General features: G+C 63.0%; 110 protein-coding genes and 4 pseudogenes (2 of these 114 running past the window's edge). 52 read left to right on the forward strand and 62 right to left on the reverse strand.

The genetic code is table 11. The annotated features are described in order from the left end of the window. The 5 genes from coxB to RPF88_RS16910 form a co-directional block, all read left to right on the forward strand. A protein-coding gene (coxB, locus tag RPF88_RS16890; RefSeq protein ID WP_063170142.1) for a cytochrome c oxidase subunit II crosses the window boundary here: on the forward strand, positions 1-110 show its final stretch. Its footprint begins 967 nt before the window's first position; 110 of the gene's 1,077 nt are visible here — the last part of the coding sequence; the start codon falls outside the window, past its left edge; the stop codon is at positions 108-110. After that, positions 107-2,047: a cytochrome c oxidase subunit I gene (gene ctaD / locus RPF88_RS16895; protein ID WP_063170141.1), complete on the forward strand. Its 1,941-nt coding sequence runs from the start codon at positions 107-109 to the stop codon at positions 2,045-2,047. The genes coxB and ctaD overlap by 4 nt, the downstream gene beginning before the upstream one ends. Then, entirely contained in the window at positions 2,044-2,646 is a 603-nt protein-coding gene (locus RPF88_RS16900) for a cytochrome c oxidase subunit 3 (RefSeq protein ID WP_013533222.1), read from the forward strand. Before ctaD ends, RPF88_RS16900 begins: the two co-directional genes overlap by 4 nt. A 1-nt stretch (position 2,647) precedes the next feature. Further along, a complete protein-coding gene (locus tag RPF88_RS16905; protein ID WP_063170140.1) occupies positions 2,648-2,989 on the forward strand; it encodes a hypothetical protein in 342 nt (113 codons plus the stop codon). Positions 2,990-3,222: 233 nt separating this feature from the next. Continuing rightward, positions 3,223-4,461, forward strand: a complete 1,239-nt coding sequence (locus RPF88_RS16910) for a c-type cytochrome (protein WP_164758121.1) — start codon at positions 3,223-3,225, stop codon at positions 4,459-4,461. Here the strand turns inward: RPF88_RS16910 and RPF88_RS16915 are convergent. The 7 genes and pseudogenes from RPF88_RS16915 to RPF88_RS16945 all read right to left on the reverse strand — a co-directional run bounded on the left by RPF88_RS16915 (position 4,433) and on the right by RPF88_RS16945 (position 10,624). After that, positions 4,433-4,858: a c-type cytochrome gene (locus RPF88_RS16915; protein WP_063170138.1), complete on the reverse strand. Its 426-nt coding sequence runs from the start codon at positions 4,856-4,858 to the stop codon at positions 4,433-4,435. The two genes, RPF88_RS16910 and RPF88_RS16915, sit on opposite strands and share 29 nt — an antisense overlap. A gap of 70 nt (positions 4,859-4,928) precedes the next feature. Beyond that, on the reverse strand, positions 4,929-5,252 hold the full coding sequence (locus RPF88_RS16920) for a hypothetical protein (protein WP_013533226.1): 324 nt from the start codon (positions 5,250-5,252) through the stop codon (positions 4,929-4,931). Between the two features lie 538 nt (positions 5,253-5,790). Further along, positions 5,791-5,994: a CsbD family protein gene (locus RPF88_RS16925; RefSeq protein ID WP_013533227.1), complete on the reverse strand. Its 204-nt coding sequence runs from the start codon at positions 5,992-5,994 to the stop codon at positions 5,791-5,793. Positions 5,995-6,316: 322 nt separating this feature from the next. Continuing rightward, positions 6,317-7,879: a glutamine-hydrolyzing GMP synthase gene (gene guaA, locus RPF88_RS16930; RefSeq protein WP_063170137.1), complete on the reverse strand. Its 1,563-nt coding sequence runs from the start codon at positions 7,877-7,879 to the stop codon at positions 6,317-6,319. 48 nt (positions 7,880-7,927) lie between these two features. Continuing rightward, positions 7,928-8,596 carry a 5'-methylthioadenosine/S-adenosylhomocysteine nucleosidase gene (locus tag RPF88_RS16935; protein WP_013530372.1) on the reverse strand — a complete coding sequence of 223 codons (669 nt, stop codon included), beginning with the start codon at positions 8,594-8,596 and terminating at the stop codon, positions 7,928-7,930. A gap of 141 nt (positions 8,597-8,737) precedes the next feature. Then, complete coding sequence (locus tag RPF88_RS16940; RefSeq protein WP_013530371.1) at positions 8,738-9,196, reverse strand: PaaI family thioesterase; 459 nt, start codon at positions 9,194-9,196, stop codon at positions 8,738-8,740. Between the two features lie 140 nt (positions 9,197-9,336). Further along, positions 9,337-10,624 (reverse strand): annotated as a pseudogene (locus tag RPF88_RS16945) (RsmB/NOP family class I SAM-dependent RNA methyltransferase). Between the two features lie 181 nt (positions 10,625-10,805). Here RPF88_RS16945 and RPF88_RS16950 point away from each other — a divergent pair. Next, positions 10,806-11,483 carry an MIP family channel protein gene (locus RPF88_RS16950; protein ID WP_013530368.1) on the forward strand — a complete coding sequence of 226 codons (678 nt, stop codon included), beginning with the start codon at positions 10,806-10,808 and terminating at the stop codon, positions 11,481-11,483. 86 nt (positions 11,484-11,569) lie between these two features. On the opposite strand, the gene RPF88_RS16955 is transcribed toward RPF88_RS16950, so the two are convergent. The 4 genes from RPF88_RS16955 to RPF88_RS16970 all read right to left on the reverse strand — a co-directional run bounded on the left by RPF88_RS16955 (position 11,570) and on the right by RPF88_RS16970 (position 15,416). Then, positions 11,570-12,322 (reverse strand): amino acid ABC transporter ATP-binding protein, encoded by a 753-nt coding sequence (locus tag RPF88_RS16955; RefSeq protein WP_164745975.1) that lies wholly within the window; start codon positions 12,320-12,322, stop codon positions 11,570-11,572. A gap of 50 nt (positions 12,323-12,372) precedes the next feature. After that, positions 12,373-13,314, reverse strand: a complete 942-nt coding sequence (locus tag RPF88_RS16960; protein WP_013530366.1) for an amino acid ABC transporter permease — start codon at positions 13,312-13,314, stop codon at positions 12,373-12,375. Positions 13,315-13,457: 143 nt separating this feature from the next. Further along, positions 13,458-14,315 carry an ABC transporter substrate-binding protein gene (locus RPF88_RS16965; protein WP_063170135.1) on the reverse strand — a complete coding sequence of 286 codons (858 nt, stop codon included), beginning with the start codon at positions 14,313-14,315 and terminating at the stop codon, positions 13,458-13,460. Positions 14,316-14,408: 93 nt separating this feature from the next. Next, positions 14,409-15,416, reverse strand: a complete 1,008-nt coding sequence (locus tag RPF88_RS16970; protein WP_013530364.1) for an isopenicillin N synthase family dioxygenase — start codon at positions 15,414-15,416, stop codon at positions 14,409-14,411. A gap of 101 nt (positions 15,417-15,517) precedes the next feature. Between RPF88_RS16970 and RPF88_RS16975 the strand changes: the two genes are divergently transcribed. From RPF88_RS16975 to RPF88_RS16990, 4 genes are all read left to right on the forward strand, one after another. Next, positions 15,518-16,462 (forward strand): nucleoside hydrolase, encoded by a 945-nt coding sequence (locus RPF88_RS16975; RefSeq protein WP_013530363.1) that lies wholly within the window; start codon positions 15,518-15,520, stop codon positions 16,460-16,462. 114 nt (positions 16,463-16,576) lie between these two features. Beyond that, entirely contained in the window at positions 16,577-17,251 is a 675-nt protein-coding gene (locus RPF88_RS16980; RefSeq protein WP_013530362.1) for a TetR/AcrR family transcriptional regulator, read from the forward strand. A 180-nt stretch (positions 17,252-17,431) separates the two neighbouring features. Further along, positions 17,432-17,599: a helix-turn-helix domain-containing protein gene (locus tag RPF88_RS16985; RefSeq protein ID WP_224621640.1), complete on the forward strand. Its 168-nt coding sequence runs from the start codon at positions 17,432-17,434 to the stop codon at positions 17,597-17,599. Between the two features lie 36 nt (positions 17,600-17,635). Further along, a complete protein-coding gene (locus RPF88_RS16990; RefSeq protein WP_224621641.1) occupies positions 17,636-17,869 on the forward strand; it encodes a LysR substrate-binding domain-containing protein in 234 nt (77 codons plus the stop codon). Between the two features lie 243 nt (positions 17,870-18,112). Here RPF88_RS16990 and RPF88_RS16995 read toward each other — a convergent pair whose 3' ends face one another. From RPF88_RS16995 to hisS, 5 genes are all read right to left on the reverse strand, one after another. Further along, a complete protein-coding gene (locus tag RPF88_RS16995) occupies positions 18,113-19,216 on the reverse strand; it encodes a calcium:proton antiporter (protein WP_013530361.1) in 1,104 nt (367 codons plus the stop codon). Positions 19,217-19,285: 69 nt separating this feature from the next. Beyond that, positions 19,286-21,058: an AMP-binding protein gene (locus tag RPF88_RS17000; RefSeq protein WP_024502336.1), complete on the reverse strand. Its 1,773-nt coding sequence runs from the start codon at positions 21,056-21,058 to the stop codon at positions 19,286-19,288. A 333-nt stretch (positions 21,059-21,391) separates the two neighbouring features. Continuing rightward, positions 21,392-22,090, reverse strand: a complete 699-nt coding sequence (gene hisG / locus RPF88_RS17005; RefSeq protein ID WP_063170132.1) for an ATP phosphoribosyltransferase — start codon at positions 22,088-22,090, stop codon at positions 21,392-21,394. Beyond that, positions 22,087-23,208, reverse strand: a complete 1,122-nt coding sequence (locus RPF88_RS17010) for an ATP phosphoribosyltransferase regulatory subunit (protein ID WP_063170131.1) — start codon at positions 23,206-23,208, stop codon at positions 22,087-22,089. Before RPF88_RS17010 ends, hisG begins: the two co-directional genes overlap by 4 nt. Positions 23,209-23,268: 60 nt before the next feature. Continuing rightward, the gene (gene hisS, locus RPF88_RS17015) at positions 23,269-24,771 is read right to left on the reverse strand and encodes a histidine--tRNA ligase (protein WP_027160986.1); all 1,503 of its coding nucleotides are present in this window, start codon (positions 24,769-24,771) and stop codon (positions 23,269-23,271) included. A 247-nt stretch (positions 24,772-25,018) separates the two neighbouring features. On the opposite strand from hisS, the gene RPF88_RS17020 reads away from it, so the two are divergent. Beyond that, entirely contained in the window at positions 25,019-25,270 is a 252-nt protein-coding gene (locus RPF88_RS17020) for a hypothetical protein (protein ID WP_024502332.1), read from the forward strand. Positions 25,271-25,272: 2 nt separating this feature from the next. On the opposite strand, the gene RPF88_RS17025 is transcribed toward RPF88_RS17020, so the two are convergent. Continuing rightward, positions 25,273-25,911: a DNA-3-methyladenine glycosylase I gene (locus RPF88_RS17025; protein ID WP_013530355.1), complete on the reverse strand. Its 639-nt coding sequence runs from the start codon at positions 25,909-25,911 to the stop codon at positions 25,273-25,275. Between the two features lie 213 nt (positions 25,912-26,124). Between RPF88_RS17025 and RPF88_RS17030 the strand changes: the two genes are divergently transcribed. Next, positions 26,125-26,862, forward strand: a complete 738-nt coding sequence (locus tag RPF88_RS17030; RefSeq protein WP_032808011.1) for a L,D-transpeptidase — start codon at positions 26,125-26,127, stop codon at positions 26,860-26,862. A 260-nt stretch (positions 26,863-27,122) separates the two neighbouring features. Beyond that, on the forward strand, positions 27,123-28,043 hold the full coding sequence (locus RPF88_RS17035) for a bifunctional 5,10-methylenetetrahydrofolate dehydrogenase/5,10-methenyltetrahydrofolate cyclohydrolase (protein ID WP_027160988.1): 921 nt from the start codon (positions 27,123-27,125) through the stop codon (positions 28,041-28,043). Positions 28,044-28,055: 12 nt separating this feature from the next. Here the strand turns inward: RPF88_RS17035 and glcF are convergent, their stop codons facing one another. From glcF to RPF88_RS17055, 4 genes are all read right to left on the reverse strand, one after another. Then, complete coding sequence (glcF, locus tag RPF88_RS17040) at positions 28,056-29,381, reverse strand: glycolate oxidase subunit GlcF (protein ID WP_063170130.1); 1,326 nt, start codon at positions 29,379-29,381, stop codon at positions 28,056-28,058. Between the two features lie 10 nt (positions 29,382-29,391). Beyond that, a complete protein-coding gene (locus tag RPF88_RS17045; RefSeq protein ID WP_024502329.1) occupies positions 29,392-30,597 on the reverse strand; it encodes an FAD-binding protein in 1,206 nt (401 codons plus the stop codon). A 223-nt stretch (positions 30,598-30,820) separates the two neighbouring features. Then, on the reverse strand, positions 30,821-32,317 hold the full coding sequence (locus RPF88_RS17050) for an FAD-linked oxidase C-terminal domain-containing protein (RefSeq protein WP_013530350.1): 1,497 nt from the start codon (positions 32,315-32,317) through the stop codon (positions 30,821-30,823). 128 nt (positions 32,318-32,445) lie between these two features. Next, positions 32,446-33,768: a DUF3422 family protein gene (locus RPF88_RS17055; protein ID WP_013530349.1), complete on the reverse strand. Its 1,323-nt coding sequence runs from the start codon at positions 33,766-33,768 to the stop codon at positions 32,446-32,448. A gap of 206 nt (positions 33,769-33,974) precedes the next feature. On the opposite strand from RPF88_RS17055, the gene RPF88_RS17060 reads away from it, so the two are divergent. The 3 genes from RPF88_RS17060 to RPF88_RS17070 are packed head-to-tail and all read left to right on the forward strand — an operon-like array spanning position 33,975 to position 36,744. Further along, positions 33,975-34,778 carry an FCD domain-containing protein gene (locus RPF88_RS17060; protein ID WP_032808722.1) on the forward strand — a complete coding sequence of 268 codons (804 nt, stop codon included), beginning with the start codon at positions 33,975-33,977 and terminating at the stop codon, positions 34,776-34,778. A 19-nt stretch (positions 34,779-34,797) separates the two neighbouring features. Next, on the forward strand, positions 34,798-35,943 hold the full coding sequence (locus tag RPF88_RS17065; RefSeq protein ID WP_013530347.1) for an alpha-hydroxy acid oxidase: 1,146 nt from the start codon (positions 34,798-34,800) through the stop codon (positions 35,941-35,943). A 27-nt stretch (positions 35,944-35,970) separates the two neighbouring features. Beyond that, positions 35,971-36,744 (forward strand): metallophosphoesterase, encoded by a 774-nt coding sequence (locus tag RPF88_RS17070; protein ID WP_337122687.1) that lies wholly within the window; start codon positions 35,971-35,973, stop codon positions 36,742-36,744. Between the two features lie 38 nt (positions 36,745-36,782). Here the strand turns inward: RPF88_RS17070 and RPF88_RS17075 are convergent, their stop codons facing one another. Then, complete coding sequence (locus RPF88_RS17075; protein ID WP_013893872.1) at positions 36,783-36,914, reverse strand: hypothetical protein; 132 nt, start codon at positions 36,912-36,914, stop codon at positions 36,783-36,785. A 293-nt stretch (positions 36,915-37,207) separates the two neighbouring features. Continuing rightward, positions 37,208-37,906 (reverse strand): type 1 glutamine amidotransferase, encoded by a 699-nt coding sequence (locus RPF88_RS17080; RefSeq protein WP_063170470.1) that lies wholly within the window; start codon positions 37,904-37,906, stop codon positions 37,208-37,210. Between the two features lie 88 nt (positions 37,907-37,994). Between RPF88_RS17080 and RPF88_RS17085 the strand changes: the two genes are divergently transcribed. The 4 genes from RPF88_RS17085 (at position 37,995) to RPF88_RS17100 (ending at position 42,073) form a co-directional block, all read left to right on the forward strand. Further along, entirely contained in the window at positions 37,995-38,642 is a 648-nt protein-coding gene (locus RPF88_RS17085; RefSeq protein ID WP_063170128.1) for a hypothetical protein, read from the forward strand. Between the two features lie 31 nt (positions 38,643-38,673). Further along, on the forward strand, positions 38,674-39,408 hold the full coding sequence (locus RPF88_RS17090; protein WP_013530342.1) for a 16S rRNA (uracil(1498)-N(3))-methyltransferase: 735 nt from the start codon (positions 38,674-38,676) through the stop codon (positions 39,406-39,408). Positions 39,409-39,552: 144 nt separating this feature from the next. After that, on the forward strand, positions 39,553-40,926 hold the full coding sequence (locus RPF88_RS17095; RefSeq protein WP_063170127.1) for a glutamate--cysteine ligase: 1,374 nt from the start codon (positions 39,553-39,555) through the stop codon (positions 40,924-40,926). A 100-nt stretch (positions 40,927-41,026) separates the two neighbouring features. Next, positions 41,027-42,073, forward strand: coding sequence for a DUF937 domain-containing protein (locus RPF88_RS17100; RefSeq protein WP_024502320.1), 1,047 nt, complete (start codon positions 41,027-41,029; stop codon positions 42,071-42,073). 160 nt (positions 42,074-42,233) lie between these two features. Here the strand turns inward: RPF88_RS17100 and RPF88_RS17105 are convergent, their stop codons facing one another. Next, positions 42,234-42,524 carry a DUF1127 domain-containing protein gene (locus RPF88_RS17105; RefSeq protein ID WP_063170126.1) on the reverse strand — a complete coding sequence of 97 codons (291 nt, stop codon included), beginning with the start codon at positions 42,522-42,524 and terminating at the stop codon, positions 42,234-42,236. Between the two features lie 178 nt (positions 42,525-42,702). On the opposite strand from RPF88_RS17105, the gene RPF88_RS17110 reads away from it, so the two are divergent. The 3 genes from RPF88_RS17110 (at position 42,703) to RPF88_RS17120 (ending at position 46,497) form a co-directional block, all read left to right on the forward strand. Beyond that, a complete protein-coding gene (locus RPF88_RS17110) occupies positions 42,703-43,659 on the forward strand; it encodes a LysR substrate-binding domain-containing protein (protein WP_063170125.1) in 957 nt (318 codons plus the stop codon). 83 nt (positions 43,660-43,742) lie between these two features. Then, a complete protein-coding gene (gene xseA, locus RPF88_RS17115; protein ID WP_063170124.1) occupies positions 43,743-45,374 on the forward strand; it encodes an exodeoxyribonuclease VII large subunit in 1,632 nt (543 codons plus the stop codon). 4 nt (positions 45,375-45,378) lie between these two features. Then, the gene (locus tag RPF88_RS17120) at positions 45,379-46,497 is read left to right on the forward strand and encodes a DmpA family aminopeptidase (RefSeq protein ID WP_063170123.1); all 1,119 of its coding nucleotides are present in this window, start codon (positions 45,379-45,381) and stop codon (positions 46,495-46,497) included. A 70-nt stretch (positions 46,498-46,567) separates the two neighbouring features. On the opposite strand, the gene RPF88_RS17125 is transcribed toward RPF88_RS17120, so the two are convergent. From RPF88_RS17125 to ehuR, 11 genes are all read right to left on the reverse strand, one after another. Next, positions 46,568-46,822 (reverse strand): DUF768 domain-containing protein, encoded by a 255-nt coding sequence (locus tag RPF88_RS17125; protein WP_013530335.1) that lies wholly within the window; start codon positions 46,820-46,822, stop codon positions 46,568-46,570. A gap of 471 nt (positions 46,823-47,293) precedes the next feature. Continuing rightward, positions 47,294-48,292 carry a N(2)-acetyl-L-2,4-diaminobutanoate deacetylase DoeB gene (gene doeB, locus RPF88_RS17130; protein ID WP_024502317.1) on the reverse strand — a complete coding sequence of 333 codons (999 nt, stop codon included), beginning with the start codon at positions 48,290-48,292 and terminating at the stop codon, positions 47,294-47,296. Between the two features lie 5 nt (positions 48,293-48,297). Further along, on the reverse strand, positions 48,298-49,476 hold the full coding sequence (doeA, locus tag RPF88_RS17135) for an ectoine hydrolase DoeA (RefSeq protein WP_063170122.1): 1,179 nt from the start codon (positions 49,474-49,476) through the stop codon (positions 48,298-48,300). A gap of 129 nt (positions 49,477-49,605) precedes the next feature. After that, complete coding sequence (gene eutC / locus RPF88_RS17140) at positions 49,606-50,598, reverse strand: ectoine utilization protein EutC (RefSeq protein ID WP_064994649.1); 993 nt, start codon at positions 50,596-50,598, stop codon at positions 49,606-49,608. Then, positions 50,595-51,587, reverse strand: a complete 993-nt coding sequence (gene eutB, locus RPF88_RS17145) for a hydroxyectoine utilization dehydratase EutB (protein WP_337122688.1) — start codon at positions 51,585-51,587, stop codon at positions 50,595-50,597. Before eutB ends, eutC begins: the two co-directional genes overlap by 4 nt. A gap of 9 nt (positions 51,588-51,596) precedes the next feature. Next, entirely contained in the window at positions 51,597-52,373 is a 777-nt protein-coding gene (gene eutA / locus RPF88_RS17150) for an ectoine utilization protein EutA (RefSeq protein WP_337122689.1), read from the reverse strand. A gap of 3 nt (positions 52,374-52,376) precedes the next feature. Further along, on the reverse strand, positions 52,377-53,036 hold the full coding sequence (ehuD, locus tag RPF88_RS17155; protein ID WP_024502312.1) for an ectoine/hydroxyectoine ABC transporter permease subunit EhuD: 660 nt from the start codon (positions 53,034-53,036) through the stop codon (positions 52,377-52,379). A 34-nt stretch (positions 53,037-53,070) separates the two neighbouring features. Then, the gene (ehuC, locus tag RPF88_RS17160; protein ID WP_013530328.1) at positions 53,071-53,730 is read right to left on the reverse strand and encodes an ectoine/hydroxyectoine ABC transporter permease subunit EhuC; all 660 of its coding nucleotides are present in this window, start codon (positions 53,728-53,730) and stop codon (positions 53,071-53,073) included. Positions 53,731-53,887: 157 nt separating this feature from the next. Further along, entirely contained in the window at positions 53,888-54,739 is an 852-nt protein-coding gene (ehuB, locus tag RPF88_RS17165; RefSeq protein ID WP_013530327.1) for an ectoine/hydroxyectoine ABC transporter substrate-binding protein EhuB, read from the reverse strand. An 87-nt stretch (positions 54,740-54,826) separates the two neighbouring features. After that, positions 54,827-55,618 carry an ectoine/hydroxyectoine ABC transporter ATP-binding protein EhuA gene (gene ehuA, locus RPF88_RS17170; RefSeq protein ID WP_024502311.1) on the reverse strand — a complete coding sequence of 264 codons (792 nt, stop codon included), beginning with the start codon at positions 55,616-55,618 and terminating at the stop codon, positions 54,827-54,829. A 126-nt stretch (positions 55,619-55,744) separates the two neighbouring features. Beyond that, complete coding sequence (ehuR, locus tag RPF88_RS17175) at positions 55,745-57,130, reverse strand: MocR-like ectoine utilization transcription factor EhuR (RefSeq protein ID WP_024502310.1); 1,386 nt, start codon at positions 57,128-57,130, stop codon at positions 55,745-55,747. Positions 57,131-57,212: 82 nt separating this feature from the next. On the opposite strand from ehuR, the gene RPF88_RS17180 reads away from it, so the two are divergent. The 4 genes from RPF88_RS17180 (at position 57,213) to RPF88_RS17195 (ending at position 61,852) form a co-directional block, all read left to right on the forward strand. Beyond that, a complete protein-coding gene (locus RPF88_RS17180) occupies positions 57,213-57,704 on the forward strand; it encodes an Lrp/AsnC family transcriptional regulator (protein ID WP_127367341.1) in 492 nt (163 codons plus the stop codon). A gap of 130 nt (positions 57,705-57,834) precedes the next feature. After that, entirely contained in the window at positions 57,835-59,328 is a 1,494-nt protein-coding gene (locus tag RPF88_RS17185) for an NAD-dependent succinate-semialdehyde dehydrogenase (protein WP_337122690.1), read from the forward strand. Between the two features lie 32 nt (positions 59,329-59,360). Continuing rightward, on the forward strand, positions 59,361-60,740 hold the full coding sequence (locus RPF88_RS17190) for an aspartate aminotransferase family protein (protein ID WP_127370294.1): 1,380 nt from the start codon (positions 59,361-59,363) through the stop codon (positions 60,738-60,740). A gap of 8 nt (positions 60,741-60,748) precedes the next feature. Continuing rightward, entirely contained in the window at positions 60,749-61,852 is a 1,104-nt protein-coding gene (locus tag RPF88_RS17195) for an alcohol dehydrogenase family protein (RefSeq protein WP_337122691.1), read from the forward strand. Positions 61,853-61,864: 12 nt separating this feature from the next. Here the strand turns inward: RPF88_RS17195 and RPF88_RS17200 are convergent. From RPF88_RS17200 to RPF88_RS17230, 7 genes and pseudogenes are all read right to left on the reverse strand, one after another. Continuing rightward, a pseudogene (locus RPF88_RS17200) lies at positions 61,865-62,911 on the reverse strand (ornithine cyclodeaminase). 28 nt (positions 62,912-62,939) lie between these two features. Continuing rightward, positions 62,940-63,569 carry an FMN-binding negative transcriptional regulator gene (locus RPF88_RS17205; protein ID WP_337122692.1) on the reverse strand — a complete coding sequence of 210 codons (630 nt, stop codon included), beginning with the start codon at positions 63,567-63,569 and terminating at the stop codon, positions 62,940-62,942. 4 nt (positions 63,570-63,573) lie between these two features. Continuing rightward, complete coding sequence (locus RPF88_RS17210) at positions 63,574-64,455, reverse strand: branched-chain amino acid ABC transporter permease (protein WP_027035600.1); 882 nt, start codon at positions 64,453-64,455, stop codon at positions 63,574-63,576. Positions 64,456-64,459: 4 nt separating this feature from the next. Continuing rightward, positions 64,460-65,159: pseudogene (locus tag RPF88_RS17215) on the reverse strand (ABC transporter ATP-binding protein). A gap of 4 nt (positions 65,160-65,163) precedes the next feature. Then, positions 65,164-66,330 (reverse strand): ABC transporter substrate-binding protein, encoded by a 1,167-nt coding sequence (locus RPF88_RS17220; RefSeq protein WP_337122693.1) that lies wholly within the window; start codon positions 66,328-66,330, stop codon positions 65,164-65,166. A gap of 41 nt (positions 66,331-66,371) precedes the next feature. Next, on the reverse strand, positions 66,372-68,213 hold the full coding sequence (locus tag RPF88_RS17225) for a branched-chain amino acid ABC transporter ATP-binding protein/permease (RefSeq protein WP_337122694.1): 1,842 nt from the start codon (positions 68,211-68,213) through the stop codon (positions 66,372-66,374). 14 nt (positions 68,214-68,227) lie between these two features. Further along, complete coding sequence (locus RPF88_RS17230) at positions 68,228-69,394, reverse strand: NAD(P)/FAD-dependent oxidoreductase (protein WP_337122695.1); 1,167 nt, start codon at positions 69,392-69,394, stop codon at positions 68,228-68,230. A 144-nt stretch (positions 69,395-69,538) separates the two neighbouring features. On the opposite strand from RPF88_RS17230, the gene RPF88_RS17235 reads away from it, so the two are divergent. The 4 genes from RPF88_RS17235 to RPF88_RS17250 are packed head-to-tail and all read left to right on the forward strand — an operon-like array spanning position 69,539 to position 73,207. Further along, on the forward strand, positions 69,539-70,477 hold the full coding sequence (locus tag RPF88_RS17235; RefSeq protein ID WP_337122697.1) for a MurR/RpiR family transcriptional regulator: 939 nt from the start codon (positions 69,539-69,541) through the stop codon (positions 70,475-70,477). Further along, positions 70,474-71,121, forward strand: coding sequence for a cysteine hydrolase family protein (locus RPF88_RS17240; protein WP_013530318.1), 648 nt, complete (start codon positions 70,474-70,476; stop codon positions 71,119-71,121). Before RPF88_RS17235 ends, RPF88_RS17240 begins: the two co-directional genes overlap by 4 nt. Next, positions 71,118-72,440, forward strand: coding sequence for a glutamine synthetase (locus RPF88_RS17245; protein ID WP_337122698.1), 1,323 nt, complete (start codon positions 71,118-71,120; stop codon positions 72,438-72,440). Before RPF88_RS17240 ends, RPF88_RS17245 begins: the two co-directional genes overlap by 4 nt. Continuing rightward, a complete protein-coding gene (locus RPF88_RS17250) occupies positions 72,440-73,207 on the forward strand; it encodes an N-formylglutamate amidohydrolase (RefSeq protein WP_337122699.1) in 768 nt (255 codons plus the stop codon). The genes RPF88_RS17245 and RPF88_RS17250 overlap by 1 nt, the downstream gene beginning before the upstream one ends. A gap of 186 nt (positions 73,208-73,393) precedes the next feature. On the opposite strand, the pseudogene RPF88_RS17255 reads toward RPF88_RS17250, so the two are convergent. The 4 genes and pseudogenes from RPF88_RS17255 to uxuA all read right to left on the reverse strand — a co-directional run bounded on the left by RPF88_RS17255 (position 73,394) and on the right by uxuA (position 78,617). Then, positions 73,394-74,412 (reverse strand): annotated as a pseudogene (locus RPF88_RS17255) (NADP-dependent oxidoreductase). Between the two features lie 25 nt (positions 74,413-74,437). After that, on the reverse strand, positions 74,438-75,760 hold the full coding sequence (locus RPF88_RS17260) for an LLM class flavin-dependent oxidoreductase (RefSeq protein WP_064994640.1): 1,323 nt from the start codon (positions 75,758-75,760) through the stop codon (positions 74,438-74,440). Between the two features lie 336 nt (positions 75,761-76,096). Then, the gene (locus RPF88_RS17265) at positions 76,097-77,116 is read right to left on the reverse strand and encodes an isopenicillin N synthase family dioxygenase (protein ID WP_337122700.1); all 1,020 of its coding nucleotides are present in this window, start codon (positions 77,114-77,116) and stop codon (positions 76,097-76,099) included. Between the two features lie 316 nt (positions 77,117-77,432). Next, complete coding sequence (uxuA, locus tag RPF88_RS17270; protein ID WP_127366561.1) at positions 77,433-78,617, reverse strand: mannonate dehydratase; 1,185 nt, start codon at positions 78,615-78,617, stop codon at positions 77,433-77,435. A 99-nt stretch (positions 78,618-78,716) separates the two neighbouring features. On the opposite strand from uxuA, the gene RPF88_RS17275 reads away from it, so the two are divergent. Beyond that, entirely contained in the window at positions 78,717-79,502 is a 786-nt protein-coding gene (locus tag RPF88_RS17275) for an SDR family NAD(P)-dependent oxidoreductase (RefSeq protein ID WP_013530311.1), read from the forward strand. Between the two features lie 107 nt (positions 79,503-79,609). On the opposite strand, the gene RPF88_RS17280 is transcribed toward RPF88_RS17275, so the two are convergent. Both RPF88_RS17280 and RPF88_RS17285 read right to left on the reverse strand, forming a co-directional pair. Continuing rightward, positions 79,610-80,416, reverse strand: a complete 807-nt coding sequence (locus RPF88_RS17280; protein ID WP_337122702.1) for an SDR family NAD(P)-dependent oxidoreductase — start codon at positions 80,414-80,416, stop codon at positions 79,610-79,612. Next, positions 80,413-81,267 carry an NAD-dependent epimerase/dehydratase family protein gene (locus RPF88_RS17285; protein WP_024502293.1) on the reverse strand — a complete coding sequence of 285 codons (855 nt, stop codon included), beginning with the start codon at positions 81,265-81,267 and terminating at the stop codon, positions 80,413-80,415. Before RPF88_RS17285 ends, RPF88_RS17280 begins: the two co-directional genes overlap by 4 nt. Before the next feature lie 232 nt (positions 81,268-81,499). On the opposite strand from RPF88_RS17285, the gene RPF88_RS17290 reads away from it, so the two are divergent. The 3 genes from RPF88_RS17290 to RPF88_RS17300 are packed head-to-tail and all read left to right on the forward strand — an operon-like array spanning position 81,500 to position 83,982. Continuing rightward, entirely contained in the window at positions 81,500-82,144 is a 645-nt protein-coding gene (locus tag RPF88_RS17290; RefSeq protein WP_063173769.1) for a cysteine hydrolase family protein, read from the forward strand. Positions 82,145-82,192: 48 nt separating this feature from the next. After that, a complete protein-coding gene (locus RPF88_RS17295; RefSeq protein ID WP_024502291.1) occupies positions 82,193-82,744 on the forward strand; it encodes a MarR family winged helix-turn-helix transcriptional regulator in 552 nt (183 codons plus the stop codon). Positions 82,745-82,788: 44 nt separating this feature from the next. After that, a complete protein-coding gene (locus RPF88_RS17300) occupies positions 82,789-83,982 on the forward strand; it encodes an amidohydrolase family protein (protein WP_337122704.1) in 1,194 nt (397 codons plus the stop codon). A 41-nt stretch (positions 83,983-84,023) separates the two neighbouring features. On the opposite strand, the gene RPF88_RS17305 is transcribed toward RPF88_RS17300, so the two are convergent. Next, a complete protein-coding gene (locus RPF88_RS17305) occupies positions 84,024-84,482 on the reverse strand; it encodes a MarR family winged helix-turn-helix transcriptional regulator (protein ID WP_027162241.1) in 459 nt (152 codons plus the stop codon). A gap of 74 nt (positions 84,483-84,556) precedes the next feature. Here RPF88_RS17305 and RPF88_RS17310 point away from each other — a divergent pair, with 74 nt between their 5' ends. Beyond that, complete coding sequence (locus RPF88_RS17310) at positions 84,557-84,835, forward strand: DUF1330 domain-containing protein (RefSeq protein ID WP_337122706.1); 279 nt, start codon at positions 84,557-84,559, stop codon at positions 84,833-84,835. A 147-nt stretch (positions 84,836-84,982) separates the two neighbouring features. Here RPF88_RS17310 and RPF88_RS17315 read toward each other — a convergent pair whose 3' ends face one another. Both RPF88_RS17315 and RPF88_RS17320 read right to left on the reverse strand, forming a co-directional pair. After that, a complete protein-coding gene (locus RPF88_RS17315; protein WP_224675460.1) occupies positions 84,983-85,567 on the reverse strand; it encodes an amino acid synthesis family protein in 585 nt (194 codons plus the stop codon). Then, on the reverse strand, positions 85,564-86,148 hold the full coding sequence (locus RPF88_RS17320; protein ID WP_337122707.1) for an amino acid synthesis family protein: 585 nt from the start codon (positions 86,146-86,148) through the stop codon (positions 85,564-85,566). Before RPF88_RS17320 ends, RPF88_RS17315 begins: the two co-directional genes overlap by 4 nt. 253 nt (positions 86,149-86,401) lie before the next feature. On the opposite strand from RPF88_RS17320, the gene RPF88_RS17325 reads away from it, so the two are divergent. The 6 genes from RPF88_RS17325 (at position 86,402) to RPF88_RS17350 (ending at position 93,052) form a co-directional block, all read left to right on the forward strand. Beyond that, positions 86,402-87,406 (forward strand): BMP family lipoprotein, encoded by a 1,005-nt coding sequence (locus RPF88_RS17325; protein ID WP_013530296.1) that lies wholly within the window; start codon positions 86,402-86,404, stop codon positions 87,404-87,406. 88 nt (positions 87,407-87,494) lie between these two features. Beyond that, positions 87,495-89,072 carry an ABC transporter ATP-binding protein gene (locus tag RPF88_RS17330; RefSeq protein WP_064994631.1) on the forward strand — a complete coding sequence of 526 codons (1,578 nt, stop codon included), beginning with the start codon at positions 87,495-87,497 and terminating at the stop codon, positions 89,070-89,072. After that, positions 89,069-90,109, forward strand: coding sequence for an ABC transporter permease (locus RPF88_RS17335; RefSeq protein WP_027162245.1), 1,041 nt, complete (start codon positions 89,069-89,071; stop codon positions 90,107-90,109). Before RPF88_RS17330 ends, RPF88_RS17335 begins: the two co-directional genes overlap by 4 nt. Continuing rightward, positions 90,097-91,083: an ABC transporter permease gene (locus RPF88_RS17340; RefSeq protein ID WP_013530293.1), complete on the forward strand. Its 987-nt coding sequence runs from the start codon at positions 90,097-90,099 to the stop codon at positions 91,081-91,083. The genes RPF88_RS17335 and RPF88_RS17340 overlap by 13 nt, the downstream gene beginning before the upstream one ends. Positions 91,084-91,094: 11 nt before the next feature. Continuing rightward, complete coding sequence (locus RPF88_RS17345) at positions 91,095-92,108, forward strand: nucleoside hydrolase (RefSeq protein WP_127366108.1); 1,014 nt, start codon at positions 91,095-91,097, stop codon at positions 92,106-92,108. After that, complete coding sequence (locus RPF88_RS17350; protein WP_164778282.1) at positions 92,105-93,052, forward strand: nucleoside hydrolase; 948 nt, start codon at positions 92,105-92,107, stop codon at positions 93,050-93,052. The genes RPF88_RS17345 and RPF88_RS17350 overlap by 4 nt, the downstream gene beginning before the upstream one ends. Before the next feature lie 226 nt (positions 93,053-93,278). Here the strand turns inward: RPF88_RS17350 and RPF88_RS17355 are convergent, their stop codons facing one another. The 6 genes from RPF88_RS17355 to RPF88_RS17380 form a co-directional block, all read right to left on the reverse strand. Next, entirely contained in the window at positions 93,279-94,034 is a 756-nt protein-coding gene (locus RPF88_RS17355) for a methyltransferase family protein (protein WP_337122708.1), read from the reverse strand. 137 nt (positions 94,035-94,171) lie between these two features. Then, on the reverse strand, positions 94,172-94,690 hold the full coding sequence (locus tag RPF88_RS17360) for a prepilin peptidase (protein ID WP_337122709.1): 519 nt from the start codon (positions 94,688-94,690) through the stop codon (positions 94,172-94,174). Position 94,691: 1 nt separating this feature from the next. After that, positions 94,692-95,231, reverse strand: coding sequence for a tetratricopeptide repeat protein (locus tag RPF88_RS17365; RefSeq protein WP_337122710.1), 540 nt, complete (start codon positions 95,229-95,231; stop codon positions 94,692-94,694). A 54-nt stretch (positions 95,232-95,285) separates the two neighbouring features. Further along, positions 95,286-96,242, reverse strand: coding sequence for a type II secretion system F family protein (locus tag RPF88_RS17370; RefSeq protein ID WP_337122711.1), 957 nt, complete (start codon positions 96,240-96,242; stop codon positions 95,286-95,288). A gap of 12 nt (positions 96,243-96,254) precedes the next feature. Then, positions 96,255-97,226 (reverse strand): type II secretion system F family protein, encoded by a 972-nt coding sequence (locus RPF88_RS17375; RefSeq protein ID WP_337122712.1) that lies wholly within the window; start codon positions 97,224-97,226, stop codon positions 96,255-96,257. After that, positions 97,226-98,614 carry a CpaF family protein gene (locus tag RPF88_RS17380; protein ID WP_337122713.1) on the reverse strand — a complete coding sequence of 463 codons (1,389 nt, stop codon included), beginning with the start codon at positions 98,612-98,614 and terminating at the stop codon, positions 97,226-97,228. Before RPF88_RS17380 ends, RPF88_RS17375 begins: the two co-directional genes overlap by 1 nt. Positions 98,615-99,144: 530 nt before the next feature. On the opposite strand from RPF88_RS17380, the gene RPF88_RS17385 reads away from it, so the two are divergent. From RPF88_RS17385 to RPF88_RS17430, 10 genes are all read left to right on the forward strand, one after another. Next, positions 99,145-99,324 carry a Flp family type IVb pilin gene (locus RPF88_RS17385; RefSeq protein ID WP_337122714.1) on the forward strand — a complete coding sequence of 60 codons (180 nt, stop codon included), beginning with the start codon at positions 99,145-99,147 and terminating at the stop codon, positions 99,322-99,324. Positions 99,325-99,412: 88 nt separating this feature from the next. Continuing rightward, positions 99,413-100,477, forward strand: a complete 1,065-nt coding sequence (cpaB, locus tag RPF88_RS17390; protein WP_337123880.1) for a Flp pilus assembly protein CpaB — start codon at positions 99,413-99,415, stop codon at positions 100,475-100,477. Positions 100,478-100,535: 58 nt separating this feature from the next. Further along, on the forward strand, positions 100,536-101,981 hold the full coding sequence (locus RPF88_RS17395; RefSeq protein WP_337122715.1) for a type II and III secretion system protein family protein: 1,446 nt from the start codon (positions 100,536-100,538) through the stop codon (positions 101,979-101,981). Then, entirely contained in the window at positions 101,968-102,267 is a 300-nt protein-coding gene (locus tag RPF88_RS17400) for a hypothetical protein (RefSeq protein ID WP_337122716.1), read from the forward strand. The genes RPF88_RS17395 and RPF88_RS17400 overlap by 14 nt, the downstream gene beginning before the upstream one ends. 73 nt (positions 102,268-102,340) lie before the next feature. Further along, positions 102,341-103,840, forward strand: coding sequence for a TadE/TadG family type IV pilus assembly protein (locus RPF88_RS17405; protein WP_337122718.1), 1,500 nt, complete (start codon positions 102,341-102,343; stop codon positions 103,838-103,840). A gap of 5 nt (positions 103,841-103,845) precedes the next feature. Beyond that, on the forward strand, positions 103,846-104,367 hold the full coding sequence (locus RPF88_RS17410; protein ID WP_337122719.1) for a TadE/TadG family type IV pilus assembly protein: 522 nt from the start codon (positions 103,846-103,848) through the stop codon (positions 104,365-104,367). A gap of 2 nt (positions 104,368-104,369) precedes the next feature. Beyond that, the gene (locus RPF88_RS17415) at positions 104,370-105,011 is read left to right on the forward strand and encodes a TadE/TadG family type IV pilus assembly protein (RefSeq protein ID WP_337122720.1); all 642 of its coding nucleotides are present in this window, start codon (positions 104,370-104,372) and stop codon (positions 105,009-105,011) included. After that, complete coding sequence (locus RPF88_RS17420) at positions 105,008-106,171, forward strand: AAA family ATPase (protein ID WP_337122721.1); 1,164 nt, start codon at positions 105,008-105,010, stop codon at positions 106,169-106,171. The genes RPF88_RS17415 and RPF88_RS17420 overlap by 4 nt, the downstream gene beginning before the upstream one ends. Then, positions 106,155-106,745: a L,D-transpeptidase gene (locus RPF88_RS17425; RefSeq protein WP_024502269.1), complete on the forward strand. Its 591-nt coding sequence runs from the start codon at positions 106,155-106,157 to the stop codon at positions 106,743-106,745. Before RPF88_RS17420 ends, RPF88_RS17425 begins: the two co-directional genes overlap by 17 nt. A 20-nt stretch (positions 106,746-106,765) precedes the next feature. Then, positions 106,766-107,335, forward strand: coding sequence for a hypothetical protein (locus tag RPF88_RS17430; protein ID WP_337122722.1), 570 nt, complete (start codon positions 106,766-106,768; stop codon positions 107,333-107,335). Between the two features lie 44 nt (positions 107,336-107,379). Here the strand turns inward: RPF88_RS17430 and RPF88_RS17435 are convergent, their stop codons facing one another. The 5 genes from RPF88_RS17435 to RPF88_RS17455 all read right to left on the reverse strand — a co-directional run. Further along, positions 107,380-107,913: a hypothetical protein gene (locus RPF88_RS17435; RefSeq protein ID WP_013530274.1), complete on the reverse strand. Its 534-nt coding sequence runs from the start codon at positions 107,911-107,913 to the stop codon at positions 107,380-107,382. A gap of 60 nt (positions 107,914-107,973) precedes the next feature. Further along, entirely contained in the window at positions 107,974-108,888 is a 915-nt protein-coding gene (locus RPF88_RS17440) for a carbohydrate ABC transporter permease (RefSeq protein WP_337122723.1), read from the reverse strand. A gap of 111 nt (positions 108,889-108,999) precedes the next feature. Then, the gene (locus RPF88_RS17445; protein WP_337122725.1) at positions 109,000-110,295 is read right to left on the reverse strand and encodes an ABC transporter substrate-binding protein; all 1,296 of its coding nucleotides are present in this window, start codon (positions 110,293-110,295) and stop codon (positions 109,000-109,002) included. Positions 110,296-110,390: 95 nt separating this feature from the next. Then, positions 110,391-111,212, reverse strand: a complete 822-nt coding sequence (locus RPF88_RS17450) for a carbohydrate ABC transporter permease (RefSeq protein WP_032808731.1) — start codon at positions 111,210-111,212, stop codon at positions 110,391-110,393. Between the two features lie 5 nt (positions 111,213-111,217). Beyond that, positions 111,218-111,402: the 3' end of an ABC transporter ATP-binding protein gene (locus RPF88_RS17455; protein WP_337122726.1), read on the reverse strand. The gene runs 991 nt beyond the window's last position; the window shows 185 of its 1,176 coding nt (coding positions 992-1,176); its start codon lies off the right edge, out of view — the gene reads right to left on this strand; its stop codon occupies positions 111,218-111,220.

Below are 111,402 nucleotides of genomic sequence, written 5' to 3' on the forward strand. Positions count from 1 at the left end.
CCTGGATCGCCGATCCACAGTCGATAAAGCCCGGCGCCAAGATGCCGCGCATTGCCCTTAGCGCCGACGATCTCAACGCGGTCGTCACCTATCTCGGAAGCCTCGAATGAGTGGCCTTGCGGGAAAGCCGGCCGAGCACACTCAGGAGGCCCTGAAAGGCATCCGTGACACCGGTCTCGAAGAGGTGAGACTGCGCGCCTTTCTGGCGCATGCCTGGCGAACGCCGAAAGGCTTCTACGGCTGGCTGGTCACGGTCGATCACAAGCTGATCGGACGGCGCTATATCGTGACGGCTTTCCTGTTTCTCATCCTTGCGGGTCTGTCAGCGCTCGCCATGCGCTTCCAGCTTGCCCAGCCTGAGGCCGGCCATATCGGTCCCGATCTCTACAACCAGCTGTTCACCATGCACGGCACGACGATGATGTTTCTGTTTGCCGTGCCGGTGATGGAAGCTTTCGCCATTTACCTGGTGCCGCTGATGATCGGCACTCGCAATGTCGCCTTTCCGCGGCTCAATGCATTCAGCTACTGGGTCTATCTTTCCGGCGGGCTGATGATCTGGATCGCCTTCGCCTTCGAAACCGGTGCGGATGCCGGCTGGTTTTCCTATGTGCCGCTCGCCGGACCCGAATATGGCGTCGGCAAGCGCCCCGATTTCTGGGCGCAGATGGTGACCTACACCGAAGTGTCCGCCCTCGCGGTAGCGGTCGAGATCATCGCGACAGTTTTCAAACAACGTGCCCCCGGCATGTCGCTCGACCGCATCCCGCTCTATGTCTGGTCCGTCCTCGTTACGGCTTTCGTCATCCTGTTCGCCATGCCGGCCGTGATGGTCTCGAGCACAATGCTGATCCTCGACCGCCTGGTCGGCACAAAATTTTTCGACCCCGTAGCAGGCGGCGATGCACTGCTGTGGCAGCATCTGTTCTGGTTCTTCGGCCATCCCGAGGTCTATATCATCTTCATTCCGGCGACCGGCTTCGTTTCCGCGATCCTGCCGACCTTCGTTCGCCGCCCGGTGTTCGGCTATCTCGGGATCGTGCTGTCGTTGATCGCGATCGGTTTTCTTTCCTTCGGCCTGTGGGTGCACCACATGTTCGCTACCGGCCTGCCGCAACTCGGCGAGAGCTTCTTCACCGCTTCCTCGATGATGATCGCCATTCCGAGCGGCGTTCAGATCTTCTGCTGGATTGCGACGATCTGGGGCGGCCGGCCGATCTTCGCCACGCCCATGCTTTTCGTTCTCGGCTTCATCTTCACCTTTGTGATCGGCGGCCTGACCGGCGTCATGGTCGCCTCGGTGCCGCTCGACCTGCAGGTGCACGACACCTATTTCGTGGTTGCCCATTTCCATTATGTGCTGGTCGGGGGCGCCGTCTTCCCCCTGCTCGGCGCCGTTTATTACTGGTTTCCCAAGATCACCGGACGCATGCTGTCCGAGAGGCTCGGCCGCTGGAATTTCTGGCTGGTCTTCCTCGGGTTCAATCTCACCTTCTTCCCCATGCATATTCTCGGTCTGCAAGGCATGCCGCGCCGCGTTTATACGTATCCGCCGGCGAGCGGCTGGGGCGAGATGAACCTCTTCATCAGCCTCTCTTCGCTGGTGGTGTTCGCGGGCTTCGCGCTTTTCTTCCTGAATCTCTTTCTCAGCCTCCGCAACGGCCGCATTGCAGGAGACAATCCCTGGGGCGCGAGCACGCTCGAATGGGCGACGACGTCGCCGCCGCCCTCCTACGATTTTTCGCGGCTGCCCGTGGTAACTCACCGCGAACCGCTTTGGGCCGAGCCCGATGTGCTCCCAGTGGTCGAAGGTCTGCGTGTCGACGCCCGCGAGGTGCTCGCCGGTACGGTCGCCGATGCGATGCCGCAAGTAAGGGTACCATCGGCTGACAACTCGATCTGGCCGTTGCTGTCGGCCATCGCAGTCGGCGGCGCATTTCTCGGTTCGATATACACGCCGTGGGCGGTGGTCTGGGGAGCGATCCCGGTTTCGATCGGCTTTATCTGCTGGTTCTGGCCGAAAGGCGAACCGGAGGACGAGGAATGAGGCACCGCCCCGTCGCCGACGTCAGTCACCTGCCCACATACGATTTCGGGTCAGCGAGCCCGATGTGGTGGGGAACCCTTGCCTTCATTGCCCTCGAGGCAACCGGTTTTGCCTTGGCGATAGGCACTTACTTCTATCTGGCCGTGCTGGCCCGGCATTGGCCCATTGGGGCCCCTGCGCCAGATCTGCTGCCGGGGACGGCAGTACTGGTTATTCTGGTTGCGAGCGTCGTGCCCAACCACATGATCGAGGTTTGGGCACGTCGCCAGGACCTGGCGAAAGTTCGCCTTGGCATGGTCGTCATGTCGATCGTCGGCATTCTTCCGCTGATCGTTCGCATCTGGGAATTTCCGGCTCTGCGGATTTCCTGGGATCAGAACGCTTACGGATCGATCGTCTGGTTCCTGCTCGGGCTGCATACGACGCATCTCCTTACCGATGTCGGCGACACGATCGTCCTGGCGGTTCTCATGTTCACGCAAAAAGGCAAGGCAGGCCGCCGCTTCAGCGACGTCTCGGACAACGCCTTCTACTGGGACTTCGTCGTCGTCTCATGGGTCGTGCTCTATCTTGTTATCTATTGGGCTCCGAGGATGTGAGATGCAGGCGATCCGTACCGGCGTTTCCTGGGCAGGCCTGGTCAGCGGACCAGTTGCGTGGGCAATAACGCTGCAGCTCGATTATTCGATTGCATCCTGGCAATGCCATGCCGGCTTTCGTCCCACTGCCTTGTTCTCGTTGATAGGCGCCGCGGTCGCCCTGGCAGGCGCGCTGCTGTCGTGGCACGCCGTTCATGACCGCGGACATGGTACGGTTCCGCCCCGGAAGGCGCGCACGCGCGCATTCCTTGCAAGGACTTCCGTGGGCATCGGGGCGCTGTTCACGCTCATCTTGCTGGCGCAGCTGATGGCAGGGCTGATCTTCAGCGGGTGCGAACTGTGACGAGGTCAAAGACCCGGAGATTGGCCGTCCGCCGGTGCCCGCCTTGGCCTGCCGCGGGCATTCCATTCCCGGCCGTCACCTCCCGGGCGGTCGCGCTCGTCTTGGCATCGTTGCCGCTTTGCACTGAGCTGCGGGCGAGCGAAATCCAGAAGGGTGAATACCTTACCCGAGCGGCCGACTGCATCGGCTGCCACACGTCCAATCCGAGCCGCCCGTTCGCTGGAGGCTATCGCGTGCCGACACCCTTCGGCGACGTATACTCGACCAACATCACACCTGATCCTGACACGGGCATTGGACGCTACTCCGCGGACGAGTTCGTGCGGGCCGTGCGGAAAGGTATCAGGCGCGATGGAGCCGATCTCTATCCCGCCATGCCCTATGACAGCTTCGCCGCGATGAGCCGCGAGGACGTGCTTGCGATCCGGACCTACCTCCTGGCGCAGCCGCCGATCTCGCAGCCGCAGCCGCGAAACATCCTGCCTTTTCCATTCAACCAGCGCTGGACAGTTGCGCTGTGGAAGCTCGCGAACCTGCATACCGGCAGTTTCACGCCCGATCGGAACCGGACCGCCGCATGGAACAGGGGAGCCTACCTGGTCGAGGTGCTCGGCCACTGCGGTGCCTGCCACACGCCAAGGAATGCAACGTTCGGCATGGATGAAGACCACAAGCTTGCCGGCGGCACCGCCGGCATCTGGCAGGCCTTCAACATTACCAGCGACAAGATCGCAGGCGTCGGCGACTGGAGCAACGAAGAGCTGTCTCGATTTCTCAAAACCGGCGCCGTTCCCGGGAAGGCTTATGCGGGCGGGCCGATGGCGGAAACGGTCATGAACAGCCTGCAACATCTTTCCGATGACGATATCCAGGCCATCGTCGCTTATCTCAGGGACGTGCCCGCCCAATCGGGAGACGAAAAGCAGCCGCGTTTCTCATGGGGTAACGCGGCCACGGCCGACGGCGATGCTGGAACCGAAGGGATGACGCAAGGCAGCGGGACCGCAGCCGGCGATGATCTCTATCGATCGCTCTGTTCGACATGCCATGGGGCGAACGGAGGCGGATCGTCAGACGGATCCTATCCGTCCTTGACCCGCAACAGCACCCCCGGCGCGGCCACACCCGAGGATGTCGCCATGACCATCCTTGAAGGCGTCAAAGCTGGCGACGTGGCGGGGCGTAAGTCGATGGCGGCCTTCGGCGGCTGGCTGGACGATGGCCAGGTGGCAGCCCTTGCAAATTACGTCACCGCTCGGTTCGGAAATCCCGACGTCAGCGTTACCGCGGCCGATATACGCCAGATGCGGGCCGGCTCGACAACAGGCCAGACAATCATGGTTCTGGCGGCTCAATCACTTGTGGCGTGCGCCGCCGTGTTGATGCTTGGGCTGCTGCTTCTGCTGGCAAGGCGCCTGCGCCGTCGGACCAGTTCAGTGCGCCTCATGTCCGCGCATAGAGATAGGCGGTGATGTCGCGCGCCTCTTGAGGCGACAGATTTGTATTGGGCATGGCCGTGTTCGGGTCTACGTCCCGCGCTCTGCTGATCCAGCGCATCATCGCATCCGGGCTGGCTCGCGATGCCCCGATATATCCTCTTTCGACGACGCCCCGCAGGGAGGGACCGACGGTACCACGGGCGCCGGGCACCCCCGGGATTTCGTGACATCCGCCACAGCCGTTGCGGATCATGGCCGGGATGGCTCGTTGAGGGTCGCCGCCGATCGCCTGCACAAGCGTGGTTTCTCGCAGACTGTTGCTGCGAACCGATCCGCTGGCGAAGACGGCAAAACCGATGACGACAGCCGCCGATGCTCCTGCCAACCACCAGAATTGGGGCGGCGCTTGCTTGGCGGCCTGCCGGTTCATCTGCGCTTACCGCTCTCAGCGCTCAATGCGCTGCCGAAGCACTGGTCCGGCAACGGATTGAGGAGCCGGGTCATTTATTACAGTTCTGCACATTCGATGTTGTCGTGCCGGTCGCGGTGTTGTTGTCGATGTCGTTGCCTGCCGAATCTTTGCAGCGGTCAGTCATGCCACCTGATTTCGTTGTGGAATTTGTCGAATTTGTAGTGCTCGGATCGGAAGGATTCACGGATGTTCCAGAGCCGGTGCCGCTGTTGCCGCCGGTATTTCCAGACGTAGCCCCGGTGCCGTCGTTCGAGCCCGAACCGCTGTTGGAGCCGGAACTGTTCGACTGTGCCACTGCCGATGTGGCCAATGTGAGCGCGAGCACAGCGGCGGACAGAAGTTTGACGATCATGGTGGATCTCCTGGTTGGGTGTACCGCCACCAAACCAATCCTTTCCTGATATGTTCCCGGCGAAATCGTGTTCAGCAAATTCTTGTGAAACAGGTTTTTGTGCCGGCACTGCAGACGGGCTAGCCGCGCGACGGCGGTCGATATAGGTGCGCCGCCTTGGCGTCGTCCGGCCGCGGAAGCAGCGCTGGCCGCATGCCCTCGCCTGAAGCATAGTTGCTCACTGGTGGCCGCTGCCCGCGTCCCCGACCAGTGCCCGATCATCCCCGGATCGGAGACAGCTCAATCATCGCCATGAAAGTCATAGCAACGGGCCGAACACGAATATAGCCAGTAGAGCAAGAAAAATCACGGCGATAACTGCGATCGCCCACGTGACAATTCTTCTTGTCCCCCGTTGCTCCTGCTTGCGAGAGATATTTTCAGCCACAGTACGAAATCCTTGCTGCAAAACTCAACCGACGACAAGGCTCAGCGCCCGCATGGTCCTGCCGGACTGTTGGGCCGCGTCCTGGAATGGCCACAGCCGGGGCTCACATGCCTACCAACCCTGCCGCCCGTACCAATCGTCGACATCGCGCCGCACGCGGTCCTTTTCGATGCCGTAACGCTCCTGGATCTTGCCTTCGAGTTGATCGCGCTTGCCGGCGATGCGGTCAAGGTCATCATCGGTGAGTTTGCCCCACTGCTCCTTGACCTTGCCTTTCACCTGTTTCCAGTTTCCTTCCACGCGGTTCCAGTCCATGACACCGTTCTCCCTGTTTTGGAAAGGTCCGGAATAGGAAACGCAATCCAGTCAAGGATGTTCCTGGAAACAGCCAACGCGCTGCCCGATGCCGAATCGGTTGCCAGAAGTTATCGCCCCTTGCGGTCCGCAAAGTACGTTCGAGCCAACTTTCAGCCGAGCCATCGTCGCTCGCTCAAACCCGCGTATTGCACGTCATATGCCAAGGCTCTAAACGGCTCCGACGATGCTTTACATTCGTGCCCGATCACGTTTGAGTGCTGTCAGGCAATCAGCGCTAACTCCAGCGGAGGCGACAACACACCATCGCCGCCTAATCCCCCTACTCCCACTCGATTGTTCCAGGCGGCTTCGACGTCACGTCGTAGACGACGCGGTTGATGCCGCGGACTTCGTTGATGATGCGGGTGGCAGCAGCCCCCAGGAAGGCCATGTCGTAGTGGTAGAAATCCGCCGTCATGCCGTCGACCGAGGTGACGGCGCGCAGCGCGCAGACGAACTCGTAGGTGCGGCCGTCGCCCATCACGCCGACCGTCTGCACCGGCAGCAGCACGGCGAATGCCTGCCAGATGGCATCGTAGAGGCCGGCTTTGCGGATCTCGTCAAGATAGATGGCGTCGGCTTCGCGCAGGATCTCCAGCTTTTCGCGGGTGATGCCGCCGGGGCAGCGGATGGCGAGGCCCGGGCCGGGGAATGGATGGCGTCCGATGAAACTCTCGGGCAGGCCAAGCTCCTTGCCCAGCGCCCTGACCTCGTCCTTGAACAGCTCGCGCAGCGGCTCGACCAGCTGCATGTTCATGCGCGCCGGCAGGCCGCCGACATTGTGGTGCGACTTGATCGTCACCGACGGGCCGCCGGTGAAGGAGACACTTTCGATCACGTCGGGATAGAGCGTGCCTTGCGCCAGGAATTCGGCGCCGCCGAGTTTCTTGGCCTCTTCCTCGAACACCTCGATGAACAGCCGGCCTATGGTCTTGCGTTTTTTCTCCGGATCCGACTCGCCCTCGAGGGCGTCGATGAAACGGTCCGACGCGTTGACCAGAATGAGCGGCAAATTGTAGTGCTCACGGAACATCGCCACCACGCCCGCGGCCTCGTCCTTGCGCATCAGGCCGTGGTCGACAAGGATGCAGGTCAGCTGGTCGCCGACCGCTTCGTGGATCAACAGCGCGGCAACGGAGGAATCGACGCCGCCCGACAGCGCGCAGATGACCTTGCCCTTGCCGACCTGCTTGCGGATCGCCTCGACCGCGTGCTCGCGGTAGGCGCGCATGGTCCAGTCGCCCTCGATGCCGGCGATGTTGTGGACGAAGTTCCTGAGCAGCCGGGCACCGTCGGGCGTATGCACCACCTCGGGGTGGAACATGATGCCGTACATCTTGCGCTCGATGTTGCCGAAGATGGCGAAGGGCGAGCCCTCCGATTTGCCGAACACCTCGAAGCCGGTGGGCAAGGAGATGACGCGGTCGCCATGGCTCATCCACACCTGGTGGCGCTGGCCGGGCGCCCACAGGCCCTCAAACAGCGGGCTGTCCTTCTGGATCTCGACGAAGGCGCGGCCGAATTCGCGATGGTCGGAGCTTTCGGCGACGCCGCCCATCTGCACGCACATGGCCATCTGGCCGTAACAGATGCCGAGCACCGGCACGCCGGCGTCGAAGACGATCTGCGGCGCGCGCGGACTGCCGATATCGCCGGTCGAAGCCGGGCCGCCGGACAGGATCACGGCTTTCGGATTGATGCGCTTGAATGCCGCTTCGGCCGACTGGAACGGCACGATCTCGGAAAACACGCCGGCCTCGCGGATGCGGCGGGCGATGAGCTGGGTGAACTGGCTGCCGAAATCGACAATCAGGACGGTATCGGGATGATTGGCTGTTTTCATGGCGAGCGTTTAGAGAAAGAAATGAGTCGACGCAATGGGTTGCGAGTTTCAGAGCGGTCTGGCGTCTTCATGCGGCGAATCTTTCAGAAGCGTGCCCGAACCGATGGCCTGTTCGAGCCGCATGACGGCCTCCGCCAGCTTCTCATCGATGACTTCAAGATATTCGGTCCAGTCGCCGACATGCCTGAGATCCGCCGCCCCGTCGGAAATGCCGCGCAGCCCGATCAGCGGAATGTCGAACAACTGGCAGGCGCGCAGGCAGGCGAAGGTCTCCATGTCGACCATGTCGGCGTTAACAGCATCATAGGCCGCACCGGTGATGATCGCGCCGCCGGTCGATAGCGTCGCCTGCTTGATATCAGGTATCTTGAAGGGCAATGGCACGGTCACCGGCAGGTCGAGGAAGGGTGTGGCACCCTTCTCGAAGCCGAGCGGCGAAGCGTCGATGTCACGGTAGCTGACCGAAACCGCCTGGTAGATTCCCGTCTGCTCCAGCGTCCGGCTGCCGGCTGAGCCGAGCGACACGACGAGGTCGGGCAGGGTTTTTTGCGACTTCAGCCAGGAGAGTTCAGCGCCTAGCCTGACGCCGGCCTCGACCGGACCGACACCTGTCATCAATGGCGTGAACAGCTGCTTGAGATGCGGACCGTATTCGGCCTGCGCCGCCATGACGAAGAGGACGTCCTTGCCCGACAGGCGGCGAATTTTATCGGTCATGATGATTTGCTCCTCTCCGCCCGATCACCTGCTTATCTGCGCCGCCGCTCGCCGGGACCCGCTGCCTCCGGCAGCTCCCGGCGTCCGTGGCCTTTCATCGTGCCACCGGCACGATGAATTCGCCTGCGGCGAACCGGCCACTCACCCTTCTATCCCATCACGCCCGACCACCGTCATCATCGTTCCGGTCATGGTGGCGATCAGCTTGGCCTCGCCGTCGGCGGCAAAGGCGTAGGCCTGGCCGTCGGCGACGATGATGGTGCGGCCTGGCTTGGTCACCGAGCCGCGGAACAGGAAGCGCTCGCCCCTGCCCGGCGCCAGCAGGTTGACCTTGAACTCGATGGTCAGCACGCCGGAATTTTCCGGCATCAGCGAAAAAGCGGCATAGCCGCAGGCCGAGTCCAGCGCGGTCGAAATGACGCCGGCATGGAGGAAGCCGTGCTGCTGGGTGAGTGCCGCCGAATAGGGCATCTCGATCTCGATGATGCCGGGCGTCACCAGCGTCAGTTCGGCGCCGATCGTGGCCATCGCCTTCTGGCGTGCGAAGGAGGTCCTGACGCGATCCTCATAGTCCGGGGCGGGTACGATCTTTGCTGCCATGGCCGCTGCCTTCCTTTATGCGGATAAGCTTATTGCAGAGGCATGGACGGCAGGCAAATGCTTTTGCTGCACTGCACAATCGACCTGGCCTGCCTGCTGGCGCCACGCATCCGTCAGGAATTGGCGACATCCGATCGGATTCAGGCCGACCTGCGCAACGCACAGAAGTAAAACCCGTCGGTGCCGCTCAGCGCCGGCGACAGCGAGATGTCGCCTTTGGCGCCGATGCGCGCGGCTGCCGGATGGCCGGGAAAACGGCTGTCCCAGAGCTGGCGGTGGTCGACGGGAACAAAGCCGCTGTTACGGTCCCGAAAGGCCGCGATCTGCTCGCCATTCTCCTCATCAAACACCGAGCAGGTGATGTAGACCAGCAGGCCGCCCGGTTTGACATAGGCTTTGGCCGCATCGAGGATCGCCGACTGTTCGCCCTTGCGGGTATCGAGCTGCCTCTGCGTCAGCCGCCATTTGGCGTCGGGGCGGCGCCGCCAGGTGCCGCTGCCGGTGCAGGGCGCGTCGACCAGCACGATGTCCATGTGGTTGCCGAGCGGCGCGAGTTCCGTGGGCTTGGTGACCACCTGCACATTGCGGTTTTCCGAACGACGGATGCGGTCGAAGATCGGCGCCAGCCGTGCTTTCCGCATCATGGGCAAAGATCTGGCCACGATTTTCCATCGAAGCCGACAGTGCCAGCGTCTTGCCGCCGGCGCCGGCGCAGAAATCCAGCACCTGCATGCCGGCTTCGGCCCCGGCAAGGGCGGCCGCGATCTGCGAGCCTTCGTCCTGGACCTCGAACCAACCCTTCTGGAAGGCCGGTTCGGCCTGCACATTCGGGTGCCGGCCATCGCCGTCGATCGGTGGAATGCGGATGCCGTGCGGGGCGATTGCCGCGGGTTTGGCGCCGGTTCCCGTCAGTTCGGCCAGCACCTTGTCGCGGTTGGCCTGCAAGGTGTTGACCCTGAGGTCGAGCGGCGGGCGCGTTGCCAGCGCGGCGCCCTCGTCGGCCCAGCTCGGGCCGAAGGCTCGCTCGAAAAGCGGCGCGCACCAGTCGGGAACATCCGCCCGCACCGCGTCCGGCGCATCGGCGAGCCGACCGTCGGCGATGGCCTGAAGCTCGGCGGCGGTCAGCAGCGGCGGTGCGAACTTGTCACCATCCAGCGCCTCGTTGAGCGACTGGGCCGTCTGCCCCCATTCGAGCAGCAGGGCGCCGAAGCCAATGGCGCGCGGCGTGTCCTGCCCCAGCAGCCAGCCCGCGGAACGCTTGTGGCGCAAGGCGTCATAGACGATGTTGCCGATGGCCGCACGGTCGCCGCCGCCGGCGAAGCGATGCGACAGGCCCCAATCCTTCAGCGCGTCCGCCACCGGCCGGTGGCGCCGGCCGATGTCTTCCAGCACTTCGATGGCCGCAGCCAGCCTTCCGCCCAGTCGCATTGTCTTGTTCCGTCACGCAGAAAATTATTCCGGCCCTGCTCTAGAGCGCGCAACCGGCGCGCACAAGCAGGTCGGCCGGCACAACCGCTCTGCTTTCCAACTTTTCTGGTTGCGAATACTCTTCCGATTGTGATTCGCGGCGCGAAAAGGTGAACCGGCGGATCGACACGAGGAGAGGGCAATGAAGACTTATCTGGCGGAAGTTCTAGGCACATTTCTATTGGTGTTCATCGGTACGGCTTCTGTGGTGACGGGCGGCTTCGGCGGCGCGCTGCCGCTTGGCCAGGAAGGGATCGGTCTGGCGTTCGGCATCGGCCTCATCGCCGCGGCCTATGCGATCGGCCCCATTTCGGGCGCGCATCTCAACCCGGCGGTGACGCTCGGCGTCTTCCTTGCCGGCCGCCTGCCGGCCAAGGACGTCATCCCCTACTGGATCGCGCAGGTCATCGGCGGCGTCCTTGCTTCACTGGCGTTGTGGATCATCGTCTCCGGCCAGGTTGGCGGACACACCACCGGCTTCGGCGCCAATGGCTGGGATGTGACGAAATGGGGTGTCAGTTCGGCCTTCCTGTGGGAAGTGATCGGCACCTTCACCTTCGTCACCGTGATCCTTGGCGTCACGGCCGAAAAGCACTCGACGGCGTTCGCCGGACTGGTCATCGGCCTGACGCTGGCAGGGCTGCACTTCGCCATCATCCCGGTGACCGGCACGTCGCTCAACCCGGCCCGCTCGATCGGTCCGGCGCTGTTTTCGGGAACTGCGGCGATCGGCCAGCTCTGGCTGTTCATCGTGGCACCGTTGATCGGCGGCGCCATTGCCGGCGTCGTCGCCAAGGCGCGCATCTTCGAGAAGGACTGAGCTCTTTGGAAGGCTGAATATGCGAAGGCGCGGGCCATGGCCCGCGCTTTTTTTGTGGATCTTCTCTTGGGTGGATTCTCTTGCCGTCAAAGCACCCGCGACAGGAACTCGCGGGTTCGGGGCGATACCGGATTGGCAATCATCTCGCGCGGAGCGCCGCGTTCGATGATCACACCGCCATCCATGAAAACCAGCTGATCGCCGATCTCGCGGGCGAAGCCTACCTCGTGGGTGACCACGACCATCGTCATGCCGCTTTCGGCCAGATCGCGCATGACCTGCAGCACCTCGCCAACGAGTTCGGGGTCGAGCGCCGATGTCGGCTCATCGAAGAGCAGGACTTTCGGCTTCATCGCCATCGCGCGCGCGATGGCGACACGCTGCTGCTGGCCGCCGGACAGTTCCCTCGGATACCGGTCGACCTTGTCCAGGAGACCGACGCGCCGAAGCAGAATCTCCGCTTCGGCCTTTGCCTCGTCCGGGGGGATGCGCCGAACCTGCGTCGGCGCCTCAATCAAATTCTCCATCACGGTCATGTGGGAGAACAGGTTGAACGACTGAAACAGCATGCCGGTCTCGGCGCGCCGCCGGCAAAGCAGGTCGTCCTTGACCTCGTAGAGCTTGTCGTCCCTAAGGTCGTAGCCGACGAACTGACTGTCGACGAGCAGGATGCCGGCGCTGAGCTTCTCGAGATGGTTGATGCAGCGCAGGAATGTGCTCTTGCCGGAACCCGAAGGGCCGATGATGCAGGCGACCGATCCGACGGGTACGTCGAGATCGACACCCTTGAGAACCTCGAGCGGACCATAGGATTTGCGCACGCCGCGCGCGAAAACCATGGAGTCGGCTGGGACGCCGAAGCGGGCGCGATTTTCGTCCTTCACGTCGCTCATCGGGAAATGCCACGCAGGCTGATGATGTTGCGCAGGAAGCGCATCGTCACGGCATCGCGGCGCGTATCGCTGCGACCGAAATGTCGCTCGAGGAAATGCTGTCCCACCGACATGATGCTGACTACCGCGAGATACCAGAAGGCGACCACGATCAGAAGCGGGATCGTCTCGAAGGTGCGCGCATAGATGCTCTGCGCCGAATAGAACAGGTCGTCGACGGCGATGAATGTCACCAGCGACGTCATCTTCAGGAGGTTAATGGCCTCATTGCCGGTTGGCGGCAGTACGAAGCGCATCGCCTGCGGCAGCGTGATGCGCTTCAGGATCATGCGGTACGGCATGCCAAGCGCGCTCGCCGCCTCAGCCTGGCCCGACGGCACCGACTTGATGCCGGCCCGGATGATCTCGGCCATGTAGCCCGCCTCGCACAGGGAAAGGGCGACGACGGCAGAGAAGAACGGAGTCATGAAATCATTGGTGCGCACGGAAAACAGCGTGCCGACAAAGGGGATGGTCAACGAGACTTCGCGCACCAGCAGCGACAGGTTGAACCAGAAGATCAGCTGTATCAGGGCCGGTACGCCACGGAAAAACCAGACGTACAGACCCGCGAAGGCACGCAGCACCGGGCTTGGCGACACGCGCATGATGGCGATGACCGTGCCGACAACGATCGCCAATATCATGATCACCGCGGTGAGCATCAAGGTGTTGCCAAGGCCGCGCATGACAGAGGGATGCAGGAGGTAACTCACCACCGTAGGCCAGGCAAAGGCAGGGTTGCTGGCGAAGGCCCGGATGATCAGGAATGCCACCAGCAGGGCCAGCGCCGTGCCGACCCAGATGCCGTAGCGGCGCTGCGGCATGACGGTCAGGCGCGAAACCGCCTCGGCGACGCCCGGCTCGATGCGTATCTCGTTTGGGTGGGCCGCGCCCATCGCTGCTTCTCCTGGTCTTGATCCGGAAGCGGCGCCCGGCACGAGACCGGACGCCGACAACCGCTATCGCATCAGCCCCAAATGATTTCGGAAAGCATGATCAAAGTTTTAGAACAAAGTGCGTCCGACTGGACAAAACTTTGTCAGTCGGCGCGCAACGCCTCCATGCTGCCGACGAAATAGGGCTCCTTGATCGCGTAGGCGCCCATGCCGTATTTGTCGAGAATAGCCTTGTAGGTGCCGTTCTTGAACAGCTCGGAGAGTGCGCCCACCATCATATCGGCGGTCTCCTTGTCGTCCTTGGCGATCGCCATGCCGAGCGGCGCGACTTCATAGAGGGTCGGCAGCACCACGAGCTGGCCCTTGCTGGTGACCTCGAAATAGCTCGAGGCGGTCGCATCGTCCATGCGGGCGTCGACGCGGTCGGACAGCACCGCCTGGACGATATCCGTCGACGAGTTGAAGACCGATTTTTCGATGGCTGCCTGGCCCTTGCCGGTGCAATCCGTGCTCAGCTTGTCGACCAGGAAATCCGATGCGCTGCCTGCCGAAACGCCGATCCGCTTGCCGCAGAGCGGGGTGTCGCCGCTGAAACTCGCCTTCTTGTCCGGCGACGTCGAAACAGCCAGGCCGGCCTTCAGGAACATGACGAAATCGACCTGCTTGAGCCGCTCCGGCGTGGCGGAGAAAGTCTCCCAAGCGACCTTGAAACGGCCGGCCGCCAGGCCCGGTATCATCGAGGGGAAAGGTGTGCGCGCCACGTCCAGCTTGGCGCCGACCAGCTTGGCCACCTCACCGGCCAGTTCTATGATAATCCCGGTCTGTTTGCCGTCGGCGTCGAGATACTCGAAAGGCGCATAGTCCAGCGTGTTGGCGACGGTCAGCATGCCGGTCTGCTGAACCTCGGCCGATTTCGTCACCTTGGCGGCGCCTGAAGGTCCGCTCCAGACTATGGCAAGTGCGGCCAGCGCCAAACCTGCCATCTGTAAATGTGCTCTCATTTTCGTTCCCCTTTTTTGATTACAACGTTTCCTGCAGTCTGCTCTCCAATCAGGGCCTCGCGTCCTCATCGCCGCAGCCAAGCATTGATCCGTCTATGTACCGGCTGCTTCCGCAGCCTTTTTCTTGCGGTAATGGTAGTTCTTGTCGATGCGCTCCATCAGATAGTCGCCGTAGAGCACCGGCTCATATTTCGGCTGGCTACCGGCCGGCACGCAGACCGGCAGCGCCTCGATCGTTTCATCCATGGACGGGTCGAAGAAGAAGGGCTGGGAATAGCGCTCGCGCCCCGACCGGTTGATGACGCGATGCGGCGTCGAGACGAACTGGTCGTTCGACCAGCGCGCCAGGATGTCGCCGACATTCATCACGAAGGAGTCCGGGACCGGAGGCGCGGGAACCCATTCGCCCGCCTTGTTCTTGACTTCCAGGCCGCCGACATTGTCCTGCGCCAGCAGTGTAATGAAGCCGTAATCGGTGTGAGGGGCCGAACCGAATAGCCCCTCCTCATGCGGCTGCGTCGGGTAGTGCAGCAACCGCAGGAAGGTTGTCGGCTGATCGAAATAACGGTCGAGACTGTCGGTCGGAAGTCCAAGCGAAAGAGCGATGGCGCCGACCATTTTGCGGGCCAGTGTGCTCATCTCATCGACATAGCGTTCAATCGTTGGCCTGAAGCCAGCAAGCGTTGCCTCGTCCGGCCACTGGTTGGGACCCTGCAGCGGCTTGTCGGCCAATGTCCTGGGGTCGTCGGCCTCGACCTCGTGCATGAAGAAGATCGATTCGCTCTGGTTCGGCTTGCTTACTGTCGCCACCGACGACGTCACGATCGTCGAGCCGGCAAAGGGCAGGTAGCCGCGGAAATTCCTGTCGATCTTCAGCGCCAGTTTCTGCTCCTCGGGCAGAGCGAAGAAGCGCTTGCTGGCTTCGCGAACCGCTTCGACGTCGGCACGCGGGATCGGATGCCCGACGACATAGAGGAAGCCGATCGTCTCGAGATGGCGGCGCAGTGTCGCCGCCGTCGCGGCGATCGCTTCCTGGTCATCGCCATAGAGCGCCGACACATCGATGATCGGAATTTCGGAAAAGTCGCCGCGTGCGTCCATTCGAACACCTTCTCTTGAACATAAGATACAGTACTGTATTTCTACACATCCAAATCGCCTCAGCAATAGGCTTTCGAGCGCAACGGGAAAAACGCGGCACAATGGCACCACGCAAGATAATCATCGACACCGACCCAGGTCAGGATGACGCGTTCGCGATCCTTTTCGCGCTAGGCTCGCCAGCCGAACTCGAGGTAGTCGGCATCACGACAGTCGGCGGCAACGTGCCGCTTGCCCTAACGTCGAAGAATGCGCTCAAGGTCGTGGAACTTGCCGGACGACCCGATGTGCCGGTCTATGCCGGCTGCCCGGCGCCGATGGTGCGCAAGCTGATCACGGCCGAGTATGTTCACGGCGAAACGGGCCTCGACGGCGCCGATCTGCCCGAACCCGTCACACCGCTGCAGAGCGAGCACGCAGTCAATTACCTGGTGCGCACGATCATGGATGCGCCGGAAGGCGCGTTGACCGTCTGCACGCTCGGGCCGATGACCAACCTGGCCATGGCCATGACCATGGAACCGAAAATCGTCCCTCGGCTGCGCGAAGTCGTGCTGATGGGCGGGGGCTTTTTTCAAGGCGGCAATGCCACGCCTGCCGCGGAGTTCAACATCTTTGTCGATCCGCATGCCGCGCACAAAGTGTTCGACAGCGGCGTCCCGGTGACGATGGCCGGCATCGACTGCACCTACACTGCCCTGATGACGCCTGAATGGCTCGACGCCCTGCGCGCCACCGGCAGTCGCGCGGCGATCGAGGCCGCCAACATGGCCGACTTCTATCGCCAATACGGCACCCACAAATTCGCGACGGCGGCGCGTCCCATCCACGATGCGTGCGTCACCGGTTACCTTCTGGCCCCGGGGATCTACGAGCAGCGCCAGTGCGCCGTGACGGTCGATATCGTCTCGCCCGAAACCATAGGCATGACCGTCGTCGACTGGTGGCACGTCACCGGCCGCCGCAAGAACTGCAATGTCCTGCGCCGGATCGATCCGGCGCCGTTCTTCACGCTGATGCTGGAGCGGATCAGTGCACTGCCCTGAAAATGCGTATCCGGCGATAGACGGTGACACGGAGAATTGCGAAGCAGTCACGGGGCGGTTCGATAGGCGAATCGGCCATGCGCGTTGCGCGCGGCGACGAAGGTCTCGAATTTCATGAACGGGAAAGGCGTGCTGGCGAAAACGAAACGACCGCCTCGACCGGCGGTGCGATCAAAAGCGGCGCGGCAGACGCTCAGCCGTGAGGCCTGGATTGCGGCGGCGCGCAAGGTGCTGGAAAAGCGCGGCATCGGCGAGGTCAAGATCGACCGCCTGGCGCAGCAGTTGAAGGTCACGCGGGGCAGCTTCTATTTCCATTTTGCCAGCCTGGCGGACCTTCGCGGCGGCCTCTTGCAGGAATGGCGAAACAGCAATTGCGCGCCGTTCTGGGCGATGCGCGAGATCCACGACATAGACGGCCTGCAGTTCTTCACCGACATCGTGCATGTCTGGGTGGATGAAGCCCCTTTCAGCCCGCTGCTTGACTTGGCTGTTCGCGATTGGTCACGGACATCGAAAAAGCTCGCTCAGGAAGTCAAGGACATCGACGATCTGCGCATCGCGCTGCTCATCCGGGCGTTCCGCGCCATGGGCTATTCGGAAGACGAGAGCATCGTGCGGGCGCGCATCACCTATTTCCACCAGATCGGCCAGTACGCACTGTCCTTCAAGGAAGACCCGGCCGTGCGCCGCCGCTACCAGCCACTGTTCGGAGAAGTGCTGCTCGGACCGCTCGTTCAAGAACCCGGCACGGCGCCGAAGTCGACGGAGATGCGGGCCGATCGTCGTTAGGACCTCTGGCTGGAAACAGTCGTGCCATCTGGAACGGTCGGGCCGCGTTGTGGCGAGGAGCAGCACCTGTCGCAAAATCGCCATAGGCGGCAGTAAACTTCGAAGCCATTGTCCTTCAATCTCCGGAACCGTGCTAGAGAGCGCTACCGATTGAATAGCGCCTGCTGGTTCGAGGTCCCATTGACAAAACGGCTATCGGATTTCGACGTTGGCTTGCTGCTGACACTCGATGCGCTGTTGAAGCACCAGAACGTCACCCATGCGGCGTCGAGATTGAACATTACCCAATCGGCCTTGTCGGCCCGCCTGACGCGGCTGCGTCAATTGCTGAACGACCCTGGCACTTGAGCCCGAACTCGTCCGGCTGCTCGGTTGAGCGATTTCGTGAATACTGCTCATCTGTTCGACCCCGCCACAAGCAAACGTGTCTATCGCATTGCCGCAACGGACAATCCGGCAGCGATCCTGGCTCCGGACCTCATTCCGCGGTTCAAATCCCAAGCTCCCAACGCAAAGGTCGCCTTTACGGTGCCCGACAAGCCGAGGATCGTCGAGCACCTGGAGCAGGGCGACATCGATCTCTTCATCGGAGCCGCGGAAGACGTTCGAGTGGCCTGATCAGGCAGAAACTGTTCGAAGAGGAATTCGTCACCGCCCAGGGGCACGGCCATCCGCGCGGCAAGGGACCGATCACCCTGGACGAATTCTGTGCCCTCGACCATCTGCTCATTTCGACGATGCAGCGCCATGGCGGCGTGGACGCCCCACCGATGTTGGATGCCAATCGGGGTTTACAGCCGACGTCGGCCATTGCCCAGCCGCAGCGCGAGCCAGCCCTCAAGCGCCAACCTGAGCCAGAGTTCATGGCACAAATATAAGAAATATGTATGTAAGAAATACCACGATATGGACAGCGCCCGTCAAGAATGTTGTTCTTTCAGTACTAAAGCTCACATTGCATATGAAGAGCGCTAAAATCAAAAGCACTGTGTCAGTCGCTGGAAGCCCCAGGGTTAACCCTCTGCCCGTCAGCAGGCTGGCGGCTGCGACCGCCGGTATTGTCAAACCGATTGTGGCGCAAGCGGAACCCATCGCGACATTCAAACCGCGTTGCAGCTCATTGTTGAGTGAAGCGCGAACCGCCGAAATGGCCTCCGGCATCAACACCAGCCCGGCGATCATTGCCCCCACAATACTGTCAGCCTGGGTCACCTGGTAGGCAACGAGCGTATCTTCGACGCTTGCCGCGACCTGCTCGGCGAGCATGACAATGCCGATCAGGCCGGCCATCAGCAACAGAGCGCTGGCAAAGACGCTTTCGTGAGGAGCAGTCCGCAGCGAAACGCCGTGGGCCTGCCCTTCGACAAAGTCTTCTCGGTGGCGGACAGTCTGCGCGAACACAAAACTTGCATAAAGCAGCACCGAAAGCACGCTCACAAAGCCAAGTTGAGCTGCCGAAAATGTGCCCGGCCCCGTAGCTTGTGTGTAGGTCGGCAGAATAAGCGTCATGATGGTCAGCGCGATCAGAACCGCCAAATATGCGCTGGTCCCTTGTCGAACAATTGCCTGCTTGCGATGGCGCCAGCCGCCAAGCGCAAGACACGTGCCGACGACGCCGGTAGATGCAATCATCACCGTTGAAAAGACGGACTCACGTGCAAGCGTAGGGTTGTTCTCTCCATGCAGCATCATGGAAACGATGATCGACACCTCGATTGCCGTCACGGCAAAAGTCAGCACCAATGTGCCGTAGGGCTCTCCTACACGCCGAGCCACCGCCTCGGCGTGGTCGAGCACCACGAAAATGGTGGTGAACATGATCGCACTCGAAAGCGCTCCGACGAGTATCCTGACGCCCAGCGAACCTTCGTCCGCCGACAGCCCGCCTGCCCTGACGGCGACAGCCATCACCAAGGCGGCCAGCGGCATCGCATATGAAGTCACCGAACGTCCGAAACCGCTCATGCAAGCCCCTGCGCGCTGCTGCGAACCGTGGCTGCATTCGCGCACCGACAGATCGAAGCGTTCACCCGTTCACGCCGTCTTCTGCGTCACCAAGCCCAGTTCCTCCACCATCGCCTCGCGCATCAGGAACTTCTGCGGCTTGCCGGTCACCGTCATCGGCAATTCGGTGCGGAAGCGGATGTGGCGGGGGATCTTGTAATGGGCGATCTGGCCGGCGCAGAAGTTTCTGACCTCCTGCTCGGTGGCGATCTGGCCGGGCTTGAGCACGATCCAGGCGCACAGCTCCTCGCCATATTTGGCGTCGGGAATACCGAACACCTGCACCTCCTTGACCTTTGGATGGCGGTAGAGGAATTCCTCGACCTCCCTGGGATAGACGTTCTCGCCGCCGCGGATGACCATGTCCTTGACCCGGCCGACGATGTTGCAATAGCCCTCGGCGTCGATGGTGGCGAGGTCGCCGGTGTGCATCCAGCCGTCGGCGTCGATCGCCTCGCGGGTCTTGTCGTCGTCGTCCCAGTAACCCTTCATCACCGAATAGCCGCGCGTGCAAAGCTCACCCGGTACGCCGACCGCAACTGTAGCGCCATCGGCATCGACCGCCTTGACCTCGACATGGGGGTGGATGCGCCCGACGGTCGAGACGCGCTTTTCCAGGGGGTCGTCGACGCCGCTCTGGAACGACACCGGGCTGGTCTCGGTCATGCCGTAGGCGATGGTCACCTGTTCCATATGCATCAGCGACACCACCTTTTTCATCACCTCGATCGGGCATGGCGAACCGGCCATGATGCCGGTGCGCAGGCTGGAGAGATCGAAGGCGGAAAAATCCGGATGATCCAGCAGAGCAACGAACATGGTCGGTACGCCATAGAGCCCGGTGCAGCGTTCCTGAGCCACCGCCTTCAGCGTGGCGCCGGCGTCGAACCCTTCTCCCGGGAAAACCATGGTGGCGCCTTTCGAGACGCAACCCATCGTGCCCATCGACATGCCGAAGCAGTGGTAGAGCGGCACTGGTATGCAGAGCCGGTCGTCGGCGGTCAGCTTGATCGCCGAAGTGACGAAATTGCCGTTGTTGACGATGTTGCCGTGGGTCAGCGTCGCGCCCTTGGGGGCTCCCGTGGTGCCTGAGGTGAACTGGATGTTGATGGCTTCGCCCGGCTTCAGCTTCTCAGAGATGCGGTCGAGGCTGTCATGCTCGTCACGCCCGGCCATGGCCAGCACATCACCGAAATTGAACATGCCGGGCGAGTTCTCGTCACCCATGCGGATGACGATCTTCAACGCCGGCAGTTTTTGTGCCTTGAGCTTGCCCGGCGTGGCCTTGGCGATCTCGGGTGCCAGCGTCTCGATCATGCCGAGATAATCTGACGTCTTGAACCTGGCAGCGGTGACCAGCGCCTTGCAGCCGACCTTGTTCAGCGCATAGTCGAGCTCGGTCAACCGGTAGGCCGGGTTGATGTTGACCAGGATCAGGCCGATGCGGGCGGTGGCGAACTGCGTCACCAGCCATTCCCAGCGGTTGGGCGACCAGATGCCGACGCGATCGCCCTTTGCCAGGCCCAGTGCCAGGAAGCCGGCGGCCAGCGCATCCACCGTGTCCGAAAGTTCGCTCCAGGTGAAGCGCTTGTTCTGGTCGACGAAGACGGCGGCGTCGAGCGTGCCATATTTGCTGACCGTCTCGGAAAACAGCGCGGGGATGGTCTTGTCGAGCAGCGGCACGCTGCGTTCGCCAGAGACATGCGCCCTACCATCGACGGGTGCGACGAAGACACCGCCCGCTCGCGCTCCGCGTCCGCGCAGATTGCTGGCATTCTTCAGCTCGTCGAGATTGACCGGCATCGCTCTCTCCTCCCGGGATTGGCCGAGCCTATCAGCCTGAGGGGGTGGTGAAAATCCCGCCGATAGTCGTGGCAGGGCAACGATCCGGCCCACGACGCTTCGGGGCCTTCGTTGGTTGATGAACATCAAACGCAAAAACCCGCCTGGGCGGCGGGTCACTGGCGCAAATCAGCACCATAGGTAAAAATGTAGCATAGCTGCTCTCACCAGTCAAGGAAATAATTCCTATACAGGAAAGCCCCGGCGCAAGGCTACCGACACCGCGGGACGGCCGCCGTCAGGGTTTTCAAGCCGGGTTCGGAGCCGTGAGGGGCAGCGGGCGAAGGCCCGCCGCTATCCGACCGCAGCCGCCATCTTCGCCGCGATGTCGCGCAGGACCGCTTCATCGGCCGCCGCCCGTGTCTTCCTGGACGCCACGAGACAAGCCTGCGAGCGAAGGACGAGGCCATCGCCCAGCACCTTGAGATGATTGGCGCGCAGCGTCGAGCCGGTGGTTGTGATGTCGACGATGACATCGGCCAGTCCGGCCGCCGGCGCACCTTCGGTGGCCCCCAGGCTTTCGACGATGCGATAAACCTGGATGCCGTGCTTCTGCGAGAAGAATTGCTGGGTCAGCCGCCAGTATTTGGTGGCGATGCGCAGCCGCCGGCCATGGCGCTGGCGAAAATCGGCAGCGACGTCGTCGAGGTCGGCCATGGTGTCGACATCGAGCCAGATGTCCGGCACGGCCACCACGACATCGGCATGGCCAAAACTGAGACGGGCGACGATTTCGGCGCGGCTCTCCCAGTCGGCAAGGTTTTCACGCACCAGGTCCTCGCCGGTGATGCCGAGATCGACGGCACCCTGGCCGATCTCGCCTGATATCTCGGAAGCCGACAGGAACACCACTTCGACATCGTCCAGGCCCTCGACGCGGGCGTGGTATTTGCGCTCGTCGCCGGGCAGGCTGACGGCTAACCCGGCTTTGGCCAGCACGTCCAGCGCCTGCTCTTTCAGGCGGCCTTTGGACGGGATCGCCAGCGTGATCATGGCGCCGTCTCCCGCAATGCCTCGATGCGGTCGAGCCAGACCGAAAAGCCGACGCCGGGGATCGGCGTCTTGGCGCCAAGCAAGGTCAGCAGCCGGTCATAGCGGCCGCCGCCGACCAACGGCCGGTCGCCATTGTCGGCCGCGATTTCGAAAACCAGGCCGGTGTAGTAGTCGAGCGGGCGGCCGAACGCGGCGTCGTAGCGGATTTTATCGGCCGGCAAGCCATGCGCTTCGATCGCCTTGGCGCGGGCTGCGAACTTTTCCAGCGCGACATCGAGTGACAGACCGGCGTCGGCGGCGAAGGTCTCCAGCGCCTGGGCCGCGCGATCTAGCGGAACGTCGATCGCCAGAAAATCCTTCAGCGCGGAAAACGCCTCGCTCGACAGCCGAACGCTGCGCAATTCGGCTTTCTCGATCAGCCGCCGGGCAATGTCGGACGGCGCGCGTCCGGCGGACGCCGACAGGCCGGCCTCTTCCATGCCGCTGGCGATATGGGCGGAAAGACCGTCCAGATCACCGTCGAGGACCAGAGCGGCGACCGGACCCGAGAGCTGGCTGTTGCGCGGCGGGTTGGCAAGATCGGCGAGTGCCGCCTCAAGCATCGGCGACGAGCCGAACGCGCGGGCAAGACGCATGCGCCAGCCGCGCGGCAGGCCAAGGGCGGCCAGCACCGCCTCGAAAATGGTCTGGTCGCCAAGCGTGATCGCCAATGCCTGGCCAGGCAGCACCAGCGACAGCAGCGCATGCGCGTCGGCCACCGAGCGGGCATCCGCTTGCGCGGTATCGCGGTCGCCGAGATCCTCGATGCCGGCCTGGAAGAACTCGTTGCCGCCTTCGCGGCGCTGGCGAAACACCTCGCCCAGATAGGAATAACGGCGCGGCGTGCCGGCCTGCGAACTTATGTGGTCGAGGCAGACCGGAATGGTGAATTCCGGCCGCAGGCAGAGCGTCTGCCCCGTTTCGCTTTCGGTGAGGAAGATCCGGCGGCGCAAATCCTCGCCGGCCATGTCGAGGAACGGGTCCGCCGGCTGCAATATGGCGACCTCGACGGCGTGCGTGTTGCGCGTGGCGAAGAGGTTGGTGATGTCGGTGGAGATGGCGGGGGTGCGGGAGGTCAACTTGCTGACCTCAGTGCTGCACGACCCTCTGGTCCCAAACCAGAGGCGCCAACGCGGCCTCTACTTGCCACGCGCCCTCTCCTCAGCCTGCGCCGCCAATATCTTCCTCACCTCGACGACCAGCTCGCCCTCCGCCACAGTCACCTGTGCCGGGCGCGCCGCGCGCCATTCGGCGTTGTCTGATATTTCGGCCGACATGCGCGCGCCTTCGATCAGGTCCTTGATCTGCAGCTCGCCCTTGGCGCGCTCGTCGCCGCCCTGGATGATGGCGACCGGACAGCCGCGACGGTCGGCATATTTGAGCTGCGCCTTCATGCCGGCGCCGCCGAGATACATTTCGGAACGGATGCCGGCGGCGCGCAGCTCCGCCACCATCTTCTGGTAGCGGCCGAGGCTGTCGGTGTCCTTGTCCATCACCAGCACGACGACCGGCGCAATCACGTCCGAGGCATCAAGCTTGCCGAGGTTCTTCAGCGCGGTCATCAGCCTGGAGACGCCGATGGAAAAACCGGTTGCCGGCACCGGCTCGCCACGGAAGCGCGAGACGAGGCCATCATAGCGCCCGCCGCCACCGACCGAACCGAAGCGCACGATCTGGCCGTCTTCGTTGGGGATTTCGGCCAGAAGCTCGGCTTCGAAGACAGGGCCGGTGTAGTATTCGAGGCCGCGCACGACCGAGCGGTCCATGGCAATCCGGTCTTCGTCATATCCGGCCGCCCTGACCAGCGCTTCAATCGTGGCGAGTTCGCCGACGCCTTCCTGGTAGATCGCGTTCGAACTGACCATGGAATCCTGGCCGGCCTGTATAGTCCTCGCAGTCGCGAGAAGAACCGCCTCGGCTTGCCCGTTGTTCAACCCGGCGCCCTTGGCGAAGTCGCCTTCGCCCTCCTTGCCGCCGTCCCAGCGGCCCGGGCCAAGCAAAAGCTTCACGCCTTCCGGCCCGAGCTTGTCGAGCTTGTCGATCGCACGCAGCACCGTCAGCCGGCGGCCGGCATTCTCCTCGCCGCCAAGGCCGATCGCCTCCAGCACGCCATCCAGCACCTTGCGGTTGTTGACGCGGATGACGTAGTCGCCGCGCTTGATGCCCAGCGCTTCCATGACGTCGGCCATCATCATGGCCATTTCGGCGTCGGCGGCCACACCCGGCGTGCCGATCGTGTCGGCATCGAACTGCATGAACTGGCGGAAGCGGCCGGGGCCGGGCTTCTCGTTGCGGAACACCCAGCCTGAGCGATAGCTGCGGTAAGGTTTTGGCAGCCGCTCGTAATTCTCGGCGACATAACGCGCCGTCGGCGCGGTCAGGTCGTAGCGCAGCGACAGCCACTGGTCGTCGTCATCCTGGAAGGAGAACACGCCTTCGTTCGGCCGGTCCTGGTCGGGGAGGAATTTTCCGAGCGCATCGGTGTATTCGATCAGCGGCTGGTCTGCCGGTTCGAAGCCGTAAAGCTCATAGACCGAGCGGATCGTCGCCATCATCTTCTCGACGGCGCGGATGTCCTCGGCGCTGCGGTCGGCAAAGCCGCGCGGCAGTCGCGCTTTCGTCTTTTCCGATTTATCGGCCATGGGGTGTTTGCTCGGCGTTTTATGATGCTTGCAGGTCGGCAATGTTGCGATTTTCGCAACGCGGGTGTCCTAACCGAAGAGGTCGGATGCGGCAAGGGTCAGACCTCTGGCGCTGCCGATGAGAGAAGGCGACGCCGCACCTCCTTGAAACCAATCCGGACCGCAAATGAAACAATCCCGCCATGCGTGCGGCATCGTGCCGACACAATCGCCGCCGATAAAGCGCGGGAATGAGGGGTTCGCGGCCATGACCAGCACAGCAAGATTCCATGCCATCGACAGCGATGCCGGATTGTCCGCACGCTTGCGCCCGGCCGACATCAACGTCCCGAAAATGGTCAGCCAGGCTGCCGGACCGTTCGAAGTACCCGCCGACACCGGCAAGGGACCATCCATGCGCGACGCGTTGATGACCGGCCTGCTGGTGATCTATCCGACCCTGGCCACGGTGGTGGCGATCGTCGCCGGCCTGGTGCTGGCCAGCGCCAACGGCACCTGAGCCTATTTCGGCCGCCTGAAAGCCTTCCGCTGCTTCTCGACCTCTTGGCGGCAGGCGCAGCCCTCGAGGTGGTCGTTGACCAGGCCCATGGCCTGCATGAAGGCGTAGACCGTGGTCGGGCCGACAAAGCTCCAGCCGCGCTTCTTCAGCTCCTTCGAGATCCGCACCGAGACGGCCGTTGTCGGGTTCGCGCGCAGATGGGCGAGGTCGACGATTTGCGGCCGCTCGTCCTTGCCGGGTTCGAACTTCCAGAACCAGGCGGCCAGTGAGCCGAATTCGTCCACCATTTCGCGGGCGCGCCTGGCGTTGTTGATGGTCGAGACGATCTTGCCGCGATGGCGGATGATGCCGGCATTGCCGAGCAGGCGCTCGACATCCTTGTCGGTGAAGCTTGCTACCTTGTCGAATTCGAAATTGGCGAAGGCTTCGCGAAAATTCTCCCGCTTGCGCAGTATGGTCAGCCACGACAGGCCCGACTGAAAGCCTTCCAGGCAGATCTTTTCGAACAGCCTGCGGTCGTCGGCCACAGGCCGGCCCCATTCATGATCGTGATAGTGCAGATAGTCGGGCAGATTGCCGTGCCAGAAGCAGCGCGCGACACCGTCGGGGCCGGCGAGCAGGCCGGTGTGTTCCTTGTCCATAGGCCAAAATCCGTTCGTTAACGCGCTTTGCGCGGCATTTACTGCGGCTTTACCAGATTCGTGAACCCGGCGGTAACCACACCAAAAGGTTTACTGACAAAGCCGCATTTTACGCATTCCGATTCATGTTTCGGTTGCTGCTTGCGCGCCAATGATCGCCGAACCGGGAGGACGTTTCCACCCGTTTGTATCAGACGATCAAGGTGCGTTACGATGAAGACAGTGTTGTTTCCCGTGCTCGGCGCCGTGGCTGTGTTTGCCGCCGGCGTCACACCCTCAACCGCCGGCGACCGCTATGCCGACAGGCCGCCGGTGATGGTGAGCCCCGACCTTTCCGCACCCTGGGTGCTGCAGCTTGGCCATGCGCCCGGCATCGTGCGCCAGAACCGGCAGGTGGTGCAGCAGCAGCGACGCCTGCGCCCGGCGCAGCCCGACCGGGTGCAGACGGCGGCGGTGCAGCCGCCGGCCAAGCGCATGGTCGCGCGTCCCCAGATCAACCCGATCTACCTGCCGCAGGAAGTCGACTATGACGGAGGCCAGAAGCCGGGCACGATCGTCATCGACACCACGCAGAATTTCCTCTTCCTGGTCGAGAAGAACGGCAAGGCAAGGCGCTATGGCGTCGGCACCGGCAAGCCGGGCTTCGAATGGTCGGGTACGCACAAGATCACCAACAAGCGCGAGTGGCCGGACTGGCGCCCGCCGGCGCAGATGATCAAGCGCGAAGCCGCCAAGGGCCGCTATTTGCCGACCTATCTTGCCGGCGGCATGGAGAACCCGCTTGGTGCCCGTGCGCTCTACCTCGGCACCACCGAATACCGCATCCATGGCACCAACCAGCCGTGGACGATCGGCGGCGCGGTGTCGTCGGGCTGCATCCGCATGCGCAACGAGGACGTCGTCGATCTCTATGAGCGGGTCAATGTCGGAACCACGGTCGAGGTGATATAATAGTCCTTGCGAATCACCTGGCCGGCAAAGCAGTCCGCGTTTCGAGGCCAGTTTAGGGATACGGGGGACGGGCCGTATGGGGATGCGGCCGGTCAGGAAGGGCAGCACGGGAGACCGCGCTGCCCTTTCCGTTTTGAGCAGAAATCGAGGGCAAAAGGCCACCCACGCGTCGCGCAACGGGCATAGCGGTTCGCTTTCATGCTGCCCTTTGCCGCATTCTTTTGCTATCTCGGTGGCAAGTTCCACAAAAGAGTTCACCCATGCCTCTGTCCGAAGACAGCCGTTATCTCAAGGGCGGCCCGGTCGCCCAGCGCATCATCGCCGCCGTTGCCGAGGACGCAGCGATCGCCAAAGCCGAGGGTTTTCCGCCCAAGCTGATCTCGATCACCGTCGGCGACACCGATGCGGTGGACGTCTATGTGCGCAACCAGCGCGCCAAGGCTGAGCTCGCCGGCATCGATTTCGAGGAACGGCGCTTTCCCGCCACCATCACAGCAGGCGAGTTGGAAGCTGCGATCCACGGCCTGAATGCCGATCCGCGCGTTACCGGCATCATCATCCAGCGGCCCGTGCCAGCGCATATCCCCATCAAGACGCTGCAAGCGGCGGTGCATCCGCTGAAGGATGTCGAAGGCATGCATCCGGCCTCGATCGGCAACATCGTCTACAACCAGCTCGATCTCGCGCCTTGCACGGCGGCCGCCTCGGTCGAGCTGCTGAAGGAGACCGGCCTCGACCTCAAGGGACTGGAAGTCGTCATCGTCGGCCATTCGGAAATCGTCGGCAAGCCGATCGCCTTCCTGTTGATGAGCGAAGGCGCGACGGTGACGGTCTGCCACCACATGACGCGATCGGTCGCCGCCCATGCAAGGCGCGCCGATGCGCTGTTCGTTGCCGTCGGCAAGCCGCGGCTGATCAAGGCCGACATGGTCAAGCCGGGCGCTGCCGTCATCGACATCGGCATCAATTCCGAAATCGCCCCCGACGGCTCCAGCCGCATCGTCGGCGACGTCGACACTGAAAGCGTGCGCGAGGTCGCCTCCTGGATCACCCCGGTGCCGGGCGGCGTCGGCCCGATCACGGTCGCCATCCTGCTGCGCAACACCATGGTCGCGCTCAGCCGCCAGCGCGCGCTTTATGAGGCGACCTACGGTACGGCCGACAGGCTTGCGGCGGAGTAAGGACAGGGCGACCTATTCCGCAGCGATCAGGCTTTCTTCCAGAACACCTTCCGGCTTCGGCCCACCATAGGCCCAGTCGAGCAGCTTTATCGTGTGCACCACCGGCATCTTCGCGGCGGAAGCGATTTGCGTGATGCAGCCTATGTTGCCGGTGGCGACGATCGAGGCCCCCGTCGCCTCGATGTTTTTCACCTTGCGGTCGCGCAGTTTGGCCGAGATCTCGGGCTGCAGGATGTTGTAGGTGCCGGCAGAGCCGCAGCAGAGATGCCCTTCGCGCGGCTCGCGCACGATGAAGCCGGCCTTGGCCAGCAGTTCTTTCGGCTGGCGGGTGATCTTCTGGCCGTGCTGCATCGAGCAGGCCGAGTGATAGGCAACGACAGTGCCCGGCTTGCGAACCGGTTCGGGCAGGTCGAGGGTCGAGAGATATTCGGTAACGTCCTTGGCCAGTGCCGAGACGCGTGCGGCCTTGTCGGCATAGGCCGGGTCGAGCCGCAGCATGAAACCGTAGTCCTTGATCGTCGTGCCGCAGCCCGAGGCGGTGATGACGATGGCATCGAGCCCGCCCTGGTCGAGGGCGCGTGTCCAGGCGTCGACATTCTGCCTCGCCGAGGCAAGCGCGGCCTGTTCGCGCCCCATATGATGGACCAGCGCACCACAACAGCCTTCGCCCGGCGGCACCAAGACCTCGACGCCGAGCCGCGTCAGCAGCGAAATCGTCGCCTCGTTGATGGCGGGATCGAGCACCGATTGCGCGCAGCCGGTGAGGATGGCGACACGACCTCTTTTGGTCCCCTGCCCGACATGGATGCCCGGCGAGCCTATCGGCGAAGCTGCCGGGATCGACGCCGGCGCAAGCTTGAGCATCGCACTGAGCGGCTTCAGCGCCGGAACCTTGTCGAACAAGCCTATGAACGGCTTGCCCAGCTTCGCCAGCTTGAGCGCGGCGCGAAAGCGCTGGGGATAGGGCAGTACGAAGGCCAGCATGGCGCGGGTCAGGCGGTCGAGCAGTGGCCGCTTGTAGGTCTCCTGGATATGGGCGCGGGCATGGTCGACCAGATGCATGTAGTTGACGCCCGACGGGCAGGTGCTCATGCAGGCAAGGCACGACAGGCAGCGATCGATATGGGTGACGATCTGCTTGTCGGCCGGACGGCCTTTTTCCAGCATGTCCTTGATCAGGTAGATGCGCCCGCGCGGTGAATCGAGCTCGTTGCCGAGTGTCACATAGGTCGGGCACGTCGCGGTGCAGAAGCCGCAATGCACGCATTTGCGCAGGATCTTTTCCGATTCCGCGACATGCGGATCGGCAAGCTGGGCAAGCGAAAAATTGGTCTGCATCGCTGATGTCCTAGGCCATGCGGCCGGGATTGAAGATATTCTTGGGGTCGAATTCCTGTTTCAGGCGGACCGATAGTGCAGCAAGAGCGGGCGGCTGCGGCTCGAACACCGGTAGAGCGGCGCGATGCGAGGGTGCGGCGCGCACCAGCGTCGCATGGCCGCCGCCATGTTTCCTCAACAGCCCGCGCAGCAGAGCGGCTTCCGGATCGCCCTGTTCCATGCGCAGCCAAACCAGTCCGCCCTGCCAGTCATAAAAGGCGCTGACGGCGGCCTGCATGCGCAGCGTCAGGACCATCTGGTGGCTCTGAGAAGGCGTCATCGAGATGCGCCAGACCGGCTTCTCGCTGCCGTCGGCGAAAGGCCTGCAATCGCGAACGTCGCGCCAGATCAGCCGTGAAACCTCGCCGCCAATCTCCTCCAGCGGGCCGGCATTGCCGAGCAGCGTTTTCAGCGCGGCGATGCGGTAGGCGACCGACGGGCCGAAACCCTCGACGCGCAGCAGCGTGGCAGCCTCGCTGCCGAGACTGCCGCTGGCGACGCGCGCGGCGATCCGCTCCGGCAGGTGGGCGGCACTCGACACTTCAGCACTCGAGCCAAGCGCCAGGGCCATGGCGGCGGCCGCGGCATCGTCGAGCAGGCTACGGATGGCGAGCGTGACTTCGGTCTCGGCTGCCGGCAGCACCTTGAAGGTGACGTCGGTGAAGACGGCCAGCGTGCCCCAGCTGTTGGCCATCAGCTTCGACATGTCATAGCCGGTGACGTTCTTGACCACGCGACCGCCCGACTTGAAGGCCTCGCCACGACCGGACACCACATTGATGCCCAGGACATGGTCGCGCGCGGCCCCCGCCTTGAGCCGGCGCGGACCGGAGAGGTTAGCGCCGAGCACACCGCCGATCGTACCTTTGCCCGGTTCGCCACCAAGCAGCGGGCCGTAATCCATCGGCTCGAAAGCGAGCTGCTGGCCGTTTTCCGCCAGCAGTTTTTCGATCTCGGCCAACGGTGTGCCTGCCTTGGCCGACAGCACCAGTTCAGCCGGTTCATAGAGCGTGACGTCAGATAATTTCGACAGGTCGAGCGTGTGTTCGGTTTGCAGCGGCCGGCCGATGCCACGCTTGGAGCCATGGCCAAGGAGTTCGAGCGGCGCCTCTTCCGCCACGGCCCAGGCTATGGTGGAGAGGACTTCGGATGGGGTGGTCGGGGTGAAGGTGGTCATGAAGAGACCGCGCCAGATGCGAGTTCGGATATGCCGAGTTCCCTGGCGCCCCCCTCTGTCCTGCCGGACATCTCCCCCTCAAGGGGGGAGATCAGATGTCGCATATGGCTTCGCCAATCTTCAATGATGACGGAAGGGCGAGGCGCGCAAGCTGCCAATCTCCCCCCTTGAGGGGGAGATGTCCGGCAGGACAGAGGGGGGTGTTCACGCGCCGTCATCACCCTCAAAACCTCGGAATGTCCGGAAACGCCACCTGCCCGCGGTGCACATGCATCCGCCCAAGCTCGGCGCATCGCCGCAGCTGCGGAAATACTTTTCCCGGGTTGAGCAGATGGTTGGGATCGAAGGCACATTTGACGCGCATCTGCTGGTCGAGATCGATCTGGGTGAACATTTCCGGCATCAGGTCGCGTTTTTCCACGCCCACACCGTGTTCGCCGGTCAAGACGCCGCCGACCTTGACGCAGAGCCGCAATATATCGGCGCCGAAACTTTCGGCCTTGTCGAGTTCGCCCGGTACGTTGGCGTCGTAGAGGATCAGCGGATGCAGATTGCCGTCACCGGCATGAAAGACATTGGCGACGCCGAGACCGTATTTTTCCGACAGCTCGCGCATGCCGGCGAGCACGCGCGGCAGCTCCTTGCGCGGGATGGTGCCGTCCATGCAGTAGTAGTCGGGCGAGATGCGGCCGACGGCCGGAAACGCCGCCTTGCGGCCGGCCCAGAAGCTCAGCCGTTCCTGTTCGGACTGCGAAATGCGGCAGGTGGTCGAGCCGTTCTTGTAGGCGATCGCCTCGACCAGCCCGATCAGATGATCGACCTCGACGCCCGGCCCGTCGAGCTCGACGATCAGCAGCGCCTCGACATCGAGGGGATAGCCGGCATGAACGAAATCTTCCGCCGCATGGATCGCCGGCCGGTCCATCATCTCCATGCCGCCCGGGATGATGCCGGCGCCGATGATGTCGGCAACGCACTGGCCGCCCTGCTCGCTGGTCGGGAAGCCGATCAGCAGTGCACGTGCCGTCTCCGGCTTCTTCAGGATGCGCACGGTGACCTCGGTGACGACGCCGAGCAGCCCTTCGGACCCGGTCATGACGCCGAGCAGGTCGTAGCCTTCCGCATCGAGGTGACTGCCGCCCAGCCGCACCACCTCGCCATTCATCAGCACCATCTCGATGCCGAGCACATTGTTGGCTGTGAGGCCGTATTTCAGGCAGTGCACGCCGCCGGAATTCTCCGCGACATTGCCGCCGATCGAGCAGGCGATCTGGGAGGATGGATCGGGGGCGTAGTAAAAGCCCTCCTGCTCGACGGCGGTGGTGATGCCGAGATTGGTGACGCCCGGCTGGGCAACGACGACGCGATTGGGAAAATCGATCCCGAGGATACGGTTGAAACGGCTCATGACCAGCAGCACCGCGTCCTCGAGCGGCAGCGCCCCGCCCGACAGCGAGGTGCCGGAGCCGCGCGGCACGACGCGGATGTTGCGGTCGTTGCAGTATTTCAGCACGCGCGAAACCTGCGCCACCGTTTGCGGCAGCACGACGACCAGCGGCAGCTGCCGATAGGCGGTCAAGCCGTCGCTCTCGAAGGCGCGCATGGAATTGGCGGCGTCGACGACGCCCTCACCCGGCACGATGATGCGCATGTCGGCGACGATCTCGTCGCGCCGGCGCATCGTGGCATCGTCTGGTTTCGGCATGGCCAGGCCGGACATCAGCAGCCTCATTTCGCTTGACTGGTCAAAATCTTTTACCAGTGAAGCGCGTTGGGTGCAAATCCTGTAATGGCGTCGAATCCAACTTCAAGGCGGAGACAGGCTTACGCAGCGGCAATCTGCCGCTGCTATTCGCCGGGCGGCTTGCCGGGTTCGGAGTGCATCCGGCGCACGCGGCGCACGCCCCACCAGACCAGCAGGATGGCGACAGGCACCGAAGCAGCGGTAATGATCTCCGGCGCGAAGGCATGGCCGAAGATCGAGGCGCCCTTGGCGACATAGCCGACAAGGCCGACCACATAATAGGAGACGGCGGCGACCGAGAGCCCCTCGACGGTCTGCTGCAGGCGCAATTGCAGGCGGGCCCGGTTGTTCATCGAGGCAAGCAGGTCGCGGTTCTGCTTCTCGACCTCGACATCGACCCAGGTGCGCAGCAGCGTCGTGGCGCGGGTCAGTTTTCGCGATAGATTTTCCTGCCGCTCCTCGACCGAGCGGCAGGTGCGCATTGCGGGCGCCACACGGCGCTGCAGGAACCCGCGCCATGTGTCATAGCCGGGCACAGCCTCTTCCTCGAGTGCGTCCAGCCGTTCGCCGACGATGCCGTCATAGGCGCGGCTGGCGCCGAAACGGTAAAGGCTCGACGCCGCGTCCGCCTCCAGCTCCGCCGCAAGTTCGGTCAGATCGGCCAGCAAGGTCTGGCTGTCCCGTGTCCCGGCGACCTTCATTTCCAGCGTGGTCTGCGCCAGCCGGTCTTCGATGCGGCGGGCGCGGCCGGACAAGGTCAACGCCAGCGGCAGGCCGAGCATGGCCAGCGTCCGATAGGTCTCGATGTCGATAAGCCGCTGTGACAACGCGCCGGTGCGCGCCGGGGTCAAGCCGCGATCGAGCAGCAGCATGCGCGTCAGGCCATCGCCATCCTGGCGAAAATCGGTGACGATGGCGGCGTTTCCGCGCTCGACCAGCGAGTAGCACAGGCTGGTCGGATCGAAACCGGCTATCAGTTGCTCGCTTGCTTGCGTCCATTTGCGGATTTCGAGCCTGATGCCGGAGATGCAGGTTCCCGGCGGGGAAAACCCGTTGCCGAAGGGTGAGTCCTCCTGCGTCCTGCCGCTTTCGGAAAGCGGCCCTTCCCACAAATAGGTCGAGAATTCGGTGTGCCGCTCCCAGCGCAGCGAGCCCTTGCCCCATTTCATGGCATGGTGGCGGGCCTGGCGGTCGGGCGCGGCGATGCCGAGGCGCCGCGACAGTTCGGAAAGCACCGCGTGGTCGACGCCGGAGCCGCCCTCCGTCATGAAGGCGAGTTGCATCAGGACGCGTGGCTTTTCGATCAGCGGATGCGGCCGGGCATGAACCTCGCCGAGTGCGCCGGGCCGGCCCTCATGCGCGGGAAAGCCCATGACGCTGCCCTTGGCGCGCGGCTGGAATTCGAGATCGGACGGGTCGTCTGACACGGCTTGTTCCCCGGGGGTTTCCTTGAACCCGCTTGCACTCGCGTCCCTCTAGTGCCAATGGCCTGACGACGCAAACGGCAAAGTTAGCCGAAGATCACGGGATCGGGCGGGAAATCGGCCTGCTTTTTGTCAATTGGATAAATAATTTGACCAGTTGGCGAGGCAGGCTCTATTCTGCGGCACCGGTTCACCTTCCAGGCATTCTGTTGAGCGACATTTTTTCCAGGATCGAGCATTCGCGCACCGCCGACGAGGTGGTGCAGCAGATCGAGAGCCTCATCCTCGAAGGCGTGCTGCGCACCGGCGACCGGCTGCCGGGCGAGCGCGAGCTTGCACGCCAGTTCGACGTATCGCGGCCGATCCTGCGTGACGCCCTGAAGGCACTGGAAGGACGCGGCCTTTTGACGACAAGGCCCGGCGGCGGCACGCATGTCGCCGATGTCATCGGCCAGCTCTTCACCAAACCGGTGACGGACCTGATCTCGATGCACCGCAAGGCAGTGACCGACTATCTGGAATACCGCCGCGAGATCGAAGGGGTTGCGGCTGAATATGCGGCACGGCGCGCCACCCCAGACGACATGGCGCTGCTCGACAAGATCATGGCACGCATGGACGATGCGCACCGGACCGGCGACTTCGACGACGAGGCCGAGATCGACGTCGAGTTCCACCACGCGATCTGCGAATGCGCACACAACATCATCCTTTTGCACACGCTGCGCTCCTGTTATCGGCTGCTGTCGGAGGGCGTGTTCCAGAACCGGCTGCTGGTGTTCACCGTACCCGGCGCGCGCGACGCCCTGCTCGCGCAGCACCGGGCGATCCATGCGGCGGTGAAGGCCGGCGACCCGGCCACCGCCCGCCAGGCGGCGATGGACCACATCACCTATGTCGAACGGTCGATGGCGGAGGCCGAGCGCAGCGGCGACTGGCAGCGCGTCTCGCGGCTGAGGTTGAAACAGCGCGTTGACGCCACCGATACAGAACCAGCACGCAAACGCTCCTAGCTATCGAAACGGGAAGCCCATGAGCCAGATCCTGACCATCGCCGACCTCAAGGACCTCGCACGCCGGCGTGTGCCGAAGATGTTCTTCGACTATGCCGATTCCGGTTCGTGGACCGAAAGCACGTATCGGGCCAACGAGGAGGATTTCCAGAAGATCAAGTTCCGCCAGCGCGTCCTCGTCGACATGGACAACCGTTCGCTGGCATCGACGATGATCGGCGAAAAAGTGTCTATGCCGGTGGCATTGGCGCCAACCGGCATGACCGGCATGCAGCACGCCAATGGCGAGATGCTGGCGGCGCAGGCGGCGGAGGAATTCGGCGTGCCGTTTACCTTGTCGACGATGAGCATCTGCTCGATCGAGGATGTCGCCTCGGTTACCACGAAGCCGTTCTGGTTTCAGCTCTATGTGCTGCGTGACAAGGATTTCGTGCTCAACCTGATCGACAGGGCAAAGGCGGCGAAATGCTCGGCGCTCGTGCTGACGCTCGACCTGCAGATTCTCGGTCAGCGTCACAAGGACATCCGCAACGGGCTTTCGGCGCCACCCAAGCTGACGCTGACCAACATCGTCGACATGGCCATCCGCCCGCGCTGGTGCGCCGCCATGGCCGGCACCAAGCGGCGGACCTTCCGCAACATTGTCGGCCACGCCAAGGGCGTCGGCAACATGGCCTCGCTGGCATCGTGGACGACGGAGCAGTTCGACCTGCATCTGTCGTGGAAGGACGTCGCCTGGATCAAGGAGCGCTGGGGCGGCAAGCTGATCCTCAAGGGCATTCTCGACAAGGAGGACGCGCTGATGGCGGCCAAGACCGGCGCCGACGCGATCATCGTTTCCAACCATGGCGGGCGCCAGCTCGATGGTGCGTCGTCGTCGATCGGCGTGCTGGAAGAGATTGCCGACGCGGTCGGCGACACGATCGAAGTGCATATGGATGGCGGCATCCGCTCCGGCCAGGATGTCCTGAAGGCGCTTTGCCTCGGTGCCAAGGGAACCTATATCGGCCGGCCGTTTCTTTACGGCCTGGGGGCGCTTGGCAAGGAAGGGGTTACCAAGGCGTTGGAAATCATCCGCAAGGAGATGGACATCACGCTGGCGCTGTGCGGAAAGCGTCTTGTCACCGACATGGGCAAGGACCAGCTCCGGCGCCAGGTCCCGTGACCGCCTGACCACGGAGACACCGAAAAGTTGGCAGAATCCGGCATCCATTTTCTCGACGCGCATGGGCCGGACGGCATCCGTCTCTATGCGATCGGCGACGTCCACGGCCGGCTCGACCTGCTGGCCGCCATGCATCTGCGCATCAGGGCCGAGATCGAGCAGGAGGCGCCTGCCGACTGGCGCGTCATCCATCTTGGCGACTATGTCGACCGCGGGCCGGACTCGAAGGGCGTCATCGATTTCCTGATCGAAGCGCAAGAGCGAGACCCTCGTCACCTGATGCTGGCCGGCAACCACGACATCGGCTTTCTCGATTTTCTCAAGACCCCTGACCCGGAAGGGCTTTTCATCCGGTTCGGCGGCATCCAGACGGCACAGTCTTACGGCGTAACGATCGGTGAAGGCACAAGCGTGTGGTTCGGCAAGGCCGAATCGGCCGTGCGCAGAGGACATCAGGCACTGGTCGAGGCCGTGCCGCAAAGCCACATCGACTTCCTGCGATCGCTGCCGTTTTCCGTGACTTTCGGGGACTTCTTCTTCTGCCATGCCGGCATCAGGCCGGGCATTCCTCTGGAGAAGCAAAACCCGCAGGATCTGATCTGGATCCGCGACGTCTTCCACAACCACCCCGACCTCTATCCGAAGATCGTGGTGCACGGCCACACGCCGGTGCCGGAGGCGGAAGTGATGGCAAACCGCGTCAATGTCGACACGCTTGCCTGGCAATCAGGCATGCTGAGCGCGCTCGTCATCGACGGCGCGGACAAACGCATCCTGACAATGACGATTAAGGAAGCTTGAGCGCCGCGCGTCGGAGGACGCGAAAGACGCTTCCCGCTTTAGCGCAGCGAGGCGGTGACGCCGTAACCGTCGACGGCGTTGTGGTTGTTGGCTGCGTCGGCGGCATAGATGCCGAGACCGCACAGCACGATGGCGGACAACATGGCAAAGGACAGAAGCGCTGCTTTCACGGAGGTCATCTCTTGTTGAGCTTTCTGCATCTGTGCACCAGGCGGTTACCAATGCGTTGAAACGGAGAATTCGCTTCAAAGTTTCGACGATTTTGCGCTTCTAGGCATGTTCTGTATCAACGGTGTGTCGCGCGGGTCACACAAAAGGTTCATAGCCGTTGCACAGAAGATGCAGAGCGCGCGCCTTCTAGGATGGCGGGCGGACACAAGCCAAGAATGAAACCGTTTTCCCCAGGCGGTTTCACCGCCGCGTGCCAATTATGTCACGCTGGAGGGTACGGAGAGACCAACGCTCAGATGGTCGCTACCCAGGCCCGGGCAATGGCGAGGCCAGCGGCATCCGCATCGGGCCCGTTGCGGGCCATTTCGCCATCGAGCTTGCCGGCCCAGTCGGGATGGCGCGCAGCGATGGTCGGGGCAAAGGACGCGCTCCAGTCCTTGACCATCGGCCGGTCGGCCTCGAAATGAAACTGGAAACCGTACACGGCTCGGCCGACGCGAAACGCCTGGTTCTCGGCGACCTCGTTGCCGGCAAGCCGTACGGCGTTTTCGGGCAACACGAAGGTGTCGTCGTGCCATTGGAAGATCGGGAACTTTGCCGGTAGAGCGCCCAGAACCGGATCGGCCTTGGCGTCAGGCGTCAGCGACACGCCGTGCCAACCGAACTCATTGGCGCCGCCGATACGGTTCTCGCCACCAAAGGCACGAGCGACGAGCTGGCTGCCCAGGCAGATGCCGAGCACGGCGCGATCCTTGTCGGCAAAGTCGCGGGTCAGTTCGAGCAGTGCCGGGAAATAGGGATACTCATCGTCGGCCAGCGCATTCTGGCCCCCGCCGAGCACCACCATGGCATCATGCCCGGCCGCGTCATCCGGCAGGGGATCGCCCCTGTAAGGGAGACGCAGGTCGAGATCGGCGCCCGCTTCCGCAAGTGCTGCGCCGACCTGGCCGAGGCCGGTATTGTCGTAGTTCTGGACCACCAGCACCCGCATCGCAAAACCCTGCTGACATGAAAAAGCTGCGACGAGCGATATCATGCCGCTCGCATTGCAGCCAAGATGCGTGTCCGGAGAGAAAACTATGCCACTGCAGAACCGGGTCGATCCGTTCGGCGCCATCCATGCCGTGCCCGATCGCGGCATGTTCACCGGCAATCGCGGCATCATCCACGACCCCGAGACGAAGACGCTCAAGAAAAAGCGCTGGGCGCTTCAAGCCTGGATCATCTGCGTCTGCCAATTCCGAAATGTGCGGCGCGAACCGATGGGCCGCAACAGGAAGGGCGGTAAAGCGGGCTGGACCGAGCTGTTCTTCCTCGACGAGGTGACCGCACTGGCGGCCGGGCATCGCCCCTGCTTCTTTTGCCAGCGCGAACGGGCCAGGGATTTCGTCGGCCGCTTCGGCGAAGCCTTCGGCATCGCCGAACCGCGCGCGCCGATGGTCGACAAGCGGCTGCACAAGGAGCGGCTGGCGTCAGGCGGCAAGCCGCCGGTGATTGCGGTTGAAGACCTTGCCGGCCTGCCGGACGGCGTCGTGGTTGCGGATGGCGGCACTGTTTATGCCCTGCGTAGCGGCAAGGCACTGCGCTGGTCCTTTGCGGGATATGAGCACCCCAACGATTTCGACATGCTCAAAAGCAAGACACTCTCGCTACTGACGCCGGCCACGACGCTCTGCGTGCTGCGGCACGGCTTTCGGCCGGTGTGGCATCCGACCGCCGAGGCTTGACGCCGGCGGCCGGCTCGCTCATTCCTCGGCGATGCGCGCCAATTACAAAATGCAACGTCTGTTCGTGACCGACGATCTCGCGCCGGACATCGAATTCGAGGCCGGCCAACAGCAGAGCCACTATCTCCTGCATGTGCTGCGGCTTGGCGAAGGCGCCGAAATCCTGGTGTTCAATGGCCGCGACGGCGAGTGGTCGGCGGCCATATCGGCGAAGACGAAAAGGGCGGTGCGGCTGAAGGTGTCGGCGCTGCAGCGGCCGCAGCCGCCTCTGCCCGATCTCGTCTACTGCTTTGCGCCGCTGAAGCAGGGCCGGCTCGATTATCTCGTGCAGAAGGCGGTCGAGATGGGCGCCGGCATCCTGCAGCCGGTCATTACCCAGCACACGCAAGTGGCCAAGCCGTCGATCGATCGCCTGCGCGCCAATGTCGTCGAAGCCGCCGAGCAATGCGGCATCCTGGCGGTGCCTCAGGTGCGCGAAGCCGAAAAATTCGACCGCCTGTTGACCGGCTGGGACACAGAGCGACGGCTGATCTTCTGCGACGAGGATGCTTCGACCAACAATCCGCTGGCCGCGCTGCAGGCGGTCAAGGAAAAGAAGCTTGGGCTGCTGGTCGGGCCGGAGGGTGGCTTTTCCGACGACGAGCGCAAGATGCTGCGCGCCCTGCCCTTCGTCACCGCCATTCCGCTCGGCCCGCGTATCCTGCGCGCCGATACGGCGGCGGTGGCCGCATTCGCGGTGATGCAGGCAACGGTCGGAGACTGGTGAGACGTCATCCCTTGCAAGGGACGCAGAGTTCCAGCAACGTTCAATTCCTGTTGACCTGTGGCTCAGGATTTTTCGCTTGATCGTCTGCTGACATTTCGTCCATTTACCGCCGGCGGTCATCCGGCCGCCTCTGAGGGTACCATCATGGCGCGCGATACGACCGATTTCCGCCCGATCGAAGGTGTCGACGAACTCGTCGAGCACCTGGCCGAAGGCAACAAGCCGCGCGACAAATGGCGCATCGGCACCGAGCACGAGAAATTCCCCTTCTATGTCGACGGCAATGCACCGGTCCCCTATGGCGGCGAGCGCGGCATCCGCGCCATCCTCGAAGGCATGCAGGAAAAGCTCGGCTGGGACCCGATCGTCGATGACGGCCGCATCATCGGCCTGGTCGAACCGACCGGCCAGGGTGCGATTTCGCTGGAACCCGGCGGCCAGTTCGAGCTTTCCGGCGCACCGCTGGAGACGATCCACCAGACCTGCCGCGAGGGCAACGCCCATCTGGCGCAGGTGCGCGAGATCGCCGAGCCGATGGGCATCCGCTTCCTCGGCCTCGGCGGCAGCCCGAAATGGTCGCTTGCCGAGACGCCGAAAATGCCGAAATCGCGCTACGAGATCATGACGCGCTACATGCCCAAGGTCGGCACCAAGGGCCTCGACATGATGTACCGCACCTGCACGATCCAGGTGAATCTCGACTTCGAGAGCGAGGCCGACATGCGCCGCAAGATGCAGGTGTCGTTGAAGCTGCAGCCGCTGTCGACGGCCTTGTTCGCCAATTCGCCTTTCACCGAAAGCCACCCGAACGGCTTGCAGAGCTGGCGCGGCGACATTTGGCGTGACACCGACAACCAGCGCTCGGGCCTGCTCGAATTCTGCTTCTCGCCCGATTTCGGTTTCGCCGACTATGTCGAATGGGCGCTCGACGTGCCGATGTATTTCGTCATCCGCGACGGTCGCTATCACGACATGACCCACATCACCTTCCGCCAGTTCATGGCCGGGGCCGCGCGCAATGAAGTGCCGGACGGGCTGCCGACAATGGGCGACTGGGCGAACCATCTGTCAACGCTGTTCCCGGATGTGCGGCTGAAGCGCTTCCTCGAGATGCGCGGCGCCGATGGCGGGCCATGGCGGCGCATTTGCGCGCTGCCGGCCTTCTGGGTCGGATTGCTTTATGATGAGGCCGCACTCGATGCCGCCGAGGCGCTGACCTCGAGCTGGACGTATGAAGAAACGCTGGCGATGCGCAATGCCGTGCCGGAACAAGGCATCTCCGCACCCTTCCGCAACACCACGCTGCGCGAGATCGCGCGTGACGTGATGGTCATTTCCCGCATGGGACTGAAGAACCGTGGCAAGAAGAACCGCGACGGCTACGACGAGACCTCCTTCCTCAACACGTTGGACGAAGTGGTGGCGCGGGGCACCACCAGCGCCGAGGAGATGCTGTCGGCCTACCACACGCGCTGGGGCGGCTCGATCGAGCCGGTTTTCATGGAATACGCCTATTAACCCTCGGATTTGGCAAAGCTGACCGGCCGGCAAAAGTCGCTTCAATCGGAAGTGGAAACAAACTAGGCTTCTTCGGCGAGGATTTCCGGAGGAGACGCCGATGCCCACCTTGTTCGACATGCTGACGCAGGCCCAGAACGGCAATGGCATGCAGGCCCTTGCCCAGCAATACGGGCTTTCAATGCAGCAGACGCAAGCGGCGGTTGCCGCATTGCTGCCGGCCTTTTCGCAGGGGCTGCAACGCAACACCGCCGACCCCTATGGGCTCGGCGCCTTCATGACGGCGATGGCCAGCGGCCAGCACGCCAAGTATTTCGAGGACGCAACCCGGGCCTTCTCGCCGCAAGGCGTCGATGAGGGCAACGGCATTCTCGGGCACCTGTTCGGTTCGAAGGATTTGTCTCGCGCCGTGGCCAGCCAGGCGGCGCAAGCCAGCGGCGTCAATCAGCAGATCCTGCAGCAGATGCTGCCGGCGATCGCCTCGATGGTCATGGGCGGGCTGTTCAAGCAGACGGCAAACCAGATGCAGGCCGCCGGCGGTTTTGGCGGCGGCGGCAACAATCCGCTCGGCGAGATCATCGAGCAGATGATGCGGCAAGGCGGCGGCATGCAGGCCCCGGCGCCGCAGCCGCGCCAGGCGCCGCCGCCCCAGAACCCGATGGACAACCCGCTCGGCAAGGTGTTGCAGGACATGTTCGGCGGCGGCGCGGCTCAGCCACAGCCGCAAAGCCAGACGCAGCCGGCACCCAATCCCTACGGCGACAATCCGCTCGGCAAGGTGCTGCAGGACATGTTCGGCGGTGGCGCGCCTCAGCCGCAGCCGCAGGGGCGGGCGCAGCCGCAGCCCCAGCAGACGCAAAGCCCCTACGGAGACAATCCGCTGGGGAAAATCTTCGAGGAGATGCTGCGGCAAGGTGGCGGTGGCTTAGGCGGCATCCCCGGCGGACAGCCGGCGCCGCAACAGCCTCAAGCGCCCCCGCAACGTCAGGCACCGCAGCCACAGGCCAATCCGAGCGGCCGGCCGAAAAACCCGTTCGACGACCTGTTCGGCAAGATGTTCGAAACCGGCGCCCAGCAGCGTGATGACTACCAGAAGGGCGTGGAGACAATCTTCGACCAGTTTAAGCGGGACATGGACCGGCGGTAGGCGGTCTTCGCTGAGGTAGAAAGAGAAAAGCCCGGTCCTGGGAGGACCGGGCAGAGTGCAGGCGGGCCGGGGGGATCCGGCAGGGAGTGGGAGCCTGCATACTCGTCAGTCGCGTCGAACCCTGAAAAGGTTCACGGCAACCTAAACAACAAGCAACCGATCAGGCCACCTTGCGAGCGAAATCCTCGATCGTTTCGATGCGATCACTGGCGATCTCGCGCAGCATCGCCGTCGGGTCGCGGCCAAACGGCACGTCGATAGCGACATGCAGGTCGGCGCGCGTCAGGCCGATATCGGCGAGTTCGGCGTCCGACATCTCGCCAAGGCGATAAAAGGCGCGGCGGTTTTTCCAGGCGCGGTAGATGTTGGAGACGGTGTTGGCCACGCGCGTCGCAACGGCCGGACGCGAGGTGATGCGCGGGGTCTCGGTGGCGAAATCGAACGTGGTCATTGTCGGTCTCCTTCAGACTCGAACGGGCAAAGCCTTGCGATCGGCGCTGGCGACAGCGGCCGTTCCGGCTTCGATTCACATGCCTTCATGTGGACAATGCCAATTTGCCATCGGCCGATTGATTAATCCAACGAATGTTTCTAATCTTTACCATCAACACCAGTGATGGATCATATCGATGAAATCGCCGCTCGATCTCGATCAGTTGCAGACCTTCATCTCGATTGCCGACACCGGCAGCTTCACGCGAGCAGCCGAAGAGGTGCACCGGACCCAGTCGGCGGTGTCGATGCAGATGCGCCGGCTGGAGGAGCGGCTGGGCAAGCCGCTGTTCGAAAAGGACGGACGCACCAACAGGCTGACCGAGGAAGGCGACAAGCTGCTCTCCTATGCGCGGCGGCTGCTCTATCTCAACCGCGAGACCCTGGCGGCCTTCGACGACCGGCGGCTCGAAGGCACGATCCGCATCGGCACGCCCGACGACTACGCCGATCGTTTCCTGCCCGAGATCATGGCACGGTTCACCCGCTCCAATCCGCGCGTCGAACTCACCGTCATCTGCGAGCCGACGCCGGGGCTGGTCGAGCATATCAAGCGCGGCAATCTCGACCTCGCGCTGGTGACGCACAACGACGTACGCGGCCAGTCGGAGGTGGTGCGGCGCGAACCGCTGCTGTGGGTCACCTCGGCCAATCATGCCACGCATGAGCAGGAAACGCTGCCGATGGCCTTCGGCCGGCCGAACTGCATCTGGCGGCGCGCCGCCGTCGATGTGCTCGACCAGCAGAACCGCGACTATCGTATCCTGTTCACCAGTTTCTCGGCCACCGTCATCACCGCCGCGGTGCTTTCCGGGCTGGCAATCTCGGTGCTGCCGGAATGCGCGCTCAGACCCGGTATGCGGGTGCTGGGCGAAGCCGACGGCTTCGGCGCCCTGCCCGATTGCCGCATCGGCATCATGCGCGGCCAGACGTCGCGGCCGGAGATCGTCGATGCGCTCGCCCGCCATATTTCGGAAAGCCTGGACAACATCTCGGTGCCGGTCGGCGAAGACCCCGGAACGTTCGATTTCGCAGCGCTCGCCTTCACCAAGCTGCGGCGAACCAAGCCGAACCAGATCCTGCCCGGCTGGTAGGCAGGGCCAGGTGTGCGGGTTATGAACGGCTGGCCCGACGCAACCGCCTTGACGCGGGCGCCCAACCGTTCCCCAATCGACGGATGAGCGAAGTAGCATCCGAATCACGCACCAACGCCGCCGAATATACGGTGAGCGAGATTTCCGGCGCGCTGAAGCGCACGGTCGAGGACGTTTTCGGCAATGTGCGGGTGCGTGGCGAGATATCAGGCTATCGCGGGCCGCATTCCTCAGGTCATGCCTATTTCGCGCTGAAGGACGACCGCGCGCGGCTCGACGCCGTGGTGTGGAAAGGCACGATGAGCCGGCTGAAGTTCCGTCCCGAAGAGGGCATGGAGGTGATCGCCACCGGCAAGCTCACCACCTATCCCGGCAAATCCAACTACCAGATCGTCATCGACAATCTGGAGCCGGCTGGCGCCGGCGCCCTGATGGCGCTGCTGGAGGAGCGCAAGCGGCGGCTGCAGGCCGAGGGGCTGTTCGACACCGGTCGCAAGCGGCTGCTGCCGTTCATGCCGTGCGTCATCGGCGTCGTCACCTCGCCGACAGGGTCCGTCATCCGCGACATCATCCACCGCATCAAGGACCGCTTTCCGCTGCATGTCCTGGTCTGGCCGGTGCGCGTGCAAGGCGAGACGTCAGGCGCGGAAGTGACTGCCGCGGTCAACGGCTTCAACGCGCTGGCATGGGATGGCGCCATCCAGCGGCCCGATCTGTTGATCGTTGCGCGTGGCGGCGGCAGCCTCGAAGACCTCTGGGGGTTCAACGACGAGGCGCTCGCCCGCGCGGTTGCCGCTTCCGGCATTCCGGTGATCTCGGCTGTCGGCCACGAGACCGATTGGACGCTGATCGACCTCGTTGCCGACGTGCGAGCGCCGACACCGACAGGCGCGGCCGAAATCGCCGTGCCGGTGAAGGCCGACCTCGAAGCAACGCTTGCCAGCCTCGGTGCGCGGCTGAAAGCGGCGGTGCTGCGCAATTTCGAGCGCAAGCGGCAGGCCGCCCGTGCCGCCGCCCGGGCTCTGCCCTCGCCCGATCAATTGCTGGCGCTGCCGCGCCGGCGCCTCGATGAGGCGACATCCAGGCTGGGCCGGGGCCTGTTGGTCTCCACCGAACGCAAGCGTGCAAGGTTTTTTGCCGTGAAACTGACACCGGCAATGCTGTCGCAGCGCATTGCAGAGGCCCGGCGCACCAACGAACGCAATCTTTTGCGAGCACAAGGGGCACTGCGTGCGATGGCAAGAGCCCGGCGTGCGGAGCTTAACCGGGCGGCGGATCAATTGCCAAAATGTGCCAGGGCATCGCTGCAGCGGCACAAGCAGCAACTGGCCATGCTGCAAGGCCGCATCACGATCGAGCCGACGGCACGGCGGCAACGCGTGCAGAGGGATTTGCTGACAGCTTTGACAAGACGCGGCACGCAAGCAGTGGTGCTCAGGCTGGAGCGCCTGCGCGGCCGCATCGTCCAGGCCGACAGGTTGATGGCGTCGCTGTCGCACAAGGCCGTCCTGGCCCGCGGCTTTGCGCTGGTGAGAGATGCGGATGGCACCGTCGTCAAGCAGGCTGCCGACGTGGCGTCGGGAATGGCGCTTTCGCTCGAGTTCGCCGACGGGACCGCCGATGCGGTGGCAATCAGCGGCACGGCAAAACCGAAAGCCGTGGCCAAGCCGGCGGCCAAGGCCAAAGAGCCTGGCAATCAGGGATCCCTATTCTGACACCATGACCGACAATCCGCATCATCTGGCAACGCCCTCAGGCAAACCGCGCGCGCGAAATTTCGGCATCGGCTTCGACGGACGGCCTGGACCGTTCAACGCGATCACCGATGTGCCCGGCGTCGCGGTCGGCTATGCGACGCTGATCTCGGGCGATGGCGCGCTTGTCGTCGGCAAGGGACCGGTGCGCACCGGCGTGACCGCGATCCTGCCCAGGCCGCTTGCCGACCTCGCCAACCCGGTCTTCGCCGGGATCTTCAGCCAGAACGGAAACGGCGAACTGACCGGCTCGCACATCGTCGAGGAAACCGGCGCTTTCAACTTCCCGATCACCATCACCAACACGCATTCCTGCGGTGTTTCCCGCGACGGCACGCTGCGCTGGATGCAAAGCGTGCTGCCGGCGGCGCTCGACAGCGGCTGGGGACTGCCGGTGGCGGCGGAGACCTATGACGGCTTCCTCAACGACATCAACGGCCACCATTTGACGTCGGAGCATGTTGCGCAGGCCCTCGACGGTGCCGCCGGCGGACCGATCGAGGAAGGCAGCGTCGGCGGCGGCACCGGCATGATCACCTTCGGCTTCAAGGCCGGCTCCGGCACGGCATCGCGCATCGTCGAATGGCACGGCCGTGCCTATACGGTCGGCGCCTTCGTGCAGTCCAATTTTGGCAAACGGCGCAATATAACCATTCGCGGCCTGCGCGCCGGGCCGCAACTCGTCGAACCGGCTGTCCGCGAAGGCACACCGCGCGCCGAAAAGGGTTCGATCATCGCCGTCATCGCCACCGACGCACCGTTCCTGCCGCATCAGATGAAGCGGCTGGCCCGACGGGTGCCGCTTGGCGTCGCCATGACCGGAGGCTTCGGGTATCACAGTTCAGGCGACATTTTCATCGCCTTCTCGACCGCCAATGCGAGCGCCGCGCGGGCGCCATCCGGCCGCATCGCCAGTGCCGATTTTATTCCCGATACCGACATCGATCCGTTTTTCGATGCGGTGATCCAGACCGTAGAGGAAGCAATCCTCAACGCGCTGGTTGCCAATGACGATATGACCGGACGGGACGGGAATTTCGTGCCGGCGCTGCCGAAGACGTGGCTGAAGGAGACCTTTGGCTGAAGACAAAAACGCGGGCCAGAAGCCCGCGCTGCAACAATGTCGCCGCTATGCGATCATTCGGCGGCTTTGATCATTCCGCGGCTTTTCTGGGGGCCTGCTGGCTTTCTTCGGCCTCGGCCGCTTCCTCAAGCCGGGATGCGATAAGTTCCTGGATATCGCCGACTTCTTCCTGGATATCCTCCAGCGGAATGCCGACCTCGGCCGCCTCGGCGGCGCACTCCTTGGCCAAGGTTTCGGCCTGCTTGTCGATCCTTGCCTGGGAGGATTGGCAATGGACCTTTTCGCCGATCCATCCCCGCAAGAATTCGATGGCGTGTTCGCTCATACTGCTGTTCCCTGGCGGCAAAGCCGGTTGGTAATCATAAACGTCGACATCCCGCAAAGGATGCATGTCCCCATTCCAGCCGAGTCGCGGTCAGCCGGCAAGCCAATGCCGTCCAAGGTCCACAGAGCCATAGGAAATCGAGGGGTCAAGGGCATTTTCTGATTCTGGAGGGGTCGGTACCGTTGGCTGGGTCACACCCAGCGCTGCGCCACTGTTTCTATTTGCTTTTTTCCGGTTTCCGAGCCGATTTCCGTCACAATAGATGGCGCAAAACACTACACATTCACAGTTGCTTCGAGGTGCTGCCCTCGGGCGCGCGGGTCGAAGCCGCCGCTATATAGTGACATCCTCCTGCAATGTCGACTCCGCCCGCTATCCTGCTTCTTTCCGCCGCGCCGAAGGGCTCCGCGACGGACGCAGAACAAGTGACGATGGACCCGAACCGGGTGGAGCAGGCCCCGGCGGAGCCGCTCAGACGTGCACAGCCACCACCGCCGCGCAGTCGCCGGCCTTAACCAGCCCGGGGAAATGCCGGGCCGCAAGCATGCCCGACATTTTTGCCCGGATCTCCTGCGGAGCGACGCCGGTGCGGCCGGTGGAATGAATGCGCGCCAGCACCGAGCCTTCTTTGACGGGCTCACCGAGATCGACCATGGTTTCGATCATGCCGTCGTCTTCGGCGAACGAGAAACAATCGCCCGACGGCATGTCGAGCCACTGGGTTCGAGTCTTCTCGACCGCACCATCTACAATGCCGGCATGACGCAGCACGTTGAGAATGCCGCGCCTCGCGATCCGCACGGTTTGCGCGCGCGACGTGCCGCCGCCGCCAAGTTCGGTGCTGACGAAGACCTTGCCCATCTCCTCGGCTGCCGTGTCGTACATGCCAACGGCGTCGATCTCGATCATGCGCATCGAGAACGGAGCGGCAAAGGCCGCGACCGCGTCAAAGGCTTTCTGTTCCAGCGCCTTGTCGGGCAAAGTGTGCGCCGCGCAGAACGGCACGAAGTCCAGCGTCTTGCCGCCGGAGTGGAAGTCGAACACGATGTCGGCGCGAGGCAGCAGCTCACGTTGAAAGTAATCGGCGATCTTTTCGGTCACCGTTCCGTCCGGCCGGCCGGGAAAGCTGCGGTTCATGTTGCCCTTGTCGATCGGCGAGGTGCGCGTGCCGGCGCGGAAGGCCGGATAGTTCATTGCCGGCACGATGATCACCGTGCCGCTGACTTGCCTGGGATCGAGGGTCCTGGCGAGATCGTAGAGGGCCAGCGGCCCCTCATATTCGTCGCCATGGTTGGCGCCGGACAGCAGAGCTGCCGGTCCGTTGCCGTTGCGGATGACGCAGATCGGGATCATCACCGAGCCCCACGCGGAATCGTCGCGGCTGTAGGGCAAGCGCAGGAAGCCGTGCTGGACGCCGTCGCGGTCGAAATCGACGGTCGGCGCGACCGGTGATGAGCGTAGATTCGACATCGGGCTCAATCCTTCACCACCAGCTTACGCGGCACATTGGCCAGGCACTCCACACCGGTTTCGGTGATCAGGATGGACTCGGTGATCTCCAGTCCCATCGTTTCCAGCCACAGGCCGGTCATGAAATGGAAGGTCATGCCGGGCTTGAGTTCGGTGCGGTCGCCGGGACGCAAGCTCATCGTGCGCTCGCCCCAGTCCGGCGGATAGGACAGTCCGATCGAATAGCCGGTGCGGTTGTCCTTGACGATGCCATACTTCTTCAGCACGGCGAAGAAGGCGTTGGCGATGTCCTCACAGGCGTTGCCGGGTTTGGCCGCGGCCAGCCCCGCTTCCATGCCTTCCAGCGTCGCCTTCTCGGCATCGAGGAATTCCTGCGTCGGCTTGCCGAGGAAGACGGTGCGCGACAGCGGGCAGTGATAGCGGTTGTAGCAGCCGGCGATCTCGAAGAAGGTGCCCTCGTCCCGCTTCATCGGTCTGTCGTCCCAAGTCAGATGCGGCGCCGAGGCATCGGCACCCGACGGCAGCAGCGGCACGATCGCCGGATAGTCGCCGCCGATGCCGTCGACGCCGCGCGTGCCGGCATCATAGATTTCGGCAACGAGATCGCATTTGCGCATGCCGACCTCGATCTTGTCGAAGATGCGCTGGTGCATCGCCTCGACGATGCGAGCCGCCTTGCGCATATAGTCGATCTCGGTCGAGCTCTTCACCGCGCGCTGCCAGTTGACCAGCGCGGTGGCATCGACAAAGCGGGCATTGGGCAAATGCTTCTGCAGCGATGCGAAGGCGGCGGCCGAGAACCAGTAATTGTCCATCTCAACGCCGACTGTCAGCTTGCCCCAGCCGCGATCCGCAAGCACGCTGGCCAAAAAATCCATCGGGTGGCGCTCGGTCGACTGCACATAGTGATCGGCATAGCCGACGATGTTGTCATGCGCGAGATAGGCAGTGCGCTTGGCACCGTTGGCGTCCTGGCCACGGCCGTACCAGACCGGCTCGCCCGATGGCGGCACGATAACCGCCTGATGCACGTAGAACGACCAGCCGTCATAGCCGGTCAGCCAGGCCATGTTGGACGGGTCGCTGATAACAAGAAGATCGACGCCCTTCACCTCCATGGCTTTGCGTGTCTTGGCGAGGCGATCCGCATATTCGCCGCGCGAGAATCTCAGGTTCGGTTGCATTGTTCTTGGTCCTCGTTTGTTGGGCCTTGAGCCTGTTTCAACTTCGTTGAAACCGGCCCGTCGTTCTTGTTTGGGCGTGATCTTTCGGAAAACCGGTTCCCATTTTTCCGGATCACGCCTTGGCCAGCATCAGCTTTCGAAAATGGCCCCGGAACCGGCCACCCGCGCCCGATCGCGGGCGAACGTAGCTATCGCCGTATCCTGAACGCCGGTGCCGGTCAGATCGGCGATGGTGATGTCGCTGGCCGAGCGCCGACCATGCCGTTTACCGGCGATGATCTGGCCAAGTTCGGTCACCTCTTCCTCAGCGGCCATCACGCCCGCCGCGATGGCGTGATGCAGCTCACCCAGCCGCCGCGTCTGACGGGCGCTGTCGGCGACATAGAGATCGGCCATGCGCAGGATTGCCGGCGCGATCTCGTTCTTGTGCTCGGCGTCGGAGCCCATCGCCGTGATGTGCTGGCCGGCGGAAACGAAACCCGCCTTGATCAGCGGCTCGGTCGAAGGCGTGGTGGTGACGATGATGTCGGCGCCGACAACTGCGTTTGCCGCGTCGGGCTCGGCATGCACGAGAATGCCGAGCTTTTCGCGCAGGGCTCCGGCGGTTGCCTCGGCCTTTGCCACATCGCGCGCCCAGATGCGCGCCTCGGAAATCGGCCGCACCAGCATCAGGGCTTCCAATTGCAACCCGGCCTGGACGCCGGCGCCGAAGATCGCGGCAACTGACGAGTCCTGCCGCGACAGATGTTTGGCGGCGACGGCGCCGGCAGCAGCGGTTCGGATATCCGTGAGATAGCCGTTGTCGAGCAGCAGTGCTTCGACCAGCCCGGTTTTGGACGACAGCAGCACCATCATGCCGTTGACGCTGGGCAGGCCGAGCTTCGGATTGTCGAAGAAGCCGGGGCTGATCTTGATGGCGAAACCGTCGATATCAGGCACGTAGGCGGTCTTCACGTCGACCTCGCCGCGATGCTCGGGAATGTCGAGCCGCAGGATCGGCGGCATCGCCACCGGCAGGGTGGCAAGCGCACGGAAGGCGTTTTCGACGCAGGCGACTGCATCGAGATCGAGTGTCACGATCGCGCGCAATTCTTGCTCGGTGAGGATCGTCATCCGGCTCATGCGGCGTGCTCCTTGAGCGATGGCGCCTCGCCGCAGACGATCCTGCGGTGCGCGTCCATATCGATGTTGCGGCCGGAGAGAAGCACGACCACCGGCCCGTCCGACCTGACCTTGCCGGCGAGCAGCGCGGCGATGCCGACCGCGCCGGCGCCCTCGACGATTTCGCGTTCGCGCGCATAGGCGTGACGGATGCCGGCGGCGATCTCGTCCTCGCTAAGCAGGACGATATCATCGAGCAGGTCGCGGCACATGGCGAAGGTCAGCCGGTTGTCGAGGCCGATGCCGCCGCTGAGCGAATCCGCCAGCGTCGGCAATTCTTCCACCAGCACCGGGCGGCCGGCATCGAGGCTGGCCTTCATCGCCGCGCCACGAGCCATCGAGACACCGATGATCTTTGTGCCGGGGCTGACGCCTTTGATGGCCGCGGCAACGCCTGAGGCGAGCCCGCCACCCGACAACTGCACCAGGACGAGGGCAGCATCCGGAGCCTGTTCGATCATCTCAAGCCCGAGCGTGCCTTGCCCGGCGACAATGTCGGGATGGTCGAAGGGCGGCAGCATAACCAGCCCCTCTTGCGCCACCAGCCGATCGACCTCCTGCTGGGCATCGTCCTGACTGTTGCCGATAATGCGAACCTCCGCGCCCAGCCGGCGGATCTCGGCGAGCTTGTTTTCAGGCACCAGCCGCGACATGCAGATCACCGCGCGCATGCCCTCAAGCTTCGCCGCATGCGCCAGCGCGCGGCCGTGGTTGCCGGTCGAGGCCGCGACCACGCCACGCGTCTTCTCCGCGGTGCTGAGCGAAGCGACGGCATTCGAGGCGCCGCGCAGCTTGAAGCTGCCGGTGGTCTGCCGGTGTTCGAGCTTGAGGTGGACGGGGACGCCCAGCCCTTCGGAAAGAGTTTGGGACAGCACGGTCGGCGTGCGCTCGACCTTGCCGGCAATGCGCTCACGCGCGGCGCGAATGTGCTCAAGAGTGACCTGTGTCATGATCATCAATCAGGCGGCAAATGGCTGCGTCATCAGACGGCCGAATTCGGGATGCGGCGTGTCATCTCCGCACAGCCGCAGACAATTCCAGGCGGTCGCCTGGTTGCTGGTCACCACGGGACGTCCAATAGTTTTTTCCATGCCGGTGACCGCGAGGGCGCTACGCAGCGCCGTGCAGGAGACGAACAGCGCATCGGCGCTGGCGTCGGTCGCCTCACGCGCCAGTTCGACGAGGGCCGCCGGTGCGATGCGCGCCATCTCGCGGTCGTCCTCGAAACCGAGGCAGGTGAAGCTGGCGATCTCGAAGCCGTGCGCCGCGAAATAGGCGGCCATCGGCCTGGATGTCTCGACCGTGTAGGGAGTGAGGATGCTGATCTTGCTTGCGCCCAGCGCACGCAGCCCGCGCACGCCCGCCATCGGCGGGGTGATTACCGGCACGCCGGGCTTTGCGACCTGGATCGCCGCGTCGATCTCGGCATCGCCGATCACCACCGAGGCCGAAGTGCAGGAATAGCAGACGGCATCGAGTGGCTCATCCGGCAGGATCAGGGCCGCGCCCGCCGTCAGCGCCGGCTGCATCTTGCGCAGGTTTTCGGGCGTCGTCGGGTTGGCATAGGGAATGCGCGCGACATAGACGCCGACGCGTTCGCTCGCCACCATGCGGCGGAAATCCGGTTCGCTGGTGTGGTCGGTGGCCAGGATGATCAGGCCGATGCGCCGCTCCAGCGGACGCGCATCCAGTGCCGGCCGTTTCGGATACACCTTGATCTCGGGCAAGGGTTTCATCGGTTACCTCTCGATCTTGCCGTAGCGGCGTTCCAGCCAGCGCAGCAACACGACCGAAAACAGACTGATGACCAGGAAGAAAGCACCGACCAGGGTGATCGGCTCGATATAGCGATAGTAGGTGTTGGCGACGCTTTTGGCCTGGTTCATCAGTTCCAGCACGGTGATCGCCGACAGCAGCGGCGTTTCCTTGAACATGGCGATAAAGTAATTGGCGAGCGCCGGAATCATCGGTGGGATAGCCTGCGGAACGATGATGTGGGTCCAGGTCTGACTGGCGCTCAAATTGCACGCCTTGGCGGCCTCCCATTGGCCGCGCGGCACATTGTCGATGCCGGCCCGATAGACCTCGGCCGTATAGGTGCCGTAATGCAGCCCGAGCCCGATGACACCGGCGACCAGCGGCGGCAGCAGGATGCCGATGTCGGGCAGCACGTAGAAGATGAAATAGAGCTGCACCAGCAGCGGCGTGCCGCGGATGAATTCAGCCGCCCAGCCGACCGTGCGCGACAACGCCTTGTTGGGCGAGCGGCGCGCCAGCGCAATGCCCAGCCCGACGATCGCCGCCAGCACCGAGCCGAGCAGTGTCGCCAGGATGGTGATCTTCACCCCCTGGATCAGCGTCGGCATGATTTCCCAGACGAAATTCCAATCCCATTCCATCAGTAGGCCCAATTTATCAGAAGGGAGTTGGCCATCAGGCACGCACCCCATCGAGGCCGCGCGCCATGCGTCGTTCCAGCGAGCGCACGCCCCACGAGATGAGCAGGGCGAGGATGAAATAGATGATCAGGATGGTGGTGAACGGCACCAGGGTGTTGCCGGTCTGGGCGCGCACCACCTGCGCCTGGAAGGTCAGGTCGGTGAGCGAGATCAGCGACACCACGGCGGTCGCCTTGAGCAATTCGATGGCGTTGTTGCCAAAGGTCGGCAGCATCACCAGCAGCGCCTGTGGCAGGATGATGTGGCGCATGCCTTGCCAGCGGCCGAGATTGAGCGCTGTGCAGGCCTCATACTGTTCGCGGCCGATCGACTGGATGGCACCGCGCACCACTTCGGCGGCGTAGGCGCCGACATTGAGGCCGAGCGCCAGCACGCCGGCCTGCAACGGGGTCAGCGAAATGCCGATGAAGGGCAGCACGAAATAGGCCCAGAACAACTGCACGAAGATCGAGGTGCCGCGGAAGAACTCGATGTAGGCGGTGGCCAACCAACGCAGCGCAAAGAAGCGCGACACGCGCCCCATGCCGGCGAGGAAGGCCATGATCAGCGCCAGCACCGACCCCATCAGCGTCAGCTCGATGGTGACAAGCGCTCCCTGCAATATCAGGCCGAAATAGCCGGACCACTGGGTCATTCGGTTTCCAACGTTGGGTTTAGCATCTTCTCCCCGTTTACGGGGAGAAGATGCCGGCAGGCAGATGAGGGGCGGCGCGAACTTGCGAAGGTTTGGCGCCGCCCCTCATCCGTCACTTCGTGACACCTTCTCCCCGTTGAACGGGGAGAAGGAAGGATCACTTCGCCGCGCAGAGCTTGTCGCGGCTGGTCGACATCGCGGCTGCCGCCGAGAAGCCGTAGGGCTCGATGATCTTGGCGAACTCGCCCGATTTCTTCATCTTGGCCAGTTCCACATCGAAGGCGTCGCGCAGTGCCTCGTCGCCCTTCTTGAAAGCGGCGCCGTCGCAATAGACCGGTGCGCCCTGCACCGGAGCGATGACTTCGAGGTTCGGATCGTTGGCCTTCTTGACCAGATCATTGATCGACAGGACGGGCAGCGAATAAGCGTCGATGCGGCCATCCTGGAGCATCTTCACGCCACTCTGGCCATCCGGCACGACGATGACGCGATCGCGTGGCACGCCGGCATTGAGCGCGAGCTTCTCCTCGGTGCCGCCGCCCGGCGCGCCGATGGTCGCAGTCGTATCCTTGGCGACATCCTCATAGCTCTTGAAACCCTTTGGATTGCCTTTCTTCACCAGCATCGCCTCGGCGTCGCACAGCACGGGTTCCGAATAGGCGACCGCAGCACAGCGCTCCGGCTTCATGAACAGGCCGGCGGTGACGACATCGAAGCGACCGGCCTGCAGGCCGGGGATCATGGCGCCATATTCGGAGATCGAAGCGGCAACGTCGGCGACGCCGAGCCGCTTGAATATCTCGCGGGCCACATCAGGCGCGGCACCCGAAACCTTGCCGTCGGCGGCGACCGCCGTATAGGGCGGCTCGTTGGCGATGGCGAGGCGGGCGAAACCTTGCGCCTTGAGCTGCTCGAGCTTGCTGTCATCGGCCGAACCGGGGATCGAGGCGGCCAGCACCGCCGTCAGTGCAAGACCGGCAACGCCGGCCAGAATGCCAAGTTTGTTCATTGTTCCCAACTCCTTGTTTCTTGTCTTGCTTTGTTGCATGGCGGCCCTCGCCGCCTCGGGACGACTTCGTCGCCCTGGGCATTGCGGTCAGACCCGATGTCCGGCCGCGATGATCTTCTTCAGGAAACCTTGCGTGCGCTCCTGCTTGGGATTGCGGAAAATCTCGTCCGGTTTGCCTTCTTCGACGATCCTGCCGCGATCGAAGAACAGCACCCGGTCGGCGAAATCATGGGCAAAGCCCATCTCGTGGGTGACCAGCAGCATGGTCATGTCGGTCTCGGCGGCGAGCTTGCGCATGACGTTCATCACCTCCTCGACCAGCTCTGGATCGAGCGCCGACGTCACCTCGTCGAACAGCATGATCTTCGGCGACAGCGCCAGCGCCCGAGCGATCGCCACGCGTTGCTTCTGCCCACCGGACAGCTGCGCCGGCATGTTCTTGGCCTTGTCGGCCATGCCGACCATTTCGAGCAGTTCCATCGCCCGCCTTTCGGCGGCGGCACGCGGCGTGCCCTTGGTCAGCATCGGCGCCAGCGTGACATTGTCCATGACGCACTTGTGCGGAAACAGGTTGAACAGCTGGAACACCATGCCGATCTTCTGGCGCATCCTTGTCAGATGCCGCTCATCGGCGGGCAACAGCTGGCCATTGCGCTCCATGTGATAGAGCTGCTCGCCGTCGATCTGGATATGGCCGCCATCGATGCGCTCCAGCGTCATCAGGATGCGCAGGATCGTTGTCTTGCCCGAACCCGACGGGCCGATCAGTGCCAGCTTCTCGCCGGGCATGACTTGCATCGACAGGCCGTCCAGCACCTTGAAGCTGCCGAAGCTTTTCGAGATGCTGTCGATCTTGATGATGGGCGCTGGTGCGGACAAATGTATTTCCCCGTGCTGGAGAAGCCTATGCCCCTTAACGATGCGGAACGCGCCAAATCATGTCAATTGGGAAAATAATATCATGACAATTATTCTGATTCCGCACAATTTCCGGGCAAACCGGACCTAGATTGCGAGCAGCAGATGCTCCGGATCGCCAAGCAGCAGCTTGGTGACAACGCCGAGGCCGGCGCGCAGTTCCCCCTCGGTGGTCGAACCCAGCGAGATACGCACCGCCGGATGCCAGGGCGCACCCGAAATACGGAAGGATGTTCCGGGCGCGATAGCCACGCCTTGCAGGCGGGCCTGGGCGACAAAGCTTTCCTCGGCACGGTCCGCGGGCAGTTGAAGCCAGACATGCAGCCCGTCTCGCCGGGCGCGATAGTCGACCCCCGCCAGCACCTGCGCTGCAATATCCTGCCGGCGCCGCAAAGCCGCGCGCTGCCAGTGGACAAGCTCCATCGCCGTGCCGTCGGTCACCCATTTGGTGGCGATCTCGGCCACCAGCGGCGTCGCCATCCAGTTCGAAACCAGATGCCGGTTGGCGACGGCGGCGACGTAGCGGTCGGGTGCGGCCAGATAGCCGATGCGCAGGCCGGGCACGGTGATCTTGGTGAAGGAGGTGACGTAGAGCGTGCGCTCCGGCGCGAACGCGGCAACCGGCGGCGGCCGGTCTTCGACCAGCGGACCCAGCACATCGTTCTCGATGATGGCGATATCATGCTTGCGCGCGACCGCCGCGATCTCTTCTCGCCGCCGCGCATCCATCAGCGTCACCGTCGGATTGATGACCGAGGGCTGAACGAAGACCGCGCGGATGTCGGAAAGCCGGCAGGCCTCGTCCAGCGCTTCCGGAATCAGGCCGTTGTCGTCGATCGGCAGGCCTTCCAGGTTGAAGCCGAGATAGCGTGCCAACGGCACCAGCGTATGGTGGCCGATCGCCTCCGTGGCGACCGTAGAGCCCGGCGGCGCGACGCTCATCAGCGCCACTGTCATGCCGGCGGTGGCGCCGTTGGTCAGGCTGACGTTCTGCGGCGATGCATCGAGGCCGCACAGTCTCAACCATTCGACGGCGACGGCGCGGTGGCGGGGAAACACCATGTTGGGCCGGAACGAAAGTGCTGAACTCGACGGCAGGTTCTCAGCCAGCCATCCCAGTGCCTGCTTCAGCCGCTCAAGATGCATCGGCTCGCAGACCGGTTTCAGGATCGAAAGGTCGATGACTTCACCGAGCCGCTCCGGCAGATAGGGCGGCTCGGGCTCGCGGCGCTGCGTCTGGACGAAGCTGCCGCGGCCGATCTCGCCCGAAATCAGGCCGCGCCGGATCAGTTCCTCATAGGCGCGGCTAACCGTCTGCACCGAAAGCTTGAGGTCGTCGGCCAGCCTGCGATGGGTCGGCAACCGCGCGCCATTGGCAAGGCGTCCGTCATGGATGGCGCGCGCGAACTGGTCGGCCAGCGACTGATAGGCCGGCCGCCGGATAAGCGCGGGATCGGGTTGCCACAATGTCATGACTTATTAGAGATCGAAATCAGTGCAATTGACAATCGAAATAATGCGCCGTCATGGTATTCGGACGAAAAAGTGAGCCCTGATGACATCAGCGAAACTCGACCCGATCGACCTGAAAATCCTCGACGCCATCCAGCGCGACGGGCGCATCACCAAGCTGGCGCTGGCCGAGCAGGTCGGCCTGTCTCCGACGCCGTGCTGGATGCGGTTGCGCAAGCTGGAAAAGGCCGGCATCGTCTCGGGCTATCACGCCAGGATCGCCATGCGCGTCGTGGCACCCGTTGCCACCGTGCTGATGGAGGTGACGCTGGCAAACCACCGCCAGGCCGATTTCGACCGCTTCGAGCGCGTTATACGCGATGTTCCCGAGATCGTCGCCTGCTGGTCTGTCGGCGGCGGCGTCGACTATCTGTTGAAGGTAATGGCGCGCGACATCGACGCCTATCAGCGGCTGGTCGATGGCTTGCTGGACCGCGAGATCGGCATCGATCGTTACTTCACCTACATCGTCATCAAGACCGTGAAGGACGAGGTGGCGCTGCCCCTCGCAGAGCTTTTGCCGGCGTCGTCATAGGAGCGGAGAGATTCTCTCGCCGGGCAACCCGATAGAGAGAGTCTCTCTACGCCAGGACTTCCAAACAGCCTCTCTATCTGCATCGGGCTGATAGTCTTCCCGCATCAGTCCGAACCGGGAGGCTTTGACCATGTCCGCGCATTTCGCCCGCTCGCATCGCCATGAAGCGCTCGACGGCCTCGCCGACCGCCGGCTGCTGCGCGAACTCGCCTATGTCGATGGCCACTGGACCGCAAGCGAGGCTGCCGAAAGCTTCGAGGTCACCGATCCGGCCACCGGCACGACCGTCGCTTTCGTCGCCGCGCTCGATGGCCGGCAGACGACAAAGGCGATCGATGCCGCGGCGCGCGCCTTCCCGGCCTGGCGGGCGCTGTTGCCGCAGGAGCGCTCGAAAATTTTACGAAAATGGTTCGAGCTGATCGTCGGCGCCAAGGATGATCTGGCTCTGCTGATGACGCTTGAACAGGGCAAGCCACTGCAGGAATCGCTGGGCGAGATCGACTACGCCGCCTCCTTCGTCGAATGGTATGCCGAAGAAGCAAAACGCCTGAACGCCGAGAGCGTCACCAGCCATCTGCCGAACGCCGAGATGATGGTGCGGCGCGAGCCGCTCGGCGTCGTCGGCGTCGTCACGCCGTGGAATTTTCCGGCGGCCATGCTGACCCGTAAGGCGGCCGCCGCCCTTGCCGCCGGCTGCACCATCGTCGCGCATCCGTCCTCGGAAACGCCGCTGTCGGCGCTGGCGCTGGCCGAACTCGGCGAACGCGCCGGCCTGCCCGTGGGCGTCTTCAACATCGTCACCGGCAAGGCTTCGACGATCGTCGGCCGGATGTGCGAAGATCCGCGCGTGCGTGCCATGAGCTTCACCGGCTCGACCGAGATCGGCCGGCTGATCGCCGCCCAGAGCGCGCCGACCATGAAGCGGCTGGTGATGGAGCTTGGCGGTCATGCCCCGCTGATCGTCTTTGCCGATGCAGATCTGGACAAAGCGGTTGATATCGCCATCGACGCCAAATTCGCCACGTCGGGCCAGGACTGCCTCGCCGCCAACCGCATCTACGTCCAGCGTCCGATCTACGATCGGTTCTGCGCCGCCTTCGCCAAGCGCATCGAGACGCTGCGGACCGGCAATGGCCTAGCCGAGAAGATTAACATCGGACCGCTGATGCATGAGCGCGCCATCAAGAAGGTGGAGGAACAGGTCGCCGATGCCATCGCTCACGGCGCGCGCTGCCTCACCGGCGGCAAGCGGCACCAGGCCGGCCCGCTGTTCTACCAGCCGACGCTGCTGGCCGATGTCAGTGACGAAGCGCTGATCATGCGCGAGGAGACGTTTGGCCCGGTTGCCGCCGTGACGCCGTTCGACAGCGAGGATGACGTGATTGCCCGCGCCAACGCCACCGAGTATGGCCTCGTCGCCTATGTCGTGACCGAGAATGGTGGCCGGCAGCAGCGCATGGGCCGCGCGCTCGACTACGGCATGGTCGCCATCAACCGCGTCAAGATCACCGGCGCGCCGATCCCGTTCGGCGGCGTCAAGCAATCGGGCATCGGGCGCGAAGGCTCGCGCCACGGGCTCGAAGCCTTCACCGATCTGAAGTATCTCTGTCTGGACGTCGCCTAGGTTCGTCCTGCCATCCCTAAAGGAGTCAAAAAATGCTCGACCAGTCCAACGAACTCGCCGCCTGGGATCGCGACCACTTCTTCCATCCCTCGACCCATATGGGCACGCATGCGCGGGGCGAAAGCCCGACACGCATCATGGCCGGCGGTGAAGGCGTCACCGTGTGGGACAACAATGGCAGGAAGAGCCTCGATGCCTTCGCCGGGCTCTATTGCGTCAATGTCGGCTACGGCCGCCAGAAGATCGCTGACGCCATCGCCGCCCAGGCGAAGAACCTCGCCTATTACCACGCCTATGTCGGCCACGGTACCGAGGCCTCGATCACGCTGGCCAAGATGATCATCGATCGCGCGCCGCAGGGCATGTCGCGGGTCTATTTCGGCCTCTCCGGTTCGGATGCCAACGAAACCAACATCAAGCTGATCTGGTACTACAACAACGTGCTCGGCCGGCCGGAGAAGAAGAAGATCATTTCGCGCTGGCGCGGCTATCACGGCTCGGGCGTGATGACGGGATCGCTGACCGGGCTCGACCTGTTCCACAACGCCTTCGACCTGCCGCGCGCGCCGATCCTGCACACCGAGGCACCCTACTACTTCCGCCGCGCCGACCGTTCGATGAGCGAGGAGCAGTTTTCGCAGCATTGCGCCGACAAGCTCGAGGAGATGATCCTGGCTGAGGGCCCGGAAACCGTCGCTGCCTTCATCGGCGAGCCGATCCTCGGCACCGGCGGCATCGTGCCGCCGCCGGCCGGCTATTGGGAAAAGATCCAGGCGGTGTTGAAGAAGTACGACGTGCTTCTGGTCGCCGACGAAGTGGTGACGGGCTTCGGCCGACTGGGCACCATGTTCGGCTCCGACCATTACGGCATCAAGCCGGACCTGATCACCATCGCCAAGGGCCTGACATCGGCCTATGCGCCGCTGTCGGGCGTCATCGTCGCCGACAAGATGTGGCAGGTGCTGGTTGAGGGCTCCGACAAGCTCGGTTCGCTCGGCCATGGCTGGACCTATTCGGCACATCCGATCTGCGTTGCCGCCGGTGTGGCCAATCTCGAGCTGATCGACGAGATGGATCTTGTGACAAATGCCAAGGAGACCGGCGCCTATTTCCGCGCCGAGCTGGCCAAGGCGGTCGGCGGCCACAAGCATGTCGGTGACGTCCGCGGCGACGGCATGCTGGCAGCGGTGGAATTCGTTGCCGACAAGGACGACCGGGTGTTCTTCGACGCTTCGCAGAAGATCGGACCGCAGGTGGCGACAGCGCTTGCCGCAAGCGGCGTCATCGGCCGCGCCATGCCGCAGGGCGACATTCTTGGCTTCGCGCCGCCGCTCTGCCTGACCCGCGAGGAAGCCGACATCGTCGTGTCGAAGACCGCCGATGCGGTCAAGAGCGTGTTTGCCAATCTCTGAGATCGACTATGAAGGCCATGACCAGAACCCTCCCCGCCACCATGGCCGCCGTGCTGCTTGTCGGGCACGGCGGGCCGGAAAAACTCGTCTACCGCAGCGATGTGAAAGTGCCCGCGCCTGCGCCAGGTGAAGTGCTGGTCAAGGTCAGCGCTTGCGGCATGAACAACACCGATGTTTGGGTGCGCCAGGGCGCCTATGGCACGGAGGAGGACGCTGCCGCCGTGTCGACATGGCGGCGCCAGGGCAACACGCTTGTTTTCCCGCGCATCCAGGGCACCGACACCGTCGGTACCATCGCCGCCGTCGGCGAAGGCGTGTCGCCGGAGCGTATCGGCGAACGGGTGATGGTCGATTTCTCCATCTACAATCGCGACGACGATTCGCTCGCCGACATCGACTATATGGGCCACGGCCTCGACGGCGGCTACGCCGAATACCAGGCCGTGCCGGCCGAGAATGCGCATCTCGTCGATACCGACATGAGCGACGTCGAACTCGCCACCTTCTGCTGCGCTTACCTGACCGGTGAACAGATGCTGGAGCGCGCCGGCTTGAAGGCCGGCGAGCGCGTGCTGGTCACCGGCGCCTCGGGCGGCGTCGGTTCCGGCATCGTGCAACTGGCACGGGCGCGCGGCGCCATTCCCTATGCCGTCGTCGGCAAGGGCAAGGAACAGGCGGTGCTGGACATCGGCGCCGAGGCGGTCATCACCCGTGGCGTCGCAGACCTGCCGCAAGCCGTAATTGAAGCGACCGGCGGCCAACCGATCGACGTGGTGGCCGACCTGGTCGGCGGCGCGATCTTCAACGACCTCTTGCGTATTCTCAGGCCCGAAGGCCGCTACACGACCGCGGGCGCGATTGCCGGTCCGGTCGTGCAACTCGATCTCAGGACCATGTATCTCAAGCAGTTGCAGTTGCATGGTTCGAGCCAGGGCACGCGCGCGGATTTCCGTCGCATCGTTGGTTACATCGAGGCGAAGAAAATCCGGCCGCTGGTCGGTGGCGTCTACAAACTCTCCGATTTCCACCATGCGCAGGCGGATTTCATTGCCAAGGATTTCGTCGGCAAGCTGGTGGTGGTGCCGGATGCCATGTGGGGTTCGGCTGGCTGAACACTCTATGCCTCAACCCTGCTGGGCCGCCCTCAACAGCATGCCGAACAGGTCGCGCGGTTCGTCGGGGTCGGCCAGCATGTCGAGTTCCTAGTAGAGGCCGGTCGAGCGCAGTTGATCCCTGACATAGCGCAGCGCCGAAAAATCCTCGATGGCAAAGCCGACCGAATCGAACAGCGTGATCTGGCCGGAATCGCGCCGGCCTTGCACGGTGCCTGACATCACCTGCCACAGCTCGATCACCTCATGATCCGGCGCAAGCTGCTGGATCTCGCCCTCGATGCGGGTCTGCGGCGGGTATTCGACGAAGATGTCTGAGCGCAGCAGGATATCGCGATGCAATTCGGTCTTGCCGGGACAGCCGCCGCCGACCGCGTTGATGTGCACGCCGGAGCCGACCATGTTGTCGGTGAGGATGGTGGCGTACTGCTTGTCGGCGGTGACGGTGGTGATGATGTCAGCCCCCTCGACCGCCTCCTGCGCGGTGCCGCAGGCGACCATGTCCAAGCCTAGACCGGCGAGATTGCGGATGCATTTTTCGGTGGCCGTGCGGTCGATATCATAAAGCCTCAGCCTGTCGACGCCGAGCAGCGCCTTGAAGGCCACCGCCTGGAATTCGGCCTGGGCGCCGTTGCCGATCAGCGCCATGCAGCTGGAGCCGGCCGGCGCCAGATACTTGGCGGCCAGAGCCGACATCGCCGCCGTGCGCAGCGCCGTCAGGATGGTCATTTCGGACAGCAATACCGGGTAGCCATTGTGGACGTCGGCGAGCATGCCGAAGGCGGTCACGGTCTGGCGTCCCTCGCGCATGTTCTTGGGATGGCCGTTGACATATTTGAAGCCGTAGACCTCGCCGTCGCTGGTCGGCATCAGTTCGATGACACCCTCGGCGCTGTGCGAGGCGACGCGCGGCGTCTTGTCGAACAGCTCCCAGCGGCGGAAATCATCCTCGATGTAGCCGGCGAGTTCGACGAGGAAGCGTTCGACGCCGATCTTCAGCACCAGCTTCATCATATGGTCGACGCTGACGAAGGGCACGATGTTGAGATTGGGGATCATTTTTCTTTTCCTTGCCGCATGCAGGCGGTCAGTCCTGGCGATGCGCGTTGTGCGCCTTCATCATCGTTGCCAGCGCCGGATCGTTTTGCTCCAGCACCCTGATGGCTCCGCCTGTGTCGTAGAGGCGCTCATCCTGGCCCATCTTGAACTTGGCTTCGAGCCGCCCGATCGGCAGGTCAAACCCTATGATACCAGGTATGCGCCGCTCCATGCCGCCTGGTCCGAGCTCACGCATGCGCCAGCGATCGTCGCGATCCTTCTCCAGCACGTCGACAAGCTGCAGGAGATGCCGGGCGGTGCCGTGATCGTCGAGCGGCACCGGATGCCCATGACAATGCACGACGGCAAAGTTCCAGGTCGGCGCGCTGTCGCGCACCGCATTGCGCGGATACCAGGACGGCGAGATGTAGCCATGCGGGCCGTGGAAGACAGCGATCGTCTCCCTGCCTTCGCTGATCAAGGTGCTGTGCGGATTGGCCCGGGCGAGATGCGAGATCAGCGTTCCGTTTTCACCCCGCGCGCGATCGAGCACGAAGGGAAGATGAGAGACGACAAGGCCCTGCGGTCCCGCTGTCACCACCGTGGCAAAGGCCGCGGCCTCGATCAGGCCGAACACCTCGTCGCGCGACAGTGGCACGAACTCGGGCTTGGTATACATCAGGTCAGCTTCGCTGGGCGCGAACCGCCGGGATCAGGCCTTGCGGACGAACCAGCAGCACGGCGATGACGCCCGACAGCACGATGGCGTCGCGATAGGGCGCGATCGCTCCCGGCAATGTCGCTTGCAGCAGCACCTCGATGATGCCGAGCAGGAAGCCGCCGGCGACAGCACCGGGCAAGCTGCCGAGCCCGCCGACGACGGCGGCGATAAACGCCTTCAGCACCGGCGTGAAACCCATCAGCGGGTCGACCGAGGCACGCTGCGCCACCCACAGCATGGCCGCCAGCCCGGCGAGCAGGCCGGAGAGCAGGAAGGCGGTGGCGATGATGCGGCTGGCCGGAATGCCCATCAGGCGCACGACGTCGAAATCCTCCGCTGCGGCACGCATCGCCGTCCCGGTCACCGAGCGGCGCAGGAAGACTTCCAGCGCAATCAGCGCCAGTGCGGAGACGACGATGGAGATGCTGGGACCGACGCCGATGGTGAAATCGCCGAAGGAGAAAGCGCCGGTCATCCAGCCAGGCATGGCGACAGCCTGCGGCCGCGCCGAGATGCCGTTCTGGAAGACGACCTTCAGCAGGCTGGAGACAGCGAAGCTGGTCAGCAACAGACTGGTGACGCTGGCGCCGCGCATCGGCCTGAACGCGATGCGCTCCATGGCGACAGCGGCGAGCGCGCCGCAGGACACGGCGACAAGCACGGCTACGGGGAACGGAAAGCCAAGCACCAGCGAGGCGAGCAGCGCATAGCCCGACAGCGTCATCAGCTCGCCATGGGCGAAGTTGATCAAGCCGACGATGGAAAAGACGATCGCCAGCCCGAGCGCCAGCAGCGCATAGACGCCGCCGAGGCTCACCGCATTGATGATCTGCTGCGCGATCATGCTTCTAAGCTCCCAGATAGGCCTGGCGGACGAGGTCCGAAGAGGCGAGTTCTTTTGCCGTGCCCGACAGCACCACCCCGCCATTGGCGAGCACGACGGCGCGGTCGGCGATTTCGAGCGCCAGCGCCACATTCTGTTCGACCAGAAGGATGGTCAGGCCCTTGCGGCGCAGTTCGGCGATCAGATCGAAGACGGTGTCGATCAGTTGCGGGGCGAGGCCGAGCGAGGGCTCGTCGAGCAGGATCATGCGCGGCTTGCCCATCAGCGCGCGGGCGATGCATCTGCTGTTCGCCGCCCGACAGATTGCCGCCCTTGACGCGGTGGTAGCGGCGCAGGATCGGGAACAGCTCCAGCATCTCCTCTTCGCGCAGCCGCGCCTCGGCCGCCGGCTGATGCACCGCGCCGCCGAGACGCAGATTGTCGGCCACCGTCAGGCTGGCGAAGATGCGGCGGCCTTCCGGAACCAGCGCGACGCCCTTGCGGGCGATCGCCTCCGGCGCCAGGCCGGTGATGTCGACACCGTCGAAGACCACCTTGCCGGATGCCGCCGGCACCAGCCCGGCGACGGCGCCGAGCGTCGAGCTCTTGCCGGCGCCGTTGGCGCCGACCAGGGCGATGATCTCGCCGCTGTCGACGGCGAGGTCGACGCGGCGCACCGCCTCGACCTCGCCGTACCGGATTTTCAGGGCTTCGACGCTCAGCATGACATCACGGCGCCGGAACGTCGGCGGCTTCGGGGATCAGGGTCTCGACATGCTTGCCTTCGCCGCCCTCGTAGCGCATCAGCGCCACTGGCCGCAGCGGCATGCGGTCCGTGCCGGCATAGGTGATCTTGCCGGTGATGCCCTCGAAATCCTTGAGGCCGGCGATGGCGTCGCGGATCGCCTTCGGGTCGTCGGAGCCGGCCGTCTTGACCGCCTGGTCGAGGATCAGGCCGATCTCGTAGCCATTGACCTCATAGGTCGATTCCGGCGCATGGCCGGCATATTTGGTGAAGGCGGCGTTGAAGGCTTCGAGCTTGCTGCCCGGCTCGGCATAGCCGGCCGCGGTGTAGACGACGCCGTCGACCAACTTGCCGAGCGCCTTGATGGTCGGCGTACCGATGGCATCGGCTCCATAGACCGGGATGGTGACGCCGGCGCCGCGCAATTGCTGGATGAAGGCTGGGAAATCGGGCTCATAGGCCGCCGTCATGATCAGGTCGGGCTTATCGGCCAAGCCCTTGATGTTGGTGATCTCGGCGGAAAAGTCGGGCTGGCCCATGCTGAAGGTGCCGCGGCCGACAATGGCGCCGCCCTTCTTCTCGAACACCTTGCCGAAATATTCCGGCAGATTGGCGGTGTAGGTGGAGTCCGGCGAGGTCAGCAGGAACACCTTCTTCTTGCCTTCGGAGACGGCGAAGTCGGCAACCGCCGTCGCCTGTACATTGTCGGCGGGATAGGTGCCGAACATGACATCGCCGACCGCGCCGGTGAGCACCGGGGCGGAGCCGCACAGCGTCAGGGTCGGAATGCCGAGAGGCTGGGTCAGCTGGCCGGCGGAAATCGAGGGATCGGCATCGCACGGCGTGATCATGATCTTGGCGCCGGCATCGATCAGCTCCTGCGCGACCGTGGCGGTCTGCGCGGTGTCGGAGCGGGTGTCCTTGATCAGCAGCTTGACGGTGTATTTGCCGCCGAACCCGCCCTTGGCGTTGAGTTCGTCGAGCGACATGCGCAGGCCGGCAAGTGCCGGCTGGTCGTAAGGGGCAAGACCGCCTGTCTGCGCGGTCGCGGCACCGATGATGATCTCCTCGGCGCTGGCCGTCGAAATGGCGGCGATGCCGAACACGGCAGCGCAGAAGGCGGCGCGATGGAGGCGATAGAGGCTTGGCATGTCGGTTCTCCTTCTGGATTTTTGTCGTTGGTCGTTGCGGTCTATGCGGTCTGGTTTTCAGGCGTTGCGGTCTTGGCGCGCGCCGTGCGGCTGCCGAGATAGGCTGCGATCACGGCAGGGTTCTTCTGAACGTCGCCCGGCGTGCCGTCGGCGATGACGCGGCCATGATCGATGACGACAATGCGTTCGCACAGGTTCATCACCAGCCGCATGTCGTGCTCGATCAGGACGACGCCGATGCGGCGCTCGGTGCGGACTGTCGAGAGGATGGAAACCAGTTCGGCGGTCTCGACGGCGTTCATGCCGGCGGCCGGCTCGTCGAGCAGCAGGAAGCGCGGCTTCAACGCCAGCGCACGTGCCACTTCCAACCGGCGTCGCTGGCCATAGGCAAGCCTGGCGGCCGGCTGATCGGCAAATCTCTCCAGCCCCATGCGCGCAAGTTCACCCATTGCCGCCGCCTCGGCATGGACGAGATCAGGCTCTACCTGGCGTGCGGCGACGACGACGTTTTCCAGCACCGTCATGTGCGGGAAGACGCGGATGTTCTGGAAGGTGCGGGCAACGCCGGAGCGCGCGAAGCGGAAGGCAGAAGCCTGCCGCACCGCGCCACCCACCGACACGGTACCGGCACTTGGCTTGACATCACCGGCCAGCATGTTGAGCAGCGTCGTCTTGCCAGCGCCATTGGGGCCGATGATGCCGGTGATGCTGTCGGTCTCGAAGTTCAGGCTGACGTCGTCGACGGCGACGACGCCGGCATAGCGACGCGACAGACGCTCGGCGGAGAGCCGGTCACTCTCGACACGCTGCGGAGGTGCCGCCGAAGCCGTCACGGCCTGGCGTCCGGGCCGGCGCAGCAGGTTCAGTTCACGCTCGCCGAACAGGCCGGTCGGGCGTCGCCAGATGACCAGGATCATGGCGATGGCAAGCACGCCCTGGGTCAAGCCGAACAGGACAGGCAGATGCAGGCCGAGCACTTCGCCGCCGCCTTCGAAGCGGCGCACCACTTCGACCAAAACGATGGTGACGATGACGCCGGCGAAAGCGCCGAGCGACGAGGTCATGCCGCCGACGATCAGCATGGCAAGCATGGTGAAGCCCAGGTCGAAATAGAAATCGCGCGGTGAAAACGCACCCAGAAACTGCGCCATCATGGCGCCGGCAGCCATGGCGGCGACGACACCCGCCACCCAGGCGGCCAGACGCGCCGTGCGCTGGTCGACGCCGACGGCGGCCGCACCGCGCTCGTCATTGGCGGCGGCGCGTGTGGCAAGGCCGAAGGAGGTTTCGGGAAACAACCGCGCCGCCACCAGCGCCACCGAAGCGACGGCCGCGGCGGTCCACAGCCCGACCTCGCGTGGCACGCCGTAGAAGGGCTGGCTGCCGCGGGTGATCTCGCGCCCGGCGACCAGCAGCGTGTAGACGATGATCAGCATGGCCAGCGTGGCGATCGAGGCACTCGACCCGGACAGCCTGAGCAGCGGCGTGCCGGTCAACAGGCCGATGACCACCGCAAGAACCAGGACGACGGCCAACGCTGCAAAAAAGGAAAGCTGATGGCCGGCGAGGAACTGCGGCAGGTCGCGCAGTGCCGTTCGCTGCAGTGCCGTCGGCATGGTGAGAATGCCTGTCGCATAGGCGCCGAGGCCGACAAAGGCCGCCTGGCCGAACGAGACGATGCCGCTGTTGCCGGAGAATATCTGCAGGCCAAGCACCGCCGTCAGCATGATCGCGGCATAGGTGACGACGCGTTGCATGGCGGCGCCGCCGAAGATGAAGGCGGCAAGCGCCACCAGCAGCAGCACCGCAACCATGCACAAGGCGTCGGCCGTGGCGTTGCGAAACGCGGCTGGCATGAAGCTGCGAGGTTTGCTCTCGCTCATTGTCACCGACGCCATCACGCGGCCTTGAAACGGCTGGGCGAAAACGGCGCCAGGATCGGCTGGGCGCCCTCGGTGACCAGCCTGGCCACCGCCTCGCCGACGGCCGGCCCGGTCTTGAAACCGTGGCCGGAGGACCCCGCCGAAACGACCAGCCCTTCAACCCCAGGCATGGGTCCGATGACCGGCAGGTCGTCGGGGCTCATGTCGTAGAGTCCGGCATAGCCCGGCCGGATGCCAAGCTCGGCCATGGCCGGTACACGGGTGGCGAAGGTCTCCAGTATCTCGACCGATTCTGATTCCTCGACACCTTCCATATAGGTGTCGGGATTTTCGACGAAGCGCGGCCGGCCCGCATGTTCGTGACGCAGGCCGGTGCCGCCGCCGGCCCAGGTGCCGGCGAGGATGACGCCGTCATTGTCGGGTCGTGCATAGTTGCAGGAAATGTCGTCGCACCAGGCGAAAGGCATGACCTGCCTTGCCTTGCCGGCAGCGTCGAGCACGGCCATCGGATGGCGCTCGACATGCAGCGGCAAATCGAGGCCGACCGTCGCCAGCAGGCGGCGCGTCCACGGCCCGGCGGCAAGAACAACCGTATCGGCTTCCAGCACGGTTCCATCGGTCAGTGTGACACCCGTGATGCGGTCGCCCTGCCGCTGGAGGCTCTCGACCAACGTGTTCTGCATGATCCTGGCACCACTGGCGCGGGCGGCACGGGCAATAGCATTGGTGGCGCCGAAGGCATCGGCATAGCCATACTCGGGTTCCCACAGCGCCAGCGCGACATTGTCCAGGGCAAAGCCCGGTGCGGCATCGGCAAAGGCCTGCGGCGACAAGGTCTCGATGCGCGCGCCCTCGCCGCGGATGCGTTCGGCTGCCGACGTCCAGCTCGCCTTGTTGTCGTTGCCGCAGACCCACATCATGCCGATTTCGGTGACAAAGGATCCTTCGCCCGCGATTTCGGGCAACGACACCAGGATCTCTCGGCCACGGATGGATAGCTGCGACAGTTCCGGCATCAGGTAGAAGGCGTGCAGCAGCGCCGACGATTTGCCCGACGGGCCGCCGGCGGGATGGGTCTGCTCGACCAGCGTGACCTTCACACCGGCTTTGGCCAGATCATAGGCCGCGCTCGATCCGACAATACCGGCACCGACGACGATGACGTCGCTTCCATTTCGCATGGCTGTTCCCCACAGTCTCTTGGCTGCTTTTCGACAAGGTAGGGCCAGCGATCGCGCAATGTCAACATCTCTTCATTGTTGACCGAGATTTAAATCTCTGTAATAAACTCAACAAAACAAGAGAACACGGATTCCGGGGGGCCCATGGCGATACGCGATGTTCTGATGCGCGGGGATCTTGCGCTGACGCCGTCGGAGGAGAAGATCGTCCGACTGCTGTTGACGGACTATCCGACCTCCGGCCTCGGCACCGCTTCGTCGCTCGCCCGGCGCGCTGGCGTCAGCGATCCAACCGTGGTGCGGCTGGTGATGAAGCTCGGCTATGAAGGGTTTCCGGATTTCCAGGCGAGGCTTCTGGCCGAAGTCGAGGCAAGACTGCACTCGCCGCTGCTGATGATGGAGGCCAAGCGGCAGAGCGGTTCCAACGACAGCGCCGTGCTGGCCTATCTCGATAGCGTCACCACGGCCTTGCAGAAAGCCACCGCCGCGACACCCGTCCAGACATACGAGCGGGCGGCCCGCTTGCTGATGGAGGCCAAGGGCGAGGTCGTGCTGGTTGGCGGCCGGTTCAGCCGCCACATCGCCGGCATGCTGGCCGGCTATCTCGTGCAGTTCCGCTCCGGGGTTCGCGATCTCGGCGTGCTCTCTCCGCAGATCTTCGACACGCTGGCCGACCTCGGCCGGCGCGACGTGCTCGTCGTCTTCGACTACCGCCGCTACCAACTCGATGTGATGGCCTATGCAAAACAGGCGGCGGCGCTCGATGTGCGCATCGTCCTGTTCACCGACCAATGGCTGTCGCCGATATCAGATCTCGCCGAAGTCACCATCGTCAGCCCGCTCGAAGTCGCCTCGCCCTACGACACGCTGGCGCCGGCGATCGCACAGATGGAAGCGTTGGTCGCCCATATCGTTTCGGCGCTGGGCGACGAGGCCCGCGCCCGCATCGAGCGACTCGAAAAGGTGCGGCATGCCAATGCCGTGACGCTCGACAGCGAACCGCAAGAGAACGGCGCGCGCAAGACACCCGGCCCCCGCAAGACACCGGGACCCAAATCAGCAAAGCAGGACGACAAAGCATGACCCAGGCCCTACCCAAACGAGACGAAGCCTTCCGTGCCGGCGAAACGGCACTGCTGCTCGTCGACATGCAGCGCATCTGGCTGGAGCCGGGCGCCGATCCGTCGCATCCGGAACGTGGCCCCGATCATTATTTTTACCGGCAGACATCCTCGCAGACGATCCCCAACCAGGAGCGCCTGCTGGCGGCGGCGCGGGCCAATGGCGTCGAGGTGCTGCACACCATCATCCAGAGCCTGACCGAAGACGGCCGTGAGCGCTCGCTCGACCACAAGCTGACACCGATCCATGTTGCGCCCAGTCTCCCCGAAGGACTGCCGGTGGCATCGCTGGCGCCGGTTGGCGACGAGATCATGCTGCCGAAGACGTCGTCGGGCATCTTCAATTCGACCAATGTCGACTATCTCCTCAAGAACCTCGGCATCCGCTATCTCGTCGTGGTCGGCGTGCTGACCGATCAATGCGTCGATATGGCGGTGCGCGACGGCGCCGACCGCGGCTATCTTGTCACCTGCGTATCGGATGCCTGCGCCACCATCACCCAGGAACGCCACGACATCGCGCTCAAGGCCTTCGGCGGCTACTGCTGGGTGGCTGACACCGACACGGTCGTCGACCGCTTCAACGCTTTGGGAAAACCGGCATGACGTCGACTGTCGAGCCTCTGGTTGCCGTCGTCACCACGGATCTCTCCGCCGTCACGCGGGGCCGTTTCGTTGCCGAAAGCAAGTTGCAGAAGACCGCCACGACCGGCGTCGGTTGGCTGCAGGCCAATCTGTCGCTGACGCCGTTCAACTCGATCGTCGATCCCAACCCCTGGGGCTCGTCGGGCGACCTGCGGCTGATCCCCGATCTCGAGGCGCGCTTTCGCACAACACGCACCGGATCGGCAACGCCATTCGATATGGTCGCCGGCGACATCGTCGAACTCGACGGCAGCCCATGGCTCGGCTGCACCCGCACGATGCTCAAAGACGCGCTGGCCGATTTGAAAACCGCAACCGGCCTGTCGGTCATCGCCGCCTTCGAGCACGAATTCAACGTTGCCGACGGCGGCTTCGCACAGGCGCATTCAATGTCTTTCGCCGCACTGCGCCGCGCCGACCCTTTCGCGCCCAATCTGATGGCGGCGCTCGAGGAAGCCGGCGTCGCGCCCGAGGTGGTCATCGCCGAATTCGGCGACGAGCAGTTCGAGGTGACGCACGAGCCGGCGGACGCGCTGACGGCGGCCGACCGCGCCGTCGCCATCCGCGAAATCACGCGCGAGTTGGCGCGCAATGCCGGCTGGCGTGCGAGCTTCGCCCCCAAGACAGCGCCAACCGCCGTTGGCAACGGCGTCCACATCCATTTCAGCTTCGTCGACGAGGCCGGCAAGCCGATGACTTACGATCCGGCACTGGCGGGCGGCCTTTCCGCCAAAGCGGGCGCCTTCTGTGCCGGCGTGCTGCGCCATCTGCCTGGGATGACCGCCATGACGGCGTCGAGCGTGTCGTCCTTCTACCGGCTGAAGCCGCACAGCTGGAGTTCTTCCTACACCTGGCTTGCCGACCGCGACCGCGAGGCGTCGCTGCGCATCTGCCCGACGGTGACGATCGGCGGACGGGATCCGGCGCGGCAATACAACATCGAATACCGGGCCGCCGACGCCACCGGCAATCCCTATCTGTCGCTGGCGGCGATCATCCGCGCCGGGCTGGAAGGGCTGAAGGCGGGCCTGACGTCGCCACCTTTGGTCACCGGCGACCCGACACTGATGAGCGAGGCGGAGCGGGCAAGTCTCGGTCTGGTGCGCCTGCCCGAAACCCTGCCCGCGGCACTGGACGCGTTGCTGGCCGACGGCACCGTGACGGGATGGTTCGCGCCCGTCTTCATCGAAACCTTCGTCGGCCTCAAGCGACATGAAGCCGAGCGTCTTGCCGGTCTCGATCCGGCCTCCATCTGCGATCTCTACCGGACGCTCTATTGATGACCGCAGTGACAAAAAATGATTGGCCCGAGGCCGTCGAGGCCCTCAACGAGCACGGCCGTTCCGATATCGTGCTGTTGTGCGAGCATGCGTCCAACCACATGCCGGTCGAGTATCGACAGCTTGGCCTCGATGCCCACCATCTGCAGCGCCACATCGCCTGGGATATCGGCGCCGCCGAAGTGACCCGCCTGCTGTCGTCGAAGCTCGATGCTCCGGCCTTCCTCAGCGGCTATTCGCGGCTGCTGATTGACCTCAACCGGCCACTGGGCACGCCAGGCAGCATTCCGGTACTGTCGGAAGACACCGACATTCCCGGGAATGTCGGCATCGATGCGGCGGAGCGGACCCGGCGCGCCGAGATCATCTTTTCGCCGTTCCATGACCGGGTGACCGCTTATCTCGACCGCCGGGCACAAGCAGGCCGGCAGACGCGGATCGTGACGATCCATTCTTTCACGCCGGTCTTCCTCGGCGTCAGCAGGCCCTGGCATGCCGGCGTGCTGCATGACCAAGCAAGAGGTCTCGCCGAAGCGATCCTTTCGGGCCTGCGCACCGATGCGGCGCTCAATGTCGCGGCCAACGTGCCCTATGTGATCAGCCGCGACGCCGACTACGCCGTGCCCATCCATGGCGACGATCGCGGCATCGCCGCCGTCCTCGTTGAGATCCGGCAGGATCTTTTGTCGACACGGTCCGGCATCGAGGAATGGGCGGACCGGCTGGCGGCGGCACTGCCGGCACTCGAGACAGAAACCGTGCCGTGAGCAATCCAAGCCTGCGCGAGCGCGACGCCGCGACCATCGCCCAGATCGGCAAGTTGCGTTTCTCGCCGCTCAGCGTCATCGGCAGCCGGGGCAACCGGCTGATCGGCGGCTGCTGGCAATCACGCCCCGCGGCCACGGCTGCGGCAGAAATTACCCAAGCAGCCCCGCCTGATCGTTGCGCGGCATCTATTCCGCGATACGCACGATCAGCTTGCCGAAATTCTTGCCCTCGAGAAGGCCGAGAAAGGCCTGTGGTGCATTTTCGATGCCATCGACGATATCTTCCCTGTAGCGGACGCGGCCGGACGATATCCATTCGGCCATCTCACGATAGAAGGCCGGCGCTGGTCGACAAATTCACGCTGGATAAACCCCCTGATCGTCAGGCTGCGGTGCAGCACTTGCTGCATCAATACCGGCAACCGGTCGACGCCGGCATCCGCGATGACGTTGTACTGCGCGATCAGCCCGCAGACCGGCACACGCGCAAATTCGTTCAGCAGCGGAAACACCGCGTCCCAGACAGGACCACCGACATTCTCGAAATAGATGTCGATGCCACCGGGGCAGGCTGCCTTCAACTGCTCGGCAAAATCATCGGCACGGTGATCGACGACCGCATCGAAGCCGAGTTCGTCTCGCACGAAGGCGCACTTGTCGGCACCGCCGGCAATGCCGACGGCACGCGCGCCCTTGATGCGCGCGATCTGGCCAACGGCCGACCCGACCGCGCCGCTGGCGGCCGCCACGACGACCGTCTCGCCAGGCTTCGGCTGCCCGATGGTGAGCAGACCGGCATAGGCCGTGAAGCCCGGCATGCCGAGCACGCCAAGCGCCGTAGTGATGGGTGCCGCAGCGGGATCCAGCTTGCGCAACCCGACACCGTCGGACAAGGCAAAACTCTGCCAGCCGGAATGGGACAGCACGATATCCCCTTCGGTAAATTCCGGGTGGCGAGAGATCACGACGCGCGCAACGGTACCGCCTTCCATCACGCCGTCGACATCGACGGGCCTGGCATAGGATTTCGTAGCGTTCATGCGCCCGCGCATATAGGGATCGAGCGACAGATAGAGGATCTGCAGCAGCAGTTCGCCCTCTCCCGGCTGGACGACATCAACCGTCTCGATGCGGAAATCATCCGGCTTCGGCCGGCCTTGTGGCCGCGCCGCGAGCACGATGCGGGTGTTGGACTGGATCGACATCGAAAATCTCCCTGCGAAGAAGGCTCTACTCGAAAAACCGGTTGGGCGGACGCTTCAGCCCGAGATTCTCGCGCAGTGTCGACCCTTCATATTGCCGCCTGAAGATCCCTCGCCTTTGCAATTCCGGCACCACCTTCTCGGCAAAATCATCGAGCCCGGCGGGCAGGTATGGAAACATGATGTTGAACCCGTCGGAACCCTCGCCGATCAGCCATTCCTCCATCTCGTCGGCGATTGTTTCAGGCGTGCCGACAAAAGCAAGGCCGGAATAGCCGCCCAGCCTTTGCGCAAGCTGCCTGACGGTCAGGTTCTCCTCGCGTGCCAGTTCGATGACGCGCTCGCGGCCACTCTTCGAGGCATTGGTCTCGCGGATTTCGGGCAAGGGCGCGTCGGGATCAAAACCGGACGCGTCATGTCCGATGGCGATCGACAGCGAGGCGATGCCGCTCTCGTAGTAGACGAGACTGTCGAGCTTCGCCCGCCTGGCCTGCGCGTCCTCGACGCTGTCACCGACAACGACAAAGGCGCCGGGCAGGATCTTGATGTCGTCACGCGACCGGCCAAGCCTTTCCGCACGGCCTTTGACGTCGGCGAAGAAGCGCTGCCCCGCCGCGAGATCGGCATGGGCGGCGAAAATGACCTCCGCTGTCTCCGCCGCCAGTTGGCGTCCTGCCTCCGAGGCGCCGGCCTGCACGATGACCGGCCAGCCCTGGATTGGCCGCGCGATGTTGAGTGGGCCGCGCACCGAGAGATGCTCACCCTTGTGGTCGAGCACATGCAGCCTGGCCGGGTCGAAATAGAACCCGCTTTCGGCGTCGCGGATGAAGGCATCGTCGGCAAAGCTGTCCCACAGGCCGGTGACGACATCGTAGAATTCCCGGGCCCGCCGGTAGCGCTCGTCATGCTCGACATGCTCGTCGAGGCCGAAATTGAGCGCCGCATCCGGATTGGACGTGGTGACGATGTTCCAGCCGGCGCGTCCGCCGCTGATATGGTCGAGCGAGGCGAAGCGGCGGGCAACATGATAGGGCGCGTCGAACGTCGTCGATGCGGTGGCGACCAGCCCGATATGGTCGGTGACGGCGGCGAGCGCCGACAAAAGCGTGAACGGCTCGAACGAGGTGACCGTGTGGCTGCGCCGCAGCGCCTCGATCGGCATGTTGAGAACGGCCAGATGGTCGGCCATGAAGAAGGCGTCGAACTTCGCCGCCTCCAAGGTCTGGGCGAAGCGCTTCAGATGCGCGAAATTGAAATTGGCGTCGGCATAGGCGCCCGGATAGCGCCAGGCGCCGGTATGAAGGCTGACGGGGCGCATGAAGGCGCCGAGGTGCAATTGTTTTTGTGTCATGAAAGTCGTTTCGACCGATCGATACAGTCGAGCACTAGCGCTCGAATCCTAAACTCAGGATCGGACGGTCCGCGCAACTCGGGAAGATATCCTGTTCCTCCACACCGGCCTTTTGCAGCATAGGTTTTGCGCTGTCCGGGACCAGGACAAAAAATGGCCGGGCTCGAATGCGGCCCGGCCAAAAGAAGGTTTGAACCTTCAGAGGGGAACACCGTCCAGCGGAATGGGAGGAAACCGCTAAACGATTTTTTTCTTTTTGCGCCTATCTCGAAGCCTTGGCGACGAATGGCATTCCAAAAAACATATGAAACGGCAAAAATTCGTGCAGAGCTGAGCTCACGAGCCCGCCGCTCCGGCCTGGAGAAGATCGGCATAATGGCGGCGTGCCACGTCGGGATGGGAACGCAGTCGGCTTTTGAGCACATTGGTGCCGACATCGCGGAACAAGGGGTTGTCCGGATCGCTTGCCGGCCCGCGCGCTTCGGCCGCCAATTCCTCGGGTAGGGTCAGAAGCGGTATGGTCGCGTCCAGCCGCGCACTGAAGAAGAAGGGAACGGAGATCCGCTCGACGCCGGCAGGCGGCGTCACGACGCGGTGAACGGTGGCACGCAAATACCCATTCGATGCCAGTTCGAGCAGTTCGCCAATGTTGACGACCAGCGTTCCAGGGAGCGGATCCACATTCACCCAGCTTCCGTCATATTCGACCTGCAGGCCCTTGTTGTCGTCCTGCAGCAGCAGGGTCAGGAAGCCGCCATCCTTGTGCGCGCCGACGCCCTGGTCGCCTTCGGTCGCGTCACGGCCGGGATAACGGACGATCTTCATGCGATGGTTGGGCGAGTCCCGATAGATCGCGTCGAAGGCGTCCTCGGGCTGATCGAACGATAGTGCGAAGGCTTTCAGCAGCCGAATGGCCACCGCGGTCGCCTTGGCCTGCCATGCAAGCAGTGCCGGCTTGAGCTCCGGCAGTGCAGACGGCCACTGGTTCGGCCCCTGCAGCCGTGTCCACGGTGCAATTCCAGGTCCCTGCGCTATGGGCTGGCGCTCGACGCCGATGTCGAGTTGCTCACGCCAGTCGGCCGCGCCCTTGGTCAGTTCGCCGCCGGCGCGGGTGTAGCCGCGAAACTGCTGGGATTTGACCATTTCGATGGCCAGCTTGTCGGCCTCCGGCAACGCGAAGAACCGTCGCGAGGCATCGAGCACGTCGTCGATCTCCGGGGCGGAAATTCCGTGGCCGCTGAGATAGAAGAAGCCAACGTCCCGGGCTGCCGTACGCAGGTCCAGGAGAAAGGTACGATACTCGGACGCACCTTGTTCGAGGCGGCTCAGGTCAAGCACCGGCACAATTCTGGGCATGGTCAGCTTCCTTCTTTTCTCTGCCCTGGCTTAGGAGAAGTAGAAGCGACCACCGGCAAGAGCTTCGAGCATGAATGCATCTCAAAGTGACACGCAAGGCGTGCCGATCAAAGCAACAGGAAGTCCAATCCGGGCCGGATGGAAGAACGTCAGCGCTGCATATTATGACCTGTCGGCAAATAATTTCCCAACAAGTGCTTTACCCGCCATGCCTCTCGTGGACCGCACTTTCCAGTGCGACAGCGTATAAGTCGCAGCGGAAGCGCAATCGCGCGTGATCGTCTGTAAATCCCGCCAGCCGACCGGCAGGACGGCTTCAAGCCAGCTCGAACCGCTCGATGGCGCGCATGATGCCGCGCAGCTCGGCGAGGCCCTTCAGCCGGCCGATCAGCGAATAGCCGGGGTTGATCCTGGTCTTGCCGATGTCGTCGGCAAGCAGATGGCCATGGTCTGGTCGCATCGGAATGCGCCAGTCGGCACGGCCTTCCCTGCGACGGCGCGCCTCTTCCTGCATCAGAGCGAGGATAACATGCGCCATGTCGGTGCCGCCTTCGAGATGCTCGGCTTCGTAGAACGAGCCGTCATCCTCGATGGTGATGTTGCGGAGGTGGACAAAGTGGATGCGGTCGGCGAATTCCTTGACCATGGCGACGATGTCATTGTCGGCGCGCGTGCCATAAGAGCCGGTGCAGAACGTCAGGCCGTTGGCGGGGCTGTCGACGGCGTTAAGGATGAAACGCGCATCCTCGGCTGTCGAAACGATGCGTGGCAAGCCATAGAGCGAGAAGGGCGGGTCGTCGGGATGGATGCACATGCGCACCCCCTCCTCTTCGGCCACCGGAATGATCTCGCGCAGGAACCAGGCAAGGTTTTGGCGCAGCTCCTTTGGTCCGATCGCATCGTAGTCCGCCAGGGCCTCGCGAAAACTGTCCCTGTCATAGCTGCGCTCGGTCGCCGGCAGGCCGGCGATCAGGTTGCGTTCGATCCTGTCGATCGCTTCGCTGCTCAATTCCTTCAGCCGCGCTTCCGCTTCGGCGATACGGGCAGCGGTATAGCCGGCTTCGGCATTGACGCGCTTCAGCACGAACAGGTCGTAGGCTGCGAAATCGATGGCGTCGAAACGCAGCGCATAGCCCGTCGTCGGCAGCCGATAGGTGAGATCCGTGCGGGTCCAGTCGACCACCGGCATGAAATTGTAGCAGACCGTCGCAATGCCGGCCTTGGCGAGCGCGCGGATTGAGTCGCGATAGTAGCCGGCGTAGCGCTCGCGTTCCGGCGCGCCGATCTTGAAGGAGTTGTGGACCGGAATGCTCTCGACCACCGACCATGTCAGGCCGGCAGCCTCGATGACACGCTTGCGCTCCAGAATGCTCTCGAGCGGCCAGGCGCGCCCGTCATAGATATCGTGCAAGGCGCTCACCACGCCGGTCGCACCGGCCTGCCTGACATGATCGAGCGTTACCGGGTCGTTTGGTCCATACCAGCGCCAGCACTGTTCCATTGCCGCTTCCTTCTGCGAGAGGATGGCAACCTATTGTTGGACCACAATGGGTGTCAAACTAGGAACCGGTTTCGGACAGCGAATGAAGGAGTTTTCCCAATGAAGGATTTCGACGGCAAGGTTGCCTTGGTGACGGGGACAACCGGGATTGGCCTCGCAACCGCCAGACGCCTCGCTGCAGGGGGCGCCGCGATCATCGCCTGCGGCATCGACCGCGCGGCCAACGCTGCGTTGAAAGCGGAACTGGAAAGCTCCGGAGCCGGGGCGCTGGTGATAGGCGCCGACGTCTCCGTGCCCGATCAGGTTCGCGACGCGGTCGCGGCCGGCGTGGAGCGGTTCGGCGGCCTCGATATCGTCGTCAATTCGGCGGCGGTGCATCCGTACGGAACCGCCGTCAGCACCGATTTCGAGACCTGGAACAAGGCGATGTCGGTCAATGTCGGGTCGATCTATCTGACCGCGCATTTCGGCATCCCGGAAATGGTCCGCAGGGGCGGCGGCGCCATCGTCAACGTCGCTTCGGTGCAGGGCTTTGCCTGCCAGCAAAACGTCGCCGCCTATGCCACCACCAAGGGCGCCATCCACACGCTGACGCGTGCCCTGGCCCTGGACCATGCGCGCTCCGGCATCCGCGTCAATTCCGTCAGCCCCGGCTCGATCCGCACTCCGATCCTGGAGAAGGCCGCCCGCGGCGAGAACGGCACGGACGCCGATGTCGAGGCCGCCTACAAGCGCTTCGGCGAAGCGCACCCCATCGGGCGCATCGGCGAGCCGGAGGAGGTGGCCGAACTTATCGCTTTCCTGTGTTCGTCGAAGGCCGGCTTCTGCACTGGCGCGGACTACAAGATCGATGGCGGCCTGACCGCCGGCATCGGCGTGAAGTAGATCGCGAATGGGGCTTGGCCTTTAGCGGGAGCGGCCGGCATCCGACAATTGGTTTGCCGAATTCTTGCAGATCAATGCTCAAGCAAATCGAGCAGCGAAATTGAGCTTTAGCGAAATTTCGGAAACGCACCGCCATCAGGGGCGTTGGCCCAGCTCTGCAAGGTCTGGCCGCCGTCGATCAGCCAATCCACGCCTGTGACGTGCCTCGCCTCGTCCGAGGCCAGGAAAGCCACGGCGGCCGCGACATCGTCCGGCTGGCCGATGCGGCGCAATGGAATGCGGTCGGCGAAATGCTGGACGCTGCTCTTGAATTCGCCGTCACCGGAAGCCGGCACGCCAAGCGTCGTCTCGATCACGCCGGGGCAAATGGCATTGACGCGTATGCCGTAGGGCGCGGCATCGAGCGCTGCAACCCGCGTCAGGCCGACCACGCCGTGTTTGGAAGCGACATAGCCGGCACCGCCCGAAAGGACGTCCCAACCGGCCATGGATGAGCCCATGTTGACGATCGAGCCACCGGTCCCCGCCTTGATCATCGATTGAAGCGATGCCTGCAGGACGAGGAAGATACCGCGCAGATTGATACGGATGGTCGTATCCCAGTCCTCGACCGGCAGGTCGTGAACGGGAGCGACGACGCCGGAAATGCCGGCATTGTTGAACACCACGTCGAGGCCGCCGAACGTCTCGACGGTCGCCTCGACGGCGCGCCGCACATCCGCTTCATCGGTGACGTCGGCTTCGATGGCAATGGCGTTTTCACCCAGTGAGCGAGCCAGTTGCTGCGCCGCCGCGCCATTGCGATCGACAATGGCGACGCGCGCGCCTTCGTCAAGGAAACGCCGCACCGCCGCGCCGCCGATCGCGCCGGCGCCGCCAGTGACAAGGATCTTCTTCTGGTCGAATCGTTTCATCCCCCGGTCTCCGGCTTTGGATAGGAACGCCATGAATATTGTGGTTCGAAGCCGATCGTTTCGCGCGCATGGACCGTGTCGAGCACGGCGCCAAAGCCGGCGATCGGCCGCGATAGAGCGACATCGGGATAGACCCGGCGCACGAGCGCTTCGGTTTCCTCTTCCATGAAGGTGTCGGCGGCGCTGAGCAGGACGCGCAGATGGCCGTCGCCTTGCCATTCAAGCGCCCGCAGGAAGCCCTGCCCGGCGTCGCGCGCGTCGAGATAGGCCCACAGGTCGCGGGCACTGTCGGCCGTGGCGCGGCGCGGCCCGACGCCCTCGAAAAATGAACCCGGCGTCTGGATCCACGGCATGCGAATACTGACCGCCGAAAAGGCGCCGCGGCGCACCGCCGCGTCGACGATTTCCTCGCCCAGCCATTTCGACAGGCCGTACGGGTCCTGCGCGCCGACCGGGTGGTCCAGGTCGACCGGCAGATAGGGCGGCCGCACAGGTTTTTCGAAAAAGGGATAGCCGAAAACGCTGAAGGATGAGGCATAGATGAAGCGCCTAGCGCCGGCCATGGCGGCTGCCTCGACCACATTGTAGGCGGTCGCGATGTTGGTCTTGAACACCTCGCCGCCGGCCCGGCCGGTCGGCCGCGGAATGGCCGCGACATGCACAACGGCATCGCAATCGCGCACCAGCTGCAGTGTCGATCCCAGATCGGTCAAATCGGCGGTTGCGTGGCGCCATGCGACCTCACCCGGCACCACGGCATCGACACCAAGCACATCGTGGCCGGCCGCAACCAGAGCCTCGGCCACATGGCGGCCAAGCAGGCCGCTGGCTCCGGTGACGATGGTTTTCATATCTCGGCCTCGGCTCCGCAATTCAGCGGCTTGAATATCATTGATGGTCATACAAATCGAGCACATGCCTGACAAGCGTTGTCAAGGCCATTTCGCGATGGGCAAATAGCGCATACGCTTGTCGGAGCGCGGTGCGCAAGGCCGACCAGCACGCTTTGCGTCGAACGGGATTGACTTGGCATCCACTAGGGTTTTTTGTATGAGCATCAACGATCGGTCAAAGGAGCTCGCCATGTCCGTGGACAGTTTTTCCTCACATCGGCACGATGATGCGGTGCGCCTCGATCCACGCCGTGCGGCCGTTATCGTCATCGATATGGTCAATGAGTTCTGCAAGCCCGGCGGGGCCATGGTCCTGCCTGGGTACGAGACGCTGGTCGCGCCGCAACTGGCCGTGATCGAGGCCGCGCGCGCCGCCGGCGTGCCGGTGATCTGGGTCCATGACAGCCACCGGCCGGGCATGCGACGCGAGCGCGAATGGCTGAAGCGCACACCGCATTGCCTGGATGGAAGCTGGGGGCCGGAGATCATCGAGGATCTCGGCGCCCGCGATGATGAGATCCATGTCATCAAGCGGCGCTACTCGGCCTTCTTTCAAACCGACCTGGACCTGACGCTGAAAGACATGCAGGTCGATCAGTTGGTCATTTTCGGCGTGGTCACCAACATCTGCGTGCGCTCGACCGTCCATGATGCCTTTTTCCAGGGCTATGAGGTGGTGGTGCCAAGCGATTGCTGCGCGGCAACGGGACCACGCGAGCAGGAAAGCTCGCTCTACGACATAGCGACCCATTTCGGCGTGGTCAGCGATTCGGCTGATGTCGTCGCAGCCCTCCGCGACGGGACGTCGCTTCAACCAGCGGAGGTCGCGGCTTGAGCTTTTCCAAACCGGCGACATCCGAGACAGCGGCGATAGGAGTCCGGTGTGACGACTGAAAAGAAACCGCAATCCGAAAAAGGCGCGACCTCGAAAACGCCGAGCGGCGATGCACCCCCGAGCCGCGAGCAAGTGCTGCAGCAATACGCCGAGACCGGCTATGAACTGGACCGTCACCCGGCGCACGTCATCCGCCGGGCGCATCAGCGCGCGACACTGCGCTTCCAGCAGGTCATGGCCGGCGAAGACCTTTCGCCAACGCAATTCGCGGCGCTCGCCACGATCCTCAAGCATGGCGAAGTCTCGCAGAACCATCTCGGCCGGCTGACGGCGATGGACCCGTCGACCATCAGCATCGTCATGCGCAAACTGCTCAAACACGGGCTGATCACGCGCAGCGCCTCCGAAACCGACCAACGCCTGACGATGATCGCGCTGACCAGCAAAGGGACCGACTATACGCTGGAGCGGCTCGAACGCAGCGTCGAGGTCGGGCGGCGGTTCCTGTCGCCGCTCTCCCCGGCTGAGCAGGCGACGCTGCTTCGCCTGCTCCAGCGCATCAATGACGACGACCCAACGAATGGCGACGGCGGCAAATAAGCCGCGTCCAGTCCTTTTTTCCATAACAGCAAAAGTGAGAACCGATGTCGTCCGACTTCCAGTCGTCTGCCAACACGCTCGTCGTCCGCAATATCGGTCTCATGCTGAGTGGCGATCTCGCACAACCGATCATCGACGCCGATACCATTGTCGTGAGCGATGGACGCATATCAGGCATTGGCAAGGCAGGCGACATTGATGGCGGCAGCGCGGCGACGATCATCGATGCGATGGGCTGCGCGGTCGCGCCGGGTCTTATCGACAACCACGCCCATCCGGTGGCCGGCGACTGGACGCCCCGGCAGAACCAGATCGGCTGGATGGATTCGACCGTGCATGGCGGCGTCACCACGATCATTTCGGCTGGCGAGGTCCACACACCGGGCCGACCGCGCGATCTTGTCGGGCTGAAGGCGCTGGCGATCGCTGCCCAACGCACCTTCTCCAACTTCCGTCCGAACGGCATGAAGATCCTGGCCGGGGCACCGATCCTGGAACCCGGCCTTACCGAGGAAGACTTCCGCAGTCTCGCCGAGGCCGGCGTGACGCTTGTCGGCGAAGTCGGGCTTGGCGGCGTCAAGGATGGGCCGACCGGCCGGAAGATGATCGCCTGGGCGCGCAAATACGGCATGACCTCGATGACCCACACAGGCGGCCCGTCGCTGCCCGGCTCCGGCCGCATCGGCGCGGATGTCGTGCTGGAGGTCGACGCCGACATCGTCGCCCACGTCAATGGCGGGCCAACCGCCCTGCCCGAGGCGGAAATACGGCAGATCTGCGAGAAGGGCTCGAGGGCGCTTGAGATCGTCCACAACGGCAATCTGCGCACCGGACTGTTCGTGCTCGACCTGGCAAGGCAGCGCGGCGAACTTTCGCGCGTCATCCTGGGCACGGACAGCCCGGCCGGATCCGGCGTGCAGCCGCTCGGTATCCTGCGGACCCTGACCATGCTGGCTTCGCTTGGTGGTATCGCGCCGGAAGTGGCGTTCTGTTTTGCCAGCGGCAACACGGTGCGCGTGCGCGGACTGGATGATCGCGGCATCATCGAGGTCGGGCGCGCCGCCGACCTGATCTTCATGGATCAAGCGATCGGCGGTGCCGGCGACGGGCTGCTCGACAGCGTGGCGCTCGGCAATCTTCCAGGCATTGGCATGGTCGTGATCGACGGCGAGGTGCGGACAGGCCGCAGCCGCAACACCCCGCCGGCGATACGGGTGCCGGAAATCGTCCCCAGTTGACGACGTTCAGGGTATGTTGAGGTTCAGGTCGCGACGAGCCGTTATATGCGCGAAGTTTTTGCTGCCTCGGCCAGCTCGGCCATCAGCTTGCTAGCGGAACGCAGTTTTTCTTTGCCCAAGCGACTGGACAGTTCCGCTTTAGCCAAGTTCCACAACGGGAGCGCATCGACGACAAGCTTGCGCCCAGATATCGTTAGGCCAATCTGCTTTCCCAAGCGGCCGCGTCCGCCCTTTGAATGAACCAAAAGTTGCCCTTCCAAGTTCTGAAGATTTCGGCTCAGGGTCGTCGGGTCGACTCCCGCGCTGTTCGCAAGATCGACGAGTGTCGTTCCCTCAACCGCTCCGATGCCCACGAGGAGGCTGAACTGCTCGGCCGTCAGCCCGAGCGGTTTGAAGCAGGCGTTGTAATAGCGCGTGACCGCACGCGCCGTCGCACGAGCCTGAAAGCCCGGACACTCCGCCGCGACGCCTTTCAACGTTTCCGGATCAAAACCGCTCACGTCCGCCCTCTAGACAATTTCATCCTCGGATAATAGTGTATATGCATTATTAGGAGAATTCCATGCCAGCGTACGTGCATATCAATCTGCGCATCATCGACGCCGCCAAACAGGCGGCTGTCGCTCCGCGCTTTCAAGCGGCTCTGCAAGAGGCCGGCGGGCGCATCTTACATTTCGGCCCTGTTGCGCAGGTTCTTGAGGGCGAGGACGTGCCGCTCCCGATGGCCGGCGTATTTGAATTTGCAACCCTCGCCCAAGCGCTGGCGTTCTACAATTCCGAGAGATACGCGCCGATCAAGGCCGAGCGTCGGGAAGCCCAAGAGGCACGGATGTTCATAGTCGAAACCGGCTGAACTCCGGTTCTATTTCTTCGACTTTTTTGTGTGTCGCAAATATCTTTATTTCTCAGAACCGGAGCGCAGCGTACTTTCGGGTACGCGAGCACGGGAAGCGCAGGAAATCAACGTTTGCAGGCCGGCATCGCCTGAATGTCGGTTATCCTAGCTGACGCCGTCCTTGCCGACGACCTTGTCTTTGGTCAGTCCGCCGACGCGCGGGTGCGGCCTGCCGGAATCGGTGACGGCGATAGCGACGACGATCTCGTCGGCACGCGGTGCGTCGGGAACACGAACCTCCATGCCGTCGAAATGGCTGCGCACCCGCGCCGCGTCCTTGTGGCCGAGCGGAATATCGAGCGGCACGCCGAGGCCGCCGCGCTTCTTCGATGAGGGAATGAGCGCGGCGCCCTTGCCGAGCACATCGCGGAACGGGGCGCCGAGCTTTGGATGAAGGATGGCGGCGGCATGTTCGAGCTCGCCATCGGCGCCGACGGCGGCCGCCTTGCCGAAGCTCTCGACCCGGTTGCCGGCAATGCCCAGAGCAGCGACGGCGCGCTTGGGCAAGATTTCGCCCAACGCTTCGCCGACGGCGCTGAGTGCCGACAGATCCTCGACGTAGGTACCCGCATAGGGGTTGCGGATGACCGCGATGGCTGCGGCACGCCGCGTCGGCGGATCGACGGGCCGCCCGCCTTCGATCCGGGTTTCCTCGACGATGGTGATGATACGGCGGATTTCCGGGCTCATCGCAGTCCGTCCTCACCCTTGATGTCGGCGGCGGCAAGGCCGCCGACCCGTGCATGAACGCGTGCGCCGGTGGTCATCGCCAGGATGACCGCCATTTCATCGCTGCGCGGCGCATCGGCAATGCCGATCTCGATTGCATCGAAATGGCTGCGCACATAGGAGGCGTTTATGTGCGTGATCGGGATGTCGATGCGCGTTCCGGGGCCGCCGACTTTCTTGGTCGAAGGCACGATCGCCTTGGCATTGCCGAGCAGTTCGCGCATCGCGTAGCCGCCCGGATTGTGCCAGAGCGCGCCATGTTCAAGCTCGCCGGCGGCGCCGACTATGGCACCCTTGCCATAACCTTCGATGGCCTGGCCGCCCTCACCAATGGCGTCGATCAGGCGCCGAGCCATATCGAGACCGAGCGGCTTCAGGTCTTCCATGAAGCCGGTGATCTCTTCGACATAGCGTCCGGCAAAAGGGTTGGCGATGACCGCGACGATCGCGCCTCGCTTGAGCGGGCGTGCCGCGTGGGGTCCGCCCTCATGGAATATCTCTTCGATCTGAACCAGAAATTTCCTGACCACCACAGCCGGCATTGTTCTCTTCCTTCATCCCGTCGTTCATAAAACTCGTTAGAGTATCAACAATTATGCCTATCGACATTTGTCAAGCACAGACGTCGGGCAAGCGGGCGAAGGGCCAAGAAAACTGCATCGGATGACGATTGACAGCCTGTTAAGCCGCTCCTAAACTCATATGACCATCAACGAACTCGCCGTTGTCCCGGCGATGTGTGGGGGATGGTCAAAGCGTGGCTTCAAAAGCTGAGAAAAGCTGAAGGGGAATGACATGAAAAGGGCGCTCAAGAGTTTATTCCTGGCCGGCACGATGCTTGCCATTTCGTTCGGACCGGCCGCCGCACAGGCCAAGGTTTCCGTGGCCGCCATCTCGGGATACTTTGCACAGGGTTTTGGCGTTTCGATCGTCAACGGCCTCAACAAGGCCAAGACCGATTTCGGCATCGATCTCAAGCTGGTCGACACCGGCAATCGCGCGCTCGACTACCAGCAGCAGTTCGAGAATCTTGCCAAGGGCAAACAGTACGACCTGATCTTCGTGATGGGCTGGGAGCTGGTGGACTCGCTGCAAAAGGTCAGCGCCGAATATCCTGACCAACGCTTCGTGTTCATCGATGGCGTCCTCGACAACCCCAAGATGATCTACGCCAATTTCGCCGAGGAGCAGGGATCCTTCGTCGCCGGCGCGCTTGCTGGCATGATCGAAGCCAAGGGCACCGCCTTCGACAAGATCGGCGACGGCAAGGCCATCGGCTTTGTCGGCGGCCGCGATATCCCGGTGATCCGCAACTTCCTGGGCGGCTACGAGCAAGGCGCCAAATATGCCGCGCCCGACGTCAAGGTGAACTCCGTCTTCGCCGGAACCTTCGACGACCCGGCCAAGGGAAGCGAACTTGCCCAGGCGCTTTACGGCCAAGGCTCCGACATTGTCTACAACGTCGCCGGCCCGACGGGTGAAGGCGTGATGCAGGCAAGTGCCGCGGTCGACAAATATTCGATCGGCGTCGACATCGACATGTGCGGCTCGGCCCCCGGAAATGTGCTCGCCAGCATGCTGAAGCGCGGCGACATCGCCGTCTATACGCTGATCAAGGACGAGGTCGAGGGCCGCAAGATCACCGCCGGCACCCGCACTTTCGACCTCGCCTCGGGCGGTGTCGAGGTCAAGGTCTGCGATGACATCGCCGCCAAGATCCCGGCAGAGATGACCGCCAAGCTCGACGAGATCAAAAAGGGCATCGTCGACGGCAAGATCGTGATCGCCAAGGCGAAATAAGCCAACACCAGCGCCTCCCTCCCAAGAAAGCGCTAGACTGATCCGCCGCGGCTTGCCGCGGCGGATCAGTGTCCAATCTGCGAGAGCCATGTTGTCGAACACGCCGGGGTCGCCGACCCTCCACAGCAATGCCGCGATGGCCGTCGAGTTGACTGGCATCACCAAGCGTTTTGGCGCATTCGTCGCCAATGACGGCATCGATCTTGCGGTCCGCCGCGGCGAGATCCACGCCATCATCGGCGAGAACGGTGCCGGCAAGACGACGCTGATGAACATCCTGTTCGGCCTCTTGCAGCCGGACGAAGGCTCGATCCGGCTGAACGGTGAAGAGATCGTGATCGCCGACCCGTCCGTGGCGATAAAGGCCGGCCTCGGCATGGTTCACCAGCATTTCAAGCTGGTTCCCTCGCTCTCGGTTGCCGACAACGTCTTTCTCGGCATGGAAATCCGTCGCCATGGACTGATCGACCACGCTGCGCAGGTGGCGCGAACGCGCGACCTGTCGAAGCGCTTCGGCCTGCAGGTCGATCCGACCGAGCGCGTCGGGTTGCTCTCGGTCGGCATAGAACAGCGCATCGAAATCCTGAAGGTCCTGGTGCGCGGCGCGCGCACCATCATCCTCGATGAACCGACCGCCGTGCTGACGCCGCAGGAGAGCCGTGAACTGTTCCAGACGTTGCGCAGCTTCGTGGCCGAAGGCATGACGGTGATCTTCATTTCGCACCACCTGGAAGAGGTGATGGAAGTGTCCGACACGGTGACGGTGCTGCGCAACGGCAGGAAGGTGGCGACCCGGCCGACGGCCGAGCTCAGCAAGGACGAGTTGGTGCACATGATGGTCGGCCGCGAAGTGAGCTTCGACCGCCGGCCGCGCGCTTCGCTGCACGGCGACGTAGTGCTCGAAGTGAAGGATCTGTGGGCGCGCGACGATCGCCTGCTGCCGGCTCTTCGCGATGCCAGTTTCACGGTCCGCTCCGGCGAGGTGGTGGGAATCGCGGGTGTGGCCGGCAATGGACAGACGGAGCTGGCGGAAGTGCTTTCGGGCCTGCGGCCGGCAAGCCATGGCGGGGCCTGGCTGAAGGGCCAGAATCTCACCGATCTCTCGCCCGCCGCGATCCGCCAGGCAGGCCTCGCCCATGTTCCAGGCGACCGCATGGTACGCGGGGTCGATCGCAACGCTTCGATAGCGGCCAACACCCTGATGGGCCGCCAGCATCGCGCACCATGGAGTCGTGGCGGCATGCTCAACTGGAATGCCATAAATCAAAACGCCGAAACGCTGATCAAGAGCTTCGATATTCGCGCGCGCGGACCGAGCGATGCGGTCAAGCGGCTTTCGGGCGGAAACATTCAGAAGGTCGTTCTGGCACGCGAATTCACCAATGGCGCCGATTTCCTGCTGATCGACCAGCCGACGCGCGGCGTCGACATCGGCGCCCAGGAGGCCATTCATGACGAGATCATGCGCCAGCGCGCCGCCGGCCGCGCGATCCTGCTGATTTCCGTGCAACTCGACGAACTGGCCGCCCTTGCCGACCGCATCCTGGTGATGTTCAACGGGCGGATCATGGGCGAGGTCTCTGGCGATGACGCCGACGAGGAGCGCATCGGCATGATGATGGCAGGCGTGGCCGCGCCGGAATTCGCCGCGGAGACCGCATCATGAAAGACCATTTGCATGCCGTTTCCGGCCAGGTCATCGCCATCGGCGTGGCACTGCTGATGGGCGCGATCATCATCCTCATGGTCGGCGAAAGCCCGGTGCGTGTGTTCATGACACTGTTGCGCGGCGCCTTCGGCGATCAGGAGAAGATTGCCGGGACCTTGCTGCAGACGACGCCGATCCTGATCTGCGGTGTCGCTGCCTGCATCGGCTTGCGCGGCGGCATGTTCAACGTCGGCATCGAGGGCCAGCTGTTCCTCGGCGGCTTCGCCGCCGCCTGGGTCGGCTTTGCCATGCCCCTGCCCGCGGGCATTCACACGCTGGCAGCACTGGCGCTGGCGGTCGTGGCGGGCGCGGCCTGGGTCGCCATCCCCGCCTATTTCCGCGCCCGCTACAACACCAACGAGGTCGTCTCGACGATCCTGTCGAACTACGTGGCGGTGCTGCTCACATCCTATTTCACCATCTTCCTGTTCAAGCGGCCGGGCGGCTGGTCGGAGACGCCGCCGATCCTGGCGACATCCTATCTGCCGGAGATCTTCGCCTTCTCGCGGTTGAACTGGGGCCTGGTCATTGGCCTGGTGCTGGCGGTCGGCGCGGCCCTTGTCTTCCGCTACACCAAATGGGGTTACGGCGTCACGATGGTCGGCTCGGCGCCGAAATTCGCCGAATATGGCGGCGTCAACGTGAAACGGCAGGGTTTCCTGGTCCTGCTGCTTTCAGGGGCCGTCGGCGGGCTGGCCGGCGGCGTCGAGACGCTCGGCGTCCATCACCGCTTCATGGAAGGATTTGCTCCCGGTTTCGGCTTCGACGGGCTGATCGCTGCCCTGCTCGCCAATGGCTCGCCGGTCGCCACCATCTTCACCGCACTGTTCTTCGGTGCCCTGCGCAACGGATCGCTGCTGCTCGAGGTCGACACCAGCGCGTCGCGCGAGATCATCACCGTGATCCAGGCGCTGATCATCCTCAGCGTGTCGGCCCAGGTGCTGGTGAGAAAGCGCGGCGACAGCCAGGCAGGGGAGCGGCGATGGAAATTCTAGACAAGCTCATCAACGTCGCGCTGATCGCGGCGACGCTTCGCACCACCGCGCCCATCCTTCTGGTCGCGCTTGGCGGCTCGTTCACCACCAAGGCCGGCATCTTCAACATCGGCCTCGAGGGGCAGATGCTGGTCGGCGCCTTCTTCGCCGTCCTCGGTTCGATCTGGACCGGTTCCGCACTGGCGGGCGTCGCCTGCGGCGTTGCGGCGGCGCTCGTCTTCGCCCTGGTTTTTGCTGTCCTGGTGGTGAGCTTCAAGGCCAATGAAGTGGTCGTCGGGCTGGCGCTCAACATCCTGGCCGGCGGCATGACGATCTCGCTGATGAAAGCGATCTTCGGCACGCGCGGTTCGATCGTCGGTCACGGCATCGTCGGCCTGCCGAAAGTCCAGCTGCCCGGCGCCCGCGACCTTCTCGGCTCCTGGGCGCCGCTGATCTCCGGCTTCACGCCGCTCGTCTATGCCGCCTTCATCGCCGTGCCGCTGCTGGTCGTCTGCTACAACAGGACGCGGCTCGGCCTCTATATCCGCGTGGTCGGCGAAAAGCCGGAAGCCGCCGAGGCGCTTGGCATCTCGATCACCCGCGTCCGCTACATCGCATCCCTGCTGTGCGGATTGCTGGCGGGCCTCGCCGGCGCGCATCTGTCCCTCGGCTACATCACCATGTTCACCGAAAACATGTCGTCGGGCCGTGGTTTCATGGCGGTGGCGATCCTGATCTTTTCCAACGGCGATCCGCTGAAGGTGCTGGCCGGCTGCCTGCTGTTCGGCTTCGCCGATGCCTTTTCGTTGCGCCTGCAGACGTTTGGCTATCCGTCCTACCTGGTTCTCACCGTCCCCTATGTCGTCGCGCTGATCGCATTGTTCGCGCTGTCCTACCGGGCGCGCCCGAGGATCATCGCGGAGACGCTGGAATCGATGCGGAAACTGCTGTCGGTAGACAGGAACACCGAACCCGGCGGCAAAAATCCCCAGTGAAGGAAGCCTTTATGGAACGCATAATCCTCGACGTGGATTCAGCCGGCGACGATATTCTCGCCGTGCTGTTTGCAGCGGTCAATCCCAAACTCCGGCTCGAGGGTGTCACCACCGTGACCGGTGCGGCCGGCCCGATCGAACAGGTCACCAACGTCGTCCTCAACACGCTGACGCTCGCCGGGCGTGACGACATCCCGGTTCACGCCGGTGCGTGGCGGCCGATCGTCGGCAACGCCAAGGCCGACATGGAGGCGCCGGTGCATTTCGAAAAACGGCTCGTCGCCCGCTTCGGCGATCGCCTGAAGAAGTTCAACCCGCCGGCGCCGACGCCGGTGCGGCAGGCCACGTCGGGACATGCGGTCGATTTCATAATCGAGACGGTCATGCCCAATCCGGGCGAGATCACGCTGGTGACGACCGGCCCGCTGACCAACGCGGCGATGGCGCTGTTGCAGGAGCCGCGATTGACCGGTGCACTCAAGCGGCTGATCGTGCTCGGTGGCAATTTCCAGACGCCGGGCAACATCACACCCCTGTCGGAGTACAACATCTGGGCCGATCCGGAGGCTTCGCGCATCGTGCTCAACGCCGATGTCGAGAAGATCCTCGTCCCCCTCGACATCTGCGAGGACAACCGCGTCGCCGACTCGATGCTGACGCGCGACGACATCGCCGACATGCAGGCCGTCGCCAGGGACAATCCCGTCCTTGAGATGATCGCCGACAGCTTCCCGATCTACATCGACATCTGGCGCGAATTCTTCGACCTCGTCGGGTTCCCGATGGATGACGTGATCACCGTGGCGCTGGCTTTCGATCCCGGCCTGGCGACGATGACCGAGCCGCTGTTCGCCGACGTCGTGCTCGACGGCAGGCTGGCGCGCGGCCAGACCGTCGCCTATCGCGGCCGGCAATTGCTGCCCGGCGGCGGGCCCAAGACCACCCGCATCTGCACCGGCCTGGACGGGCGGCGTTTCCTCGACGGCTTCAAGAAAACCATAGCGCGCTACGAGCGGGCGGCGTGAAAGACGACATGATGACCAAGCCAACTCCTATCCTGTTCGACTGCGACCCCGGCCACGACGACGCCATCGCGCTGGTCATGGCGCATCGCTCGCCGGCCATCGAACTCATCGGCGTCACCACGACCTGCGGCAATGCGGAGGTCGAGAAGACGACCGCCAACGCCTTGCGCATCCTGGAGTATATCGGCGCCGGCGACGTGCCTGTCGCGCAGGGCTGTCACCGTCCGCTGGCGCGCCCGCTGGTGCTCGGCACCGCCGACGGCCCGAGCGGCCTCGAGGGCTCGCCCTACCTGCCGCAGGCGACGATCAAGCCGGTCGACCAGCATGCCGTCGATTTCCTGGCCGACAAACTGCGCGCCGCGCCCGAACCGATCCTGGTCGTCGCCACCGGCCCGCTCAGCAATATCGGCCTGATGATCCTCAAGCATCGCGACGTGCTGCCCAAGATCAAGGAACTGATCTGGATGGGCGGCGTGTTCTACCGCAAGAGCGAGATCATCACGCCGACCGAATTCAACGCGTTCTGCGACCCCGAAGCGCTGAAGATCGTGCTGGACAGCGGCGTGCCGATCCTGATGGTCGGCCTCGACGTCACCATGCAGGTGCTGATCGAGGCGCCGCAATATGCCGAACTCGCGACCATCGACACGCCGCTCGGCCGGCTCGTCAACGACTGGCTGCTGTTCTACGAGAAGCTGCACCGCAACTCGATGGGCGTCGGCGGCGCCATGCACGATCCGCTGGCGCTGGCGCTGGCCATCGACCCGACATTGGTGCGCACGCGCCCTGCCCATATCGGCGTCGACCTGTCCGGCACCTACGCCTTCGGCGCGACCATCGCCGATTACTGGGGCGAGCGCGGTGAAAAGGACAATGCCCGCATCGCCCATGAGGTCGACGCGGACCGCTTCTTCAAGCTGATGTTCGATCTGCTGCGGGACTGAACGGAGCGCGGGCGGCGCCGGCAGCGTTTCAGGATAGGAATTTTTTCTTGACTAGCTGCACTCAGCTATGGTACATTTTTGCCTATGGTGCTGATTTGCGCCAATGACCCGCCGCACAGGCGGGTTTTTCGTTTGCTCTGTCAGCCAACGCGCCGGCGATCGCGCTTAGTCTTACCAGAGCCGAGAGACGCCACGGAAGCAGAAATCCTGCTGCCGTACCTCTTCGTCATCGGAATAGAGCGGGAAACAGCATAGGGGTTACAAGTTTGTAGGCGGCATACTCGGGGAAAGCTGCCTGCAAAACCTTCTCCTCATTGACCAGCCGCCGATATTGGAAGGTGAGAGCAATTGCGCAAATTGCAACTGTTCCCCATGTAGGATTACGTAAAAGAATGCCGATCAGGACAATCGCTTCGCAGGCGTAGAGAGGATGGCGCACAAACCGATATGGCCCTGCTGTGACAAGCCGCCTAGCTTGGGCGACGATGCTGAACGACCTGCCAAGCCACCAAAGGCACCATATGCAAAGCGTAAAACCGCCGAGGATGATTAGGTCCGCGAAAAGTTTAAGCTGCGGAAGGATTTCGACACGAGGGACGACAATCAAAGTCACCGTCGCAAAGCACCCGAGCAGCGCTGCGATTCGGGGTTCAATTCCCTGCGCTGTCTTCATCGGCGGAAGACGCGTCACGGTTGAAACAGCCATGAGCGCCAGAAATCCGAGAGAGGCAACGTCCGCCGCAAAGTCGATGCTGGACGCCGTCGTCCATACAATATGACGCAGAGCCAGTATCAGAGCCCCCACCTTTATGGCCGCGCCGAACGCGAAGTAAAATGTCAGCGTTGCGCGGCCAATAAAGTCACGCATCGCTAGCGACGGCAGCAAGCGCATAGATCGTCGAAGAATACCGTTCTGAACACTTTCCGGCTGCGCCTCAGAGCAAACGGATACGCGATCCCTTTCAAAATTGGAAATGTCCATTTTGCACCCCACCAATAAGGTTCAATCCAAGCATTTTGCCGGCGCTAGGGCAAGATATTGGTTTTCAGAAGGTTAATATGCCTATCAAATCTTCTTCTAAATCGACCGAGTGGTTCTATGAATCACGCCATTTGGTTTTATAGACCGCCAGGGGCCATAAGACTGCTTACGATCTGCAATGCGATAGTACATATCGACGCTAGGGAAATCGGCACTCCGAACGGCACTACACCTTTGCGGTCTAAATGCTGAGTATATACACGGAAGGCTCCTTCCGGCAGTAACGTTGGGTTTTTCACGACCAGCACCGTGACGAGAGCAAAAAATAGCAGCAGTATCGAAAACATGACCAGCCAGCCGCCGCCGATCAGAAAAGGCACAGTCGCCATCAGCTTGACATCACCGGCGCCAATCCTGCGCAGCGCCCAGAAAGGGAAGAGTGCGACAAACAGCAGAAGTCCGGCAAGGGCGCTCAGCCCTATGTCCCACCACGATCCCGACCGCAGCGACATTAGCAGCAGCGACCCCGCCCCTAAGCACAGCAGTAGCAGCACGTCGCGATTGGCTATCTCCTGCGTGGTGAAGTCGAGCCACGCAATCCTAGCCAGAAGAGGAACGGCAAGCGCCATTAGCAATAGCGATTCGACAAGCAGCATGCTAGCGCTCGATATTCTGCACGCTTGACGACAGCAGCTTCAGATTGTTGGCGACGGTCGGATCATTGGGCGCCAGTTCGTAAGCCTTGAGGAAGTTCGAGCGGGCATCCTGCAGCTTGCCGCGCAGCAGGTAGGAATAGCCGACATTGTTGTAATATTCGGGCGTCGCGCCGACCAGCTTGAAGGCACGGGCATAGGCCCGGTCGGACAGGTCGAAGCGATGGATCCGATCGGTGCAGGCGGCCAGTCCCATCCAGGCGTTGCCATCATTGGGCGCCAGTTGCGTCGCCTTGAAGAACAGCGCGCCGGCATTGCCGTAATTTTCGGCACGGAACTGGTTCTTGGCTTCGGCAACGGCCTGGTCCGAGGCATAGTATTCGACGTCGCTGACCGTCTTCAGCCCGTCGAAAGCATCGCCAAAAGACGTTACGTCGCCTTTCGACGGCTCGTTCGTGCGTACGACACCGTCGGTTGTGTCCGTCTGGCAGCCGGCAAGCACCGCCATGAGCAGACAGGCTGCGGCCGCGATAACCCTCTTCATCAATGTGTCCCCTTGGGGTCCCCGACTCACATTAGGACCAAATCATAGACCAAACTAGAAGAAAACGCCTTTCATTCGGATGACAACAGGCAACATCACAATCATCATCACCACCGGAAAGATGCAAAGGCCCAACGGAATCATCATCTTGACCGGAAGAGCGTTGGCGATCTCCTCCGCGCGAAGGATTCTCTGACTGCGCATTTCGTCGCTATAGACGCGCAAAGCGTCCGTCAGGCTGGTGCCGAGTTCCTCCGATTGCCGAAACAACACCGCCAGGGATCTCGCCTCTTCGAGTCCAATTCGGTCCGCGAGTTCGCGCAGCGCATCGCGCAACGGCTTGCCGGCGCGTAGTTGCAAATTCATGATCGCCAGCTGAATCCCGAGCCATTTGTGAGTAGCGGCAAGTTCGGACCCGACGCGCTCGACCGCCGCCTCAAGGCTCATGCCGGCGTCGGCGCACGTGATCATCATGTCCATGAAATCGGGAAAGCCACGGCGATAGGTCTGCTTCTGCCCATTCTCAAATCGGTCGAGAGCGATGCTTGGTATGACTATGCAGGCCAGCCCGAACACCGCAGCGATCGCAAAGGCTATGACTCCCGGCACCTCAGACGGCAGTATCCGCGACAGAATCGCGTATGTCACCGCAAAGCCAATGCAGACCGTGCCCAGGCGCGACAAAGTGTAAATCGCCGGCGCGGTTGATTGATAGAAGCCGGCGCGGAAAAGCTTTGCGTCCAGGGCGCTGGGTTCGTCCCGTTCCTTCTCTATCGACCGAAAATATGCCTCGACTGGACGCTGCGCGGAAATCTTGGCCAGTTGTTCCTGGCCCACCAGCGAGCGACGGCTGGCAATTCCCTCGGCCAATAGGCTTTGCGCAACCAGTTTCCGTGTCTGCATAGCCGGCAAGATTATTAACGCACCGAACAGGAAAAGCGCCATCGCCGCCATGAAAACTGCAACTGAGATTAGCAGCCCTGAATTCTGAAGGCTTGCAAAAACGGTCATCGGCGCGCCTCCTCAGAAATCGAAATTGACCATTCGAAACATGATGAAATCGCCAAAAAGCGCCAATATTCCGAATATCAGGAATACTGGGGTAATCAGCGGGCTACCCCAAATATCTCCGTAATAGCTAGGGGCAACTAAAAGAAGTATTCCGAACATAATAAGAGGAAATAGGGAGATTATCCACGCCGATGCTCGGCCCTCTGCCGAAAGCGCCTTGATCTTCAGCCTCAATTTCTGCCGTTCTCGGAGCGAAGACGAAAGATTCGATAACATCTCGGTCAGGTTACCGCCGGTCTTGGCTTGAATGGAGAGTGATATGGTAAGCAAATGGAGACCGTCGAAACCGACGCGTTGCGAGAGTTTGCGCACGGCCTGTTCAAGGCTGAGACCAAAGGTGATTTCGTCGGAGACGATGCCGAATTCGGTGCCGAGCGGGTCGGGCATCTCACGAGCCACAAGTCCGATAGCCACCGATGTCGGATGACCGGCACGCAACGAACGCACGATCATGTCGAGTGCATTAGGAAGTTGGGCGGCAAACTTCTGGATTCGCTTGTTCCGCGCACGTCGTAAAACGAGAAGTGGCAGGCCAAAGCCGATTAACAAAAAGGCAAAGATAGCAACCGTAATCGAAAAGTTCAGAAGCAATGACATTGCCAAGGCCACCACCAGACCAGCCAGCAAAAACACGGCTGCGAATGCCAGCGGGTTACCTGTTATGCCGGATTGCGTGTAGAGCCGGTTGAGCGCGACGGCGCCAAAGATGTAGTCGCCAGTCGCCGTTAGGCCACGCTCCTGCAGCAGCCCCTGCAACATCTGTTCAGCTGGGGCCTCCTCTCTCAAGCGCTTGATGCGTCGGTTGACGGTGGTGACGCGGGCGCGCCGCCCCGAAAATGACAGGTAGAGCGATTCCGCAGCAAGGATGGCCGCGGCCGCGGCCAGCACATAGATGAAGTAGAGTAAGGTCTGTCCGGTCGGCATCAGAGTGGGACCTGCGGATTGAAGGCATCCTTGGCGAACTGATGCCCAAGGGTGGCCGCTTCCTGGGCGAAGCGCGGTCGAATACCGGTGGCGCGAAACTCGCCTATAACGTTTCCATCAGCGCCGACATCACGGCGAACGAAGTGATAGATTTCCTGAAGTTGGACGACATTGCCTTCCATTCCGGTGAGCTCCGATATGGATGTCACGCGCCTGCCTCCATCCGAAAGACGCTGCGTCTGCACGACGATGTCAATGGCCGACGCAATCTGCGCCCGGATAGAATCGTTACTCATCGGCATGCCGGCCATGCCGACCATCTGCTCCAGCCTCGAGATCGCATCACGCGGCGTGTTGGCATGGATGGTTGTCATCGAACCTTCATGGCCGGTGTTCATCGCCTGCAGCATGTCGAAAGCTTCCTCGCCACGGACTTCGCCAACGATGATGCGATCCGGCCGCATGCGCAGCGCGTTCTTCAGCAATTCACGCTGGCGCACCTCGCCTTTCCCCTCGACATTCGGCGGGCGCGTCTCCAGACGGCCGACATGCGGCTGCTGCAGCTGCAGTTCCGCTGCATCCTCGATAGTGATCAGCCGCTCCCTGGAGGGGATGTAGCTCGACAGCGCATTGAGCAAGGTGGTCTTGCCGCTGCCTGTGCCACCCGAAACCAGAATCGACTTGCGTGATTGCACGGCGATGCGCAGGAGATCGACCATCGGCTGCCGGATGGAATTGAATGCCATCAGGCGCTCGAGCGAATAGGGATTCTTTGAGAATTTGCGGATCGATACCAGAGGCCCATCCACGGAGATCGGGCGCACCGCGATATTGACGCGTGAGCCGTCACCTAGCCGCGCATCGACCATGGGCGCCGATTCATCGACGCGCCTGCCGATCGCCGACACGATCTTGTTGATGACGCGCATAAGGTGGGCCTCGTCGCGAAAACGGATCGCCGTTTCCTCGATGACGCCGCGCCGCTCAATGAAAACGCGCTTGTGGGTATTGATCAATATGTCGGCAATCGAATCATCCTTGAGGAGCGGCTCGATTGGCCCCAAGCCGAGCATCTCGTCGGCGGTGTCGCTCGTCAGTTGGTCGAGTTCGCGAGCATTCAGCGGGACATTGCGATTGCGAACGAACTCCCGCACGATGGGGCGGATTTCGTTCAAGATTTCGTCCTTGGACGCTGTTTCGAGGACGGCGAGGTTGAAGCGGTCGATCAAATGACGGTGGAGATCGACCTTGAGCGTCAGAAAATCATCGCCATGCGATTCAACGTCAGCGGCAGGCGAAAGAGCCGGAGCAACAGGCTGCACCGCCAGCTGCTCGGTCTTTGGCGCTGCCTGCTGTTCGCTTGGCCCTTTGATGAACCGCCCCAGCATAATTGCTTATACTCCCCTCGGATACGCATTAGCGGAAACTAAACGTTAACCAACGAACGCACAAGCGCCTGGGTGCCCGGCGCACAGCCATTACTTTCAGCATAGTTAAGATCAAAGCCCACAAATCCCTTGTTTATTTGATGCAAGGGGCATGCGGGTTCCCCGAATTTATCCGCGGCTCTCGGGCTCATCCGGCCGCGCCGCGAAAATGAGCAGAACTGCCGCTTAAGTCCTTAGATATAAAGGGATATGCAGTTTCGCTAATACTTCCATGGTTTCGCCACACGAGCGGCCAAATTGTGAACGAATGGTTAAGGTCAATCAAAAAATGAAAAGAATCAATCCCTTGCCAAGATTTGGCTTTGCAATATTCTTGCCGAATCACGTATATGAAAGTTAAGGAACCCTTAATGTCGTTTGACTCTGCATTTTCTCGGGACCTAGGATCGAGATGACGGGGGATGCTTGGGTATGGATTTCATCCTTTGCTCTGTCTCGTCGGGTTCCAACCTCCAAAGGGAGAAATTGACATGAAGAAGCTCATGACGATGACCCGGCAGTTCCGCGACGACGAAAACGGCGCTGCCATGGTCGAATACTCGATCCTGATCGGTCTGATCAGCGCTGCGGCAATCGCGGCAATTGTTCTGGTCGGCGGTTATGTGACCACCTCTTGGGGCACGCTGACCACAGCGCTCAACCTGGGCTAAGTCAAAAGTTTGGGCCCGGCTCGTCCGGGCCCAAAGCTCTGCAAGGGCGGGCGACGAGCGTTTGCCCGGGGAACGAGGGGCTAGGGTCATGCGTGCCAACACAGTCATCATGGTGTTTCTCGCCGGCGTGTTCGGCGTTCTTGCGGTTGTGCTCGCCAACATCTGGCTTGCCAATCAGCGAAACGCGATGGCTCAAACAGGTGACGTCCCGCGCGATACAGTCGTGGTGGCTACGGTAGCGCTGAAGTTCGGCGACACGCTGTCAGCCGACAAACTGCGCCAAGTTGCATGGCCATCCGGCGCGGTTCCGGCGGGGGCTTTCAAGACGATAGACGAACTATTAACGAAAGACCTTCCGGTTGGAGGAGGCACCAAGCAAGCGCTCCAGGCGATCGGCATCAACGAACCTGTCCTCGCCACGAAGATCACGGGCCCGGGCCAGCGCGCCACGCTTTCGGCGGTGCTTGGCGAGGGCATGAAGGCTGTTTCCATCCGGGTAAACGACGTGCTCGGCGTCGCAGGTTTCGTCTTCCCGGGTGACCGGGTCGATGTGCTGCTTACGCGAACGGTGCGGAGCGAAGATGGTGCGGATCAGAGTTTTGTCGACGTGCTGCTGCAGAGCATGAAGGTGCTCGCCGTCGACCAGGTAGCCGATGAGAGCAAAGACAGTCCGACCGTCGTCAAGTCGGTGACGGTAGAGGCCAGCACCAAAGATGCGCAGAAGCTTACGCTTGCAGCGGGAGCCGGCCAATTGTCGCTGGCGTTGCGCCAAGCCGCTGCCAGCAAGGGTGAAACGACCGAACGCGTGACGCTTTCCGACCTGACTGGCGAAATGCCGGCTGACGTTGCCAAGAGGCAAGCCGAACTGGACAAGCAAGCAGCGACCGACGCTGCGGCCGCAGCCGAACGTCAGCGTGCGGAAGACGAGCGCAAGCGTGCCGACGACAAGATTGCGGGCTTGGCACAGGCCGTGGACCGGGTGGGAAGCAAGCTGGACGATCTGAGCAAAATCAAGCCGGCTCCTGCCATAGCATCCGCGGCAGAAGTCCGGGAAGTCGTCAAATACGTGCAGCCCGAGCCGCCGACACGGGCAACCGTCGGCGTTTTTCGGGGCGTGAAGTTCGAGACATATGACGTGCCACGACAACCATGATAAGCTGCAGCTAATAATAAAAACGGAGCCGTAAGCGGCAGGGATTGGGGAGACGGTGATGCAGGGGTCTTGGTTAAGGGTGGCGACGATCGCGTTGTCCTGCCTGGCGGCGCTGCCGCTATCGAGCCTGGCGGCCGGTGCGGCCGACCGTTTCATCGATGTATCGACCCCTGCCGTCCATCGGATTTTCCTGCCGATGTCGCAATCGGTGACGATCCAGGTGAGCGCCAATCTGGGCGATATCGTCGTGGGTGACGAGAAGATCGCCGATGCCCAACCGATGACCGACCGCACGCTCTATGTCATCGGCAAGGGCGCCGGCACCACCACGGTTAACCTGTTCTCCACGGACAAGCGCTCCCTCGGAGTCCTCCAGATCGAGGTTGGCGTCGATGTCAGTGATATGGCGCAGGCGATCCGCCAGGTGGCACCGAGGTCCCGCATCGAGATCGGCTCGGTCAATGGCAGGGTCAGGCTTGGCGGCCATGTCAAGGACGGTGCCACGCTGGCGGCAATCCTGGATGTAGCAAAGCAATATGGTCCCGACGACATCATCAATTCCGTCACTGTCGACGACAGCCAGCAGGTCAATCTCGAAGTGCGGGTTCTGGAAGCAAAGCGCAATGCCGGCCGCGACCTTGGCGTCTCGATCAAGACGACGAACGGCGACGGCTCTACTCAAGTAGGAACCGGCATCGCCGCCGCCGACAAAGACAAAGTGATTTTGGGCACCGGAGGTTTGCTCAGCAACCTCCTGTCTGTATCGTCTCCGTTCGGCGCACTGCTGACCCGCGTGATCGACAGCAACATCAAAGTCGACTTGTACATCGAGGCGCTGGAGGCCAAGGGCGCGGTGCGCATGCTCGCGAACCCCAACCTCACCACGCTTTCAGGCGAGCAGGCCAGCTTCAACGCCGGCGGTGAAGTGCCGATCCGCACTCTCGACAAAGATGACAAAATAAGCATCGTGTACAAGCAATTCGGCGTCAATCTGGTGTTCACGCCGGTTGTACTCGACGACGGTAAGATCCACATGAGGCTGGCGCCGGAGGTCAGCGACCTGACCGGCTTCACCACCGCTGGCGACCCGATCTTCACCAACCGCAAGTTGGAAACCGTCGTCGAACTGCGCGACGGCCAAAGCTTTGCGGTCGGCGGGCTTCTGTCCAGCAAGACCACCAAGCTGCAGAACCAGGTGCCATGGCTAGGCCAGGTGCCGGTTATCGGAACGCTGTTTCGCAACTCAAGCAATCAGAAAGAAGAGACCGAGCTTGTCGTCATCGTCACACCGCATCTGGTGCGGCCGGTGAGGCCCGGGGAGCAGCTGGCGACTCCGTTCGACAAGACACGGCCCGCCAACGATCCGGAATTCTTCGTGCTTGGTCAACTTGAGGTGAACAAGGATATGATCCGAAAATATGAAACTGGAGAGGGCGTCACCGGCCCCTATGGCCACATGCTCGACTTCAAATCGAAGGACAAGATGCTCTATGTCAAGAAATAGCAGCTTGATCTTCATCCTGTGTGCCGGTGCGCTGTCGGGCTGCGCCGCGGATTATCTGAACCACTACGATTCGGTGACCCTGGCCGCCGGCGACACGCAGAAATACAATTCGCTGCTGCAGACGGTCGACCCGCTTAATCCGGCGTCCAGGAACACACATATCGAAGGCGACGGCGTGCGCGCCGCCGCTGTTGCCCAAGGTTACAAATATCCACCGCCACCGCCACCACCGCCGGCCATCACGGTCAACGTCGGCGCTTCGGACACGACAAACGTGGTGAATTGAACTGAAGGATGCGGTTTCAGAGCGCCAGGTCATACGAGGAAACCGGGCGTCCAGGGAGCAAAGAGTAAAAGCCATGCTGCGAACCATTCGCGCGTTCTGGCACGACCAGAGGGGAATAGCGCTGATCCTCGTCAGCGTCACGCTGCCGGCGATCATCGGTTTTTCGCTGCTGGCGATCGACATGAGCCGGGCCAACAATTTGCACAACGATCTGCAGAAGGCAGCAGACGCGTTTGCCCTTGCTGGGGCGGCAGAACTGGATGGCTTGCCCGGTTCATGGGCTAGATCTGAGCGAGCCATGGCAACACTGGTTGCCAACGATGCCACTTTCTCAACCACGGGCACCGGCCCGCTCCCTTTGACTTCCGGGCAACCAGGCGGCACCGCACGATGCAACAGCGCCAGCAATATTTCGTGGTGCTTCCTGAAGACTCTTCCGAATGATAACCTGCCGATCACCAGCGCAAACTATGCCGATACAACTCAAACTGTTGGCGAAGACGAGACCCGATTCATCCAAGTGAAGGTGACACCGACTGGTTTCGCCGCGATTTTCCCCGCGTCGTTTCTGACGGGCAACTCGGCCAGCAACAGCTTCAATATTAGTGCCTCGGCGGTCGCCGGTTTCACGTCGGGCGTCTGCGATTACACGCCCGTTTTCATGTGCAACCCGTATGAGGATACAACCATCACCGGCGGCGTCACGCTGGAACAGGCGGCGCAATCCAGGCAATACCGCCGCCGCCAAATCAAGCTGCGCGGAGACGGGTCTTACGCTCCCGGCAACTTCGCTTTCCTGGCTTCGCCGTTTGGCAACGGCGCCAGCCAGCTCGAAAAGATGCTCGCTGACTCAAAGCCCCAGAATTGCTATTCGCGCGACGGCGTCGACACTGAGCCGGGGCAGAATGCCGGTCCCGTGAAAGATGGCATCAACTCGCGCTTCGGCATCAATTCGTCCTCGTTTTCGGACGGACCTGCGGTCAATGTGCGCAAGGGTGCCATAAACTGGGATCAATTTGTCAAGGATAACAAGGTCGACTACCAAACAGATCCGACCAAAGGCATCGGGCTTGAACGCGACTCGTGCCAGACATCAGGCACATGCACCATGATGGGCGGTCGCATGGGCGCCGGCGACTGGAACTTCGCGCGCTACTGGGCTGCCAATCATCCGTTACGCTCAGTGCCTACGGCTCTGTCTGGCACCGGCGCCAACCTCCCGACGCGGTATGAGGTCTATCGCTACGAGATCGACAACAACATTTATCAGGACGCGTCCGTCGGCGGCGAAAGAGGCCAACCGCCGGCTGGGGCTGGCACCCCGATCTCGATCCCAGACCGCCGGTTGCTTTACGGCGCAGTCCTGGACTGCAAAGCGCTTCAGGCACCCCCGTCGAGCGTGAAATTCAGTGGCCGCGCGAATGTTCCGGCCAGGAGATTTGCCAGTTTCTTCATCACGGAGCCCATCATCGACGGGAAAGACATCATGGTGGAACTCGTCGACATCACAGGCAAGGGCGGCAACGGCACTCTCGACAACTTCCTGCGCGACGAAGCACAGCTCTACCGGTGACCGCGATGTTCAAGATGGTGTCCCGATATCTCAGTCGATTTCGCCACGACCAACGCGGCGCGGTGCTCGTCGAGATGACACTGATCACGCCGCTGATGCTGATCCTGTCGGCTGGGGTGTTCGAGTTCGGCAATCTGATCCACGACAAGCTGCTGATGGAGGCCGGCCTTACGGATGGCGCTCGCTTTGCCGCGCGCTGCAACAGCCAGATGTATACAGACGCGGGGCTTGCGGCGATCAACTGTGCCGCCATTGCCGCGAACATCGCGGTGTACGGTAACCCAACCGGGACTGCACCCGCGCGTGTCGCCGGCTGGCAGACATCGGATGTCACGGTCACCACGAATAACAACTGCAAAGACGCCGTTTCGGGCGGCGTTATCCAATATCGCTCCACCACGGCACAAGTCTGCACAGTTCGCGCGGCCGGCACCTACCCATACACAGGGGTCGGCATGTTGTCGTTCATCGGCATCGGCCCGATCACCCTTAATGGCTCCCACGACGAGCGATTGATCCGGTTCTGAACATGATCCAGCGTTTTGCAAAATCGGAAGACGGCGCGGCGATGGTGGAAATGACCATCGTCTCGTCGCTGCTGTTTACGCTTGTCCTCGGCTTCGTCGATTTCGGCTATGCATTCTATCAATGGAACGAGGCGACCAAGGCCGTGCAAGTGGGTGCGAGGCTGGCTTCAATCTCCGATCCGGTTTCGACCGCGCTCGCGACCGCGGCGCCGACGACGACGCCGGGGGCACCGGTCAGCGCCGGCGCTTACACTGCCCTCGTTTGCAAGTACACCGGCAACACCGGCGCCTGTAATGGCAACTCTGCCGCATTCAACGCGGCCAGTTTCAGCACCATCTTCAGAGGCGACACCGCAGTTACCAACGACAATACGTGCCCCGCGCTGGCCGCAAACCAGCGCCCCGGCATGTGCCACTTCTTCCGGGGCCTGCACCGTGACAACATCGTCGTCACCTACGCAGCCACCGGTCTCGGCTACCAGACCCGTTTGACTGGACCGGTGCCAACAATCACCGTCAATCTGCAAAACCTGACCTTCCACTTCTTCTTCCTGAGCGGACTGATGGGTTTCAACAACATTTCCATGCCCTCCATGCTGAGCACGGTCACGGGCGAAGATCTGAAGAGCGCAGCGCCATTATGAACGCCATCAACACCAAGGTTACGCCGACCAAGCGCAAGCAGGTGGCGCTGTTTTCGTCGGATCCGAATTTCAAGCGCGATGTGGCGACGCGGCTCGATGCGCTGGCGATCTATGACGTCAGGGTTTCCGAGACCAGCGACTTCCTCAAGGGGCCGCCGGCCGAAGCGCGCCCGGGCATCGTCATCCTCGATCTCGGCAATGGCGAGCTGCTCGGCAGGCCCGGCATCGTCGAGGCGCGCGCGCTTTGGGCCAGCGTGCCGCTGATCGCGGTTTCCGACGAACTGAGCTCCGAGCAGACGCGCGTTTTGGTGCGCATGAACGCCTCGGACTGGCTGCACAAGCCGCTCGACGGCAAGGAGCTGCTCAATGCGGTGACCTTCCACGACACCGGCAACCAGGGAACGAAAAGCCGGATCATCACCTTCATCAGCGCCAGCGGGGGCGCCGGCGCCACGACGCTGGCGCTGTCGGCGGCTGAATTCCTGGCGTCGAAATCAGCCGAGCGCGCGGCATCCACCTGTCTCGTCGACCTGGATTTCCAGAGCGCCAATTGCGGCGCCTATCTCAATCTGTTCAACCAGTTCGACCTTGCCGGCATCATCGGCCAGCCGGAGCGGCTCGATGTCGAGCTGATGGATGTCATCAAGCTGTCGCGCCCGTCCGGCCTCACCCTCTATGCATTCGAGCGGCCGCAACTGCCGTTCGAGCCGCATGGCGGCGATTTCGTCTTCCGCCTGCTCGACCTCGTCGCCTACCGCTTCGACGACATCGTCATCGACCTGCCCAATCTGGAAACGCCCTGGCACAATTCCGTGCTGTCGACGAGCGACGAGATCTTCATCGTGTTCGAACTCAATGTCGCTTCGCTGCGGCAAGGCAAGCGGCTCTACAAGAAGATCCGCGAGCTGCGCGGCAATGCGGTCAGCATCACGCTGGTCGCCAACAAGCACAAGCGCAAATGGTTCGGGAACCATTTTTCGCGCAGCGAGCTCGAAAAGATCTTCAAGGCGCCGCACATCAAGTCGGTGGCGCTGGACAATGCGCTTCTGACCGATGCGCTGAACCGGGCCATCCCGCCTTCCGAAGTGGATGGGCGGGCGCGCTTCAACAAGGATCTGAAGCGGATGTTCAAAGAGCGGCTCGATGACGCTGCCCGATAGATACCGGATCGCCCCAAAGCTCGCCGGCGCCTGCGTGCTCGGCATGGCGCTGGCGCTGTCCGTCCACGGCTTCGCCGAGGCGCGATCAGCACTTTCGGAGCGGCCGCCGCTGCCGGCGATGGGGCCCAGCCTGCGCAAGGCCGTCGCCTTTAGAACCGCTGAGCAGCCGGGAACGATCATCATCCGCAAGGACGAGAAGGCGCTTTACCTGGTGACCCGCCAGGGCCAGGCGCTGCGCTACCAGATCAGCGTCGGGCGCGACGGGTTCGGCTGGACCGGCATCGTCAAGGTCGGGGCGAAGACCGAATGGCCGGAGTGGCGCCCGCCGCAGGAAATGCGGGCCCGCCAGCCGGAGCTGCCGAAAATGGTGCCCGCCGGCCCCTACAATCCGCTCGGCGCAAGGGCGCTCTACCTGTCTCGGGACGGGCGCGACACGCTCTACCGCATACACGGCACCAACGACCCGTCGGGTGTCGGCTTCGACGGGACATCGGGCTGTTTTCGCCTCACCAACACGGATGTGATCGATCTTTTCAAACGCGTCGCGGTCGGCGCAAAGGTGGTGGTCCAATGACGATGATCAGCGAACCGGACATGCCGGCGATCGATATCGGAAACCAGGAACAGCGCGAACCGGCTGCCACCGGGAAACCCAGCAAGGCAAAGACGATCGGCTTCATCGTCGCCGGTGGCGCGCTTTTGATCACCACGGTCAACATGGCGGCCGCGGTCTATCTCTATCGGGGCATGAGCGACCTGCGTTTCGTCGAGGCGCGGCTGGAGCAACTCGGCGCGTTCGAGCAGCGGATCGCGGCCCGGCTCGACACGGTCAACAACGGTTTTCAGAGCCGGTTCGAGAAACTGGACAGCCAGTTGCAAGGCAGCTTCAACGAGATCGATGCCAGCATTGCCCGGCTGGGGCAGACTATGCCGGTCGCCGGCGGCGAGGCCATGCCGGGCGTGGAAGAACCGTCCGAAATCGCCACCAGCACGCTGGCGCAAGCGCCCGAAGCCCTCGGCGGCGAGAGCGCGAGCGAACCCGGCGTCATCGAAGCGCCCGCACCCAGGAGGAGAATCGCATCGGCGTCGCCCCCTGCTCCCAGCTCCAATTACCAGCGCATCCAGCAGCCCGACGGCAAGGTCTATTACCGCCGGATCAACTAGACCCAGCAGAGCCCGGATCGTGCAAGGTGTAAGTGGCGAACGATCTAGAGATCGCGCTGCAGCGCCAGGATGCGGATGGCCCGGACGGACCGCTCCCGCGCCTCGGTGAGGAAGGCGATGTGGCAGTAGGCACAGGCCACGAAGCCCAAAAGCAGCACCAAGCTGTTCTTGAAGGTGAAATCGACGGCCAGCGAATAGGGAAGACCCTTGGGCGACGTGAATTCGGCAATCGTGCTTGCCGTTTCCGAATGGCTGCCGACCGCGATCATCAGCCCGGCGAAAATCAGGGCGATATGGTTGGCGAGGAAGAAGAAAGCCGACCGCTTGGCGTGGCACGCCATCCAGCAGACGATCGATGCGGCGGCAAGGATAGCGGCTTCGAAAGCCATGGAACCGCCCAGCCAGACATCCACCTGCTGCCAAAGCACCGTCGACAAGGGGCGCAGTTCAAGCCATAGCCACCATGCGGTGGGGCTGGCTGGATAGATGCCCAGCAACAAGGTCGCCATGCGCTCCCCTGCCAGGACCGCCAGAATGAGAAACGGAAAGGCGAAAAGCAGAAGCGGCTGGCGTTTCATGTTCCCTCGACAATCTGCAGGCCAGGATAGACCGCATAGATTGCTCAAGGCTTAACAGCCCTACTTCCGGCCCTCTCCCGATTGCGAGCGTTCGAGGACGGCGAAGAAGATCACGGTGAGCAGAAGCACGATCAGCAGCAGCACGAACGCGGCTGCCGCGCCTTCGTTGAGCGAAAGGCCGAGAAAGGCACGGCGATAGGCAAAGAAGCTCAGCACTTCGGTCGCGTTGCCTGGCCCGCCCTTGGTCAGGACATAGGGCAGATCGTAGGTCCGGAATTCGTTGATCAGCTGGATGATGATGGTGATCGCCGCGACCGGCCGAAGCATCGGCAGCGTGATGTAGAGGAATTGCTGCCAGCCGCGTGCGCCATCCACTTCAGCAGCCTCATAGGGATCGCGCGGCAAAGCGGCGAGCCCGGCGGCGAGGATCAGCACGACGAAGGACATTTGCTGCCAGATGTCGATCGCCGCCATCGTCCAGAGCGCCATGCCTGGCGTGCCTAGCCAGTCGAGGCGCGGCAGGCCGAACGTTTCCATCAGATGATTGGCGATGCCGAGATTGGGCTGGAGCAGCATGCGCCAGATCAGGGCGACGCTGATCGGCGACATCGCCATGGGAATGGTCAGAACCGCGAAATAGACCGGCTTCATCCGGACCGTCCGGTTGAGCATCAGGGCAATGCCGAGCCCGATCACGAATTCGCCGACCACGGTCACCGCCGAATAGCGCACGGTGAGCCAGAGCGCGTTCCAGAACAGCTCATCGCCGATCATCGAAGCGAAATTCTTGAACCCGACAAGCGGCAGGAGCTGCGGCTTGATCAAGGTCATCGAGGAGATCGAGAGGATGCAGGCATAGGCCAGCGGAAAGCCCATCACGATCGCCAGCAGCAGCAGGCCGGGCAAGGCGAAGGCCCAGCCGGTCCGCCACTCGCGGCCACGGGCAGCCCATCCTTTTTTGATCGCATTGTGCATCGTGGCCGAGCCTTGGTCGGGGTGGCGTTGCTGATCTCGTCAAGATCCGGGGTCTGGAAGATCCGGCGCGGCTGACACCGCCGCGCCGGATCTCCTTGCCGAGCCGGACCGTTATTTGTCGAGGAGCCCCTGCAGGCCGTCGGAAGCCGCCTTCAGCGCCGCGTCCGATGTCGCCTGGCCGCCAGCCGCCAGCGAAAGCTGGGTACCGAGCAGATCCTCGTATTGCGCCGAATAGGTGAAGATCGGGAACGACTTGCCGGTCGCCACCACATCCTGGGCGGTCTTGTAGAAGGGATATTTCGCCAGCACCGCCGCATCGGCATAGACATCGCTGCGCACGGGCGCGTGGCCCTCGAGCGCGCGCTTCACCGAAACATCCTTGCTCTGCACCCACTGGATGAAGGTCCAGGCGGCTTCCTGCTCTTCCGGCGACGTGTTCTTGGGAATGCCCCAGCCCCAACCGCCGCTCTCGCCATGGCCACCCGGCATCACCGACAGGCCGACCTTGCCGGCGACCGTCGGACACTTCACGGCATCGTCCATCTGCGGCAGCATCCACCAATAGGTGACCATGCTGAAGGCGGAACCGCTGCACATCAGGCGCATGGTGTCGTCGAGCGTCGCCGACACAGCACCCTGCTGGGCGCCGTGCTGGATATTGTCGACATAGAGATCGAGCGCCTTCTTGGCCTCTGCCGTGTCGAGGCTCGCCTTGCCGTCGGCATTGAGGTAGCTGCCGCCGGCGGAGAACAGGTAGTTGGAGAATTCCATGCTGTTGGGATCGCCGCGCTGGCCCTGCATCGCGGCCCCGGCGACACCGGCATTGGCCTTCATGAATTTGGAAATCGCCACATAATCTTCGAGCGTCGTCGGCAAAGCGAGCTCCTTGCCGGTTGCCGTCTTGTAGGCGGCCTTGAGCTTCTCGTCGCCGATCAGGTCCTTCCGGTAGAGGAGGCCCATCGAGTAGTTGTACATGGGCACCAGGAACAGCTGGTCCTCGGTTCGGCCGAGCAGGTCAAGCGTCGAGGGAATGAAGGGGCTCAGATCGTATTTGGATTTCTCGACGAAGGGTTTCAGGTCGGCCAGCCAGCCGGCCGCCGGAAATTCGCCGGCCCACAGGAAGTCGACCTCGAGCACATTGTAGTAGCTCTGCGGCGCGGTCAGCTGCGACACCAGCTTGTCGTGCATGTCAGGATAGCCGATCTTCTCAAGCTCGACCTTGATGCCGGTCTGCTTCTCGAATTCGGGCAACAGCGCTTCAATGATCTTGGTTTCCGGCACGTCCTCCATCAAGGCGTGCAAGGTGATGGGCTCAGCCGCCCTGGCCGGAAGCGATGCGCCGACAACAGCTGCCCCGCTCACGGCCGTCATCAGCATTTTGATCAAGGTCTGCTTGTTCCAAGTCATAACTCTCTACTCCTCTTTCCCTCTGGACGCGGCGGTGATCCCGCCACGATTTCATAACCGGCTAGCGAGCCATGTCGGCTCTCGGAGCGGCCGGCCTATTTCACGCTGCCGAACGTCAAGCCCTGGACGATGAAACGCTGGATGAAGCGGGAAGCCACGACCAGCGGCAGGATGGCAAGGACGACGCCGGCAGAAACCTTGGCGATCTGGACGCCGTTCGAGGTCTGCAACGCCGCAAGCGCAACCGGTATGGTTGCCGTCTTCGGCCCGCTCAAAACCAGGGCAAACAAAAACTCATTCCACGCCAGGATAAAGCCAAGCACGCCGGCGGCCGCGATACCGGGCATCGACACCGGCAGGACAATACGCCAGAAGGCGCCCCAGGCAGTCGCGCCGTCGGTCATCGCCGCCCATTCCAGATCCACTGGAATGCCCTCGAAGAAGCCCATCAGGATCCAGGTCAGGAAAGGCAGGTTGAGCGCGGCATAGACGATGATCAGCCCCGTCAGCGAATTGCTGAGCTCCAGGCTTCGGAACAGCGTGAAGGTCGGCAGCACCAGCGCCACGGGCGGCAACATCTGCGTCGCCAGAACGGCAAAACGCGCCCAACGACCGCCCGTGCGGAAGCGGGCGAAGGCATAGCCGGTCGTGGCGGCAAAAGGCAATGCGAGCAGAACCGAGCCGAGCGCGACGATCAGGCTGTTGAGGTACGACTGACCGAAGCGGCTCGACAGCAGCGCCGAATAATTGTCCGTCGTAAAGGCCGGCATCAGCTCGTTGCTGTAGGACAACTGCTCGGGGACGAAGCTTGTCCGCAGCACCCAGAGCGGTGGCAGCAGCACGATGGCGCAGACGACAATCAGCCCGAAATGCAAGCCGAAGCGGCGACGAAAGGCCGGCCGTTCGTTTCTGTCCATGCTGGTCATCGCGTGGCCCCCATGAGGCTCGGCCGCGCGATGACCAGTTCGGTTTCGGGATCAAAGAGGTGCATCGGCAGCGGGTCGATGTAGAGTTCGACCATCGAGCCGACGGGCGCCGTGAAATAACGGCTGAGGCGGGCGGCGATCTCCAACGGCTTGTCGCCCCCCGCGGGGTGAGCATCATCCC

It is taken from the genome of Mesorhizobium sp. ISC11 (assembly GCF_037162595.1).
Classification (GTDB): Bacteria; Pseudomonadota; Alphaproteobacteria; order Rhizobiales; family Rhizobiaceae; genus Mesorhizobium; species Mesorhizobium ciceri.

Excerpts from the sequence above, each read along its gene's own strand:
- ctaD (WP_063170141.1), top strand. The coding sequence starts at position 107 with ATGAGTGGCCTTGCGGGAAAGCCGGCCGAGCACACTCAGGAGGCCCTG.
- RPF88_RS16900 (WP_013533222.1), top strand. The coding sequence starts at position 2,044 with ATGAGGCACCGCCCCGTCGCCGACGTCAGTCACCTGCCCACATACGAT.
- RPF88_RS16905 (WP_063170140.1), top strand. The coding sequence starts at position 2,648 with ATGCAGGCGATCCGTACCGGCGTTTCCTGGGCAGGCCTGGTCAGCGGA.
- RPF88_RS16915 (WP_063170138.1), bottom strand. The coding sequence starts at position 4,858 with ATGAACCGGCAGGCCGCCAAGCAAGCGCCGCCCCAATTCTGGTGGTTG.
- RPF88_RS16920 (WP_013533226.1), bottom strand. The coding sequence starts at position 5,252 with ATGATCGTCAAACTTCTGTCCGCCGCTGTGCTCGCGCTCACATTGGCC.
- RPF88_RS16925 (WP_013533227.1), bottom strand. The coding sequence starts at position 5,994 with ATGGACTGGAACCGCGTGGAAGGAAACTGGAAACAGGTGAAAGGCAAG.
- guaA (WP_063170137.1), bottom strand. The coding sequence starts at position 7,879 with ATGAAAACAGCCAATCATCCCGATACCGTCCTGATTGTCGATTTCGGC.
- RPF88_RS16935 (WP_013530372.1), bottom strand. The coding sequence starts at position 8,596 with ATGACCGATAAAATTCGCCGCCTGTCGGGCAAGGACGTCCTCTTCGTC.
- RPF88_RS16940 (WP_013530371.1), bottom strand. The coding sequence starts at position 9,196 with ATGGCAGCAAAGATCGTACCCGCCCCGGACTATGAGGATCGCGTCAGG.
- RPF88_RS16950 (WP_013530368.1), top strand. The coding sequence starts at position 10,806 with ATGAAGACTTATCTGGCGGAAGTTCTAGGCACATTTCTATTGGTGTTC.
- RPF88_RS16955 (WP_164745975.1), bottom strand. The coding sequence starts at position 12,322 with ATGGTTTTCGCGCGCGGCGTGCGCAAATCCTATGGTCCGCTCGAGGTT.
- RPF88_RS16960 (WP_013530366.1), bottom strand. The coding sequence starts at position 13,314 with ATGGGCGCGGCCCACCCAAACGAGATACGCATCGAGCCGGGCGTCGCC.
- RPF88_RS16965 (WP_063170135.1), bottom strand. The coding sequence starts at position 14,315 with ATGAGAGCACATTTACAGATGGCAGGTTTGGCGCTGGCCGCACTTGCC.
- RPF88_RS16970 (WP_013530364.1), bottom strand. The coding sequence starts at position 15,416 with ATGGACGCACGCGGCGACTTTTCCGAAATTCCGATCATCGATGTGTCG.
- RPF88_RS16975 (WP_013530363.1), top strand. The coding sequence starts at position 15,518 with ATGGCACCACGCAAGATAATCATCGACACCGACCCAGGTCAGGATGAC.
- RPF88_RS16980 (WP_013530362.1), top strand. The coding sequence starts at position 16,577 with ATGAACGGGAAAGGCGTGCTGGCGAAAACGAAACGACCGCCTCGACCG.
- RPF88_RS16995 (WP_013530361.1), bottom strand. The coding sequence starts at position 19,216 with ATGAGCGGTTTCGGACGTTCGGTGACTTCATATGCGATGCCGCTGGCC.
- RPF88_RS17000 (WP_024502336.1), bottom strand. The coding sequence starts at position 21,058 with ATGCCGGTCAATCTCGACGAGCTGAAGAATGCCAGCAATCTGCGCGGA.
- hisG (WP_063170132.1), bottom strand. The coding sequence starts at position 22,090 with ATGATCACGCTGGCGATCCCGTCCAAAGGCCGCCTGAAAGAGCAGGCG.
- hisS (WP_027160986.1), bottom strand. The coding sequence starts at position 24,771 with ATGGCCGATAAATCGGAAAAGACGAAAGCGCGACTGCCGCGCGGCTTT.
- RPF88_RS17020 (WP_024502332.1), top strand. The coding sequence starts at position 25,019 with ATGACCAGCACAGCAAGATTCCATGCCATCGACAGCGATGCCGGATTG.
- RPF88_RS17025 (WP_013530355.1), bottom strand. The coding sequence starts at position 25,911 with ATGGACAAGGAACACACCGGCCTGCTCGCCGGCCCCGACGGTGTCGCG.
- RPF88_RS17030 (WP_032808011.1), top strand. The coding sequence starts at position 26,125 with ATGAAGACAGTGTTGTTTCCCGTGCTCGGCGCCGTGGCTGTGTTTGCC.
- RPF88_RS17035 (WP_027160988.1), top strand. The coding sequence starts at position 27,123 with ATGCCTCTGTCCGAAGACAGCCGTTATCTCAAGGGCGGCCCGGTCGCC.
- glcF (WP_063170130.1), bottom strand. The coding sequence starts at position 29,381 with ATGCAGACCAATTTTTCGCTTGCCCAGCTTGCCGATCCGCATGTCGCG.
- RPF88_RS17045 (WP_024502329.1), bottom strand. The coding sequence starts at position 30,597 with ATGACCACCTTCACCCCGACCACCCCATCCGAAGTCCTCTCCACCATA.
- RPF88_RS17050 (WP_013530350.1), bottom strand. The coding sequence starts at position 32,317 with ATGTCCGGCCTGGCCATGCCGAAACCAGACGATGCCACGATGCGCCGG.
- RPF88_RS17065 (WP_013530347.1), top strand. The coding sequence starts at position 34,798 with ATGAGCCAGATCCTGACCATCGCCGACCTCAAGGACCTCGCACGCCGG.
- RPF88_RS17080 (WP_063170470.1), bottom strand. The coding sequence starts at position 37,906 with ATGCGGGTGCTGGTGGTCCAGAACTACGACAATACCGGCCTCGGCCAG.
- RPF88_RS17085 (WP_063170128.1), top strand. The coding sequence starts at position 37,995 with ATGCCACTGCAGAACCGGGTCGATCCGTTCGGCGCCATCCATGCCGTG.
- RPF88_RS17090 (WP_013530342.1), top strand. The coding sequence starts at position 38,674 with ATGCGCGCCAATTACAAAATGCAACGTCTGTTCGTGACCGACGATCTC.
- RPF88_RS17095 (WP_063170127.1), top strand. The coding sequence starts at position 39,553 with ATGGCGCGCGATACGACCGATTTCCGCCCGATCGAAGGTGTCGACGAA.
- RPF88_RS17100 (WP_024502320.1), top strand. The coding sequence starts at position 41,027 with ATGCCCACCTTGTTCGACATGCTGACGCAGGCCCAGAACGGCAATGGC.
- RPF88_RS17105 (WP_063170126.1), bottom strand. The coding sequence starts at position 42,524 with ATGACCACGTTCGATTTCGCCACCGAGACCCCGCGCATCACCTCGCGT.
- RPF88_RS17110 (WP_063170125.1), top strand. The coding sequence starts at position 42,703 with ATGAAATCGCCGCTCGATCTCGATCAGTTGCAGACCTTCATCTCGATT.
- xseA (WP_063170124.1), top strand. The coding sequence starts at position 43,743 with ATGAGCGAAGTAGCATCCGAATCACGCACCAACGCCGCCGAATATACG.
- RPF88_RS17120 (WP_063170123.1), top strand. The coding sequence starts at position 45,379 with ATGACCGACAATCCGCATCATCTGGCAACGCCCTCAGGCAAACCGCGC.
- RPF88_RS17125 (WP_013530335.1), bottom strand. The coding sequence starts at position 46,822 with ATGAGCGAACACGCCATCGAATTCTTGCGGGGATGGATCGGCGAAAAG.
- doeB (WP_024502317.1), bottom strand. The coding sequence starts at position 48,292 with ATGTCGAATCTACGCTCATCACCGGTCGCGCCGACCGTCGATTTCGAC.
- doeA (WP_063170122.1), bottom strand. The coding sequence starts at position 49,476 with ATGCAACCGAACCTGAGATTCTCGCGCGGCGAATATGCGGATCGCCTC.
- eutC (WP_064994649.1), bottom strand. The coding sequence starts at position 50,598 with ATGAGCCGGATGACGATCCTCACCGAGCAAGAATTGCGCGCGATCGTG.
- eutB (WP_337122688.1), bottom strand. The coding sequence starts at position 51,587 with ATGACACAGGTCACTCTTGAGCACATTCGCGCCGCGCGTGAGCGCATT.
- eutA (WP_337122689.1), bottom strand. The coding sequence starts at position 52,373 with ATGAAACCCTTGCCCGAGATCAAGGTGTATCCGAAACGGCCGGCACTG.
- ehuD (WP_024502312.1), bottom strand. The coding sequence starts at position 53,036 with ATGGAATGGGATTGGAATTTCGTCTGGGAAATCATGCCGACGCTGATC.
- ehuC (WP_013530328.1), bottom strand. The coding sequence starts at position 53,730 with ATGACCCAGTGGTCCGGCTATTTCGGCCTGATATTGCAGGGAGCGCTT.
- ehuB (WP_013530327.1), bottom strand. The coding sequence starts at position 54,739 with ATGAACAAACTTGGCATTCTGGCCGGCGTTGCCGGTCTTGCACTGACG.
- ehuR (WP_024502310.1), bottom strand. The coding sequence starts at position 57,130 with ATGACATTGTGGCAACCCGATCCCGCGCTTATCCGGCGGCCGGCCTAT.
- RPF88_RS17180 (WP_127367341.1), top strand. The coding sequence starts at position 57,213 with ATGACATCAGCGAAACTCGACCCGATCGACCTGAAAATCCTCGACGCC.
- RPF88_RS17185 (WP_337122690.1), top strand. The coding sequence starts at position 57,835 with ATGTCCGCGCATTTCGCCCGCTCGCATCGCCATGAAGCGCTCGACGGC.
- RPF88_RS17190 (WP_127370294.1), top strand. The coding sequence starts at position 59,361 with ATGCTCGACCAGTCCAACGAACTCGCCGCCTGGGATCGCGACCACTTC.
- RPF88_RS17195 (WP_337122691.1), top strand. The coding sequence starts at position 60,749 with ATGAAGGCCATGACCAGAACCCTCCCCGCCACCATGGCCGCCGTGCTG.
- RPF88_RS17205 (WP_337122692.1), bottom strand. The coding sequence starts at position 63,569 with ATGTATACCAAGCCCGAGTTCGTGCCACTGTCGCGCGACGAGGTGTTC.
- RPF88_RS17210 (WP_027035600.1), bottom strand. The coding sequence starts at position 64,455 with ATGATCGCGCAGCAGATCATCAATGCGGTGAGCCTCGGCGGCGTCTAT.
- RPF88_RS17220 (WP_337122693.1), bottom strand. The coding sequence starts at position 66,330 with ATGCCAAGCCTCTATCGCCTCCATCGCGCCGCCTTCTGCGCTGCCGTG.
- RPF88_RS17225 (WP_337122694.1), bottom strand. The coding sequence starts at position 68,213 with ATGAGCGAGAGCAAACCTCGCAGCTTCATGCCAGCCGCGTTTCGCAAC.
- RPF88_RS17230 (WP_337122695.1), bottom strand. The coding sequence starts at position 69,394 with ATGCGAAATGGAAGCGACGTCATCGTCGTCGGTGCCGGTATTGTCGGA.
- RPF88_RS17235 (WP_337122697.1), top strand. The coding sequence starts at position 69,539 with ATGGCGATACGCGATGTTCTGATGCGCGGGGATCTTGCGCTGACGCCG.
- RPF88_RS17240 (WP_013530318.1), top strand. The coding sequence starts at position 70,474 with ATGACCCAGGCCCTACCCAAACGAGACGAAGCCTTCCGTGCCGGCGAA.
- RPF88_RS17245 (WP_337122698.1), top strand. The coding sequence starts at position 71,118 with ATGACGTCGACTGTCGAGCCTCTGGTTGCCGTCGTCACCACGGATCTC.
- RPF88_RS17250 (WP_337122699.1), top strand. The coding sequence starts at position 72,440 with ATGACCGCAGTGACAAAAAATGATTGGCCCGAGGCCGTCGAGGCCCTC.
- RPF88_RS17260 (WP_064994640.1), bottom strand. The coding sequence starts at position 75,760 with ATGACACAAAAACAATTGCACCTCGGCGCCTTCATGCGCCCCGTCAGC.
- RPF88_RS17265 (WP_337122700.1), bottom strand. The coding sequence starts at position 77,116 with ATGCCCAGAATTGTGCCGGTGCTTGACCTGAGCCGCCTCGAACAAGGT.
- uxuA (WP_127366561.1), bottom strand. The coding sequence starts at position 78,617 with ATGGAACAGTGCTGGCGCTGGTATGGACCAAACGACCCGGTAACGCTC.
- RPF88_RS17275 (WP_013530311.1), top strand. The coding sequence starts at position 78,717 with ATGAAGGATTTCGACGGCAAGGTTGCCTTGGTGACGGGGACAACCGGG.
- RPF88_RS17280 (WP_337122702.1), bottom strand. The coding sequence starts at position 80,416 with ATGAAACGATTCGACCAGAAGAAGATCCTTGTCACTGGCGGCGCCGGC.
- RPF88_RS17285 (WP_024502293.1), bottom strand. The coding sequence starts at position 81,267 with ATGAAAACCATCGTCACCGGAGCCAGCGGCCTGCTTGGCCGCCATGTG.
- RPF88_RS17290 (WP_063173769.1), top strand. The coding sequence starts at position 81,500 with ATGTCCGTGGACAGTTTTTCCTCACATCGGCACGATGATGCGGTGCGC.
- RPF88_RS17300 (WP_337122704.1), top strand. The coding sequence starts at position 82,789 with ATGTCGTCCGACTTCCAGTCGTCTGCCAACACGCTCGTCGTCCGCAAT.
- RPF88_RS17315 (WP_224675460.1), bottom strand. The coding sequence starts at position 85,567 with ATGAGCCCGGAAATCCGCCGTATCATCACCATCGTCGAGGAAACCCGG.
- RPF88_RS17320 (WP_337122707.1), bottom strand. The coding sequence starts at position 86,148 with ATGCCGGCTGTGGTGGTCAGGAAATTTCTGGTTCAGATCGAAGAGATA.
- RPF88_RS17325 (WP_013530296.1), top strand. The coding sequence starts at position 86,402 with ATGAAAAGGGCGCTCAAGAGTTTATTCCTGGCCGGCACGATGCTTGCC.
- RPF88_RS17330 (WP_064994631.1), top strand. The coding sequence starts at position 87,495 with ATGTTGTCGAACACGCCGGGGTCGCCGACCCTCCACAGCAATGCCGCG.
- RPF88_RS17335 (WP_027162245.1), top strand. The coding sequence starts at position 89,069 with ATGAAAGACCATTTGCATGCCGTTTCCGGCCAGGTCATCGCCATCGGC.
- RPF88_RS17340 (WP_013530293.1), top strand. The coding sequence starts at position 90,097 with ATGGAAATTCTAGACAAGCTCATCAACGTCGCGCTGATCGCGGCGACG.
- RPF88_RS17345 (WP_127366108.1), top strand. The coding sequence starts at position 91,095 with ATGGAACGCATAATCCTCGACGTGGATTCAGCCGGCGACGATATTCTC.
- RPF88_RS17355 (WP_337122708.1), bottom strand. The coding sequence starts at position 94,034 with ATGGACATTTCCAATTTTGAAAGGGATCGCGTATCCGTTTGCTCTGAG.
- RPF88_RS17360 (WP_337122709.1), bottom strand. The coding sequence starts at position 94,690 with ATGCTGCTTGTCGAATCGCTATTGCTAATGGCGCTTGCCGTTCCTCTT.
- RPF88_RS17365 (WP_337122710.1), bottom strand. The coding sequence starts at position 95,231 with ATGAAGAGGGTTATCGCGGCCGCAGCCTGTCTGCTCATGGCGGTGCTT.
- RPF88_RS17370 (WP_337122711.1), bottom strand. The coding sequence starts at position 96,242 with ATGACCGTTTTTGCAAGCCTTCAGAATTCAGGGCTGCTAATCTCAGTT.
- RPF88_RS17375 (WP_337122712.1), bottom strand. The coding sequence starts at position 97,226 with ATGCCGACCGGACAGACCTTACTCTACTTCATCTATGTGCTGGCCGCG.
- RPF88_RS17380 (WP_337122713.1), bottom strand. The coding sequence starts at position 98,614 with ATGCTGGGGCGGTTCATCAAAGGGCCAAGCGAACAGCAGGCAGCGCCA.
- RPF88_RS17385 (WP_337122714.1), top strand. The coding sequence starts at position 99,145 with ATGAAGAAGCTCATGACGATGACCCGGCAGTTCCGCGACGACGAAAAC.
- cpaB (WP_337123880.1), top strand. The coding sequence starts at position 99,413 with ATGCGTGCCAACACAGTCATCATGGTGTTTCTCGCCGGCGTGTTCGGC.
- RPF88_RS17395 (WP_337122715.1), top strand. The coding sequence starts at position 100,536 with ATGCAGGGGTCTTGGTTAAGGGTGGCGACGATCGCGTTGTCCTGCCTG.
- RPF88_RS17400 (WP_337122716.1), top strand. The coding sequence starts at position 101,968 with ATGTCAAGAAATAGCAGCTTGATCTTCATCCTGTGTGCCGGTGCGCTG.
- RPF88_RS17405 (WP_337122718.1), top strand. The coding sequence starts at position 102,341 with ATGCTGCGAACCATTCGCGCGTTCTGGCACGACCAGAGGGGAATAGCG.
- RPF88_RS17410 (WP_337122719.1), top strand. The coding sequence starts at position 103,846 with ATGTTCAAGATGGTGTCCCGATATCTCAGTCGATTTCGCCACGACCAA.
- RPF88_RS17415 (WP_337122720.1), top strand. The coding sequence starts at position 104,370 with ATGATCCAGCGTTTTGCAAAATCGGAAGACGGCGCGGCGATGGTGGAA.
- RPF88_RS17420 (WP_337122721.1), top strand. The coding sequence starts at position 105,008 with ATGAACGCCATCAACACCAAGGTTACGCCGACCAAGCGCAAGCAGGTG.
- RPF88_RS17425 (WP_024502269.1), top strand. The coding sequence starts at position 106,155 with ATGACGCTGCCCGATAGATACCGGATCGCCCCAAAGCTCGCCGGCGCC.
- RPF88_RS17430 (WP_337122722.1), top strand. The coding sequence starts at position 106,766 with ATGCCGGCGATCGATATCGGAAACCAGGAACAGCGCGAACCGGCTGCC.
- RPF88_RS17435 (WP_013530274.1), bottom strand. The coding sequence starts at position 107,913 with ATGAAACGCCAGCCGCTTCTGCTTTTCGCCTTTCCGTTTCTCATTCTG.
- RPF88_RS17440 (WP_337122723.1), bottom strand. The coding sequence starts at position 108,888 with ATGCACAATGCGATCAAAAAAGGATGGGCTGCCCGTGGCCGCGAGTGG.
- RPF88_RS17445 (WP_337122725.1), bottom strand. The coding sequence starts at position 110,295 with ATGACTTGGAACAAGCAGACCTTGATCAAAATGCTGATGACGGCCGTG.
- RPF88_RS17450 (WP_032808731.1), bottom strand. The coding sequence starts at position 111,212 with ATGGACAGAAACGAACGGCCGGCCTTTCGTCGCCGCTTCGGCTTGCAT.